The organism is Actinomadura chibensis NBRC 106107, assembly GCF_001552135.1.
GTDB lineage: Bacteria > Actinomycetota > Actinomycetes > Streptosporangiales > Streptosporangiaceae > Spirillospora > Spirillospora chibensis.
The window spans coordinates 1-94,305 of sequence record NZ_BCQP01000054.1 but is presented as its reverse complement, the minus strand read 5'-3'; the positions used below and the strand labels follow the sequence as shown (position 1 = coordinate 94,305).

93 protein-coding genes are annotated in these 94,305 nt (G+C 74.1%); 43 read left to right on the top strand and 50 right to left on the bottom strand.

Annotated elements, in window-relative coordinates; all coding sequences use genetic code 11:
• Together ACH01S_RS30180 and ACH01S_RS30175 are read left to right on the top strand one after the other, a co-directional pair.
• A partial coding sequence (locus tag ACH01S_RS30180; protein ID WP_174564921.1) for an alpha-glucosidase C-terminal domain-containing protein occupies window positions 1-254 on the top strand: 254 nt, incomplete at its 5' end.
• A 1-nt stretch (window position 255) separates the two neighbouring features.
• Window positions 256-1,674 carry a maltokinase N-terminal cap-like domain-containing protein gene (locus ACH01S_RS30175; RefSeq protein WP_067899180.1) on the top strand — a complete coding sequence of 473 codons (1,419 nt, stop codon included), beginning with the start codon at window positions 256-258 and terminating at the stop codon, window positions 1,672-1,674.
• A gap of 27 nt (window positions 1,675-1,701) precedes the next feature.
• Here the strand turns inward: ACH01S_RS30175 and ACH01S_RS30170 are convergent, their stop codons facing one another.
• The gene (locus ACH01S_RS30170) at window positions 1,702-2,469 is read right to left on the bottom strand and encodes a GntR family transcriptional regulator (RefSeq protein ID WP_246236667.1); all 768 of its coding nucleotides are present in this window, start codon (window positions 2,467-2,469) and stop codon (window positions 1,702-1,704) included.
• 244 nt (window positions 2,470-2,713) lie between these two features.
• Here ACH01S_RS30170 and ACH01S_RS30165 point away from each other — a divergent pair, with 244 nt between their 5' ends.
• The 3 genes from ACH01S_RS30165 (at window position 2,714) to ACH01S_RS30155 (ending at window position 5,935) form a co-directional block, all read left to right on the top strand.
• A complete protein-coding gene (locus tag ACH01S_RS30165) occupies window positions 2,714-2,932 on the top strand; it encodes a hypothetical protein (RefSeq protein ID WP_067899176.1) in 219 nt (72 codons plus the stop codon).
• A 384-nt stretch (window positions 2,933-3,316) separates the two neighbouring features.
• Window positions 3,317-5,557, top strand: coding sequence for a 1,4-alpha-glucan branching protein GlgB (gene glgB, locus ACH01S_RS30160; protein ID WP_067899173.1), 2,241 nt, complete (start codon window positions 3,317-3,319; stop codon window positions 5,555-5,557).
• Between the two features lie 9 nt (window positions 5,558-5,566).
• Window positions 5,567-5,935, top strand: coding sequence for an ACT domain-containing protein (locus tag ACH01S_RS30155; RefSeq protein ID WP_067899170.1), 369 nt, complete (start codon window positions 5,567-5,569; stop codon window positions 5,933-5,935).
• Window positions 5,936-5,948: 13 nt separating this feature from the next.
• Here the strand turns inward: ACH01S_RS30155 and ACH01S_RS30150 are convergent, their stop codons facing one another.
• On the bottom strand, window positions 5,949-6,806 hold the full coding sequence (locus tag ACH01S_RS30150; RefSeq protein WP_067899167.1) for an NUDIX domain-containing protein: 858 nt from the start codon (window positions 6,804-6,806) through the stop codon (window positions 5,949-5,951).
• Between the two features lie 101 nt (window positions 6,807-6,907).
• Here ACH01S_RS30150 and ACH01S_RS30145 point away from each other — a divergent pair, with 101 nt between their 5' ends.
• Genes ACH01S_RS30145 through ACH01S_RS30135 form a run of 3 tightly spaced genes read left to right on the top strand, consistent with a single transcriptional unit; the run spans window position 6,908 to window position 9,620 of the window.
• Entirely contained in the window at window positions 6,908-7,396 is a 489-nt protein-coding gene (locus ACH01S_RS30145; protein WP_067899164.1) for a PaaI family thioesterase, read from the top strand.
• 41 nt (window positions 7,397-7,437) lie between these two features.
• Window positions 7,438-9,141, top strand: a complete 1,704-nt coding sequence (sppA, locus tag ACH01S_RS30140) for a signal peptide peptidase SppA (RefSeq protein WP_067899160.1) — start codon at window positions 7,438-7,440, stop codon at window positions 9,139-9,141.
• 47 nt (window positions 9,142-9,188) lie between these two features.
• Window positions 9,189-9,620, top strand: a complete 432-nt coding sequence (locus ACH01S_RS30135) for a flavin reductase family protein (protein WP_148344340.1) — start codon at window positions 9,189-9,191, stop codon at window positions 9,618-9,620.
• On the opposite strand, the gene hutI is transcribed toward ACH01S_RS30135, so the two are convergent.
• Genes hutI through hutH form a run of 5 tightly spaced genes read right to left on the bottom strand, consistent with a single transcriptional unit; the run spans window position 9,608 to window position 16,561 of the window.
• Window positions 9,608-10,771 carry an imidazolonepropionase gene (hutI, locus tag ACH01S_RS30130; protein ID WP_067899159.1) on the bottom strand — a complete coding sequence of 388 codons (1,164 nt, stop codon included), beginning with the start codon at window positions 10,769-10,771 and terminating at the stop codon, window positions 9,608-9,610. The two genes, ACH01S_RS30135 and hutI, sit on opposite strands and share 13 nt — an antisense overlap.
• The gene (locus tag ACH01S_RS30125; RefSeq protein ID WP_067899156.1) at window positions 10,768-12,123 is read right to left on the bottom strand and encodes a formimidoylglutamate deiminase; all 1,356 of its coding nucleotides are present in this window, start codon (window positions 12,121-12,123) and stop codon (window positions 10,768-10,770) included. The genes hutI and ACH01S_RS30125 overlap by 4 nt, the downstream gene beginning before the upstream one ends.
• 10 nt (window positions 12,124-12,133) lie before the next feature.
• Window positions 12,134-13,333, bottom strand: a complete 1,200-nt coding sequence (locus ACH01S_RS30120; protein ID WP_218010446.1) for an allantoate amidohydrolase — start codon at window positions 13,331-13,333, stop codon at window positions 12,134-12,136.
• A gap of 13 nt (window positions 13,334-13,346) precedes the next feature.
• On the bottom strand, window positions 13,347-15,002 hold the full coding sequence (gene hutU, locus ACH01S_RS30115) for a urocanate hydratase (protein WP_067899149.1): 1,656 nt from the start codon (window positions 15,000-15,002) through the stop codon (window positions 13,347-13,349).
• A 14-nt stretch (window positions 15,003-15,016) separates the two neighbouring features.
• On the bottom strand, window positions 15,017-16,561 hold the full coding sequence (gene hutH / locus ACH01S_RS30110) for a histidine ammonia-lyase (RefSeq protein ID WP_067899145.1): 1,545 nt from the start codon (window positions 16,559-16,561) through the stop codon (window positions 15,017-15,019).
• 92 nt (window positions 16,562-16,653) lie between these two features.
• Here hutH and ACH01S_RS30105 point away from each other — a divergent pair, with 92 nt between their 5' ends.
• A complete protein-coding gene (locus ACH01S_RS30105) occupies window positions 16,654-17,421 on the top strand; it encodes an IclR family transcriptional regulator (RefSeq protein WP_067899141.1) in 768 nt (255 codons plus the stop codon).
• Between the two features lie 12 nt (window positions 17,422-17,433).
• Here ACH01S_RS30105 and ACH01S_RS30100 read toward each other — a convergent pair whose 3' ends face one another.
• Window positions 17,434-19,257 (bottom strand): asparagine synthase-related protein, encoded by a 1,824-nt coding sequence (locus ACH01S_RS30100; RefSeq protein WP_067899138.1) that lies wholly within the window; start codon window positions 19,255-19,257, stop codon window positions 17,434-17,436.
• Window positions 19,258-19,498: 241 nt separating this feature from the next.
• Here ACH01S_RS30100 and ACH01S_RS30095 point away from each other — a divergent pair, with 241 nt between their 5' ends.
• Genes ACH01S_RS30095 through ACH01S_RS30065 form a run of 7 tightly spaced genes read left to right on the top strand, consistent with a single transcriptional unit; the run spans window position 19,499 to window position 22,826 of the window.
• On the top strand, window positions 19,499-19,930 hold the full coding sequence (locus tag ACH01S_RS30095) for a hypothetical protein (protein ID WP_067899135.1): 432 nt from the start codon (window positions 19,499-19,501) through the stop codon (window positions 19,928-19,930).
• The gene (locus ACH01S_RS30090) at window positions 19,927-20,322 is read left to right on the top strand and encodes a YbaB/EbfC family nucleoid-associated protein (protein WP_067899133.1); all 396 of its coding nucleotides are present in this window, start codon (window positions 19,927-19,929) and stop codon (window positions 20,320-20,322) included. The genes ACH01S_RS30095 and ACH01S_RS30090 overlap by 4 nt, the downstream gene beginning before the upstream one ends.
• 6 nt (window positions 20,323-20,328) lie before the next feature.
• Complete coding sequence (locus ACH01S_RS30085; protein WP_083981293.1) at window positions 20,329-20,658, top strand: hypothetical protein; 330 nt, start codon at window positions 20,329-20,331, stop codon at window positions 20,656-20,658.
• Complete coding sequence (locus ACH01S_RS30080; RefSeq protein ID WP_067899131.1) at window positions 20,658-21,152, top strand: WXG100-like domain-containing protein; 495 nt, start codon at window positions 20,658-20,660, stop codon at window positions 21,150-21,152. The genes ACH01S_RS30085 and ACH01S_RS30080 overlap by 1 nt, the downstream gene beginning before the upstream one ends.
• Entirely contained in the window at window positions 21,145-21,783 is a 639-nt protein-coding gene (locus tag ACH01S_RS30075) for a hypothetical protein (protein ID WP_067899128.1), read from the top strand. Before ACH01S_RS30080 ends, ACH01S_RS30075 begins: the two co-directional genes overlap by 8 nt.
• Entirely contained in the window at window positions 21,780-22,295 is a 516-nt protein-coding gene (locus ACH01S_RS30070) for an SMI1/KNR4 family protein (RefSeq protein WP_148344339.1), read from the top strand. The genes ACH01S_RS30075 and ACH01S_RS30070 overlap by 4 nt, the downstream gene beginning before the upstream one ends.
• A gap of 9 nt (window positions 22,296-22,304) precedes the next feature.
• The gene (locus ACH01S_RS30065; protein WP_067899121.1) at window positions 22,305-22,826 is read left to right on the top strand and encodes an SUKH-4 family immunity protein; all 522 of its coding nucleotides are present in this window, start codon (window positions 22,305-22,307) and stop codon (window positions 22,824-22,826) included.
• Between the two features lie 104 nt (window positions 22,827-22,930).
• Here ACH01S_RS30065 and ACH01S_RS30060 read toward each other — a convergent pair whose 3' ends face one another.
• From ACH01S_RS30060 to ACH01S_RS30040, 5 genes are all read right to left on the bottom strand, one after another.
• Window positions 22,931-23,524 (bottom strand): lytic polysaccharide monooxygenase auxiliary activity family 9 protein, encoded by a 594-nt coding sequence (locus tag ACH01S_RS30060; RefSeq protein WP_067899118.1) that lies wholly within the window; start codon window positions 23,522-23,524, stop codon window positions 22,931-22,933.
• Window positions 23,525-23,763: 239 nt separating this feature from the next.
• Window positions 23,764-24,690, bottom strand: a complete 927-nt coding sequence (locus ACH01S_RS30055) for an ABC transporter substrate-binding protein (RefSeq protein ID WP_067899114.1) — start codon at window positions 24,688-24,690, stop codon at window positions 23,764-23,766.
• A gap of 23 nt (window positions 24,691-24,713) precedes the next feature.
• On the bottom strand, window positions 24,714-25,400 hold the full coding sequence (locus tag ACH01S_RS30050; protein ID WP_067899110.1) for an ABC transporter permease: 687 nt from the start codon (window positions 25,398-25,400) through the stop codon (window positions 24,714-24,716).
• Between the two features lie 73 nt (window positions 25,401-25,473).
• Window positions 25,474-26,124 carry an ABC transporter permease gene (locus ACH01S_RS30045; RefSeq protein WP_067899107.1) on the bottom strand — a complete coding sequence of 217 codons (651 nt, stop codon included), beginning with the start codon at window positions 26,122-26,124 and terminating at the stop codon, window positions 25,474-25,476.
• Entirely contained in the window at window positions 26,124-27,269 is a 1,146-nt protein-coding gene (locus tag ACH01S_RS30040; protein WP_067899104.1) for an ABC transporter ATP-binding protein, read from the bottom strand. The genes ACH01S_RS30045 and ACH01S_RS30040 overlap by 1 nt, the downstream gene beginning before the upstream one ends.
• Before the next feature lie 160 nt (window positions 27,270-27,429).
• Here ACH01S_RS30040 and ACH01S_RS30035 point away from each other — a divergent pair, with 160 nt between their 5' ends.
• Entirely contained in the window at window positions 27,430-28,893 is a 1,464-nt protein-coding gene (locus ACH01S_RS30035; protein WP_067899099.1) for an aromatic amino acid ammonia-lyase, read from the top strand.
• 4 nt (window positions 28,894-28,897) lie between these two features.
• Here the strand turns inward: ACH01S_RS30035 and ACH01S_RS30030 are convergent, their stop codons facing one another.
• Complete coding sequence (locus ACH01S_RS30030) at window positions 28,898-29,905, bottom strand: LacI family DNA-binding transcriptional regulator (RefSeq protein ID WP_067899096.1); 1,008 nt, start codon at window positions 29,903-29,905, stop codon at window positions 28,898-28,900.
• 216 nt (window positions 29,906-30,121) lie between these two features.
• Between ACH01S_RS30030 and ACH01S_RS30025 the strand changes: the two genes are divergently transcribed.
• On the top strand, window positions 30,122-30,646 hold the full coding sequence (locus ACH01S_RS30025; RefSeq protein ID WP_067899093.1) for a cysteine dioxygenase: 525 nt from the start codon (window positions 30,122-30,124) through the stop codon (window positions 30,644-30,646).
• A gap of 167 nt (window positions 30,647-30,813) precedes the next feature.
• Here the strand turns inward: ACH01S_RS30025 and ACH01S_RS30020 are convergent, their stop codons facing one another.
• On the bottom strand, window positions 30,814-32,016 hold the full coding sequence (locus ACH01S_RS30020) for an acyltransferase family protein (RefSeq protein WP_067899089.1): 1,203 nt from the start codon (window positions 32,014-32,016) through the stop codon (window positions 30,814-30,816).
• Window positions 32,017-32,216: 200 nt separating this feature from the next.
• On the opposite strand from ACH01S_RS30020, the gene ACH01S_RS30015 reads away from it, so the two are divergent.
• Entirely contained in the window at window positions 32,217-32,990 is a 774-nt protein-coding gene (locus ACH01S_RS30015; protein ID WP_083981292.1) for an SGNH/GDSL hydrolase family protein, read from the top strand.
• Here ACH01S_RS30015 and egtD read toward each other — a convergent pair.
• From egtD to egtA, 4 genes are all read right to left on the bottom strand, one after another.
• Window positions 32,987-33,943 carry an L-histidine N(alpha)-methyltransferase gene (egtD, locus tag ACH01S_RS30010; protein ID WP_083981291.1) on the bottom strand — a complete coding sequence of 319 codons (957 nt, stop codon included), beginning with the start codon at window positions 33,941-33,943 and terminating at the stop codon, window positions 32,987-32,989. The genes ACH01S_RS30015 and egtD overlap by 4 nt on opposite strands.
• A 71-nt stretch (window positions 33,944-34,014) precedes the next feature.
• Window positions 34,015-34,749, bottom strand: a complete 735-nt coding sequence (gene egtC / locus ACH01S_RS30005; RefSeq protein ID WP_067899083.1) for an ergothioneine biosynthesis protein EgtC — start codon at window positions 34,747-34,749, stop codon at window positions 34,015-34,017.
• Window positions 34,750-36,099, bottom strand: a complete 1,350-nt coding sequence (egtB, locus tag ACH01S_RS30000) for an ergothioneine biosynthesis protein EgtB (protein ID WP_067899080.1) — start codon at window positions 36,097-36,099, stop codon at window positions 34,750-34,752. It lies immediately after the preceding gene.
• Window positions 36,096-37,379, bottom strand: a complete 1,284-nt coding sequence (egtA, locus tag ACH01S_RS29995; protein WP_083981298.1) for an ergothioneine biosynthesis glutamate--cysteine ligase EgtA — start codon at window positions 37,377-37,379, stop codon at window positions 36,096-36,098. Before egtA ends, egtB begins: the two co-directional genes overlap by 4 nt.
• Before the next feature lie 234 nt (window positions 37,380-37,613).
• Here egtA and ACH01S_RS29990 point away from each other — a divergent pair, with 234 nt between their 5' ends.
• Window positions 37,614-38,870 (top strand): RNA polymerase sigma factor, encoded by a 1,257-nt coding sequence (locus ACH01S_RS29990; RefSeq protein WP_067899078.1) that lies wholly within the window; start codon window positions 37,614-37,616, stop codon window positions 38,868-38,870.
• A gap of 9 nt (window positions 38,871-38,879) precedes the next feature.
• Here the strand turns inward: ACH01S_RS29990 and ACH01S_RS29985 are convergent, their stop codons facing one another.
• Window positions 38,880-40,502, bottom strand: coding sequence for an MFS transporter (locus ACH01S_RS29985; protein ID WP_067899076.1), 1,623 nt, complete (start codon window positions 40,500-40,502; stop codon window positions 38,880-38,882).
• 151 nt (window positions 40,503-40,653) lie between these two features.
• On the opposite strand from ACH01S_RS29985, the gene ACH01S_RS29980 reads away from it, so the two are divergent.
• Together ACH01S_RS29980 and gad are read left to right on the top strand one after the other, a co-directional pair.
• The gene (locus ACH01S_RS29980; protein ID WP_067899073.1) at window positions 40,654-41,325 is read left to right on the top strand and encodes a TetR family transcriptional regulator; all 672 of its coding nucleotides are present in this window, start codon (window positions 40,654-40,656) and stop codon (window positions 41,323-41,325) included.
• A gap of 99 nt (window positions 41,326-41,424) precedes the next feature.
• Window positions 41,425-42,924 (top strand): glutamate decarboxylase, encoded by a 1,500-nt coding sequence (gad, locus tag ACH01S_RS29975; protein ID WP_083981290.1) that lies wholly within the window; start codon window positions 41,425-41,427, stop codon window positions 42,922-42,924.
• Here the strand turns inward: gad and ACH01S_RS29970 are convergent.
• Window positions 42,860-44,032, bottom strand: a complete 1,173-nt coding sequence (locus ACH01S_RS29970) for an acyl-CoA dehydrogenase family protein (RefSeq protein ID WP_067899070.1) — start codon at window positions 44,030-44,032, stop codon at window positions 42,860-42,862. The genes gad and ACH01S_RS29970 overlap by 65 nt on opposite strands.
• Window positions 44,032-45,198, bottom strand: a complete 1,167-nt coding sequence (locus ACH01S_RS29965; RefSeq protein ID WP_067899068.1) for an acyl-CoA dehydrogenase family protein — start codon at window positions 45,196-45,198, stop codon at window positions 44,032-44,034. Before ACH01S_RS29965 ends, ACH01S_RS29970 begins: the two co-directional genes overlap by 1 nt.
• Before the next feature lie 244 nt (window positions 45,199-45,442).
• Here ACH01S_RS29965 and ACH01S_RS29960 point away from each other — a divergent pair, with 244 nt between their 5' ends.
• From ACH01S_RS29960 to ACH01S_RS44915, 4 genes are all read left to right on the top strand, one after another.
• Window positions 45,443-46,090 carry a TetR family transcriptional regulator gene (locus ACH01S_RS29960; RefSeq protein WP_083981289.1) on the top strand — a complete coding sequence of 216 codons (648 nt, stop codon included), beginning with the start codon at window positions 45,443-45,445 and terminating at the stop codon, window positions 46,088-46,090.
• 160 nt (window positions 46,091-46,250) lie between these two features.
• Window positions 46,251-46,700: a S1 family peptidase gene (locus tag ACH01S_RS29955; RefSeq protein WP_083981288.1), complete on the top strand. Its 450-nt coding sequence runs from the start codon at window positions 46,251-46,253 to the stop codon at window positions 46,698-46,700.
• A 21-nt stretch (window positions 46,701-46,721) separates the two neighbouring features.
• The gene (locus tag ACH01S_RS29950) at window positions 46,722-47,693 is read left to right on the top strand and encodes a S1 family peptidase (RefSeq protein WP_067899063.1); all 972 of its coding nucleotides are present in this window, start codon (window positions 46,722-46,724) and stop codon (window positions 47,691-47,693) included.
• 116 nt (window positions 47,694-47,809) lie between these two features.
• Window positions 47,810-48,043: a DUF397 domain-containing protein gene (locus ACH01S_RS44915; RefSeq protein ID WP_067899060.1), complete on the top strand. Its 234-nt coding sequence runs from the start codon at window positions 47,810-47,812 to the stop codon at window positions 48,041-48,043.
• Window positions 48,044-48,099: 56 nt separating this feature from the next.
• Here ACH01S_RS44915 and ACH01S_RS29940 read toward each other — a convergent pair whose 3' ends face one another.
• The 10 genes from ACH01S_RS29940 to uraD all read right to left on the bottom strand — a co-directional run bounded on the left by ACH01S_RS29940 (window position 48,100) and on the right by uraD (window position 57,571).
• Window positions 48,100-48,321, bottom strand: coding sequence for a hypothetical protein (locus ACH01S_RS29940; protein ID WP_148344338.1), 222 nt, complete (start codon window positions 48,319-48,321; stop codon window positions 48,100-48,102).
• 118 nt (window positions 48,322-48,439) lie between these two features.
• Window positions 48,440-49,465: an allantoicase gene (alc, locus tag ACH01S_RS29935; RefSeq protein WP_067899053.1), complete on the bottom strand. Its 1,026-nt coding sequence runs from the start codon at window positions 49,463-49,465 to the stop codon at window positions 48,440-48,442.
• Window positions 49,462-50,763: an allantoinase AllB gene (gene allB, locus ACH01S_RS29930; protein WP_067899050.1), complete on the bottom strand. Its 1,302-nt coding sequence runs from the start codon at window positions 50,761-50,763 to the stop codon at window positions 49,462-49,464. The genes alc and allB overlap by 4 nt, the downstream gene beginning before the upstream one ends.
• Window position 50,764: 1 nt before the next feature.
• Window positions 50,765-53,077, bottom strand: coding sequence for a molybdopterin cofactor-binding domain-containing protein (locus ACH01S_RS29925; RefSeq protein WP_083981287.1), 2,313 nt, complete (start codon window positions 53,075-53,077; stop codon window positions 50,765-50,767).
• Window position 53,078: 1 nt separating this feature from the next.
• Window positions 53,079-54,422: an 8-oxoguanine deaminase gene (locus tag ACH01S_RS29920; RefSeq protein WP_246236666.1), complete on the bottom strand. Its 1,344-nt coding sequence runs from the start codon at window positions 54,420-54,422 to the stop codon at window positions 53,079-53,081.
• Between the two features lie 71 nt (window positions 54,423-54,493).
• On the bottom strand, window positions 54,494-54,976 hold the full coding sequence (locus tag ACH01S_RS29915; RefSeq protein WP_067899048.1) for a (2Fe-2S)-binding protein: 483 nt from the start codon (window positions 54,974-54,976) through the stop codon (window positions 54,494-54,496).
• On the bottom strand, window positions 54,967-55,839 hold the full coding sequence (locus ACH01S_RS29910) for an FAD binding domain-containing protein (RefSeq protein WP_067899044.1): 873 nt from the start codon (window positions 55,837-55,839) through the stop codon (window positions 54,967-54,969). The genes ACH01S_RS29915 and ACH01S_RS29910 overlap by 10 nt, the downstream gene beginning before the upstream one ends.
• A gap of 7 nt (window positions 55,840-55,846) precedes the next feature.
• The gene (pucL, locus tag ACH01S_RS29905; RefSeq protein ID WP_067899041.1) at window positions 55,847-56,710 is read right to left on the bottom strand and encodes a factor-independent urate hydroxylase; all 864 of its coding nucleotides are present in this window, start codon (window positions 56,708-56,710) and stop codon (window positions 55,847-55,849) included.
• A 5-nt stretch (window positions 56,711-56,715) separates the two neighbouring features.
• Window positions 56,716-57,030 (bottom strand): hydroxyisourate hydrolase, encoded by a 315-nt coding sequence (gene uraH / locus ACH01S_RS29900; RefSeq protein ID WP_067899038.1) that lies wholly within the window; start codon window positions 57,028-57,030, stop codon window positions 56,716-56,718.
• A 73-nt stretch (window positions 57,031-57,103) separates the two neighbouring features.
• Window positions 57,104-57,571, bottom strand: a complete 468-nt coding sequence (gene uraD, locus ACH01S_RS29895) for a 2-oxo-4-hydroxy-4-carboxy-5-ureidoimidazoline decarboxylase (RefSeq protein WP_067899035.1) — start codon at window positions 57,569-57,571, stop codon at window positions 57,104-57,106.
• Window positions 57,572-57,667: 96 nt separating this feature from the next.
• On the opposite strand from uraD, the gene ACH01S_RS29890 reads away from it, so the two are divergent.
• Window positions 57,668-59,110 (top strand): PucR family transcriptional regulator, encoded by a 1,443-nt coding sequence (locus tag ACH01S_RS29890; RefSeq protein WP_067899031.1) that lies wholly within the window; start codon window positions 57,668-57,670, stop codon window positions 59,108-59,110.
• A gap of 8 nt (window positions 59,111-59,118) precedes the next feature.
• Here the strand turns inward: ACH01S_RS29890 and ACH01S_RS29885 are convergent, their stop codons facing one another.
• From ACH01S_RS29885 to ACH01S_RS29850, 8 genes are all read right to left on the bottom strand, one after another.
• Entirely contained in the window at window positions 59,119-59,979 is an 861-nt protein-coding gene (locus ACH01S_RS29885; protein ID WP_067899026.1) for an alpha/beta fold hydrolase, read from the bottom strand.
• Between the two features lie 30 nt (window positions 59,980-60,009).
• Window positions 60,010-60,753, bottom strand: coding sequence for a Clp protease N-terminal domain-containing protein (locus tag ACH01S_RS29880; protein ID WP_067899023.1), 744 nt, complete (start codon window positions 60,751-60,753; stop codon window positions 60,010-60,012).
• A 50-nt stretch (window positions 60,754-60,803) separates the two neighbouring features.
• Window positions 60,804-61,730: an NAD-dependent epimerase/dehydratase family protein gene (locus ACH01S_RS29875; protein WP_067899019.1), complete on the bottom strand. Its 927-nt coding sequence runs from the start codon at window positions 61,728-61,730 to the stop codon at window positions 60,804-60,806.
• Entirely contained in the window at window positions 61,727-63,235 is a 1,509-nt protein-coding gene (locus ACH01S_RS29870) for a class I adenylate-forming enzyme family protein (protein WP_067899016.1), read from the bottom strand. Before ACH01S_RS29870 ends, ACH01S_RS29875 begins: the two co-directional genes overlap by 4 nt.
• Window positions 63,232-64,392, bottom strand: a complete 1,161-nt coding sequence (locus ACH01S_RS29865; protein ID WP_067899013.1) for a cytochrome P450 — start codon at window positions 64,390-64,392, stop codon at window positions 63,232-63,234. The genes ACH01S_RS29870 and ACH01S_RS29865 overlap by 4 nt, the downstream gene beginning before the upstream one ends.
• Entirely contained in the window at window positions 64,389-65,141 is a 753-nt protein-coding gene (locus ACH01S_RS29860) for a glycosyltransferase family 2 protein (protein ID WP_067899010.1), read from the bottom strand. The genes ACH01S_RS29865 and ACH01S_RS29860 overlap by 4 nt, the downstream gene beginning before the upstream one ends.
• 2 nt (window positions 65,142-65,143) lie before the next feature.
• Window positions 65,144-66,145 carry a 3-oxoacyl-ACP synthase III family protein gene (locus ACH01S_RS29855; protein WP_067899007.1) on the bottom strand — a complete coding sequence of 334 codons (1,002 nt, stop codon included), beginning with the start codon at window positions 66,143-66,145 and terminating at the stop codon, window positions 65,144-65,146.
• 197 nt (window positions 66,146-66,342) lie between these two features.
• Window positions 66,343-66,735 carry a hypothetical protein gene (locus tag ACH01S_RS29850; RefSeq protein ID WP_067899004.1) on the bottom strand — a complete coding sequence of 131 codons (393 nt, stop codon included), beginning with the start codon at window positions 66,733-66,735 and terminating at the stop codon, window positions 66,343-66,345.
• A gap of 175 nt (window positions 66,736-66,910) precedes the next feature.
• On the opposite strand from ACH01S_RS29850, the gene ACH01S_RS29845 reads away from it, so the two are divergent.
• From ACH01S_RS29845 to ACH01S_RS29820, 6 genes are all read left to right on the top strand, one after another.
• Complete coding sequence (locus ACH01S_RS29845; RefSeq protein WP_067899001.1) at window positions 66,911-68,071, top strand: steroid 3-ketoacyl-CoA thiolase; 1,161 nt, start codon at window positions 66,911-66,913, stop codon at window positions 68,069-68,071.
• A 127-nt stretch (window positions 68,072-68,198) separates the two neighbouring features.
• On the top strand, window positions 68,199-69,188 hold the full coding sequence (locus ACH01S_RS29840) for an MBL fold metallo-hydrolase (protein ID WP_067898998.1): 990 nt from the start codon (window positions 68,199-68,201) through the stop codon (window positions 69,186-69,188).
• Between the two features lie 176 nt (window positions 69,189-69,364).
• Complete coding sequence (locus ACH01S_RS29835; RefSeq protein ID WP_067898997.1) at window positions 69,365-70,624, top strand: cytochrome P450; 1,260 nt, start codon at window positions 69,365-69,367, stop codon at window positions 70,622-70,624.
• A 176-nt stretch (window positions 70,625-70,800) separates the two neighbouring features.
• Window positions 70,801-72,096: a glycosyltransferase family 4 protein gene (locus ACH01S_RS29830; RefSeq protein ID WP_246236665.1), complete on the top strand. Its 1,296-nt coding sequence runs from the start codon at window positions 70,801-70,803 to the stop codon at window positions 72,094-72,096.
• A 52-nt stretch (window positions 72,097-72,148) separates the two neighbouring features.
• Window positions 72,149-72,910 (top strand): class I SAM-dependent methyltransferase, encoded by a 762-nt coding sequence (locus ACH01S_RS29825; RefSeq protein ID WP_174564922.1) that lies wholly within the window; start codon window positions 72,149-72,151, stop codon window positions 72,908-72,910.
• Complete coding sequence (locus tag ACH01S_RS29820) at window positions 72,900-74,027, top strand: glycoside hydrolase family 15 protein (protein WP_067898991.1); 1,128 nt, start codon at window positions 72,900-72,902, stop codon at window positions 74,025-74,027. The genes ACH01S_RS29825 and ACH01S_RS29820 overlap by 11 nt, the downstream gene beginning before the upstream one ends.
• A gap of 8 nt (window positions 74,028-74,035) precedes the next feature.
• On the opposite strand, the gene ACH01S_RS29815 is transcribed toward ACH01S_RS29820, so the two are convergent.
• A complete protein-coding gene (locus ACH01S_RS29815) occupies window positions 74,036-74,746 on the bottom strand; it encodes a class I SAM-dependent methyltransferase (protein ID WP_067898989.1) in 711 nt (236 codons plus the stop codon).
• Window positions 74,747-74,903: 157 nt separating this feature from the next.
• Between ACH01S_RS29815 and ACH01S_RS29810 the strand changes: the two genes are divergently transcribed.
• The 3 genes from ACH01S_RS29810 to ACH01S_RS29800 all read left to right on the top strand — a co-directional run bounded on the left by ACH01S_RS29810 (window position 74,904) and on the right by ACH01S_RS29800 (window position 77,342).
• Window positions 74,904-75,095 carry a ferredoxin gene (locus ACH01S_RS29810; protein ID WP_067898986.1) on the top strand — a complete coding sequence of 64 codons (192 nt, stop codon included), beginning with the start codon at window positions 74,904-74,906 and terminating at the stop codon, window positions 75,093-75,095.
• 72 nt (window positions 75,096-75,167) lie between these two features.
• Window positions 75,168-77,030 (top strand): DUF8508 domain-containing protein, encoded by a 1,863-nt coding sequence (locus ACH01S_RS29805; protein WP_067898984.1) that lies wholly within the window; start codon window positions 75,168-75,170, stop codon window positions 77,028-77,030.
• A 126-nt stretch (window positions 77,031-77,156) separates the two neighbouring features.
• Complete coding sequence (locus tag ACH01S_RS29800; RefSeq protein WP_067898981.1) at window positions 77,157-77,342, top strand: hypothetical protein; 186 nt, start codon at window positions 77,157-77,159, stop codon at window positions 77,340-77,342.
• Window positions 77,343-77,548: 206 nt separating this feature from the next.
• On the opposite strand, the gene ACH01S_RS29795 is transcribed toward ACH01S_RS29800, so the two are convergent.
• Window positions 77,549-80,056, bottom strand: a complete 2,508-nt coding sequence (locus ACH01S_RS29795; protein WP_067898980.1) for a hypothetical protein — start codon at window positions 80,054-80,056, stop codon at window positions 77,549-77,551.
• 344 nt (window positions 80,057-80,400) lie between these two features.
• On the opposite strand from ACH01S_RS29795, the gene ACH01S_RS29790 reads away from it, so the two are divergent.
• The 3 genes from ACH01S_RS29790 to ACH01S_RS29780 all read left to right on the top strand — a co-directional run bounded on the left by ACH01S_RS29790 (window position 80,401) and on the right by ACH01S_RS29780 (window position 82,769).
• The gene (locus ACH01S_RS29790; protein ID WP_067898977.1) at window positions 80,401-80,985 is read left to right on the top strand and encodes a Uma2 family endonuclease; all 585 of its coding nucleotides are present in this window, start codon (window positions 80,401-80,403) and stop codon (window positions 80,983-80,985) included.
• A gap of 124 nt (window positions 80,986-81,109) precedes the next feature.
• A complete protein-coding gene (locus ACH01S_RS29785) occupies window positions 81,110-82,051 on the top strand; it encodes an NADP-dependent oxidoreductase (protein ID WP_067898973.1) in 942 nt (313 codons plus the stop codon).
• 10 nt (window positions 82,052-82,061) lie between these two features.
• Window positions 82,062-82,769 carry a cupin domain-containing protein gene (locus tag ACH01S_RS29780; RefSeq protein ID WP_370671589.1) on the top strand — a complete coding sequence of 236 codons (708 nt, stop codon included), beginning with the start codon at window positions 82,062-82,064 and terminating at the stop codon, window positions 82,767-82,769.
• 105 nt (window positions 82,770-82,874) lie between these two features.
• Here the strand turns inward: ACH01S_RS29780 and ACH01S_RS29775 are convergent, their stop codons facing one another.
• From ACH01S_RS29775 to ACH01S_RS29755, 5 genes are all read right to left on the bottom strand, one after another.
• Window positions 82,875-83,480, bottom strand: coding sequence for a GTP-binding protein (locus ACH01S_RS29775; protein ID WP_067898970.1), 606 nt, complete (start codon window positions 83,478-83,480; stop codon window positions 82,875-82,877).
• Window positions 83,461-83,835 (bottom strand): DUF742 domain-containing protein, encoded by a 375-nt coding sequence (locus tag ACH01S_RS29770; RefSeq protein ID WP_067898968.1) that lies wholly within the window; start codon window positions 83,833-83,835, stop codon window positions 83,461-83,463. The genes ACH01S_RS29775 and ACH01S_RS29770 overlap by 20 nt, the downstream gene beginning before the upstream one ends.
• 4 nt (window positions 83,836-83,839) lie before the next feature.
• On the bottom strand, window positions 83,840-84,286 hold the full coding sequence (locus tag ACH01S_RS29765; protein ID WP_067898966.1) for a roadblock/LC7 domain-containing protein: 447 nt from the start codon (window positions 84,284-84,286) through the stop codon (window positions 83,840-83,842).
• Window positions 84,283-86,898, bottom strand: a complete 2,616-nt coding sequence (locus ACH01S_RS29760; RefSeq protein ID WP_246236664.1) for a sensor histidine kinase — start codon at window positions 86,896-86,898, stop codon at window positions 84,283-84,285. Before ACH01S_RS29760 ends, ACH01S_RS29765 begins: the two co-directional genes overlap by 4 nt.
• 156 nt (window positions 86,899-87,054) lie before the next feature.
• Entirely contained in the window at window positions 87,055-87,513 is a 459-nt protein-coding gene (locus tag ACH01S_RS29755; RefSeq protein ID WP_067898964.1) for a roadblock/LC7 domain-containing protein, read from the bottom strand.
• Window positions 87,514-88,016: 503 nt separating this feature from the next.
• Between ACH01S_RS29755 and ACH01S_RS29750 the strand changes: the two genes are divergently transcribed.
• A complete protein-coding gene (locus tag ACH01S_RS29750; RefSeq protein ID WP_255220354.1) occupies window positions 88,017-88,733 on the top strand; it encodes a sirohydrochlorin chelatase in 717 nt (238 codons plus the stop codon).
• Between the two features lie 10 nt (window positions 88,734-88,743).
• On the opposite strand, the gene ACH01S_RS29745 is transcribed toward ACH01S_RS29750, so the two are convergent.
• Complete coding sequence (locus tag ACH01S_RS29745) at window positions 88,744-89,544, bottom strand: enoyl-CoA hydratase/isomerase family protein (RefSeq protein ID WP_067898961.1); 801 nt, start codon at window positions 89,542-89,544, stop codon at window positions 88,744-88,746.
• Window positions 89,545-89,548: 4 nt separating this feature from the next.
• Window positions 89,549-90,451, bottom strand: a complete 903-nt coding sequence (locus tag ACH01S_RS29740) for an SDR family oxidoreductase (RefSeq protein ID WP_067898958.1) — start codon at window positions 90,449-90,451, stop codon at window positions 89,549-89,551.
• Between the two features lie 210 nt (window positions 90,452-90,661).
• Between ACH01S_RS29740 and ACH01S_RS29735 the strand changes: the two genes are divergently transcribed.
• Complete coding sequence (locus ACH01S_RS29735; protein ID WP_067898955.1) at window positions 90,662-91,741, top strand: NAD(P)H-dependent amine dehydrogenase family protein; 1,080 nt, start codon at window positions 90,662-90,664, stop codon at window positions 91,739-91,741.
• A 4-nt stretch (window positions 91,742-91,745) separates the two neighbouring features.
• Here the strand turns inward: ACH01S_RS29735 and ACH01S_RS29730 are convergent, their stop codons facing one another.
• Window positions 91,746-92,423: a DedA family protein gene (locus tag ACH01S_RS29730; protein ID WP_067898953.1), complete on the bottom strand. Its 678-nt coding sequence runs from the start codon at window positions 92,421-92,423 to the stop codon at window positions 91,746-91,748.
• Between the two features lie 123 nt (window positions 92,424-92,546).
• Here ACH01S_RS29730 and ACH01S_RS29725 point away from each other — a divergent pair, with 123 nt between their 5' ends.
• Window positions 92,547-93,455 carry a glutathione S-transferase family protein gene (locus ACH01S_RS29725; protein WP_067898950.1) on the top strand — a complete coding sequence of 303 codons (909 nt, stop codon included), beginning with the start codon at window positions 92,547-92,549 and terminating at the stop codon, window positions 93,453-93,455.
• Between the two features lie 61 nt (window positions 93,456-93,516).
• Window positions 93,517-94,188: an AIM24 family protein gene (locus ACH01S_RS29720; protein ID WP_067898948.1), complete on the top strand. Its 672-nt coding sequence runs from the start codon at window positions 93,517-93,519 to the stop codon at window positions 94,186-94,188.
• Window positions 94,189-94,305: the final 117 nt, after the last annotated feature.

Genomic DNA, 94,305 nt, shown 5'->3' with positions numbered 1-94,305 from the left:
AGATAAACGGCGGGGAGGCCAATCAGTGGGGCGGCATGGACACCGTTCTGTGCGTGAACAACCTTTCCCGTTTCCCGCAGCCCGTCGAACTCGACCTCAGAAGGTTCCGGGACTCCGCGCCCATCGAATGCATGGGCGGCGTCCAATTCCCGCCCATCGGCGACCTGCCGTATCTGCTGACGCTCCCCGGGCACGGCTTCTACTGGTTCCTCCTGCCGCCGCCGCCCGCCGGACACGAGCCGGGAGAAGAGTGAGATGACCGTGCCGCCGCCCGACCGCTCCCTCGTCCGGCTGCTCGCCGGCTGGCTGCCCGCGCAGCGGTGGTTCGGCGGCAAGGACGGCCCCATCGACGACCTCGCCATCGGCACCGCGACGGAACTGCGGCCCGGCGACCCCGCCCTCCACCACCTGATCCTCGACGTCCGGCAGGACGGCGCCACCGAGCGCTACCAGCTGCTCCTCGGCGTCCGGAGCGACCTGCCGGACCGGCTGCGTCCCGCCCTGATCGGGCGCCTCGCGGGCGACCACGGCTTCGACGGCCACGTCTACGACGCCGCGCACGACACGGAGCTGACCCGCCCGCTGCTCGCCCACCTCGCGGACGAGACCGCCGCCGGGCCGGTGCGGTTCCGCCGCGCGCCGGGCACCGGCCTGCGGACGGACCTCGACGGCGTCCCCACCACGGCCGAGCAGAGCAACACGTCGCTGGTCTTCGGCGACGCCTACATCCTCAAGCTGTTCCGCCGCCTCTCCCCCGGCGTCAACCCCGACCTGGAGGTCAACCTCGCGCTGTCCCGCCAGGGCTGCGAGCACGTGCCGGTCGTGCACGGGTGGGTCGAGCTGGAGCCGGACGCCCCCGGGGACGACCCCGCCACGCTCGCGCTGCTCTCGGAGTTCCTGCGCAGCGCGACCGACGGCTGGCAGCTCGCGCTGACCAGCGTCCGCGACTGGTTCGCGCAGCCGGCCACGGCGGCGCCGACCACGGCAGGGGCGGGCGCCGCGGGCGGCGACTTCGCGGCCGAGGCGGAGCGGCTCGGCGCGGCGACCGCCGCCGTGCACCGCGACCTCGCCGCCGCGTTCGGCGTGTCGCAGACCCCGGCGGCGCGGGTGCGGGACGCCGTGTTCGGCATGCACCGGCAGCTCGACGAGGTCGGCGCGGTCGTCCCGGAGCTGCGGCCGTACGCGCACGCGATCCGCGAGGTGTTCGACCGGCTCGCGGCGCAGCCGGAGCCGCTCACCTACCAGCGCGTCCACGGCGACTACCACCTCGGCCAGGTCATGCGGACCGACACCGGCTGGACGGTCCTCGACTTCGAGGGCGAGCCCGCGCGCCCGCCCGCCGAGCGCCGCGCGCCCGCGCACCCGCTGCGCGACGTCGCCGGGATGCTCCGCTCCTTCGAGTACGCGGCCCGCTTCCTGCTCGCGCGGGACGGCGACGTCCCGCCGGACGCGGCCGAGACGCTGGAGCTGCGCGCCCGCGCGTGGGCGGCGCGGAACCGGGCCGCGTTCTGCGCGGGCTACGCGGCGGCGGGCGGGCCCGACCCGGCGGAGCACGAGGCGCTGCTGCGGGCGTTCGAGCTCGACAAGGCGGTGTATGAAATCCGCTACGAGGCGCGGAACAGGCCGTCGTGGCTGCCCGTCCCGCTGCGGTCCCTCGCCCACCTCGCGGGCTGACCGGCCCCGGCGCGGACGGGCGGCCCGCTACAGGTCGATCGAGTAGTCGAGGACGACCCGGTCGGCGGGCAGCACGATGTCGCGGCAGACCTCCATGACGTCCGCGCGCGAGAACAGGCGGCGGGTGATGGCGAGGACGGGCACGCCGCGCGTCATCCGCAGCGTCTCCGCCTCCTCCGGCGTCGGCATACGGGAGCGGACCGCCTCCTCCACCCGCGTGGGCGGACGGCCGAGGTAGGCGAGCTGCGCGAGCGTCCCGCCGGGCCACGGCTCGCGCGCCGGGTCGGCCACGGGCGTGCCGCCGACGAGCTCCCACGGCAGGTAGTTGACGGAGATCTGCTGCGGCTCGCCGCGCGCGTGGAAGACGAACCGGCGGCGCAGCAGCTCGGTGCCCGCGGGCAGCTCGAACAGCCCGCCGAGCTCGGGGTCCGCGCGCACCCGCGTGAACTCCCGGTCGAGCCGGTACTCCTCCCAGCTGATCCGCTGGTCGCGGGTGAAGGTCGTCTCCGGGACGGCGAGCGGCCGCGTCACCGCGCGGTAGCGGTCCATCGCGACCCGGCGCGCCGGGGGGACGACCCTGACCAGGGTGCCGCCGCCGCGGCGGGTCTCGACGAGGCCCTCGCCGCGCAGCAGCGCGACGGCCTGCCGGACGACGATCTCCGAGACGCCGTGCTCGGCGCACAGGTCGGCGATGGTCGGCAGCCGGGTCCCCGGCGGGAGGCTGCCGTCCCGGATCCCGTCGCGCAGCGTGTCGGCGATGCGCAGGTAGGCGGGACGGTCCGGCACCGGCGTCACCTCCCCTTCTCCCGGGCGCGCCGGCCGGTCGCCGCTCGACCCGGCGTTCGACGCAGTATCCGACACGGTGATCTCCCACACGGTGTTCGACGCTGCGTTCGATCCTCGGCACGCCCTCCCATCGATCCATACCTTCCACGCGCTATCCACGGGGGCACGGTCCGCTTACGGACAGCTTGACACCTCTAGGACCGAGTAAGACTTTTGTATACAGAAGAGCGGCCTCGGGGAAAGGACGACCTTGATGGGCGACTTCGAGGATCTGAAGGCGGCCATCGAGGAGGAGTTCCCCGGCTGGCAGGTCTGGCGCAGCGACGCGGGACGCTGGTACGCGACCCGCAGCGGCGACCTCAGCGACGCGCAACTCCAGGCGGGATACGCGATGACGGTGGCCGCGGACGACTCGGCCGGGCTCCGCCGGCTGCTGCTCGACCAGACCCGGCGGGAGCCCGGGGAGGGGTGACGCGGGCCATGGGGAACGGCCCGGCCCGGTCCGCGGCGGGGGCGGGCCGGGCCGGAGCGTCCCCCGGTACGGCAGGTACCTGTGTCTCTGAGGTGACACAGGAATGGAGCCCGCGGCGGTGTGGTCGATGTCACCGCTGGGGCCAGGCTGACGTGGCCGCACGGGTGGCGCAACCGGCGCGACCCCACGACGAAGAGTCGTGCCATCCGTGCGGCCGCACCACGCCGCCGCGCCGCCCGTCCCCGAAGCCGCCCCTCCCCGAAGCCGCCCGTCCCCGGAATCCGCCAAGCTCCCGGAAACAGGTCCGGCGAAGACGTGAGACCGACCGATCTGCGGGCACCTCTACTCGGGTAAAACTCAGGTCGGACGGGAGGCCCCCAGGTCATGGCACGGGTCACGCGCGCGGAGATCGACCGGCTGGTGGGCGGCGACCACCACGACCCGCACGGAGTGCTCGGGGCGCACCCCGGCCGGGACGGCGTGACGGTCCGGGCGCTGCGCCCGCTCGCCGAACGGGTCGAGGCGGTGCTGCCGAACGGCGACAGGCATCCGCTGCGCCATTTCCACGAAGGACTCTTCACCGGGACGCTGCCCGCCGACGCGTCCCTCTCCGGGGACGACGCCGGAAAGGCGCCGCTCGCCGTCCCCGACTACCGGCTCGCGGTCGCCTACGGGGACGGCGCCGAGACCATCCAGGACGACCCCTACCGCCACCTTCCGACGCTCGGCGAACTCGACCTGCATCTGATCGGCGAGGGGCGGCACGAGGAACTGTGGCGGGCGCTCGGCTCGCACGTCCGCGAGTACGCGTCCGCGTTCGGGACGGTGACGGGCACGAGCTTCGCCGTGTGGGCGCCGACGGCGCGCGGGGTGCGGGTCGTGGGCGACTTCAACCACTGGGACGGGCGGGCCCATCCGATGCGGTCGCTCGGGTCGTCCGGCATCTGGGAGCTGTTCGTCCCGGGCGTCGGCGACGGGACGCGCTACAAGTACGAGATCCTCGGCGCGGACGGCGTGTGGCGCGCGAAGGCCGATCCGATGGCGCGCTGGACCGAGCAGCCTCCGGCCACCGCGTCGCGCGTCTTCACCTCGTCCTACGAATGGGGCGACGGGGAATGGATGGACGGCCGGAAAGAGCACGACTGGCTGCACGAGCCGATGAGCGTGTACGAGGTCCATCTGGGGTCGTGGCGTCCCGGGCTCGGCTACCGGGAACTGGCCGACGAACTGACCGAGTACGTGCGCGACATGGGTTTCACGCACGTGGAACTGCTACCGGTCACCGAACATCCCTACGGCCCGTCCTGGGGCTACCAGGTGACGTCGTACTACGCGCCGACCTCGCGTTTCGGCGACCCCGACGACTTCCGGCACCTCATCGACCGACTCCACCAGGCGGGAATCGGCGTCATCATGGACTGGGTCCCCGCCCATTTCCCGAAGGACGAATGGGCGCTGGCCCGCTTCGACGGGACCGCCCTCTACGAGCACGACGACCCGACGCGCGGCGAGCACCCCGACTGGGGGACGCTCGTCTTCAACTACGGCCGCGCGGAGGTCCGCAACTTCCTGGTCGCCAACGCCTCGTACTGGCTTGAGGAATTCCACATCGACGGGCTCCGCGTCGACGCGGTCGCGTCGATGCTGTACCTCGACTACTCCCGCAACGAGGGCGAATGGGCGCCGAACATCTACGGCGGCCGCGAGAACCTTGAGGCCATCTCCTTCCTCCAGGAGATGAACGCGACGGTCTACAAGCGGAATCCGGGCGTCATGACGATCGCGGAGGAGTCGACGGCCTGGCCCGGCGTGTCGCGTCCGACCCATCTGGGCGGCCTCGGCTTCGGCTTCAAATGGAACATGGGATGGATGCACGACACGCTGGAGTATCTGCGCCACGAGCCCGTGTTCCGCCATTACCACCACAACGAGATCACGTTCTCGCTCGTGTACGCGTTCTCGGAGAACTACGTCCTGCCGCTGTCGCATGACGAGGTCGTCCACGGGAAGGGGTCGCTGCTCAGCAAGATGCCGGGCGACGCCTGGCAGCAGTTCGCCGGGCTGCGCGCCCTGCTCGCCTACATGTGGTCGCACCCCGGCAAGCAGCTGCTGTTCATGGGGCAGGAGTTCGGGCAGGGCGCCGAATGGGCGGAGGAGCGCCCGCTCGACTGGTGGCTGCTGGAGAACGCCTCCGAGGGCGCGCACCATCTCGGAATGCAGAAGCTCGTCCGCGACCTGAACGGCGCCTACCGCGCCCACCCGGCGCTGTGGACGCGCGACAGCGACCACGAGGGATTCCGCTGGATCGACGGCAACGACGCGGGCGGCAACACCCTTTCCTACCTGCGCTACGGGACGCCCGGTAAAGGCGAGCCGCCGGTCGTCGCGTGCGTCGTCAACTTCGCCGGCAATCCGCACGAGGACTACCGGCTCGGCCTCCCGCGCGCGGGCGGCTGGCGCGAGGTCGTCAACACCGACTCCTACGAGTACGGCGGCAGCGGCGTCGGGAACCTCGGCCGCGTGGAGGCGGTGGAGGAGCCCTGGCACGGGCTGCCCGCGTCCACGACGCTGCGCGTCCCGCCGCTCGGCGCCGTCTGGCTCGTCCCGGAATCGCCGGACGAATAAGGTGGCGCGATGACCGTCGCGCAGCGCCTGCACATCGTTCCCGGCCAGTTCACCGTGGACCACTTCCCGAACGCGACCTTCCCCGAGGACGACGACTGGATCGCGCTCGTGCGCGCCCCCGAAGGGCTCACGGTCGTGCGCGAGGCGTCGCCGTTCGCCGAGACGGAGCGCTGGGTCGGCTTCTACGGCGACGGCGCCCACAGCCTGAACGCGACCGGGATGCTCGCCGCGCTCGTCGGGCCGCTCGCCGACGCCGGGATCTCGGTGTTCGTCGCGTCCACCTACGCGGCCGACCTGGTACTCGTCCCCGAGCACCGGCTGAAGGACGCGACGGCGGCGCTCCGCGACGCGGGCCACCGCGTCGAGACCGGCGCCTAGCCGAGACCGGGGCCTAGAGGCGGTCGAGGAGCCAGCGCGGGCCGACGACGGCGGCGCCCGCCGCCTCGCAGCGCGCCCGCAGCTCCCGGTCGGCCGTCACGACCAGGTGCGCGGCGTCCGGCCCGGCCCCGCTCACGAGGTCGACGATCCGGTCGTCGCCGCTGCCCGGCGCCGCCACCACCCGCACCCCGTTCGCGGGCTCGTCCGCGACGCCCCGCGCCGCGCCCTCCACGACGAGCACGACCTCGGGGAAGCAGCGGTCGAACGGGACGAGCCCGCCCGGCACCCCGGCGACCCCCGCGCCCAGCGCCTTGAGGTCGTCGCGAAGCCGCGCGTTCGCGCCCGCCCGGTCCTTCCACCAGCCGTCGGCGCGGGCGCCGACGACGTTCGCCGCGTCCACGACGAGGACGAGGCCCTTCATCGCGTCCCGCAGCCGCGGCCACGACCGCGCGAACGGCGCGAACAGCTTGCGGTCGGTGACCTCCTCGGCGCGCACCCACTCGGCGCGGCGCGTCTCCCGCGACGCCGCGCGGACCTGCGGCCGCTCGGCGAGCGACCCCAGCACGGACGTGAACGTCCAGCCGCCGTGGTCCTCGACGCTCGTGCCGTGCACGGTCACGAGGCCGGTGTCGAGCGTGCACTCCTCGGTGGTCTCCCTGAGCGCGCCCGCGACGGGGTCCTCGTGGCTGTGCAGGGCGCCGCCGAACATGCCCCACGTGCCGCCGCCGATCCCCCACCACGCGCGCTGCTGGAGCAGGATCCACGCCTGCCCGTCCGGATCGCGGTGGTAGGCGAGGAGCCCGGCCGCCCCGAACCGTCCCCAGTGGGTGTGCCCGAGGTCGCACCCGGCCCAGCCGTCGCCGTCTCCCATGGCCCCGACGATAGCCGCGATCGCCCGTGACGAAGGGCACAGCGCCGCGGAGCCCATCTCCGAATAGCATTCGGGGCGAGTGCCGATCAAGGGGGACGGACGTGAGCGTCGAGGCGGGGCCGCAGGCCCACCGGCGGGCCGCCGAGCTGTGGGACACGCTGTCGGGCGCCGAGCTGCTCCAGGCGATGGCGGACGGGCGGTTCCCGGAGATCTCCGACGTCAACCGGCACATCGGGCAGGTGCTCACGGGCGCCGTGCCCGGCCGGGTGGACATCTCCTGGACGCCGTCCGAGATCCTCTGCAACCCGGGCGGCACCGTCCACGGCGGGTACATCGCGATGATCCTCGACAACGCGGTCTGCCTCGCGGCGGCCAGCACCGGGGAGCGCTTCGTCCCCATGCTGACGCTGAACCTGAACGTCGACTACCTGCGCGCCGTCCGCGCGGACGAGACCTACACGGTCACCGGGACGTGCGTCCACCCCGGCAACACCCGCCTGTTCTCCACGGCGTCGGTGGACGACGCGGACGGGCGCCCGGTGGCGCGGGCGTCGGCGAGCGTCGTGCCGAACAAGGCGTTCGCGCGCTGACCCTGCGGGACCCTCCGCGATCGAGCACATAGGCTGGCCCCATGGTGGATCCCGGCACAGTGGTGAACGCGATCAAGCAGGCCCGCGACCGGCGGACGGCCCCGCTGATCCTCGAACTCGACCTCACCGAGGGCATCGTCGAGACGGCGCCCGCCGACCCGGTCTCCGCGATCCTCGCCATGCGCCGGACGAACCTGCGCGACGTCCTCGACGGGCTGCGCCGCGCCCGCTCCGACGCCCGGGTGCGCGCCCTCGTCGTGAAGGTCACCGGCGGCGCGGGGCTGGCGCTCGTGCAGGAGCTGCGGGAGGCCGTCCAGGCGCTGCGGGACGCGGGCAAGCACACGGTCGCCTGGGCGGAGACGTTCGGCGAGAGCGGGCGCGGCACCGTCCCGTACTACCTCGCGACCGCGTTCGACACCATCTACCTCCAGCCGACCGGGGAGGTCGGGCTGACCGGCGTCGCGATCGAGGAGCCGTTCCTCGCGGGCGCGCTGGAGAAGGCGGGCGTCCAGCCGAGGTTCGCCAAGCGGCACGAGTACAAGACCATGGCGAACACGTTCATGGAGAAGGCGTACACGCCGGAGCACGAGGAGTCGTCGAAGCGGCTCGTCGCGTCGCTCGGCGAGCAGATCGCCGACGGCGTCGCCGCCGCGCGCGGGCTGCCCGCCGACAAGGTCCGCGCGCTGATCGACCGGGGCCCGTTCCTCGCCGGTGAGGCGCTGGAGGAGAACCTCGTCGACAAGCTCGGCTACCGCGACGAGGTGTACGCCGACCTGCGCGAGCGGTTCGGCACCGAGGCGCAGCTGCGCTACGTGTCCCGGTACGCCCGCGCGCACGGCCTCGCGAGCCGCCTCCCGCAGCCCGGCAAGCAGGACGTGGTCGCGCTCGTCAACGGGCACGGCCCGATCCGGCTCGGGCGCAGCGGGCGCGGCGGCCCGTTCCCGAACTCCGGCCCCGCGATGGGCTCGGACACGGTCGGCGCCGCCATCCGCGCCGCCGTGAAGGACGACCGCGTCAAGGCGATCGTGTTCCGGGTGAACAGCCCGGGCGGGTCGGCGGTGGCGTCCGACGCGATCTGGCGCGAGGTGGTGCTCGCCCGGCGCGCCGGGAAGCCCGTCATCGTGTCGATGGGCAACGTCGCGGCGTCCGGCGGCTACTACGTCGCGATGGCCGCCGACACGATCGTCGCGCAGCCCGGCACCATCACCGGGTCGATCGGCGTCGTCGCGGGCAAGGCGGTCGTGAGCGGGCTGCTCGACCGGGTCGGGGTGAACCTCGGCGCGGTCGCCGAGGGCGACCACGCCCGGATGGCGAGCGCCACGAAGGACTTCAGCGACTCCGAGTGGGAGCGCGTCAACGCCTCCCTCGACAAGATCTACGACGACTTCACCTCGCGGGTCGCCGACGGCCGGGGCCTGTCCCGCGAGCGCGTCCACGAGCTGGCGCGGGGCCGCGTCTGGACGGGCGCCGACGCCAAGGAGCACGGCCTCGTCGACGAGCTCGGCGGCCTCGACCGGGCGCTGGACCTGGCCCGCAAGGGCGCGGGCCTGCCCGCCGACGCGCCCGTCCGGGTCTACCCGCACACCTCGCCGCTGGAGCGGCTGCGCCCGCCCGAGTCCAGCGAGGACCGCGCCGCCGCGGCGGCCCGGTTCGACGCCTGGGGCTCGCTCGGCGGCGTCGCCGCCCGGCTCGGCCTGCCCGCCGCCGGGCCGCTGACCCTGCCCGGCTCCTGGGACATCCGCTGACCGGCGTCCCCGGCTTCGCCGACGCCGTCGCGGGCTTCGCCACCGGGGTGGTCGTGCTGACCGTCCGGGACGGCCGCGACGACCTCGGCACCACCGTCACCTCGTTCATGTCGGTGTCGCTCGACCCTCCGGCGGTGCTGGCGAGCGTGGCGGAGTCGTCCTACCTGGCGGAGGTGCTGCGGCGGCAGGACCGGTGGGCGGCGACGGTGCTGTCGGCCGGGCAGCGCGCCCTCGCCGGGCGGTTCGCCGCCGAGGGGCGGCCGAGCGCCCGCATCCTCCTCGCGAGCGAGCCGCACCACCGCGGCGAGCACTCCGGGGCGCTCATCCCGGAGACGGGCGTGTCCGCGCTGGAGTGCGAGACGCGGCAGGCCGTCGCGGCGGGCGACCACGTCCTGTTCGTCGCCGGGGTCCTCGCCGCCGACTACACGGCGCGCGACGCCAAGCCCCTGATCAGGGTGAACCGCCGCTACCTCAGCTGAACCCCGGCCCGCCACACCGCCGCCGTCTGCGGCACGCCGGGACGGTAGGCGAGGTGGATGTGGGACGGGGCGTCCAGCACGTGCACGTCGGCGCGGGCGCCGGGCGCGAGGCGGCCGACGTCGGTGCGGCGCAGGGCCCGCGCGCCGCCCGCCGTCGCGGCCCAGACGGCCTCGGCGGGCGTCATCCGCATGTCGCGGACGGCGACCGCGACGCAGAACGCCATGCTGGAGCTGTAGCAGGACCCGGGGTTGCAGTCGGAGGCGAGCGCGACGGTGGCGCCCGCGTCCAGGAGGCGGCGCGCGTCCGGGTACGGCTGGCGGGTGGAGAACTCGACGCCGGGCAGGAGCGTCGCGACGGTCCGGGACGACGCCAGCGCGTCCACGTCGGCGTCGCTCAGGAACGTGCAGTGGTCGGCGGAGGCGGCGTCCAGTTCGACCGCCAGTCGCACGGCGGGGCCCTCGGTGAGCTGGTTGGCGTGCACCCGCGCGCCGAGCCCCGCCTTGACGCCCGCCTGGAGCACCTCGCGGGCCTGGTCGGCGTCGAACGCGCCCCGCTCGCAGAACACGTCCACCCAGCGGGCGTGCGGGGCGCAGGCGGCGAGCATGTCGGTCGACACGAGCCGCGTGTAGGCGGCGGTGTCGTCCCCGTACTCGGACGGGACGACGTGCGCCCCGAGGTAGGTGACCTCGTCCGCGAACTCGGCGGCGATGCGGACGGCCCGCTCCTCCTGCTCGACCGTCAGCCCGTAGCCCGACTTGCACTCGACGGTCGTCGTCCCCTGCCGGGCCATCTCGCCGACCAGGCGGCGGACGGTCGCGCGCAGCTCGTCGTCGGACGCGGCGCGGGTGCGCGCCACGGTCGTCCTGATCCCGCCCGCCGCGTACTTCTCGCCGCTCATCCGCGCGGCGAACTCCTCGGCGCGCTCCCCGGCGAACACGAGGTGGGCGTGCGAGTCGACGAAGCCGGGCAGGACGGCCCGGCCCGCCGCGTCGAACGCCTCGTCGGCGGCGGGCGCGGCCGCGGACGGGCCCGTCCACGCGATCCGGTCGCCGTCGATCACGACGGCCGCGTCCCGGATCACGCCCAGGCCGTCGCCCACGGCCGGGTCGTTGGTGACCAGTTCCCCGATGTCGGTGATGGCGATGCTCAAGCGGGCTCCTCGGCGGTGATGGCCTCGATCGCGGTGGTCAGGGCCGCGGGGACGTCGTCGACCAGCAGGTGGCGGCCGTCGCGGACGATCTGGCGGCCGGACACGACGACGTGCCGGACGTCCGCCGCCGTCGCCGCGAACACGGCCGCCTCCGCGACGTGCTCCGGCGCGGCCCCGGCCGTGCGGACGGAGTCGAGCGCGACGCTGACGAGGTCGGCGTAGGCGCCGGGTTCGAGGCGTCCCGCCTCCGGCCAGCCGAGCCCGTAGTGCCCGTTGGACGTGGCGGCGGTCAGCAGTTCCCCGGCCGTCCAGTGGCCGCGGCGGCGGGTGCGGAGGCGCTCGTCCAGCTCGACGGCGCGGGCCTCCTCGAACAGGTCGATCACGGCGTGCTGGTCGGAGCCGAGCGAGATCGGCGAGCCCGCGTCCGCGAGGTCGCGGGCGGGGCCGACGCCGTCGGCGAGGTCCCGCTCGGTGGTCGGGCACATGCACACGCCGGTGAGCGTCGTGCCGAGCAGGCCGATGTCCTCGGCGGTGAGGTGCGTCGCGTGGACGGCCGTCGTCAGCGCCCCGAGCGCGCCCGCCTCGGCGAGCAGGCGGGTCGGCGTCATGCCGTAGGCGTCCGCGCACTCCTCGTTCTCGGCGGGCTGCTCGGACAGGTGGACGTGCAGCGGCGCCCGGTGCTCCTTCGCCCACGCCGCGACCGCGCCGAGCTGCTCGCGCGGCACCGCCCGGACGGAGTGGATCGCCGCGCCGACGCGGGCGTGCGGGCGCCCCGCCTTCTCGGTCTGGTCGCGCAGGCTCCCGACCCGGCGCGCCCAGTCGCCCGCCGTGCCGTCGCCGAAGCGGAGCTGCGTGCCGGTGAGCGGGCGCCCGATGCCGCCCGCGAGGTAGCAGGCGTCGAGGAGCGTGATCCGGATGCCCGCGTCGGACGCGGCGGCGATCAGCGCCTCGCCCATCGCGTTGGGCTCGTCGTAGGGGCCGCCGTCCGGCCGGTGGTGCAGGTAGTGGAACTCGCCGACGCAGCTGAGCCCGGCGAGGGCCATCTCGGCGTAGACGGCGGTGGCGAGGGCGCGGTAGGAGTCCGGGTCGAGCCGGGCCGCGGCCTTGTACATCTGGTCGCGCCACGTCCAGAAGGTGCCGGACTGGGCCTGCGCGCGGGAGCGGAGGACGCGGTGGAAGGCGTGCGAGTGCGCGTTCGCGAGGCCGGGGAGCGTCAGCCCGGGCAGCCGCGCCGCGCCCGGCGGGGCCGGGACGCCGGCCGCGACGCGGGTGATCCGCTCGCCCTCGGCCTCGATCAGCACGTCGGCCGCCACGGCGTCACCGAGCCAGGCGAACTGGGCATGCCACTGCATGTCGGGACCCCTACCCGCGCGCCAGGTCGTCCAGTACCGCGGTGAGCGCCTCCACCCCGGCCAGGCAGTCGGCCGGTTCGGCGGACTCCGCGGGCGCGTGCGACACCCCGGACGGGTTCCGCACGAACAGCATCGCGGTCGGCACGCGGGACGACAGGATGCCCGCGTCGTGGCCCGCCCCGGTCGGCAGCACCGGGACGCCGCCGAGCGCCTTGCCGATCCGGTCCCGCAGCGCCAGGTTGAAGTCGACGATCTCGGTGTAGGACTCCTCGGCGAGGTCGACGCTCACCCGGTGCGGGCGCGCGGCGACCCGCGCCGCCTCGTCGGTCTCGGCGACCGTCCGGCGGACGGCGTCGTCGGCGGGGCCGCGGGCGTCCAGCCAGGCGCTGACGGACGAGGCGATCGCGTTCACCCCGCCCGGCACGACCCGCACCTTCCCGACCGTCGCGACCGCGCCGTTCCGCTCGGCCGCCTCTCGGGCGGCGAGCACCATCGCGGCGAACGGCAGCATCGGGTCGCGGCGGTCGCCGAGGAGGGTCGTCCCGGCGTGGTTGCCCTCGCCGGTGAAGTCGAACCGCCACCGCCCGTGCGGGACGATCGCGCTCGCCACCCCCACCGGCTCCTGGAGGGCGCGCCCCTGCTCGACGTGCAGCTCGACGTACCGGCCGATGCGGCCGAGGAGCCCCTCGTCCGGGCCGATGGCCTCGGGGTCGAGCCCGGCGTTGTGCATGACCTCGGCGAACGTGCGGCCGTCCGCGTCGGTCAGGCCGCGGGCCCGGGCCGGGTCGATCGCGCCGGACAGCAGCCGCGAGCCGAGGCACGCCACCCCGAACCGCGCGCCCTCCTCCTCGGCGAACGCCGCGATCCCGATCGGCCGCGCGGGCGCGAAGCCGCGCTCGCGGAGCCGGTCGACGGCGGCGAACGCCGAGACGACGCCGAGCGGCCCGTCGAACGCGCCGCCGCCCGGCACCGAGTCCAGGTGGCTGCCGGTCAGGACGGCGTCGTCGCGCGTCCCGTCCTCCGGGTACCACCAGGCGAACATGTTGCCGTTCGGGTCGTGCTCGACGGTCAGGTCGCGGCGGCGGGCCTCATCCAGGAACCAGGCGCGGCACTCCAGCTCGGGCGGCGTCCACGCGAACCGGTGGTAGCCGCCGGTCGAATCGTCCCGCCCGACCGGCAGCAGCGCCGCCCACATCTCCTCAAAGCTCACGCCGGTCCTCCGCTCACGGGCGCATCGGGATGCGGACGCCGCGCTCGTCGGCCACCTCGGCGGCGCGGTCGTAGCCCGCGTCGACGTGTCGCATGACGCCCGTCCCCGGGTCGTTGGTCAGGACGCGCTGGAGCTTCTCGCCCGCGAGGGCCGTCCCGTCCGCGACGCAGACCTGGCCCGCGTGGATCGAGCGGCCGATCCCGACGCCGCCGCCGTGGTGGATCGACACCCACGTCGCGCCGGACGAGGTGTTCAGCATCGCGTTCAGCAGCGGCCAGTCGGCGATGGCGTCGGAGCCGTCCTTCATGCCCTCGGTCTCCCGGTACGGGCTGGCGACCGAGCCGCAGTCGAGGTGGTCGCGGCCGAGCACGATCGGCGCGCTGATCTCGCCCCGCGCGACCAGGTCGTTGAACACCTCACCGGCCTTGTCGCGCTCGCCGTAGCCGAGCCAGCAGATCCGGGACGGCAGGCCCTGGAAGTGCACCCGCTCCCCCGCCATCTTGATCCAGCGGGTGAGCGGCTCGTTGTCCGGGAAGAGGTCGAGGATCGCCCGGTCGGTGCGCGCGATGTCGGCCGGGTCGCCCGACAGCGCCGCCCACCGGAACGGCCCCTTGCCCTCGCAGAACAGCGGGCGGATGTAGGCGGGCACGAAGCCGGGGAACTCGAACGCCCGCTCGTACCCGGCGAGCTGCGCCTCGCCGCGGATCGAGTTGCCGTAGTCGAACACCTCGGCGCCCGCGTCCTGGAAGCCGACCATCGCCTCGACGTGCGCGGCCATCGACGCGCGGGCCCGCTCGACGAACCCGGCCGGGTCCTTGTCGCGCTCGGCGGCCATGTCCTCGAACGCGACGCCGCGCGGCAGGTACATCAGCGGGTCGTGCGCGCTGGTCTGGTCGGTGACGACGTCGATCGGCGCGCCCCTGCGCAGCAGCTCGGGCACGATGTCGGCGGCGTTCCCGAGGACCGCGATCGACAGCGGGCGGCGCGCCTCGCGCGCCTCCTCGGCGAGGCGGAGGGCCTCGTCCAGCGAATCGGCCTTGACGTCGCAGTACCGGTGCTCGACGCGCCGGTCGATCCGGGACGGGTCGCACTCCACGCAGATCGCGACGCCGCCGTTCATCGTCACGGCGAGCGGCTGCGCGCCGCCCATCCCGCCGAGCCCGGCGGTCAGCGTGACCGTCCCGGCGAGGGAGCCGCCGAACCGCTTCTCCGCGACCGCCGCGAACGTCTCGTAGGTGCCCTGGAGGATGCCCTGCGTGCCGATGTAGATCCACGAACCGGCGGTCATCTGGCCGAACATCGTCAGGCCGAGCGACTCCAGGCGGCGGAACTCCTCCCACGTCGCCCACTGCGGGACCAGGTTCGAGTTCGCGATCAGCACGCGCGGGGCCCACTCGTGCGTCCGGAAGATCCCGACCGGCTTGCCGGACTGGACGAGCAGCGTCTCGTCCCCCTCCAGGTCGGCGAGGGAGCGGAGGATGCCGTCGAAGGCGTCCCAGTTCCGCGCCGCCTTGCCCGAACCGCCGTAGACGACCAGTTCGTCCGGGTGCTCGGCGACCTCCGGGTCGAGGTTGTTCTGGATCATGCGGAGGGCGGCCTCCTGCGGCCAGCCCTTCGCGGCGGTCAGCGCGGTGCCGCGCGGCGCGCGGACGGGCCTCGGACCAGACATCTGCGGTTGCTCCTTCAGGAGAGGGGGCCGGTGACGGCCTCGGCGGCGGCGACCAGGGAGCCGTCCCTGACCAGCTCTGTCGTGGCGGCGATCTCGGGCGCGAGGTAGCGGTCGGGGCCCGGCGGCGGGACGGCCTCGCGCAGCCGGGCGACCACGGCGGCGGTCGCCGGGCCGGGCCGCAGCGGGGTGCGCAGGTCCAGCGCCCGCGCGGCGGTGAGGATCTCGATGGCGACCACCTGCGCCAGGCCGTCCACGGACCGGCGCAGCTTGCGGGCCGCGTTCCAGCCCATGGACACGTGGTCCTCCTGCATGGCCGAGCTCGGGATCGAGTCGGCGCTCGCCGGGGCGGCGCGGCGCTTCAGGTCGGACACGATCGCGGCCTGCGTGTACTGCGCGATCATGTGCCCGGAGTCGACGCCGGGGTCGTCGGCGAGGAAGGCGGGCAGCCCGGCGGAGCGGGCCTTGTCGAGCATCCGGTCGGTGCGCCGCTCGGACATGGACGCGACGTCGGCGGCGGGCACGGCGAGGAAGTCCAGCACGTACGCGATCGGCGCGCCGTGGAAGTTGCCGTTGGACTCGACGCGCCCGTCCGGCAGGACGACCGGGTTGTCGATCGCGGACGCCAGCTCCCGCCGCGCGACGAGCTCGGCGTGCGCGAGCGTGTCGCGGGCCGCGCCGTTCACCTGGGGCGCGCAGCGCAGCGAGTAGGCGTCCTGGACGCGGGTGCAGTCCGGGCCGCGGTGCGACTCCATGATCTCCGAGTCGCCGAGCAGCGCCCGCAGGTTCGCGGCGGACGCGGCCTGCCCCGGATGCGGCCGCAGCGCCTGCAGGTCGGCGGCGAACACCCGGTCGGTGCCGAGCAGCGCCTCGACGCTCATCGCGGCGGCGACGTCGGCCGCCGTGAGCAGCCCGCGCAGGTCGTTGATCGCGAGGACGAGCATGCCGAGCATCCCGTCGGTGCCGTTGAGGAGGGCGAGGCCCTCCTTCGCGCCGAGCGTGACGGGCGCGATCCCGGCCTCGGCCATCGCCCGCGCGGCCGGTTTCAGCTCGCCCCGCGCGTCCCGGACCGAGCCCTCGCCGATCAGCGCCAGCGCGACGTGCGCGAGCGGCGCGAGGTCGCCGGAGCAGCCGAGGCTGCCGTGCTCGAAGACCTGCGGCGTGATGCCCGCGTTGAGCAGCGCGGCGAGCGTCCGCGCGGTCACCGGCTGGACGCCGGTCCGGCCGCTCGCGAGCGTCCGCAGCCTGAGCAGCATCAGCGCCCGGACCACCTCCCGCTCGACCTCGGGCCCCGTCCCCGCCGCGTGCGACCGGACGATGTTCAGCTGCAACTGCGCCCGCTTCTCGGGGGCGATGTGCCGGGTGGCGAGCGCGCCGAACCCGGTGGACACGCCGTACACCGGCGTCGGGCGCGCCGACAGCTCCTCGACGTGCGCCCGCGCCTCCGCGACCAGCTTCAGCGCCTCCTCGGTCAGCGCGACCTCGGCGCCGTCCCGCGCGACGGCGACGACCTCGGCGAAATCCAGCGGTTCCGGGCCCACCGCGACGCGTGCGTCCCCCATGTCCAAACCCATACCCACCATTAAGGCGTCCCGGCGCCGCCCGGCCCACCCCTGGGCGCGGCGATGTGTCTCAGATACGAGACAATGCCGGAATGAGCCAGGTCCCCGCCGCGCGCCGCGCGCTCGCCGTGCTGCGCCTGCTGGCCGCCGCGCCCGGCCCGCTGCCCGCGTCCGCGATCGCCCGCGCGCTGGACCTGCCCCGCTCCAGCGCCTACCACCTGCTCGCCGCGATGGCCGAGGACGGCTTCGTCACCTACCTCCCGGAGGAGCGCCGCTGGGGCCTCGGCGTCGCCGCGTTCGAGATCGGCTCCGCCTACCTCCGGCACGAGCCGCTCGAACGGCTGGCGCGCCCCCTGCTGCGCCGTCTGGTCGACCGGCTGGGCGAGATCGTCCAGTTGGGCGTCCTGCACGGCGCGGAGACCCTCTACCTGCTGAAGGAGCAGCCGCCCCGGCACGCGACCCTCGTCACCGACGTCGGCGTGCGGATGCCCGCGCAGCTCACCGCGAGCGGCCGCTCCATGCTCGCCCACCTGCCGCCCGCGCAGGTCAGGGCCCTGTTCCCGGGCCGCTTCGTCGACCGGACGGGCGCCGGCCCGCGGTCGCTGCGCGAACTCCGCCGGGTCCTCGCCGAGGACGCCCGGCGCGGCTGGTCGGCCGAGGACGGCCACATCACCGAGGGCTTCGCCAGCATCGCCGCGTGCGCCTTCGACCACACCGGCCACCCCACGGCCGCGATCACCGTCACCTTCCGGCGCGCCGACCACCCCCCGCCCGCCTGGCCGTCGCTGGCGCCGCCCGTCCGCGAGACCGCCGCCCTCCTGACGACCCGCCTGGCCGGCCGCCCGCCCAAACCCCGCTGACCGGGCGCCGGGTCAGCGGGGGATGGGGATCTCGACCTTCGGGAGGTCGGTGGACGGGGTGCGCCATTCGCCGGTCAGGAGCACGCTCATCGTGTAGATATGCCAGAGCTGCTTCACCCAGCGTTTCGGATGCTCGCGGACGCCCGTCGTCAGCGCCTCCCGGTCGACGACGTCGAAGAGGCTCTGGGGGCCGTCCAGGATCTGGTCCAGGAGAAGCCCGCGGAAGCCTTCGTCGTAGGAGACGCGCCAGTTGAAGGCGGCCGTCCTGCCGCGGGCCGGCGGGACGGCGCGGGCCCGCCACGCGCGCCTGCCGACGAGCCGGGGCTTCCGCTCGCGGTCGAAACGCCACCGCTTGCCCTCCGGCTGGATCTCCGCCAACTGCGGCGCGAGTTCCCGGATCAGCAGATAGAAGGGGTATTCGCTGCGCCGCCAGCGCGGTTCGAGGGCCGTCGCCTCGCGCACCACCCGGTTGTCGAAGAACGGGTGGTAGTAGGGGGAGTTCATGAGCGTCGCGCTGTGCGAGCCGACGATCCAGCGGCCGGTGCGGTAATACAGGTAGAGCTTGTCGAGGACGTCGAACGCGTCGGTCTCAGCGAGTTCGGCCCAGGGCCGGTGCCCGGCGGCGGCGAGCGCGTTCGCGTCGGCGGTCAGGAGCGGCCCGGCGGCGTGGAAGATGAGATGGACGCGCTTCTTCAGCTTCTCGGGGCTGATGTCGTCCTGGTCGTAGAGGAAGCCGCCGCGCAGCGTCTCACCGCCCGATCCCGAAGTGGCGGGAACCATTCGGTAAGGACGGAACCTGCCGACGTTCTCATAGGCGGAGTTCATCCCCTCGCACATGCGGACGACATGAGCCGCCCTGGCGAACGGGTGCTCCACCGCCACCGATTCCCTCGGCCCTTCGGGATGGGTCAGGTTCACGTGGTGCTCGATGCCGAGGGCCGCGGCGACCTGGGTGGCGAGAATGACGTCCGGGTCGTCCGCGAAACCGTGCGTCGAGCCGGTGAACGGGACCCCCGCCGCCTTCAGCACCGCCGCCATCAACCGGCTGTCCCGGCCGCCGGACAATGAGAGGGCGATCGGCTCGCGATGCCTCGCCAGCGGCGCCACCGAGTCGACGAGCGCCTCCGCCAGCGGACGGACCGACTCCCGCTGCGCCCGCCCCTTTCCCCGAGGTCGGCGGACCTCCGTGCCGGGCTGCGGCCGGATGGCCGTCCGCCGCCCCGGCGCCGCCGTCAGCACCGATCCGGCGGGCAGCGCCCGGACGCCGCGGAACGGCGTGTCGTCATTGGTGAAGAACCCGTGCCGGATTATCGGGTGCAGGAGTTCGACGGCGATGTCCGGCTCCGGTTCCTCGACGCCCGTCTCCACGGCCCGCGCCACGAGGTGGACCAGCAGCGAGCGGCTGCCCACCACCCGCACGCCCGCCGCCTCCGCGTGGTAGACGGGGCAGACGCGGGCCATCGACGTCGCGGCCTCGACACCGTCCTCGCTCGCCCGGTAGGCGGCGAAGACGCCGCCGAGGCCCGCCGCGGCGGCGCCGAGGTCGTCCTCGTTGAGCAGCAGGTCGCCGTCCTTCTTCGGCTCGGCGAGGTAGCCGCAGTACCCGAGCCTGCGCCCGGACCCGCCGATCATGGTCGGGGGCAACAGGTCCTCGTCCGGCTCGTTGGACCAGCCGAGCAGCGCCGCCTGGCCGTCGGGCGCCGTCCATTCCGCGGCCTTGACCACGTCCGGCGGGACGGGGAACGCCGCGCCGACGGCGCGCCGGGCGGCGCGCAGGGCCACCGGCGGAATCGGTTCGCGCACTTCACGGGCGGCGAGCAGCAGATAGACGCGCACATCCGAAGACGATCACATCCGGGCCGGGGCCGGAGCCGTGGAACGGTGCGCTTAACCCGAAGTTTGCCCGCCATACGTCGGGCGAAGGCCGAATCGCGGCCGCGCCGGGCGGCGGCGACCAACGATGACCATCCGATTCCGTTCCCGTGCCCACTTGTCCACCGTGCCACCTGATCACCGATAATCATGTGAATAGCGCCTTTGATAGGATTTACGGAATCTTGATCATCAGGGAGCACCGATGGACGAGCCCCTTCCGGACGACCCTGAAGAACGGCTGGCCAAGGCCCGCGAACGGTTGACGTCGCTGCACGGCGAGGCAAATTCTGGACCGTCCGAAAATGGATCTCCGTCCGGGTGCGGAATCGGCACGGCGGACGAGGAAAGGGTCCGGGCGACCGCGGTCGCCGGACGCCTGACCGCCCTGGAGATCGACCCCCGCGCGATGCGCCGTCCGCCCGCGGAACTGGGCGGGCACATCGCGGCCGCCGCCAATGCCGCGCTGGACGACCTGCGCGGGCGGGCGGCGTCGGCGGGCACGGAACCGGTCGTCGACCCGGCGGCGCTCGTCGAGACGCTGCGCGCCGTCCAGGAGCAGGGCATGCGCCAGCTCGCGCTGATCAACCAGGCCGTCGGCGAGGCGCTGGCGCAGGCGCGGGCGAGCATGCGATGAGCTACGAACGCGCCACCGACGACCTCGACAGGGTGCTGGGCGACGTCCTCGGCGCGGCGGCCGAAGCGCGGACGTCCCCACCGCCCCCGGACGAGGAGAGCGAGGGGCACGACCCGGACCGGACCGTCCGGGCGGTCGTCTCCCCGGACGGCCGGATCACGTCCGTGGAGATCGGCCCCCGCGCCGCGCGGCTGAGCTCGCAGGAGATCGCCGAGCGCGCCGTCGCCGCCGTCAACGCCGCGCTGGACGGGCTGTCCGCGCGGGCCCCGGCCGTCGCCGCGACCGCCGACCTGACCGCCCGCCTGCGCGAGGCGCAGGACCTCAGCGTGCGCCAACTCACCGAATACACGGAGTCTCTGCGCGACTCGATCAACGCCCTGGGACGGAGCTGAGCGACGATGGGCATGCCCGGATACGAGGTCGATCCCGAGGGAATCCGCCGGTCCGGAATCGGCATCGGCTCCTCGGCCCAGCGGTTGAAGGCCGACTGGCAGGCATTCCAGGCCGAACTCGCCGGATTCGGCGAACCGTGGGGAACCGACGACATCGGCTCCCTCATCGGGGGCCTCTACCAGGCCGTCTACGAGATCGCCGCCGACTGCTACAACGACAACCTGGAGTCAATGGCCGAGGACGCCCGGGCCGTCCAGGCCGTGGCGGCGAACCATTTCGCCGCGGAACAGCACAACGTGACGGAGATCAACCGCGTCCGGGACGTGCTCGGCTGATGGGCCTCCAGTTACCCGGCGAACTCCGCTCCCTGCTGTCGATGCTGGGCTACAACTGGCCCGAGGCCGACGAGGTCAAGCTCCTTGAGATGGGCAACGCCTGGCTGCGATTCGCGGGCTCGCACTCCGGCCCGCTCGGCGAGGCCGACTCCCAGGCCCAGCGCGTGTGGCAGGCCAACAAGGGCGACGACATCGAGGCGTTCCGCACGTCCTGGACCGCCGACGACTCCCCCAACAGCAACCTCCAGGACTTCACCACCGCCGCCACCATCGTCGGCGCGGGCCTCATGATCTGCGGCGGCATCGTCCTCGCCCTGAAGATCAACGTGATCGTCCAGCTCACCATCCTCGCCATCGAGATAGCCCAGGCCATCGCCACCGCCGGCCCCACCTTCGGCGCCTCCCTGGCCGAGATCCCCATCTTCAAAGAGATCACCGGCGCCCTGATCGACATCATCATCGACCAGGCACTCCAGGCGATCCTCAATGGCTGACGGGGTGACCGGCGCCGCGCCCGCCGAGCACGCGCGCAACGTCCAGGCGTCCCTTTTCCCGCGGTTACTCGTCTCGCTGATCGTCCTGATCGGCGGCGGAGTCCTCGCCCGCCGGTCCCACACGCTGCCGAAGGGCGCCACCCGGGACAGCGCCCGCGGCATCTTCAAGGCCGCGGGCAGCTTCTTCCGCTGGGCGAGGAGGCACGGCCCGAAGAAGCCCGTCACGATCGAGCTCCGGCACGTCCCCGGAATGCCGAAGCACCAATTCATGCGCAAAGCCGAGGCGCTCAAGAAGCTCGGCGACGAGAACAAGCTCTTCAAGGCGCACAGCCCGCTGCCCCCGCGCAACAGGGATCGGGCGGTCCGGCATCAGCAGGATCTGATTCGGCGGATCCACGAGCAGTACGGCGAGCGCAATCCGGAACTGAGTCGCCGCCTGATCAGACGCATCACCGATGGTAGTATGCAGCTCGACCACCGGCACGAACTCCAACTCGGCGGCGCCGACCTGCGAAGCAATCTACGCTACCTCGACAGTTTCACCAATCATCACGTGGGTTCCGTCCAAATTCGGCCGCAGATCCGGAATCTGCCGGACGGCACACCGATTCGCATCAGGATCATCCCATGAGGCCGAGTACACGCCAGCGACTGGAGCGCGTGAGCAGCCTGCTCGCCGCCCGTGAGGACTCCTACATGTTCGCGGAGTTCCCGCCGGGCGCCCCCGAATCGGATCTCGCGGGCCGGGACGACCTGCCACCAGACCTGCGCGACCTGCTCGCCTACTCGAACGCGCCCCGTGCCGGGAGCATCGCCCTGTTCAAGGACACCTTGCTCCCGAACAACCAGTTCTACCTCGACATGCCCGGGGTCGACGAGATCATCGGTGGTTCCCGGGAGTCCTGGCTCGTCTTCGGCACGTGCTTCGATTTCCCCCTGCTCATGCACCGCGACGACGGCGCCGTGTGGCATTTCCCGGATTATGAGCGAGAACACGTGGTGGAGAGCGAATACCGGCGGCTGGCCGCCGATCTGGACGAATTCGTCGTCGACTGCATGCTCGGTCCCCGCTACCGCGAGATCACCGGGGTCTCGGACTGGTGGTGGGAGTTCGCGGTCGAGAACGGCTTGGCGGAGAACTGAGGCCCTTTGATGGACTACCGGGACATGGTCGAGCTCTGGGGCGAGGACGGCCTGCTGTACGTGCCGATGGACCGCATCGAGCACATGCGTTTCGACCTCGCCCGGCTGTCCCCCGAGGCCGCGATCCCCGCCGAGGTGCAGCCCGTGTTCAGCGCGTACATCGAGGGCGAGGTCGGCCTGTTCAACGTGCTCGACGTCCAGATCGCCGACCGCGCCCCGCTGGCGCTCATCGCGCTCGGGGCCGTCCCGGAGCAGCCGATGTACTACTGCCTCGACGGCGACACGGGCGCGGTGGTACTCCTCACACTCGACGAGCCAGCCGACCTGGAGACGATCAACACCACCCTGTCGGCCTTCGTGGAGTTCCTCTTCCACCTGCAGAAACTCATCCACGAGGACGAGGGCCGGGCGACCCGCGCCGCCCCCGCCGCGAGGCTCCGCGAACGCCTCACCCTGATCGACCCGCACGCCTTCCGCGACCCCGAGTCCTGGTGGAACGCGGCGTTCATGCAGTTGGAGGGACGCATCTAGACATCGCCTCGCGACGTCTTCCACGACCGGACGCGGGAGCGGAGCGGGAGGCCGCGCGTAGCCCCTGGCGCGGTCCTCCCGTTCCGGCTAGCGGACTCCGGGGATCAGCCGAAGTCGAGGTCGGAGCACTGGTAGAAGGCGTTGCCGGTGTCGGCGATGTCCCAGACGGCGAGCAGGACGTGCCTGCCGGTGCGCTGCGGGAGCGTGCCGCTGTGGACGGTCGGGTTGGACGGCTGCCGTCCGCCCATCTTCGCCTCGATGAACGGGACGAGGTCCAGCGAGGCGCGGGTCAGCGGCTGCGTGCTGTTCCAGCCGTCCTTGGTGAGGAAGTAGCGGAACGACGTCGTCGAGTGCGCGGCGGTGAACGACCAGCTGATGCTGAAGTTGGAGCCGCTCGTGACCTTCGTCGCGGGCCAGCCGGTGCCGCCGCGCTGGTCGTCGAGCGGGCTCCAGCGGCCGTCGGCGCCGGCGCAGATCGTGCCGTCGCGCGGGCCGCCGTTCGGGAAGCCCTTCGGGCCCTCGACGCCGTCCGGGTCCCACTGGACCTGGCCGCAGTTCTGGACCTTGTGGGTGCCGCACAGGTAGCTGCGGCTCGGCGGCGACGTGGTGTAGCCGTGCGAGAACGCGGGCACGGCGAGTGCCAGCGGCAGGCCGGCGGTGACGGCGGCGGCCACGGCGAGGCTGGTCTTCCTTGGCATCCTGCTTCTCCTTGGCGGGAGGTACGCGGGGGGTACCCGGAGGCGGAGGCGAGCCGACTCTGCAGCCAACTCTAAGGAAACTTTCCTTTAAGTAAGGTGGGGGCTCCGCGGCGGCGCGTCAAGCGGTCCGGGGGAATCGGGCACGGCGCGCCGCGAATCTGGCACGTTCTGCACAGCGGCCCGGCAGACGGCAAAGGCCCGCCGCCCCGGTGGGGCGACGGGCCTCGGAAGCGGAGAGGTCAGGCCAGGCCGGACTTCTTCAGCCACTCCTCGGCGACCTTCTCCTGGTCGTCCTTGTCGATGGCGATGCGCTTCATCATGTCCAGGAGGTCCTGGGTGGTGAGCTTGGCGGAGACGGCGTTCAGCGCCGCCTTCGCGGTGTCGTTCACGGCCTTCTTGTTGACGAGCGGCGTGACGTTCTGGGCGCTGAAGACGTTCTTCGGGTCTTCGAGGACGACCAGCTTCTTCTCCTGGATCGTCGGGTCGGTGGTGAAGAGGTCGGCCGCCTGCACCTTGTTCTCGGTGAGCAGCTTCACCAGGGTGGCCTGCGCGCCGGCGTCGAACGGCTGGAACTTCTTGAATTCGAGCCCGTACACCTTCTTCAGGCCGACGAGCCCCTGCTGCCGGGTCTTGAACTCCGACGGGCCCGCGATCGTCAGCTCCTTGGCGACCGGGCCGAGGTCGGTGATCGACTTCAGGTTGTACTTGGCGGCGGTCTGCGGGTTGACGGTGACGGAGTCCTTGTCCTCGGCCGGGGACGAGTTGAGGATCTCCACGGCCGGGGGCAGCTTCGCCTTCAGCTCGGTGTTGATCTGATCGGTCGTCGAAGCCTCGCTGTCCTTGTTGACGGACGTCGTCAGCAGCGCCCCGTTGTACTCCGGCATGACGCCGATGCCGCCCTTGACGACCTGGTCGTAGTAGACCTCGCGGGCGCCGATGTTGAACTTGCGGGTGACCTTGACGCCCTTGGCCTCAAGGGCCTGCGCGTACAGCTCGCCGAGCAGGTTGCTCTCGGGGAAGTTGGCGCCGCCGACGATGACGGTGCCGCCGCCCCCGCCGCCCGACAGCGGGTTCTTGTCGTCGCCGCCGGAGTCCCCGTCGCCACAGGCGGACAGCGCCAGGGCGGCCACGAGGCCGACGACCGCGCCACGGATGAGTTTGTGCATTTTCCTGTTTGCCCTTCGGTCGGTCAGGAGGAACGGGCGGAGCCGAGCAGCCCCGGCGAGACGACGAGACGGCGCAGGCCCGCGAACGCCAGCTGGACGACCAGCGCGAGCAGCACCACGAGCACGGTGCCCCCGACGACCAGCTGGTAGTCGCCGCGGGCGAGCCCGTCGATGATGTAGCGGCCGAGGCCGCCGAAGCCCGGGTACGCGGCGATCGTCGCGGTCGCGACCACCTGGATCGCCGACGTCCGCAGCCCGAGCAGGATCAGCGGCAGCGCCATCGGCAGCTCCGCGTGCCAGAGGACGCCCCAGCCGGTCATGCCCATGCCGCGGGCCGCGTCCTTGGCGTCGGCGTCCACGCCCCGGACGCCCTCGAAGGTGTTCACGAGGATCGGCGGGACGGCCAGCGCGACCAGCGCGACCAGCACGGGCGTGATGCTGTACTCGATGACGACGACGAACAGCACCAGCCCGAACGTCGGGATCGCGCGGGCGATGTTGGCGACGCTGATCGCGAGGAAGCCGCCGCGCCCGGTGTGCCCGACGAGCAGCCCGAGCGCCAGCCCGATGATCGCCGCGAACAGCAGCGACACCCCGCTGTAGTAGAGGTGCTGGAGCAGCCGGTGCGGGATGCCGTCGCCGCCGTGCCACTGGGACGACGCGGTCAGCCACGTCCAGAACAGGTCGATCTGGTTCCAGAGGTCGTTCATGCGGCCCTGCCTTTCCGGGGGGCGACCCCCAGGCCCCCGAAGTGGAGGCGGCATGATCCTCGCTTCGCTGCGGTCATGCCGCCCTCCCCCGCGCCCGTGCCCACGGAGTGAGCACGCGTTGGAGCGTTACCAGGAGCGCGTCCGTGACCAGGGCCAGCAGCACGATCAGGACGGTGGCCGCGACGATCTGCGTCTGGAACTGGAGCTGGTAGCCGCGGATGATGTCGTAGCCGAGCCCGCCCTGCCCGATGAGCTGGCCGACCGCGACGAGGCTGATGGACGACACCGCCGCCACCCGCGTCCCGGCGATCACGATCGGGACGGCGATCGGCAGCTCGACCCGCAGCAGCCGGCGCAGCGGGCCGAAGCCCATCGCGGTCGCCGCCTGCCGGACGGGCTCGGACACCGACGCGAGGCCGTCCACGACGTTCGGGACGAGCACCGACAGGCTGTAGAGCGTCAGCGGGATCATCACGGTCGACGCGGTCAGCCCGGTGTACTGGATGAAGATCATGAACAGCGCGAGCGACGGGATCGCGTACAGCACGTTCGCGATGGTGAGCGTCGGCGGGTAGAGCCAGCCGAAGCGGCGGCACAGCACGCCGAGCGGCAGCGAGATGAGCAGCCCGAACACGACCGGCAGCAGCGCGAGCCGCAGGTGGATGAGGGCGTGCTCGGTCAGCGTGTCGCGGTGGTCGCCGATCCAGGCCCAGTCGATGTCCATCAGCCGTCGTCCTCCGGGCCGTTCCGGGGGGCGTGGGGGGTCGTCCCCCCACAATGATCCGGGCCGGACGAGCCGTGGGTGGGGACGGCGAGCAGGTCGGTGCCCGCGGCCGTGCCGACCACCGCGCCGTCGTCGTCGACGCCGACCGCGAGCCCGGCCGGGGACAGGACGGCCGCGTCCAGCGCGACCCGCACCGAGTCGGCGCCGACCCGGAACGTGGCGCCGACCGGGTCGAGCCGCGCCTCCGCGAGCGTGCCCTCGACCCCGGCGGGCCGCGTCCAGCCGAGGGGGCGCCGCTCGTCGTCGACGACGAGGACCCAGTCGAGCCCGGCGGCGTCGGCGGCGTCGGCCGACCCGGGCCGGACGGCGTCGTCGCTGAGCCGCAGCCCGCTCGTCGTCGCGAAGGACAGGGTGCGGATGCCGCGGTTCTGGCCGATGAACCCGGCGACGAAGTCGTCGGCCGGGTGGGCGAGGAGGTTCTCGGGGCTGTCGACCTGGACGAGCTTCCCGCCGGTCCGGAACACCGCGATCTTGTCGCCGAGCTTGATCGCCTCGTCGATGTCGTGCGTGACGAACACGATCGTCTTGTGCAGCTCGTCCTGGAGGCGGAGGAACTCGTCCTGCAGCTCGGCGCGGACGACGGGGTCGACGGCGCTGAACGGCTCGTCCATCAGCATGACCGGCGGGTCGGCGGCGAGCGCCCGCGCGACGCCGACGCGCTGCTGCTGGCCGCCGGAGAGCTGGAACGGGTACCGCCTCGCCATCGCGCGGTCGAGCCCGACCCGCTCCATCAGCTCCAGCGCCCGTTCGCGCGCCTTCTTCTTGTTCCACCCGAGCAGGTAGGGGACGGTGGCGATGTTGTCCTCGATGGTGCGGTGCGGGAACAGCCCGGCGTGCTGGATGACGTACCCGATGCCGCGCCGCAGCTCGGCGGGGCGCTGCTCGCGGACGTCCTTGCCGTCGATGAGCACCCGGCCGGACGTCGGCTCGACCATCCGGTTGATCGTCCGCAGCGCGGTGGTCTTGCCGCCGCCGGACGTGCCGACGAACACGGTGATGCGGCCCGTGGGGCAGTCGAGGCTGACGTCGTCCAGCGCGACGGTGCCTCCGGGGTAGCGCTTGGTCACGCCCTCAAAGGTGATCAACGATTCACGTCCTCGCGGGGGCGCCCTCGACGCCGATGATCGACTTCGGCCTTCTCGACAAACCGTAACCGGGGATACGGTCAGCTTGATGTACCGGCATGTCCGGAACTTCGGTTGTTGAGCATAACGACCAGGAATTCAGGGAAAGTAGCTGCGGGGCGTGGAGAACGGCCGAATCGTTATCGACGGGACGGCGCTGACCTGCGCCGAGGTGGTACGTGCCGCGCGGGGCGATGTGACCGTTTACATATCGCCCGACGGTGTCGAACGCGCGGCGGAGGCGAACCGGGTGGCCGCCGAGGTCGCCGCGGCCCAGCCGGTCTACGGCCGGACGACCGGCGTCGGCGCCAACCGCGTCGTGGACGTCGAGTGGGAGGACGCCGACGCGCACGGCCTGCGCCTGCTGCGCAGCCACGCCTCCGGGGCGGGGCCGCTGGTCGCGCCGGAGATCGTCCGGGCGATGCTGACGGTGCGGGCGAACCAGATCGCGGCGGGCGGCTCCGGGGTGGAGCCGGGCGTGCTCGGGGCGCTCGCGGACGTCCTCAACCTGGGCCTGCTGCCGCCCGTCCCGGTGCACGGGGCGATCGGCACCGGCGACCTCACCGCGCTCGCCTCGACCGCGCTCTGCCTGCTCGGCGAGCGCGCCTGGCTCACCGGGCCGGACGGCGCGCCGCAGCAGGGCCCCGGCCACCGGCTGCGCTCGGCCGACGCGCTCGCGTTCATCAGCTCCAACGCGGCCACGCTCGGCGAGGCCGCGCTCGCCGTGGCGGACCTGCGCGAGCTGCTCGCCGCGTCGACGGTGGTCGCCGCGCTGTCGCACTTCGCCGTCCGCGCGTCGACCGAACCGTACGCGCAGCAGGTGCAGGACGCCTGCCCCCACCCGGGCCAGCGGGACGCCGCCGCGGCGATGCGGGCGCTGCTCGCCTTCGACCAGCCCGCGCCCGCGCGCATCCAGGACCCGTACGGCTACCGCGCGTTCCCGCAGGTGCACGGTCCCGCGCTGGACGCCGCCGCGTACGCCGAGCGGGTCGTCGCCCGCGAGATCAACGCCGCCGCCGAGAACCCGCTCGTGGACGTCCAGGGGCGGACGGTCTGGCACAACGGCAACTTCCACACCGCCTACGTCGGCCTCGCCCTGGACTCGGCCCGCGCCGCCCTGTTCCAGACGATGGCGCTCGCCGCCGCCCGGCTCGGGACCCTCGCCGAGCCGTCGTTCACCGGCCTGTACCCGTTCCAGGGCGAGACGGAGGCGTCCTCGGGGATCATGATCCTGGAGTACGTGGCGCACTCCTGCCTCGCCGACGTGCGGCGGCTCGCCACCCCGGCGGCGCTCGGCAGCGCGGTGCTGTCGCGCGGCGTGGAGGAGCACGCGGGCTTCTCGACCCAGTCGGCGCGCGCGACGACCGACGCCGTCGCCGCCTACCGGCTCGGGCTCGGCTGCGAGCTGGTCGCGGCGGCGCGGGCGCTGCGGATGCAGGGGCGGGCGCCGTCCGGCGGGCCGCTGCGCGCGGCCCTCGCCCTCGCCGACGGCGTCCTCGACCCGCGCGTGGCGGACCGGCCGCTGGACGCCGACATCGCCGCCGCCGCGGACCTGCTCCCCCGCCTGGCCGGGCTGCACCCGTGACCCCCTAGGTCGGTGCGGGGCCGGTCGAGGCGCGGACGCGCAGCGACGGCTCCCGGACGACCCGGCGCCGCCGCGGCTTGCCGTCGATGACGTCGACGACGAGCCGGACGGCGGAGTGCACGATGCCGTCGATGTCCCAGTCGACGGTGGTGAGCGGCGGCGTGAGCAGCGCCGACATCGGATGGTTGTCGTACCCGCAGACGGCGACGTCGGCGGGCACGCCGAGGCCGAGCTCGCGGGTGGCGGCGTAGACGCCGTAGGCGATGGAGTCGGCGAAGCAGAACACGGCGGACGGACGGTCGGGCCCGGCGAGCACCCGCGTCGCGACCTCGGTGGCGGCGGCGAGCGACTGCGGCACGACGACGACGTCGACGCGCAGCCCGAGCCGCTCGGCCTCGGCGTTGACGTGCACGTCGGCCGGGCGGTCGGGGGTGCTCGCCCCGGTCGGGGTGAACACGGTGACGCGCTGGTGGCCGAGGTCGCGCAGGTGCTCCAGAGCGAGCGTGACGCCGCGCCGGTTGTCGAACACGACCTCGCCCTGGGCCTGGCCGCCGTGCAGCGCGTCGCCGATGGAGACGACCGGGATCGCGGCGGCGAGCTCGCTCCAGAGCGCGGCGGACGGGTCGAGCGGCTGGACGATCAGGCCGTCCACCCGCTGGTCGCGCAGCCGCCGGGCGAGGGCCAGCTCGCGCTCGGGGTCGCCGCCCGCGTCGACGATCAGGGCGTAGCGGTCGCGGGCGAGCAGCGCCCGGCCGATGCCGACGGCGAGGGACTGCTGCCAGTAGTCCTCAAGGGAGCCGCAGAGCAGGCCGACCTGGTCGGTGCGCCCGCTCGCCAGCGCGCGGGCGATCGGGTGGGCCTCGTAGCCGAGTTCCTCCGCGGCGGCCCGGACCCGCTCCTGGGTCTCCTCCGATGTCTGGATGCCGCGCAGCGCGTACGACACGGCGGCGGGCGACAGCCCCGTCGCCTGCGCCACTTCCCGGATGGTCGCGCGTTTGCGCTTCTCCGACATCCCCCCAACCCTAGACGGCACCGCTGACAATCCGCCGGACCCATCTTGACGGCGACATTCTTAACCGATTCACTGAAACGGTTAACTGATGCGGTTCAGTGATGCGGTTCAGCAGCCGTGTCCAGCCGGTTCTCCCGCCGTGCGAACGGTGGGGCCGAATCACCGGGGGCCGCACCGGCCGAATCCGCGCCAGCGATTGCCCGAGAGGAGCGCACCGTGTCGTCCGAGGTCCTGTCCCGCCCCACCGGATTCGAGCGCCTGCCCGGCCGTCCGCTCGACGAGCGCGAACTCCGCGCGCTCGTCGACGACCTGGCGGAGCGGCCCGAGCTGTGGCGGCAGCACGTCGCGTTCCCGGACGGACGCCGCCACTACGCGTCCCTCCACCGGGACGAGCACGTCGACGTCTGGCTGCTCTGCTGGACGCCCGCGAACGACACCGGGTGGCACGACCACGACGTCTCGTCCGGCGCCGTCCGGGTCGTCGCCGGGGCGATCGAGGAGAACAACCCGCGCATGGGCGGCGAGCCCGTCCGGACGGTCGTCGCCGAGGGGACGTCGTTCTCCTTCGGCCCGGACCACATCCACCGGCTCACCGGAGTGGACGACTCGTCCGTCTCCATCCACGCCTATTCGCCGCCGCTGAACCGCCTCGGCCAGTACTCCGTCGACGAGTCGGGCGTGATGCGCCGCCTGACGGTCGACTACACCGAGGAGCTGCGCCCGCCGGGCCAGGAGGCCTGACCGGGCTCGGGCAGGTCGGGGGGCCACCGGAGCTGGAACCTCCGGTGGGCCCGACCGGGGGTGACGAGCCCACCGGAGGCGGCGCCCGGCCGAAGCCCGCTCACGTCGGCCGGACGCTCACACTTCCTTCAGCGCGCCGGGCCGGGAACGTGTCACACCCCCGCGTCTCAGCCGCGCGCGGCGTCGGCCGGGGCGCGGAGCCGCGGCTCCCCACCGCCGTTGAGCTGAGCCTCCCCGTTGTTGAGCTGAGCTGCGCCAGGGTCGAGCTGGGCGTCGCCCTTCGCGCCCCGGCGGGTCAGCTCGGCGAACGGCTGGGACGCCCGCATCGGCTCAAGCGAGGCGCGCAGCCGCGCCCGCATCCAGGCCGCCCCCGGACGCTCCACCAGCCGGTGCACCGCGTAGGCCGCCGCCAGCGACGCGCCGATCACCACGCCCAGCGCGGCCCACCGGTTGAGCCCGGGGTAGATCGCGTCCAGCAGCGGGAGCGCGAGCTGCGAATGGACGAGGTACAGCGGGTACGTCAGCGCCCCAAGGACGGTGAGCCCCGGCCACCGCACCCACCCCAGCCGTCCGGTCGCGACGAGGATCATCACGGCGAAGACGGCGGTGATGACGGCGCTGACCACGACCTTGTCCGCGCCGTGGAAGGCGTTCTCCGCGCGCCAGGCGCCCCAGCGCAGCGCCAGCAGGTACGAGACGGCGACGTAGCCCCACAGCAGCAGCGTCGGCCCGAACCGGTGGATCAGGAAGAGGGCCATGCCCGCGATGAAGTAGGCGCTCCACGTCGGCACCAGCATGACCTGAAGCAGCTTGTTCCCGGCCTCGTCCGCGTAGAGGCCGCCGAACAGCCAGGCCGCCATGAAGATGAGGCAGGAGCGGTACGTGATGCCGATGCCCGCGAGGACGGCCATCAGGACGTAGAAATGGAGCTCGACCCAGAGCGTCCAGTAGACGGCGTCGAGGTTCCGGACCCCGAGCCCGCCCTGCAGCATCGTCAGGTTGGGGACGACCACCCCCGACACACCGTTCCCCTGCTCGAACACCGCGTACACGACCGCGCCCAGCAGCACGCTCACCCAGTACGCGGGCATCAGCCGGACGAGCCGCGACACTCCGAACTCCCCCGGCCCGCGTCCCCACGCGCTCATCAGGATCACGAAGCCGCTGATGACGAAGAAGAGGTCGACGCCCAGGTAGCCGAACCGGGTGACGTCCGCGACCTCGGGGAACACCTTGCGCGCGGCCGACGGCCACGGCCCCGGCCCGCCGAACCCGGTGAAGTGGTACAGCACCACGGCGAGCGCGGCGGCGAAGCGCAGCAGGTCGAGTTCGCGCAGACGTCCCGTACGCGGGGTTTCCCGTCGAGTCACCGCGGAACCCTCTCGGCGTCAGGTTTCCCGGCGAGAGCCGCGACGTGAACGGAGGGTGTAGGAGAAGCCGCGATTCCCCGTACGCATCCGCCCGTACCGCCACGACACCGCGCGACTCGCCCCCGGCCGCGCTCCGGATCAGTAAGATGCCCGTGACCCTCCGAGACCTCCGCGGTCCTCGACGATTAGGTGGTCCCTCGATGACATCTCGCCGCGCCCGCCGCGGCGCGGCGATCCTCGCGCTGTGCCTGGGCCTCGTGGCGGCCGCGTCCGCGACCGGGTGCTCCGCGTTCGGCGGGCAGGTCCACCGGTCGGCCGCGGCGGACGGCCCGGGGCGCGCCGCCCCGGCCGAGCCGCGCCGGAGCCCGTCGGTGGTGATGTTCCTCGGCGACAGCTACACCGTCGGCGACCGTGGCGTCGGGCCGGAGACCACGTACGCGTCGGCGACCGGGCGGCTGCTCGGCTGGCAGGTCATCGTCGGGGGGCGCGGCGGCACCGGGTTCGTCGCGCGGGGCGGCGGCCCGCACTCCTTCCTCGGGCACTTCGAGAACCAGCTCGGCTGGCGGCCCGCGCCGGACATGCTGATCGTCTCCGGCGGCCACAACGACTGGCGGTACCCGGCGCCGCAGGTCGCGGCGGCGGCGCACCTGCTGCTCGAACGCGCGCGGCAGCGCTGGCCCGGCACCCACATCGTGCTCGTCGGCCCGCTGTGGGGGACGGACGCCCCGCCGCCCGGCGCGGTCGCCGTCCAGGGCGCGCTGAAGAACCTCGCCGGGCAGCTCGGCATCCCGTTCGTCGACCCGATCGGCGAGCGGTGGATCACCGGCGACCGGCTGACCGGCACCGGCAACGCCGCCCAGTTCATCAAGCACGACCGCACCCATCCGAACGAGGCGGGCCACCGGTACCTCGCGACCCGCCTCGCCGCCGACCTGAAGCGGCTGGGGCTCGACCGGCCCGTCCGGAAGGACTAGGCCCCCGCCGGGGCGGCGAGGCTGAGGGAGAAGTCGCCCGCCGCGTCCGTCCAGAACTCGGCGAGCCGCAGCCCGGCCGCGCCGAGCTCCGCCTCCAGCCGCTCCCGCCGGAACTTGGCGGAGACCTCGGTGCGCATCTCCTCCCCCGCCGCGAACGACACGGCGAGGTCCAGGCCGCGGACGCGCACGTCCTGGTCGCGGACGGACCGCAGCCGCATCTCGATCCACTCCTCCGCCTCGTCCCAGACGGCGACGTGCTCGAACGCGTCCGGGTCGAAGTCGGCGTCCAGCTCCCGGTTGATGACCCGCAGGACGTTCCGGTTGAACTCCGCGGTGACCCCGGCCTCGTCGTCGTAGGCGCGGACGAGCCGCCCCTTGTCCTTGACGAGGTCGGCGCCGAGCAGGAGGAAGTCGCCGTCGCCCATGGTGGCGCGCAGGCCGCCGAGGAACCCGACGCGCTCGGCGGGCGGCATGTTGCCGATCGTCCCGCCGAGGAAGGCGATCAGCCGCCGCTCGCCGCCGGGCAGCAGGTGCAGGTGCTGCTCGTAGTCGGCGACGACGGTCCGGACGGCGAGGCCCGGATGGTCGGCCGCGATCCCGGCGGCGGCCTCCTCCAGGAACTCGCCGCTGACGTCCACCGGGACGTAGCCGCGCAGCGTCCCGGACAGCGCGCCGAGCAGCAGCCGGGTCTTCTCGCCCGACCCGGCGCCGAGCTCCACGAGCGTGCGGGCGCCGGTCGCCGCGGCGATCGCGGGCGCCCGCGCGACGAGGATCTCCCGCTCGCGGCGGGTCGGGTAGTACTCCTCCAGTTTCGTGATCTCCTCGAAGAGCGCGCTGCCGCGCTCGTCGTAGAACCACTTGGGCGGCAGGGTCTTCGGCGTCCCCGCCAGCCCCTCGCGGACGTCGCGGCGGAGCGTCTTGGCGAGGTCGTCGGCGGTCAGGAACCGGTCCACGTGGTTCTCCTTCACAGCGGTCGGCTTCAGGACGGTCGGCTTCGGGACGGTCGGACTCAGAGCGGTCGGCTTCAGAGCGGGTCGATGGAGACGCCGGACGCGAGACCGGCCGTGACGAGCGAGCGGTCGGGCACGAGCCGCCACTCCGGGCCGTCGTCGAGCGGCTCGGACGCGATCCGGACCTCGCCGTCCCCCTCCCGGACGAACAGCGAGTCGCCCCACGTCGTGGCCGCCAGGGACGTCCCGTCCGAGGCGAGCAGGTTGTAGCGTCCCGGCGCGAGCGCGGCGACGGCGGCGACGACCGCGGCGAGGCCGTCGCCGAGCGGGCGGCCCTCCCGCCAGTGCCGGACGGCGAGCGCGAACAGCGGCGCGGAGTCGACCGGGGCGCGCGCGTCCGGCACCCCGGCGACGTCCCCGGCCAGCTCGCGGAGCTTGGCCTCGACGCCGTCGTACCCCTCGATCTTCCCGTTGTGGCTGAACAGCCACGTCCCGGCGCGGAACGGCTGGGCGCACGACTCGTCCACCGGGAAGCCGACCGTCGCCGACCGGATCGCGGCGACCGCGCACGACGCGCGCACGGCCCCCGCCACCTCCCGGAAGGACTGGTCGGTCCACAGCGGTTGCGCCCGGCGGAACCGGACGGGACGCCCCTCCTGGTACCAGCCGACGCCGAACCCGTCCGCGTTGAGCAGGTTCCCCTGCGTCATGCGCGGCGCGTACGCCTGGGTCTCCAGGGAGTGCTCGCCGCCGTAGACGAGCGACTCCAGCGTCCGGCCGGGCCCGAGGTAGCCGATATGGCGGCACATTCAGCGGCCCTCCCCGTCCGCGGAGCGCGCACACCGGAAGCCCGCGAAGATCTGCCTCCGGATGGGGAAGTCCCAATTGCGGAACGACCCGCGGACGGCGAGCGGGTGCGTCGCCCACGAGCCGCCGCGCAGCACCTTGTACTCGGGGCCGAAGAAGACCTCCGAGTACTCGCGGTAAGGGAACGACCGGAATCCGGGGTAGCCGTGGAAGTCGGACGACGTCCACTCCCACACGTCGCCGATCATCCGCCGCACCCCGTACGCCGACGCGCCCGCCGCGTACGACCCCGTCTCGGCCGGACGGAGCATCCGCTGCCCCAGGTTGGCGCGCCCCTCCTCGTAGGCGTCGCCCCAGGGGTAGGTGCGGGAACGCTCGGCGGACGGGTCCCACCGGGCGGCCTTCTCCCACTCCGCCTCGGTCGGCAGCCGCTTGCCCGCCCACCGCGCGTAGGCGTCGGCCTCGTACCAGCACACGTGCTGGACGGGCTCGCCCGGCGGGACGATCTCCGTCCGGCCGAACCGGCGCCGCAGCCACTGCCTGCCCTCGCGCGACCAGAACGCGGGGGCGCGCCTGCCGCTCGCGTTGCGCCATTCCCAGCCGGCCGGGTGCCACCAGCGCGGGTCGGCGTATCCGCCGGATTCGACGAAGGCGATGTAGGCGGCGTTGGTCACCGGTTCTACGTCGATGTAGTACGCGGGTAGGTCCACCATGTGCGCCGGGCGCTCGTTGTCGTACGCCCACGGGTCGTCCGAAGTGCCCATCTGGAATGGGCCCGCTTCGATCAGCACTTCGCCCGTCGCGGAGATCTCGGCGCCCTTTTCCAGGGTTTCGGCCGGGGAGTCGAGGAGCGCGGGGACGCCCTTGCGGAGTTGGTGGGTGGCGAGCATGGTCTCGTCGTGCATGTGCTCGTGCTGCACGACCATCCGGTACACGAATCCGTCCGCGGTCAGGGGGTCGGGCGTGTCGAACCGCACCGACGCGAGCGAGTCGAGCACCTTGGCCCGGACGGTGGCGATGTAGGAACGCGCCTCCTCCGGCGACAGCAGCGGCAGCGACGGCCGTTCGGCGCGCGGGTGCTCGAACGCGTCGTACAGGTCGTCGATCTCGGGGCGCATCGCCTCCACGCCCGCGGCCTCGCGCAGCAGCCACAGCTCCTCGTAGTTGCCGACGTGCGCGAGGTCCCACACGAGCGGCGACATCAGCGGCGACACCTGCGCGGTCAGGTCGTGCTCGGCGAGGACGTCGGTGGTGAGGCCGAAGCTCCGGTCCCGCACCGCGCCGAGCTCGGCGGCGATCAGCTCCTTCAGGTCGTCCTCGGCGCGCGGGCCGCGGAAGCTCGTCGCGGTCATGTCGGGTCCTCTTCCTCGGTCGGCGTGGACGGGGTCGGCGTGGGCAGGGGCGGCGTGGAGAGGGGCGTGGTGACGGGCGCGGCGAACGGCGTGACCGGCGGCGGCGCCGCGACGTCGTCGGCGGGGCTGCGCCCCCGCTCGACGTACCGCAGGGCGTACTCCTCCACCAGCGGGACGAGGCCGGACGCGCCGAGCCGCGGCAGCGCGTCGGCGGCCGCGGCGAAGCAGGCCCGCGCGGCGACCGCGAGGCACGGGTCGGACAGCCCGTGCCGGGCGGCCTCCGCCCAGCGGCGCGCGACCGGCTCGGTCGCGGCCTCGGCGAGCCGCGCGGCGGCCGGGTCGTCCAGCAGCGCGGCGGCGACGGCCACCGGCACCGGCCAGTACCGGGCGGGCAGCGCGTCGATCATCCGCAGCTCCAGCCAGCCCCGTGGCCGGACGGGCGGGAACAGCGTGGTGAGGTGGTAGGTCAGGTCGCGCTCGTCGGGCTCGCCCTTGGCGAGCCACTCCAGGAACGACATGCCCGGGTCGGTGACCCACTCGCCCGTCGCGGTGTGGACGAGCATCACCCGGGCGTCGAGCGCGTACCGCGTCCACGCCTCGGCGGGGTCGCCGTCCTCGCCGTCCCGCAGGACGGGCAGCGTGCGGCACGGGTCGAGCTCGGTCCAGATGCCCTGCCTGGACGAGCGCATCCCGGTGCGCCGCCCGGCGCGCAGCGGCGAGTTCGCGAACGCGGCGACGAGCACCGGGCCGAGCGCGTGGGCGAGCCGCCAGCGCCGCACCGCGTCCCGGCCGTCGGCGCCGATGTCCAGGTTCACCTGGACGGACGCCGTCGAGCACATCATCGCGAGGCCCGCGTCCGTGAAGCCGCCCGCGAGGAAGTAGTCGCGCATGCAGGCGTAGCGCGGATGCTCGGCCTGGAACACCGGCCGCCGGACGGGGTCGACGCCGTGCCCGACGAGCGCGAGCCCGTCCGGCGCGAGCGCGTCCCGCACGTGCGCGATGTCCCCGCCGAGGGCCGCGTGCAGCGCGCCGAGCCCGGCGAACGGCGCGGAGCTGAGCTCGATCTGGCCGCCCGGCTCGTAGGTCACCCGGCTCCCGCCGGACGGCGGACCGGCGTCCGCGACGAGTGACCGGACCCGGTCGCCCGGGACGTGCGCGGTCGGATCGGACGTGTCGACAACGAGCCATTCGGTCTCGGCGCCGACCGTCCCGGGCGGTCCCGTCTTGAAGCAGACCCCGCGAATGTGCTGGTAGACGTCGTCTACGGTGAGCCTGGTCACGACCACCCCCGCGTAATTCGACAGCGGGTTCGAGACCTTCCCCGCTGAACCGGATCAGAAATCCGGTAAATTTCGTGAACTTCCTTAAATCTCCGTGTACGTGACCGTCCGCTGCCGAAACGATCACCTTCCGTACTATTCGACGTTTCGCCCAATCGCGGACTTCTCAGACATCAACCGGAGGCGCTAGAGTCCCGTCGTCCGGCGGTATGCACCATTTGTGAGGAGGGCCACATGGGCGTGGAGATGAGCTCGCTGTACGACGCCCATGCCGACCGTCTGTACGCCTACTGCTGGTCGCTGCTCGGCGACCGGGACGCCCCGGCGGCCGTCGGCGACGCGTTCGCCGCCGCCGTCCACCACCCGCCGCGCGGCGACCGCGTCCTCTGGCTGTACTCGCTGGCCCGGTCCGCGTGCGCCGAGCGCGGCGCGTTCACCGGCCCGGCCGGGCGCCCCGCCGGGCGCCGGGACGAGCCCCTGTTCGCGGCCTCGGACCCGCTGCTGCGCGCCGCCGCGGGGCTGCGCTCCGACCACCGCGAGGTGCTGCTGCTGTGGGCGGGCGAATGGCTCGAACCGCACGACATCGCGCTCGTCCTCGGCATCGCGCCCGACACGGTCGCCCAGCTCCTCAACGCGGCCCGGACCCGGCTCGAACGGGCCGTCCTCGACTTCCTCATGCGCGGCACGACCGAGCCGCGCCTCGACCTCATCTCCGCGTTCGAGAAGGGGCGGCTGCCGCAGCTGCTCGCCCGGCGGGCGCCGTCCGGCGCGCCGCGCGAGCTGCGCCACCGCGTCCTCGCCGCGTGCGAGGCCGAGGCGAGCCGGCCGCTGCCGACCGTCGCCGCCCCGACCCCGCTCGTCGTGATCGGCTCCGAGCAGGGCCGCCCCGGCCGCTCCGGGCCGGACGCGCCCGCCGGCCCGCTGTCGAAGGGGCTCGGCGCCGCCGCGGGGCTCGCCGCGGCCGCGGCCGCCGTCGTCGGGCTGCTCGCGTCCTGGCCGTCGTCCGGGAAGGGCGACGGGGCCGCCTCGCTGGTGCCGACGGCGAGCACCGGCGAGACGAACCCGGCCTCGACGCGGACGAACGGCGTCCTGGAGAACCCGCGCCCCGGCCTCACCGGGACGGAGCGGGCCTCCGAGCACCCGCCGAAGAGCGTCGTCTTCGGCGACCCCCGGCAGGAGCGCGGGACGCCGCACGGGACGCCGTCGCCGACCCCGTCCGACGACCCGTCCGGCTCGCCGTCGCCCGGGAAGGACCCGTCGCGGGCGCCGACCGACCCCGGCGACCCGTCGACCCCGCCCGGGAGCGGGACGCCGACCACTCCCCCGCCCAGCCCCGGCGACCCGTCGACCCCGCCCACCGGCGGGCCGACCGACCCGACGACGCCGCCGACCGGGACCCCCACCGACCCGCCGGTGGAGGGGCCGGGGACGCCGTCGCCGAGCCCGACGTCCAACCCGACCCCGTCCCCCGACGCCGGGCAGGGCGGCTGACCAGGGGCGTCACGCGGCCGCTGCGCCGTCCACCGGGGTGCTCCCCCGCCGGACGAGCAGCGCCGCGAGGACCGCGACCACGGCGACCGCCCCGGCGACCGTCAGCGCGTTCTGGAAGCCGTCCATGAACGCGAGGTGGCTGCCGGTCGTGATGGCGTCGGCGGTCCGCGCCGACGACCCCGGCGGGACGGGCGCCACGCCCTGCGAGACGATCCCGCCCTGGCCGGCGACCTGCTCCGCCGTCGAACCGGGCACCCCGGCCTCGGTGAGGCGTCCGAACAGCACGTCCCCGACCTTCGTGGACAGCAGCACGCCGAGCACCGACGTGCCGAGCACGCCGCCGACCTGCGCGGCCGTCTGCTGGAGCCCGCCCGCGACGCCCGCGAGGTGCGCGGGCGCGTTGCCGACGATGGCCTCCGTGCCCGCCACGATCACCATCCCGAACGCCAGCCCGACGAGCACGAACCACGGCCAGAGCTGGACGTAGGGGGCGTCCACCCCGATCCGCGACAGGCCGAACATGGCGGTCGCGGTGAACGCCATCCCGAGGACGAGCGGCAGCCGCGGCCCGAACCGGCTGGTCAGCGCGCCCGCGAGCGGGGACGCGACGATGAACACGCCGGTCATCGGCAGCATCCGGACGCCCGCGTCCACCGGGCTCATGCCGTGCACCTGCTGCAGGTAGAGGGTGATGAAGAAGATCGTCCCGAACATCCCGAAGAAGCCGAGGACGATGAGCCCGGTCGCCGCCGACAGCGACACCGAGCGGAACAGCCCGAGCGGCAGCAGCGGGCGCTCCACCCGCAGCTCGTTCACGACGAACGCGGCGAACAGGACGGCCGCCGCGGCGAACGAGAGGAGCGGGACGCCGTCCCCGAAGCCGTGCTCGCCCGCCTTGATCAGGCCCCAGACCAGCGCGAACAGCGCGCCGGTGAGCGTCGCGACGCCGGACAGGTCGAACGAGCCCGCGGCGTCCTCGTCCTTGGACTCGCGGATCACCCAGAGGCCGACGAGCAGCGCGACGACGCCCAGCGGCGCGTTCAGGAAGAAGACCGACTCCCAGTTGACGTTCTCGACGAGGAGTCCGGCGACGATCGGACCGCCCGCGATGGAGATGCCGACCGTGGACCCCCAGATGCCGATGGCCGCGTTCAGCCGCTCGGCGGGGAAGGTGTTGCGCAGGATGGCGAGGCTGGCGGGCTGCAGGAGCGCCCCCGCGAACCCCTGCACGACGCGCCAGAAGATGACCATCCCGAGCCCGCCGGACAGTCCGATCAGCAGCGAGGAGACGGCGAACCCGACCACGCCCGCGAGGAACGTCCGCTTGCGGCCGAACCGGTCGGCGATCTTCCCGGCCGGGATCAGCGTGACGGCGAGCGCCAGCAGGTAGGCGTTGGTGACCCACTGGAGCCCGGACAGGCTCGCGCCGAGGTCGCGGGCGATCGCGGGGTTGGCGATGGACACGACGGTCGCGTCGAGGCCGACCATCATCACGCCGAGCGCGACGGCGACGAGCGTGAGCCATGGATGGCCGTGCCCCGGCCTCGCCGGACGCCCGCGCGCCTGGTCCCTCGGCGGCGGTACGCGGACGGCGCCGGAGTCGATCCTCTCGGCGCCCTGGAACTGAGTCATGAACGACCTCCGGTGTGGACAGGCCCTCAAACTGTCATGCTGTGACAGTTGGCGTCAACCGCCGAAAGTCGCGCTGAGACATGATTCATCTCACGACATCGGTCAGTAACTGTCGCTTGGCTCGGGGTCGGCGGGTGGCTACACTTCGCACATGACCGCGACCGCCCCCGAGACCGGCGTAGCCTGTTCCGGTTCCCAGCCCCCGGGCAGGCGCGAACGCAAGAAGCAGCGCACCCGCGAGGCCCTCGTCGACGCGGCGTTCGCCCTCTTCGCCGAGAAGGGGTTCGACGCCACCACCGTCGAGGAGATCGCCGACGCCGTCGACGTCTCGTCCCGCACGTTCTTCCGCTACTTCGCCTCGAAGGAGGACGTCGCGCTCACCTTCCAGGAGGAGCAGATGCGCGCCGTCTTCGCGGCGCTGCGCGAGCGTCCGGCCGAGGAACCGATCATGACGGCGCTGCGCCGGACGGTCGTCGGCATCGCCCGCGCCTGCGAGCGCGGCGAGCTCGGCTTCGACACCGAGCGCTTCGAGTGCATGCTGACGATGACGAGCGACAGCCCGGCCATGATGGCGCGCAGCATGGAGCACGCGCGCAAGAAGCAGGCCCTGCTGACCGAGGTCATCGCCGAGCGGCTCGGCCTCGACCCGGCCAACGAGCTGCTGCCGCACATCATCGCGGCCGCGGCGACGTGCGGGTTCCAGGCCGCCGCCGACGCCGTCCGCCACCACCCGGAGGCGTTCGGCTCGCTGTCGGAGACCATCGACCGGGCCTTCGCCGTCCTGGAGAACGGCCTGAACCAGCCGCCGCGCGCCCCGTCCTGACCCACCGCTGACCTGCGCCGACCTGCGGAGACTCCCGGTGTGGGACGCGCCGCCGCGGGTACTCCCTGCGCGAGCGAGCGCAGGGAGGGGGACGCGGGCATGCCACCGAGACATCCCCGGCGGGACGGGCGGGGCGGCCACGACCTCGAGATCAACCCGATCTTCAGCCGGGAGCCGCTGACCGTCCCCCGGTACGCGCTGCCCGCCGGCGAGATGGAGCCGGGGACGGCGTACCAGATCGTCCACGACGAGCTGATGCTGGACGGCAACGCGCGGCTGAACCTCGCCACGTTCGTGTCCACCTGGGCGGAGCCGGAGTCGGGGACGCTGATGGCCGAGTGCGCCGCCAAGAACATGATCGACAAGGACGAGTACCCGCGGACGGCCGAGCTGGAGCTGCGCTGCGTCCACATGCTCGCCCGGCTCTGGCACGCCCCCGACCCGCGCCGCGCCGTCGGCTGCTCCACGACCGGGTCCAGCGAGGCGGCGATGCTCGGCGGGCTCGCGCTGAAGCGGCGCTGGCGGCACCGGCGGCGCGCGGCCGGGGAGCCGGCCGACCGGCCGAACATCGTCATGGGCGTCAACGTGCAGATCTGCTGGGAGAAGTTCGCCGACTACTTCGAGGTCGAACCCCGGTACGTGCCGATGGAGGGCGACCGGTTCCACCTCGGCGCGGCCGAGGCGGTCGAACTGTGCGACGAGAACACGATCGGCGTCGTCGCCGTCCTCGGGTCCACCTTCGACGGCAGCTACGAGCCGGTCGCCGAGATCGCCGAAGCGCTCGACGACCTGGAGCGGCGGACGGGCGTCGACGTCCCGATCCACGTGGACGGCGCGTCCGGCGCGATGGTCGCCCCCTTCCTCGACCCCGACCTGCGCTGGGACTTCCGGCTGCCGCGGGTCGCGTCGGTCAACACCTCCGGGCACAAGTACGGGCTGGTCATGCCCGGCGTCGGCTGGGCGGTGTGGCGGGACGAGAGCGCCCTCCCCGAGGACCTCGTGTTCCGGGTGAACTACCTCGGCGGCGACATGCCGACGTTCGCGCTGAACTTCTCCCGCCCCGGCGCGCAGGTCGTCGCCCAGTACTACAACTTCCTGCGGCTCGGCTTCGCCGGGTACCAGCGCGTCCAGCGGACGTGCCGGGACACCGCCGTCCGGCTCGCGTCCGCGATCGGCACGCTCGGCCCGTTCGCGCTGCTCACCGACGGCGCCGACCTCCCGGTGTTCGCGTTCCGGGTGAAGGACGGCGACGCCCCGTTCAACGTGTTCGACGTGTCCGCCGCGCTGCGCGAGCGGGGCTGGCTCGTCCCCGCCTACACCTTCCCCGCGAACCGGACCGACCTCGCCGTGCTGCGCGTCGTCGTCCGCAACGGGTTCAGCCACGACCTCGCCGACATGCTCCTGGACGACCTCCGCCGCGTCGTGCCCCGGCTGGAGGCGCAGCGCGAGCCGCAGCACGACGCGGCCGCCGACGCGGGCTTCGCGCACGGCACCGAGCCGAAGCGGACCCCGGTCGGCGGGAAGAAGCAGGACGTCAGCGAGGCGCCCGCGGGAGGCCGAGGCCGATCATCGCGATCAGCTCGCGCTGGACCTCGTTGACGCCGCCGCCGAACGTCAGCACGAGCGCGCCCTTCGCCAGCCGGTCGGCCGCCGCCGCGAACTCGGCGGTCGCCGGGTCGCCCGGGTCGCCGAACCGGGCGAGGACGTCGCCGACGATCCGGCCGACCTCCTGCACCCGCTCCGACGCGTAGACCTTGGTGGCGGACGCGTCCGGCGCGCCGAGCCAGCCGAGGTCCTGGTTGGCCGCGACCTGCCAGTTGAGCAGCTCGTTGACGCGCAGGTAGGCGTACACGCGGGCGACCGCGCGGCGGACGGCGGGCTGCTCGATCAGCGGCCGCCCGTCCGGGCCGGAAGTGGTGCGGGCCCAGCGGTCGAGCCGGACGTGCACGTGCCCGATGTTGCCCGCCGGGCCGAGCGTGACCCGCTCGTGGTTGAGCTGGTTGACGATGAGGTCCCAGCCCTTGTTCTCCTCGCCGATCAGCATGTCCGCCGGGACGCGGACGTCCTGGAAGTAGGTCGCGTTGGTGTGGTGGCGGCCGTCCATCGTGGTGATCGGCGTCCAGGAGAAGCCGGGGTCGCGGCAGTCGACGATGAACATCGAGATGCCCTTGTGCTTCTTCGCGTCCGGGTCGGTGCGGGCGGCGAGCCACACGTAGTCGCTGGTGTGCGCGCCGGACGTGAAGACCTTCTGGCCGTTGACGACGTAGTCGCCGCCGTCGCGGACGGCGGTGGTGCGCAGCGCGGCGAGGTCGGTGCCCGCGCCCGGCTCGCTGTAGCCGACCGCGAAGTGGCACTCGCCCGCGAGGATGCGCGGGATGAAGAACTCCTTGTGGGCGTCCGAGCCGTACTGCAGGATCGTCGGCGCCACCGAGTTCAGCGTGATCAGCGGGTAGGTGACCTCCGCGCGGGCGATCTCGTTGGCGAAGATCGTCTGCTCGACCGGGCCGTAGCCGCGGCCGCCGTACTCCGCGGGCAGCGCGACGCCGAGCATGCCGTCGCGTCCGAGGCGCCTGCAGTGCGCCAGGTACTCGGGGCCGAACGGGTCGTCCAGGATGGCGGCGCGCTGCTCCGCGGTGAGGCAGTTCTCGAAGTACTCGCGCAGCTCGGCGCGGAGCCTCTTCTGCTCGCCGGTCAGATCGATGAACATCACACCCTGCCTTCCTGGAGGACGCCGTCCCGGGGGGCGTCCGGGACGTCCGGGGCGTCCGGGGCGCCGGCGGCGAGCAGGTCGCCGAGCGAGTCGAGGGGGTCGTCCGCGCCGCCGAGGAGGTGCGCGCACTGCTTGCCCCAGGCGAAGTGGCGGTGCAGCGGGTAGGTGACGTCCAGGCCGATGCCGCCGTGCAGGTGCTGGCACGTGTAGAGGGCCTCCACGACGGGGCCGCAGGCGTTGTAGGCGGCGACGGCGAGGACCTCGTCGGTGTCGGGCGCGCCTTCGGCGAGCCGCCACACGCCTGCCCAGACCGCCACATCCAGGGCGCGTTTGGCGATGTAGACGTCACCGATCTGCATGGTGACGGCCTGGAACTGCGCGAGCGCCCGGCCGAACTGCTCGCGCGTCCTGACGTACTCCTTGGTCAGCTCCAGCGCGCCGTCGACCACGCCGGACGCGACGGCCACCGCCCCGGCGACGGCGGTGCGGCGCAGCGTGTCCCAGGCGGCGCCGTCCGCGGCGCCGCCGAGCAGGGCGTCCGGCCCGACGCGGACGCCGCCGAGCGCGACCCGCGACAGCGGCTCGGACGTCGCGGACGGCTGCGGGCTGATCGCCGCGGCGGCGGGCTCGACGAGGAACACGCCGACGCCCGCGCCGTCCACGCGGGCCGGTACGAGGATCCGGGCCGCCTCCCGCGCGTACGGCACGAACGTCTTCACGCCGTCGAGGACGAAGCCGCCGCCGTCCCGGCGCGCGGTCGCCGCGACCCGTCCGGTGGGGCCGACCTCGCGGTACGCGCCGGTCAGGACCGTCTCGCCCGCCGCCAGCGGGGCGAGCAGCGCGCGCTGGGCGGGGGTGCCGTGCCGGCCGAGCGGGACGCCCGCGAGCGCCAGCGACGCGTACAGCGGGACGGGCGCGACCCGCGCGCCCGCCTCCCGCAGGACGACCGCCAGCTCGACCGGGCCGAGGCCCGCGCCGCCCGCGTCCTCCGGCAGGACGGCCCCGAGCACGCCCGCCGACGCGAGCGCCCGCCAGGCCGCGGCGTCGTAGGGGGCGCCGTCCCGCTCGAACGCCTCCAGCCGCTCGCGCGCCGCCTCGCGGGCGAGCACGCCCGCGGCGAGGCCCTGGAGCTCCCGCTGGGTCTCGTCGAGGTTGAAGTCCACCGCGCCGCTCTCCTCCCGGGCCGTGCCCCGGCCACCGAGCTGAAAGTAGAACAGATTCTAGTAAGTGTCCAGTGGCGTGGTCGTCTCCGCGCGCGACGGGATTCACCTAGCGAGTCAGGGTTCTTGACGAGACGCCGGACCGTGTGACACGCCCTGGCCGCGGCGGATCAGATAACACGTTCTCGTGCGGGTTGTATCCTGGGGGACGCGCCGGGCGACCGCGCCCGCGAAGAAGGGACCGACCGTGACCGCAGAGCCGACGGCGACCGAGGACGAGACCCGGGGGCGGCCCGCGGGCGGCGCGTCCGGGCCGCAGGGCCAGGGCGTGCGCTCCCGGAGCCAGCACCAGCGGCGCAAGCGTATCGTCCAGGCCGCGGCGGCGCTGGCGTCGCGGGGCGGCATCGAGGCGATGCAGATGCGCACCGTGTCCGAGCGGGCGGGGGTCGCGCTGGGCACGCTCTACCGGTACTTCCCGTCCAAGATGGACCTGGTCGTCGCCGTGGTCAGCGAGGAGCTCGACCTCCTCGAAGGCAGCATCGAGCGCCGCCCGCCCCGCGCGGGCGACCCGCCGCAGCGCGCCGTCGAGGTGCTGATGCGCGCCACCCGGGGGCTGATGCGCGAGCCCGAACTGGCCGAGGCGCTGATCAGGTCGCTGCTCCTCTCCGACGTCAAGACCGACTTCGGCGAGCGGATGACCGGGCTGCTGCTGCGCGCCGCCGCGACCGGCGACTCCGCCGCCGTCCCCGCCGACGACCCGCGCCGGCTCGTCGCCCGCGCGCTGGCGGGCATCTGGACCATGGAGATGATCGAGATGCTGCGCGGCAACGCCACCGCCGAGGAGATCCAGGCGCGGCTGGAGATCTCCGCCGCGCGGCTGCTCATCGACCCCTGACCAGCGCCGCCCGGCGCCGCTCGGGGCCGTTCGATGAGAACGGAATCCACACTGAAAAACCACTTTAGTGCGATCGATTGTCGGCTAATGACCAGGTGGTCCACTATTTCGGGCATCGGGGTGACCCCCTCCCTTTCTCCCCACCCCCTGGAGAGCCCGAATGGCACGAAAAAACATTGTGCTGGGCATCGCGGCCGCGTCCAGCCTCGTCGTGGCGCCGGCGACCCCGGCCCACGCGGGGTCGTACGGCTCGTACGACGCGCCCGCGGCGAAGCGGCCGGCGCACACGGCACCCGTCCCCGGACCGGCGGACCGCGCCGCCGGCGTTCAGAAGCAACTGAAGATGTCGCTCGGTTCGAAGTTCGGCGGCGCCTGGGTCGAGAGCGGGACCCGGATCGTCGTCGCGACCACCGACGCCGCGTCCGCCGCCGAGATCAGGGCGGCCGGCGCGACACCGAAGATCGTGGAGTACGACGCCCGCGACCTTGACGCCGCGCAGGCGAAGTTGAACCGGAATGTGAAGGCCGCGCCGAAATCCGAGACGTCCTGGTATGTCGACGCCGCGACGAACCGGGTCGTCGTCCAGGCGTCGTCGAAGGCGGCCGCGTAGCGGTTCGCGAAGGCCAGCGGAGTGGACGCCGCGCAGGTCAGGTACGTCCGGTCGGCGGCGAAGCCGCGCCTCGTCTACGACATCGTCGGCGGCGAGCGGTACTGGACGACGCAGTACGGCTGCTCCGTCGCGTTCGCCGTGCAGGGCGGGTTCGTCACCGCCGGGCACTGCGGGAAGAAGGGCGAGCAGACGAAGGGCGCCAACCAGGTCGCGCAGGGCACGTTCGGCGGCTCGTCCTTCCCCGGCGACGACTACGCCTGGGTGGACGTCAACAGCCAGTGGACGCCCACACCGAAGGTCAACAAGTACAACGGCACCTACCAGACGATCCAGGGCGCGGTGGAGGCGCCGGTCGGCAGCCGGGTCTGCCGCTCGGGCGGCACCACCAGCACCCAGATCTGGTGCGGACCGATCCAGCAGCGCAACGTGACCGTCAACTACCAGGAGGGCGCCGTCAGCGGCCTCATCCAGGCGAACATCTGCGCCGACCCGGGCGACTCCGGCGGCGCGCTGTTCACCGAGGCGGGGCAGGCGCAGGGCATCACGTCCGGGACGTCCGGCACCTGCAACGACGGCCAGGGCTCCGGCGACACGACGTACTTCCAGCCGGTCGGCGAGGTCCTGCAGATCCTCGCGCAGCAGGGGCGCGGACTCGTCACCGAGGGCGGCGGCCCCGGCCCGAGCGCGTGCGGCGACTACGACACGAGGCTGACCGGCTCGCTGGCCTCCGGGTCCAGCAGCTACCAGCCGAGCGGCGACTACACCACCACCGTCTCCGGCGCGCACACCGCCTGCCTGGACGGCCCCGACGGCGTCGACTTCGACCTCTACCTCCAGAAGCTGAACGGCTCCACCTGGCAGACGGTCGCCCAGTCGATCAGCCCCACCCCCGACGAGACCATCACCTACAACGGCGCCCCCGGCACCTACCGGTACCGCGTCCACGCCTACAGCGGCTCCGGCGAGTACACGTTCGGGTTCAGCCGCCCGTAAGGACCGCCCCGGCCGCCCCTCCCCAATTGGGCGGCCGGGGTGCTTTCCCATGTGGCCCGCACGCCTTCCCGACTAGCCTTGGACCCGACAACCGCCAGGACCGAGAAGGTGTGCCAGTGACCGAGCAGGAACCGATCCTCAGCGACGGGGTCATCATCGAGTTCGTCGATGGCAAGGACGTCCCCGTCCAGCACAAGGACTTCGGTGAGCGGGCCGTCGTCATGCGCGACGCCAAGAACCCCGAGGGCCCGATCCTCTACTTCACCGAGGCCGAGTGGGACGCCTTCATAGCCGGCGTCAAGGACGGCGAGTTCGACGACCTCCTCGAAGACCCCACCGAGACCCCCTGACCACCGAAAACGCGCCCCCGACCCAAGGGCCGGGGGCGCGTTCGCGTACCTACGCCTCAGTCGAACAGCTCGTCGACGGTCTCCGCCGTGACGGCGCGGGAGAGCCACTCGTCCAACTGCTCCCTGTCCCTGCACTCGAGGATCCGCTCACGGACCTCGTCCGACACCGGAACCTGCCGCGTGGCGAGAACCTTCAGCACCGCCTCCGCCTCCCCGATGGCCTGGTGGCGAAGGAAGATCTCGCTCTTGAACTTGTACTCGGTGCTTCCGGTGGACACGAGTTCCTCCCTGGTGGGCGGCGAGATGCGAGCCAGCGCCCCGAGGTTGCTGAGCGCGGGGGCTCGCGCGGTCTGCTTAGATGCCCCCACTATCTAATGACTCTCCGCGCGAAGTCCGTCACTCCTTGTTAGTCCTTATGTTGGTGAGGGTTTGCCAGTGGGTGGTGAGGGTTTGTTCGGCGGTCGGGGTCAGGGGGCCGTGGAGGCGGAGGCGGGCCAGGCCGCCGTCGGGGTGGATGTCCAGGCGGACGTGGGTGACCTCGGGTGTCGAGAGGCGGAAGCGGTGCCGGGCGTCGGGGACGAGGGCCGTGCGCGGCAGCAGCGGACGCCAGGCGGACGGGTCGTCCGGTGAGGACGTGCGGGCGTCCAGGCCGTGCAGGGCGGCCTCGGCCGGGGCGTTGTGCTTGAGGTTCGTGGTGTCGAGTTCGGCGAGCCGGATCGAGCCGGGGGCGGCGAGGCGGATCACCGCCCAGTCGTTGCCGCCGTCGCGGCGGCGGGCCGTCTCCCAGCCCTCGGACTGGTCGCGGGCGAGGCCGGGGAAGAGCATGTTGTCGGGCGCGGAGTAGAACCTGTCCGAGCAGGCGATGACGCGGGCGCCGTTCTCCAGGGCGGCGAGGTCGACGGTGAGGCCGGTGAGGAGGCGCGGGTCGGGGACGACGTCGCCGTGGACGCGGAGCCGCGCGACTCCCCCGTCCGGGTGGATGTTCAGCCGGACGTGCGTGAACAGCCGCTCCGCGCTCACCGGGAAGGCGTGCGCGGTGTCGCCGTCCAGGGGGGTCTTCGGGACGATCTCCAGCCAGCGGGCCCCGGAGAGGTCGGCGGACGGCCCGTCCACGAAGCAGGCGTCCACCGAGGCGTGCGGCGGGTAGTTGCCCTTGAACCAGGCGGTGTCGATCACGACGCCGCGGACGACGCCGGGCAGGCCGAGCCGGACGAGCGCCCAGTCGTGCCCCGGCCCCCGGCGGCGCGCGGTCTCCCAGCCGTCGTAGACCTGGCCCTTCGGCCCGAACGTCGCCGGGGTGAAGGCGGGCGCCCACGGGTTGAGGAGGTTCTCCTTCGCGGCGAAGGACTCGTCGCTGGCGGCGGCGACGGAGCCGCCGAGGGTGCGGACGGCCAGGTCGGGCAGGGCGGTGAAGTCGGTCATCGGGGCTCCGGGGTGAGGAGGCGTCCGGCGGGCGGGCCGCCGGTGCGCCGTCCGCGCAGCCAGGTGGCCTGGACGACGCCGGTCAGCGTCCGTCCCGCGTAGGGGGTGACGGGGTGGCGGTGGCGGAGCGCGGCGGGGTCGACGGTGAAGGTCTCGTCGGCGGCGAACGCGACGAGGTCGGCGTCGCCGCCGGGGACGATCGCGCCCTTGCCGGGGACGGCGGCGAGCGCGGCGGGCGCCGCGGCCATCCAGCCGACGACGGCGGCGAGGTCGTGGCCGCGTTCGCGGGCGGCCGTCCAGACGGCGGGCAGCCCGAGTTGCAGCGACGAGATCCCGCCCCACGCGGTGGCGAAGTCGCCGCGCTTCAGGTCGGGCGCGCACGGCGAGTGGTCGGTGACGACGCAGGAGACGACGCCGGACGCGAGGCCGTCCCAGAGGCGTTCGCGGTTCGCGGCATCGCGGATGGGCGGGCAGCACTTGAAGGCCGTGCCGGTGGCGTCGGCGGCGGAGAGGGTCAGGTAGTGGGGGCAGGTCTCGGCGGTGACGGGGAGGCCGTCCGCCTGGGCCTTCGCCAGGACGTCCAGGCAGTCGGCGGCCGACAGGTGCAGGATGTGCGCGCGCACCCCGGTCTCCTCGGCCAGCCGCACGACCTGTTCGACGGCGGTCCGTTCGGCGGACGGCGGCCGCGACGCCAGGAAGTCCGCGTACCCGCCGCCGGACGGCGCCGACAGCGACGCCGGGTCCTCGGCGTGGACGATGACGAGCCCGCCGAACGAGGCGATCTCGCGGAACGCCGCGCGCATCCCGGCGGCGTCGAGCGGCGGGAACTCCGGCACGCCGGAGTCGGCCGTGAAGCACTTGAACCCGAAGACGCCCAGCTCGTGGAGCGGACGCAGCGACGCGAGGTTCCCGGGGACGGCGCCGCCCCAGAAACCGACGTCCACCGCGCACGCCCCTTCGGCGGCGGAGCGCTTGGCGGCGAGCGCGGCCGGGTCGACGGTGGGCGGCAGCGCGTTGAGCGGCATGTCGATCAGCGTGGTGACGCCGCCGGACGCGGCGGCGCGGGTCGCCGACGCGAACCCCTCCCATTCGGTGCGGCCCGGCTCGTTGACGTGGACGTGCGTGTCGACCAGCCCGGGCAGCAGCGCGACGTCGCCGAGGTCGACGGTGACGGCGGCGGGCGGGGCGGCGTCGAACGGGGCGACGGCCGTGATGCGCCCGGAGGCGACGGAGACGGCGGCGGGGCGTTCGCCGTCCGGCAGCACGGCCCGCCGCGACCGGATCACGAGGTCGTCCACGTCAGGCCCCGTGCACGATGTGCTCGGGACGGACCGGGACGCGGGTCAGCGCCCGCCCGGTGGCGTCCCGGATCGCGGCGACGATCGCGGGCGTGGACGACAGCGTCGGCGGCTCCCCCGCGCCGCGCAGCCCGTACGGGGCGTCCGGGTCGGGGATCTCCAGGATGTCGAGCCGCATCGGCGGCATGTCCAGGATGGTCGGGATGAGGTAGTCGGTGAAGGACGGGTTGCGGACGAGCCCGTCCGCCACCACGATCTCCTCCATCACGGCGAGGCCGAGGCCCTGCGCGGACCCGCCGTGGATCTGCCCCTCCAGGGCGATCCGGTTGATGATCTTGCCGACGTCCTGGACGGCGGCGAGCTCGACGACCTTGACGAGCCCGAGGTCCACGTCGACGTCGACGACGGCGCGGTGGACGCACAGCGCGAGCTGGACGTGGCTGCGCCCCTGCCCGGTGACCGGGTCCATCGGGACGGTCGGCCGGTGCCGGTACTCGCGGGTCTCGTCGATGACGGCGTCGCCGAGGACGTCCTCGATCGTGCCGAGCGCGCCGTCCGCCCGCGACACGACCTTCCCGCCGACCAGGCTCAGGTCGGCGCGGCCCAGCCGGCGCGCGGCGAGCGCGAGCAGCTCCGCGCGGACCGCCTCGCAGGCCGCCTTGACCGCGCCGCCCGACATGTACGACTGGCGGGACGCGCTGGACGACCCGGCGTCCCCGACCTGGTTGTCGGCGGGCGCGATGACGACCTTCTGGACGCCGAGCTCTGTCCGCGCCACCTGCGCCTGGACCGTGACGAGCCCCTGCCCGACCTCGGCGGCGGCGGTGTGCACGAGCGCGGTCGCCTCCCCGCCGATGACCTCCAGCCGGACGCGCGCCGTGGAGTAGTCGTCGAACCCCTCGGAGAAGCAGATGTTCTTCAGCCCGACGCCGTACCCGACGCCCCGCACGACGCCCTCGCCGCGCGTCGCCTGCGACACCCCGCCCGGCAGGTTCCGCAGGTCGGACGGGTCGAGCGGCGGCGGCTCCGGGACCGCCTCCAGCCGGGAGAGCATCGCGGCGAGCGGCGCGGGCGACTCGACGACCTGCCCGGTCGCGAGCCGCGACCCCTGCGACACGGCGTTGCGGCGGCGGATCTCCAGCGGGCCGAGCCCGCAGGCGGCGCCGAGCCTGTCCATCATCGACTCGTAGGCGAAGCACGCCTGGACGGCCCCGAACCCGCGCATCGCGCCGCACGGCGGGTTGTTGGTGTACACGCCGTAGGCGTCGATACGAATGTTCGGGATCTCGTACGGCCCGACCCCGAGCGAGGCCGCGTTTCCGACGACGTTCTTCGTGGACGATGTGTACGCACCGCCGTCGAGCACGATCTCGACGTCGGCGTAGCGGAGGCGCCCGTCGGCGTCGGCGCCGTACTCGTACCGCATCTGCGCGGGATGCCGGTGGACGTGCCCGAAGAACGACTCGTACCTGTTGTAGGACATCTTCACCGGACGCCCGGTGTGCAGCGCGAGCATCGCGGCGTGGAGCTGCATGGACAGGTCTTCGCGCCCGCCGAACGCGCCGCCCACGCCCGCGAGCGTCATGTGGATCTGGTCGGCGGAGAGCCCGAGGCAGGGCGCGATCTGCTTCAGGTCGTTGTGTATCCACTGCGTCGAGACGTACAGGTCGACGCCGCCGTCCTCGGACGGGACGGCAAGCCCGGCCTCCGGCCCGAGGAACGCCTGGTCCTGGATGCCGACCTCGTACTCGCCCGACACGACGACCGCCGCCTCGGCCCTCGCGGCGTCCACGTCCCCGACCCGGACGGGCTGGTACCGGGTGATGCCGCCCAAGCGCTGGACCTTCAGCCCCTCCGGGTCGGCGATCACGGCGCGCGGGTCGGTGATCGGCGCGAGCGGCTCGTAGCCCACGACGATCTTCTCCAGCGCGCGCCGCGCGGTCTCCGGATCGTCGGCGGCGACGAGCGCGACCGGCTCGCCCTGGTACCTGACCTGGTCGATCGCCAGGACGGGCTGGTCCTCGGTGCCGTCGATGCCGAACATCGCGCGGCCGGGGACGTCCGCGTGCGTCAGCACCGCGCGGACGCCCGGCACCGCCAGCGCGGGCCCGATGTCGACCGACCGGATCAGCGCGCGGGCGTGCGGGCTGCGGAGCGTCGCGCCCCACAGCATGCCGTCCATCCACAGGTCGGACGCGTAGGCGAACTCCCCGGCGACCTTGAGCGTGCCGTCCGGGCGGAGCGGGCTCTCCCCGACCCCGCCGATGCCCGGCGCGGCGACATGGCCGGGGCTGCGCACCGGCGACGACGTCATGTCAGAGCACCTCCTCGGCGAGTCTCAGCAGGCGGCGGTGGGCGTCGGCGCCGCGCCGCGCGGCCTCGTCCTGCGGGACGGTGACGAGCGTGTCGGCGTCCACGACCGTCCGGCCGCCGACGAGGAGGCGGGCGAGCGGCGGCACCGGCCCGAACGCGAACGCGACGACGGGGTCGTCGACGGCGGCGCGGAACCCGTCCATCCGCCAGAGCGCGACGTCGGCGAGCTTGCCGGGTTCGAGGGCGCCGAGGTCGGCGTCCCGGCCGAGGCAGCGGGCGCCGCCGAGCGTCGCCATCTCCAGCGCCTGCCGGGCGGTCAGCGCGGTCGGCCCGTACCGGGCGCGCTGCATGTAGATCGCCTGCCGCAGCTCCCCGGCGAGCGGGACGAACTCCGCCGACGCCGGGCCGTCCACGCCGAGCCCGACCGGCGCGCCCTCCTTCAGCAGGTCCGCGACGCGGGCGATCCCGGCGCCGAGGCGGGCGTTGGAGCTCGGGCAGTGCGCCGTGCCGGTGCCGGTCTCGGCGAGCCGCTTGACGTCGGTGTCGCGCAGGTGGACGCAGTGCGCGAGCCACACGTCCGGGCCGAGCCAGCCGATCGAGTCCATGTACTCGGCCGGGGTCATGCCGAACTGCTCGGTCGTGTGCTCCTCCTCGTCGAGCGTCTCGGCGAGGTGGGTGTGCAGCCGGACGCCCTTGTCGCGCGCCAGCCGCGCGGACTCGACCATCAGGTCGCGGGTGACGGAGAACGGCGAGCAGGGCGCGACGCCGACGCGCAGCATCGAGCCGGGCGACGGGTCGTGGTGGCGGTCGATCGCCGCCGCCGTCTCGGCGAGGATCGTGTCGAGGTCCTCGACCACCTCGTCCGGCGGCAGGCCGCCCTGCGACTCGCCCCGGTCCATCGACCCCCGGCACGGGTGGAACCGGACGCCGACCTCCCGCGCCGCCTCGATCCCGGCCGCGAACAGGTCGCCGCGCCCCGCCGGGAACAGGTAGTGGTGGTCGGCGGACGTCGTGCACCCCGACTTGGCGAGCCACCCGAGTCCCGCCGTCGCCGCGCCCGCGACGACCTCGGCGTCCATCTTCGACCACGGCTTGTAGAGCGTGGTCAGCCAGTCGAAGAGGGTGCTGTCGACGGCCATGCCCTGGCTCGCCCACTGGTAGAGGTGGTGGTGCGCGTTGACGAGCCCGGGCGTGGCGAGGCACCCGGTGCCGTCGATGCGCTCCCCCTCCTGGACGAGTGCCTTGCCAGGGCCGACGGCCGTGATGCGGTCGCCCTCGATGACGATGTGACCGTCCGGGTACTCGTCCCCGGAGACGGTGACGACGTGCGCGTTCTCAATGATCAACGGGTCCTGCCTTTCTGGGGGGCGCCCCCCGGACCCCCGAGAGGGACCCGATGATCCTCGCTTCGCTGCGGTCATCGGGTCGCCTTCCGTGCGGCCGCCAGGCGGACCGCGTCGAGGATCTTCTCGTAGCCGGTGCAGCGGCACAGGTTGCCCGCGAGCGCCTCGCGGATCTCGGCGTCGGTCGGCGCGGGATTGCGTTCGAGCAGGTCGTGCGACTGGACGATCAGGCCCGGCGTGCAGAACCCGCACTGCACGGCCCCCGCCTCGGCGAACGCCTCCTGGACCGGGTCGAGCCGCTCGTCGCCGGGCGTCCCCGCCGCGAGGCCCTCGACGGTGCGGACGTCGCGGCCCTCCGCCTGCCCGGCCGCGACCAGGCACGCGCAGACCGGGACGCCGTCCAGGTAGACGGTGCAGGAGCCGCATTCGCCCTGCTCGCAGGCGTTCTTCGAGCCCGCCAGGCCAATCCGCTCGCGGAGCGTGTAGAGCAGGCTCTCGCCTTCCCACACGTCGTCCACGGCCTGGGCCGCGCCGTTCACGGTCAGGTTCACGCGCATCGGCGGGCCTCCTTCCGGTGGTCGTTCCAGGCCCAGGCGAGCGTCCGGCGCGCGAGGACGGCCAGGGCGTGCGCGCGGTAGGCGCCCGTCCCGCGCACGTCGTCGATCGGGGCGGACGCGGCCGCGACCAGCTCGCCGAACCGCCGCCGGGCCGGTTCGGAGAGCGGGCCGCGGCCGTCCCAGTCGAGTTCGGCGGCGATGAACTCCTCGGCCTCCGGCGCGCGGCGCGGGGTCGGGGCGGCCGAGCCGAGGCCCGTCCCGACCCGCCGCTCCGCCGGGTGCAGCGCGATCGCGAACGAGCACACGGCGATCACCATCGCGTTCCGGGTGCCGATCTTGGCGAAGTACTGCGGGCCGGACGCGGGCGCCGTCCAGAACGCGCGGATCAGCTCGTCCGGGGCGAGGGCGTTGCGCTTCACGCCGGTGAAGAACTCGGCGGCCGGGATCATCCGCACGCCCCGCGCCGCCGACTCCGCCTCGACCACCGCGTCCCCGGCCAGCAGCGGCGGGTGGCCGTCCCCGGCGGGCGAGGCGGCGCCGAGGTTGCCGCCGACCGTGCCCCGGTTGCGGATCTGCGGCGAGCCGACCGTCCGGGACGCCTGCGCGAGGCCGGGCAGCCGCCCGCCCAGCTCGGCGATCAGCCGCGCGTAGGTGACGCCCGCGCCGACGCGGAGCCGTCCGTCCACCGTGTCCCAGTCGGCGAGCGCGCCGATCCGGGTGAGGTCGAGCAGCGCCTCCGGCCGCCGCGCGGCGAAGTTGATCTCGACCATGACGTCGGTGCCGCCCTGGACGGGCAGCGCGCCGGGCAGCTCCGCCTTGGCGGCGAGCGCTTCGTCCCAGGTCGCGGGTCGTAGGAAGTCCATGGCCCTCTCAGTTCCACGCGGACGGGACGGCGGGCGCGGCGTCGTCGAGCACCGTGCCCTCGATGAGCCCGTACGGCCGGTCCGCCGCGAAGTAGACCTCGTTGTCGTTGTCCATGCCGAACGGCTCCAGATCGACCAGGAAATGGTGCTTGTTGGGCATCGAGAGCCGTATTTCGCAGATCCCCGCGCATTCGTCGAGCACACGGCGGCCCATCGCGTAAAGGGTCTGCTGGAGGGAGAGGCTGTAGGTCTCGGCGAAGGCGCGCAGCAGGCGGTCGCGGGCGGCGCGGTAGGAGTCGTCCCAGGCGGCGGTTCCGCGGTGGCGCCAGCGGGCGGTCACGGCGGTCGCGAGCATCCGGTCCTCGGTGGGTTCGAGCGTCGTGTACTGGTCCTGGACGAACCCATGGAATTCGCTTCCGGTCGTGTTGAGGACGACCATGTCCCGCAGCCCCGACACGACCGACTCGGCCCCGCCGGTGCCGTCGCTGTGCACCAGCGCCGTCCGCGTCTCCCCGCCGTTCCGGACGAACGAATGCCCGCCCTCGATCCGCTCCCACGCGTATTCGTGGATCTCGACGCGCGCGTGGTGGACGGTCGGCTGCGAGTCCACGAAATGCCGCGCCAGGAGCAGCCCGAATTCCTCGACGGCCGCGATCCCGTGCTTCTTCGCGAACGCGAACACGGTGTTCTTCTGGCTGTCGGTCGGCAGGACGGCCGCGTTGTCGCCGCTCAGATGGACCTCGTCCATCGCGCCCGACAGGGAGACGCTGACGTTGACGTCCTTGACGTGGTGGACCTCGCCGTCCCTAGTGACGCGGACGACCCGCGTCTCCGCCTTCCCGTAGCGATTGGGGCCGAGAACTGTCGCCATCGCCGCTAGCTCCCTCGGTACGTCGAATAGGCGAACGGGCTGATCAGCAGGGGCACGTGCACATGCCCTTCCGGGTCGGTGACGGTGAACGCCACCGCGACCTCGGGATAGAACTCCGACAGCCCGGCGGTGTCGAAAACCAGCCGGTGAATTCCGGCGCCCGGTTCGGCGTCCCAATCCCTGATCCGGCCGTCCGCGTCGGTGCGGGCCTCGGCGAGCGGCGCCCAGCCGCCGTCCGCCGCCCGGCGCTCCAACCGGACGCCGACCCCCACCGCGGGCAGCCCCTTGGCCGCGTCCAGCACGTGCGTCGAGAGACTCACGCATCCCTACCTTTCTGGGGGGCGACCCCCAGACCCCCGAGGCGGGCGCGCCAGGATCCTCGCTTCGCTCCGGTCATGGCGCGCCTCCTACCAACCTCGCCAGCCGCAGATCGACGATCCCGGCCAGTTCCCGGCGGACGGCCGCGCGTTCGGTCTCCGGGTCGTTCCCGAGGCGTTCCCGCAGGCAGGCGAGCATCTCCTCGGCGGTGCGGCCGGTGGCGCGGATCAGGAACACGTGGCCGAAGCGGTCCTCGTAGGCACGGTTCCCGGCGGCGAGCGCGGCACGCACGTCCGGCGCGGCCCCGTCCATCCCGGCCTGCTCGGCCCGCGACCAGCCCGCCGCCCGGTCGCCGACGCGCGGGTGCGCGGCGAGCGCCTCCTCGATGTCGGCCCAGGTCAGCTCGGCCAGCGCGGCGGCACCCGCCGCGCGCAGCTCGGCCGCTCCCGCGTACGAGCGGCCCGCGACCGCCGCGACCCACCGGCGCGACGCGCAGCACGCGGACAGCTCCGCCTCCGTGAACACCACCCGTTCATCCCTCATCGCATGCAGTACACACAGCCGCGCCGGGGCAGGTCGAGACGCAGGACGTCCGAACTGTGTCCCCCGCCCGCCGCTCCCTTTTGTAGATTCCTCCATATGAGGCTGCGCGCCCTGCTCGCGATGCCCGGACTGCGGCTGGAGGTCGTGACCGGGGCGGACGAGCTGGACCGCCCGATCCGCTGGGTCGTCACCACCGACCTGCTCGACCCCGGCCGCTACCTGCGCGGCGGGGAGCTCGTCCTGACCGGGCTCGTGTGGCGGACGGGCCCGGCCGACTCCGAGACGTTCGCGCGGGCGCTCGCGGACGCGGGCGTGTCCGGCCTCGCCGCGTGGGACCTCACGCTCGGCGCCATCCCGGACGACCTGGTCGAGGCGTGCCGCCGGCACCGCCTCCCGCTGTTCAAGGTCCCCGAGGACGTGGCGTTCGCGACGATCACCGAGGAGGTCGTCCGGCTGCTGTCGCGGGCCCGCGCCGCCGACCTCGCCGACGTCCTGGACCGGCACCGCCGCCTCGTCGAGGGGACGGGCCTCGACGCCGTCCTCGACCTGGTCGGGCACTGCCACGTCCTGGCCGCGACCGGGCGGGTCGTCGCCGGGCCGCCGCCGCCCGACCCGGCGGGCCTCGCGCGGGCGTTCCTCACCGCGCCGCGCCTGCCGCACCACGTGCGCGCCCACGACCTGTCGCTCGTCCCGGTCGCGGGCGGGCCGCGCGCGGCGGACTGGTTCGTCGCGTCCGAGGGCGACGCCGCCGACTGGCCCGCCGAGCGCCGCACGCTGATCTCCGAGCTGGCCGCGATCGTCGCGCTGGAGCGGTCCCGGCGGGGCCTGGACGCCCGGCTCGCGCAGGAGGTCGTGACGGCGGCGGCCACCGGGGACGCGCCGCCGCTGGAGCGCGCCGGGCTGGACGCGGGCCCCGGCCTCGTCGCGGTCGCCGCGTCGGGCGGGCTGGGCCCGGACGACCTGCGCGCCGTGCTCGTCGAGATCCTCTCCGGCTCACGTCCGGCGGTGGGGTTCCTGGACGGCGAGGCCCTGGCGCTCGTGCCGTCCGATGGCCGCGACGTCGCGGCCGGCGTGCGAGACGGCCTCGGCGCGCTCGCCCCCGGCCTGCCCGCCGCCGGGATCGCGGCCGGGATCAGCGACGTCGTGCCCGCCGCCGGGCTGCGCGGCGCGGTGGAGGAGGCCCGGTACGCGCGGCGGCTCGCGGCGACCCGGCCGGGGCCGGTGCGGGTCGTCCGGCACGACGAGCTGGCCACGCACGTGCTGCTGCTGGCGAGCGTCCCGGACGACGTCCGGCGGATGTTCCGGCGCCGCCTGCTCGGCCCGCTGCACGCCTACGACCGGGCGCACGGCGCCGACCTCGTCCGGACGCTGGAGACGTACCTGCGCTGCTCCGGCTCGTGGACGCGCTGCGCCGCCGAGCTGCACCTGCACGTCAACTCCGTCCGGTACCGGATCCGGCGGATCGAGGAGCTGACCGGCCGCGACCTGTCCCGCCCGGAGGACCGGGTCGACTTCTTCCTGGCCCTCCAGGTCGGCTGACCGGCGGCTCAGGACGTGTGCCGCAGCAGCGCCGGGACGACCTCGTCCCAGACGCGGCGCGGCAGCTCGTTCCCGGTGCCGGGCAGCGTGAGCAGCTCGGCGCCGGGGATCTCGGCGGCGAGGGCGCGGCCGTTGCCGAGCGGGAAGAACGGGTCGTCCTCGCCGTGGATCACCAGGGTCGGCGCGGTGATCCCGCCGAGCCGCTCCCGCCAGCGCGGCCCGGCGTCGAGCGCGGCGAACGCGGCCGCCATCTGGTTCGCGCGGTGCGCCTTGCCGGGGTCGCCCTTCACCGGGGTCCGGTCGTAGATCCGCTCGATGGTCCTCCGCGCCTCGGCCTCGTCGAAGGACGGCCCGGCGAGGTGCCGCGCGCTCTCCACCATGAACGCGACCACCGACGCCCGGTCGGCCCAGTCGACCTCGGGCGGGTTCATGATGTGGGCCATCAGCGCGGGCGCGTGCTCGGGCAGGTCGGCGTCGGCGGGGCCGGGCGCGGTCGGACGGGTCCCGACGAGCGTGAGGGTGCGGACGCGGGACGGGTGGTCAAGCGCGAGGAGCTGGGCGATCCAGCCGCCGACCCCGAACCCCGCGACGTGCGCGGACGGCAGCCCGTGCGCGTCGAGGACGCCGGCCGCGTCCGCGACGAGGTCGCGCAGCGTGTAGCCGGGGGCCTCGGGGTCGGCGGCCGCGGACCGCCCCGTGCCACGCAGGTCGTACCTGACGACGAGCCTGCGCAGCGCGGCGAGGCGCGCGCAGAGCTCGTCCGGCCAGGTGAGCATGGTGTTGCCGATGAGCAGGACGGGGGCGTCGGCGGCGTCCCCGAACGTCTCGGCGCACAGCTCGACCCCGTTGGCCTCGATGATTCTCTCCATACGGGTGCAGACCGCGCGGGCGCCCGGAAATCATCCCTCCATGTCGGCGAGTTTCTTCAGTTCCGCCGCGATGGTCTCCTCCGCCGCCGCCTTGTCGACGCCCGACTCGGACAGGACGCCCGTGCCGTCCTCGTACTCCAGCAGCGCGAGGACGATGTGCTCCGTCCCGATGTAGTTGTGGCCGAGGCGGAGGGCCTCGCGGAACGTCAGCTCCAGGACCTTCTTCGCGGCCTGGTCGAAGGGGATCATGTCCGGGACGTCCTCCGCCCCGGGCGGGAGCGCGGCGGTCGCGACCTGGCGGACGGTGTCCAGCAGGACGCCCTGCGCGGTGATCGCCTTGGGTCCGACCGCGGTCGGGTGGGCGAGCAGCGCGAGGACGAGGTGCGCGGGCGTGATCAGGGCGTTCCCGGCGGCGCGGGCCTCGTTCATCGACCCCATGACCACCTCGCGGGCGCGGGCGGTGTAGCGGGAGAAGCCCTGCGAGGGGTCCAGGTCCGAGCTCTCGCCCTTCGGGACGAACCGCTTCTGCGCGGCCTGCTTGCTCACGCCCATGCTCTTGCCGATGTCGGTCCAGGACGCGCCGGACCGGCGGGCCTGGTCGACGAAGTGGCCGATGAGGTGGTCGGCGACCTCGCCGAGGTGCTCGGCGGCGAGCACGGCGCTGGTGAGCTGTTCGAGCGCGTCGGAGTGGACCTTCTTGATCGTGTTGATCAGGTCGTCCAGGCGGATCTGGACGGGCTGCGCGGGTCCGGTGGATTCGGTGGATTCCGTCATGCGTCAACCATAGGTTGACGCGCCCTCGATCGTCAACCCGAGGTTGACGATCACCAGTCGGCCGCTCCGGCGAACGACGTGGGCGCGGGGTCGTACCCGAGGACCGTCCTCGCGGCCGTGATGTCGAGCGTGCGCTCCAGGGCCAGGTGGCCGACCGCGTACCGGGTGAGGCGCGGCGGGTCGGGACGGCGCGCGAGCAGGAACACGCCTTCGGCCACGGCGGCGAGCGGCCGGGCGAGCCCGGCGGGCACGTACACCGGACGCGCCCGGACGCCCCGCTCGCGCAGGATCTCCCGGAGCGCGCCGTCGATCGTGACCGGGGCCGCGTCCGCGACGTTGAAGACGCCCGAGTCCACCGGCCCGGCCGCGGCGAGCAGGCAGGCGCGGGCGAGGTTGCCGACGGAGGTGAGGCTGACGCGCTGGCGGCCCGTCCCGGCGGCGGGCAGGAGCGGGCCGCGCACCGCCGCGAGGACGCGCGGCAGCAGCGTCGTGTCGCCCGGCCCGTACACCGCGTGCGGCCGCAGCACGACCGCGCCGCGCGCCGCGGCGGCCCGCTCGGCGGCGGCCTTCGACGCGGCGTAGGCGGTCGGGTAGCGGGCGACCGGCGCCTCGTCCTCGGCGGCGAGCACGCTCGGCCGGGACGGGTCGTACACGCTGGCCGTGCTGACGTGGACGAACCGCGCGCCGGGGAAGGAGGCGAGCGCGTGCCGGGTGCCGGTCAGGTTGGCGGCGAACAGCCCGGCGGGCGGGCCCCAGTCGGTGACGCTCCCGGCGCAGTGGATCACCGCGTCCACCTCCGGCGCGTCGCGGAGCGGGCCGCGCGTGAGATCCCACGAACGGTAGGCCGCGCCGGCGACGTGCGCCGGGTCCACGGCGGGGCGGCGGCCGAACGCGAACGCCGTGGCACCTTCGGCGACGAGCACGCGGCACACCGTCCCGCCGACGAACCCGGACGCCCCGGTCACCGCGATCCTCACGGCCGCACCAGTTCGCGGAGGCGGTCGCGGTCGAGCTTGCGGGTGCGGCCGGAGCGCGGCAGGGCGCGCAGGACGACGATCCGGTCCGGGAGGGCGTCGTGGTCGATGACGCCGGGGAGGGCGCGGCGGAGCCGGTCCGGCAGGTCGCCGGGGTCGCCGACGACGGCGAGGACGACCTCCTCGTCCCCGGTGCGCGGGTCGGGGACGCCGACGATCGCGGCCTCGGCGACGCCCGGCAGCGCGGCGATCGACGGCTCGTACAGGCCGGGGTAGAGGTTGAACTCGCCGCGGATCAGCATGTCCTTCTTGCGTCCGGTGAGGACGAGTCGGCCGCCGTCCAGCCGGGCGAGGTCGCCGGTCGGCAGCTCGGCGAGGGGGCCCGCGCCGAGGTAGCCGCGGCACAGGTTCGGGCCGGACAGCAGGAGTTCGCCGTCGCCCGCGAGCCGCGCGCCGACGCCGGGCAGCGGCGCGCCGACCGGGTCGCCGGGGCCGGTGTGCGCGAGCTTCTCCTCCGCCGACGCGATCGCCACCGGCAGGATCTCCGTCATCGCGTACACCGACAGGACCTCGGCGAACGGCGCGGCCCGCAGCGCCCGCCGCAGGATCGCGGCGGGCGCGGGCGCGGCCCCGAGCAGCACGTACCGGAGCGACTCGGGCAGTCGCGGCACGGCGTCCAGGATCTCCGCGAGATGGACGGGAACGCAGAACGTGTGGGTCGCGCCCCGCTCCGCCATCAGCCGCGCGAACTCGGCGGGCGGGCACGCCAGCGGCGGCATCGACCAGCGCGCGCCCGCGATCAGCGTCGGCAGGCCGAGCATGAGCTGGTCGGTGTGGACGACGTCGCCGGGCCCGAGCGGCAGCCGGGTCCGGAACAGGTCGAGCGCCGCCGCGAGCGACGCCTGCGTGTGGACGACGGCGCGCGGCGCGGCCGTCGTCCCCGACGTGAAGATCACGGCGGCGGGCGCGCCGGGGTCGGGGTCGCGGTCCGGCTCCGGCGCGGGGCCGCGCGCCAGCCGCGCGAACGGCACCGCGCCGCGCGGCACGCCGGGCAGGCGGCGACCGACGTACACGTGCCGCATCGCGTTCTCATCGGGCCCGTGCAAAGCGGCGAGGTTCGGCAGCAGCAGCCCGCGCCGCCGCGCGTACGCCCGGACGGGACGCAGCCGGCTCCCCGCGTAGAGCACCGACTCGGCCGCCGACCAGCGCGGACGCGCGAGCCGCAGCCGCGCGGCGAACATCTCGGGCCCGGCCCCCGGGTCGGCGAACACGACGACGCCCCCGGCCGCGACCGTGCCGAGCGCCAGGACGAGCGCCTCCGGCGACGGCCGCACCGAGAACAGCACCGCGTCCCCTTCCGCGAGCCCGCGCGCCAGCAGCCCGTGCCGGACGGCCAGCACCCGCCGCCGCAGCTCGCCGTAGGTGAGCCGCGTCCCGTCCCCGGAGACGAGCGCGACGGCGCGCGGCGTCCGCGCGCCCTGGTCGAGCAGCCGCCGGACGAGCGTCACGCGGACCCCCTCCGCACGACCAGTTCCCGGTAGGTCGGGATGAGGACGCCGCGTGCCGCCGCGCGGCGGGTGACGACGAGCGGCGCGGCGGCGAGCAGCGTCCGGGCGACCCGCCGGATCTGGGCCATGGCCAGCGGGTATCCGATGCAGAAGTGCGGCCCGGCGCCGAACCACAGCCGCCGCAGCTCCGGCGGGTGCGGGCGGTCGAGGTCGAACGGACCGAGCGCGCGGCAGCAGTTGTGCGTCGCGATCAGCACCCGCTCCCCCGGCCGGATCGCCACGCCCCCGACCGCCGCCGGGCGGTGCACGCTCCGCAGCATGACCGGCGTCGGCGTCGCCACCCGCATCGCCTCCTCGATCGCCCGGTCGAGCAGGCCCGGCTCGGCGGCCACGCGCGCGAGCTGCCCGTGGTCGATGAGCAGGGCGAACAGGCGGGGCAGCAGCGTCGCGACGGTCTCGGTGCCGGTCAGGAAGAACGCCCCGGCGGCGCCGCGCGCCTCGTCCTCGGACAGGCCGAGGGCCCGCATGCGTCCCATCACCGTGGACTCGTCGCCCGCCGCGTACGCCTTCGCCGCGATGTCGCCCAGCGGGTCGAGCACCGCGCGGGCCCGCCGCACCTGGGACGGGGAGAGCCGCCGCGTCCGCAGCGACACCGCCGACACGACGCGCTCGCCCTGCTCGAACAGGTCGCGGTAGGAGGCGTCGGTCCGCGTGTCCAGGCCGATGACCTCGCCGATCACGGCGCCCGCCATGACGCGGGCGGCGTCCACGAGGTCGACGCCGCCGCCGCTCCGGAGGCGGCCCGCGAGCCGGTCGAGCGGCCCGTCCAGGACGCGGGCGCACAGCGCCTCGGTGTAGGACGGGACGAACAGCTCGGTGAGCCGCCGCCGCAGCGCCCGGTGCGCGTCCCCCTCCATGTTGAGCAGGACGGACGGCCCCAGCACCGGCGTCCACAGCTCGCCGGGCGAGCCGGGCCCGTCCTTGCGGAACGTCCCGCCGTCCATGAGGATCGCGCGCGCCGGCGCGGCGTCGTTCACGACGACCCCGACGCCCGGCACGCGGACGATCGGCCCGCGCCGGGCCGCCGCGCGCAGCAGCGGGTACGCGAACGGATGCGCGGCCAGGTAGAGGCGGCGCTCCCAGTCCGGGGCCCTCACCGGATGTCCACGACGGGCGGGCGGTAGCGGTGGTCGGCGTACCAGCCGAGCGTCCTGACCAGGCCGTACGCCCGCAGCCGCCGGACCGACCCGTACACGGTGACGTCGTCGCGCAGCCCGTAGGCGGCGGTCAGGTAGCGGACGCGGTTGACCAGCGCGCGGTCCTCGTGGACGTCCTCGATCCGCGTGCGCGGGAACCCGCCCGACCGCTCGTACAGGTCGGCGGTGATGGCGAGGTTGCAGCCCGGCATCATCACGTAGGGGCCGAGGTAGAGCGGGTCCTGATTGCCGGGGCGGAACCGTCCGAACAGCGCGGCGACCCGGATCACGGCGGGCAGCAGGCGGCGCTCCCAGAACTTCAGCGGGAACTCGTCGGTCCGGGGCAGCAGCGGGCCCGACACCAGCTCGAGGCCGTCGCCGAACGCGCGCTTCACCGCCGCGACCCAGCCCCGGTCCGGGAGGCAGTCGGCGTCGGTGCGCGCGACGTGCGTCGCCCCGGCGGCGATCGCGTGCCGGACGCCGGTGTCGGCGGCGGCGCCCGTCCCCTTCTCCGGCTCGTGGACGATCCGGACGTCGAACGGAACGTCCCCGGCGGCGAACTCCTTGACCACCCGCGCCGTCCCGTCCGTGCTGCCGTTGTCGACCACGACCAGCGTGAACGCGGTGTCGGTCTGCTCGGCGAGGCGGCGCAGCGTCGCGCCGATCGAGCGCTCCTCGTCGTAGGCGGGGACGACGACCCACAGCCGCATGCTCACAGCTCCGCGAACACGACGCCGAGGCTGACGCCGCCCGCCAGCCCGATCAGCGCGACCCGGTCGCCGGGGCCGCAGCGCCCGGCCGCCCGGGCGGTGGCGAGCTGCAGCGGCAGGCTCGCCGACGCCGTGTTGCCGTGCTCGGGCAGCGTCACGACGAGCCGGTCGGCGGGGACGCCGAGGACCGTCCGCAGCACCTCCAGATACGGCACCGTCACCTGGTGGACGGCGACGACGGCGAAGTCGTCCCAGGCCAGGCCGGTCTTGTGCAGCGCGGTCGTGAAGATCTCCGGGCCCGCGGCGACGAACACGTCGCGGAGCCGCCGCCCGTCCCCGCTGAAGTAGCCGGCGTCGGGGTCGCGGGGGCGCATCGAGCCGCCCGCCGGGAGCGTCCCGACCGGCCAGGCGGTGGAGACGGCGGCGAAGTCGCGGTAGAAGATCCCGCCGTCCGGGGACGCCTCGACGAGCATCGCGGCCCCGGCGTCGGACAGCGTGTAGCCCGCGAAGGCGTCCGCGAACTGCGCCCGGTCGCGCACCTTCCACCGGACCGCGCGCGACGGGCTCTCCCCCGTGCACACGAGCACCCGCTCGTGCTGCCCGGTGCGGATCAGCGCGTCCGCCACCTGCAGCCCGTTGAGGAAGCTGTTGCAGGCGTTCTTGACGTCGAACACCGGGCAGGACGCGCCGAGCTTCGCGGCGACGATGTGGGCGGTGGCGGGCTCGATCAGGTCCTGCGACGCGGACGCGAAGACGATCAGGTCGAGGCCCTCGGGCCGCGTCCCGCGCTCGGCGAGCGCCCGCCGGGCCGCCGCGACGGCGAGGTCGGACGCCTGCTCGCCGTCCGCCATGACGTGCCGCGCCCGGATGCCGGTCATCCGCTCGACGATCGTCGGGCGCGGCCGGTAGCCGCCGCTCTCGGCCGCGACCCGCGCCTCGACCTCGGCGCTCGTGACCGTCCGCGCGGGCAGGTGCGCCGCGACGGCGGTGATGCGTGCCCTCATGGCTGGGCTCTCATGGCTGGGCTCTCCCCGGTTCCTCGTGCTCCGTGGACGGCCAGCCTCGCCGACCCGCGACGCCCCCGGACAGGGCGACCCTACGGAACCGGGGACGGGCGTTGTACCCGACTTTGGAGTGAGTACTACCACTCATCCCATATGAGCCATATAGGGCATCGCCCCCGGTCAGCGGCGGGTGCGGCTTAGACCTCCGGGATCTCCGAGGGGGACGGCTTCGCCGTCGTCGGCGCGGGCGACGGCGGCGTCTCGGTGATCGTCGGGACGACCGGGCGCACCGGCCGCTCGTCCCGCGCCGCCGAGTTCCACCACCACAGCGCGAACGAGATCGCGAACAGCACGAGGACCCCGCCGACGAGTTGGAACACGGCCCGGCGATGGCTCGGGTCGCGGCGCCCGCCGCCGCGCCGCGCGAACCGGCCACCCCCACCCGCTCCGGCGCGGCGGGCGGCCCGGCGGGAGCGGCGCCGCTCGCGGCGGCTCGGCGGCCGGGCCCGTTCGAGCGCGGACGGCTCGGTGAACGCGGCGCTCCGGACGAAATCGTCGTCGAACACGGGCTCGTCGAAGTCTGCGGCCATGAGGGTCTCCGGCGCGGGGGGCGGTCAGGCTCCCCAGGCTAGTCGACGCCCCGGACGGTTCCCCCGGCCCGTGCGCCCCGCGGCTTCTTCCGTCCTGCTCTCCGGGACCCGCCCCGCCGGGGGGATCGCGATCGGGCTACGGTCGAAGCTGAATCGCGTTCTAGAAGGAGACCGCATGGGAACCCCGGTGATCGTCGAGGCGGTGCGCACACCGCTCGGGAAGCGCGGCGGCGTGCTGGCCGGCCTGAAGCCGATGGCCGTCCTCGCGCACGCGCTGACCGCCGCCGTCGACCGCTCCGGCGTCGACGCCGCCGAGGTCGAGCAGGTCTTCGCGGGCTGCGTGACGCAGGCGGGCGAGCAGGGCGGGCACGTCGGCCGCTACTCCTGGCTGTACGCGGGCCTGCCCTGGCAGGCCGGCGTGACCACGCTCGACGCGCAGTGCGGGTCGTCGCAGCAGGCCGTCCACCTCGCCGCGTCCCAGATCGCGGCGGGGGTCGTGGACGTCGCCATCGGCTGCGGCGTCGAGGTGATGAGCCGCGCCCCGCTCGGCAGCAACGTGCTGCCCGCGAACCCGCGCCCGGACGACTGGTCGATCGACATGCCGGACCAGTTCGAGGCCGCCGAGCGGATCGCCGCCCGGCGCGGCCTCACCCGCGCCGACCTCGACGCGTTCGGCGCCCGCTCGCAGCAGCTCGCCGCGAAGGCGTGGGCGGACGGCCGCTTCGACCGCGAGGTCGCCCCGATCACCGCGCCCGTCCTGGACGCCGAGGGGAACCCGACCGGCGAGACCCGGGAGGTGACCCGCGACCAGGGCCTGCGCGAGACGACCGCCGACGGGCTCGCCAGGCTCAGGCCGGTGCTCGGCGAGGAGGGGCTGCACACGGCGGGCACCTCGTCCCAGATCTCGGACGGCGCCGCCGCCGTCGTGCTGATGTCGGAGGAGAGGGCGAGGGCGCTCGGGCTGCGTCCCCGCGCCCGGATCAGGACGCAGGCGCTGGTCGGCGCCGAGCCCTACTACCACCTGGACGGCCCCGTCCAGGCGACCGAGCGCGTGCTCCAGCGGTCCGGGATGGCGATGGGCGACATCGACATCACCGAGATCAACGAGGCGTTCGCGTCGATCGTGCTGTCGTGGGCGTCCGTCCACGGGCCGGACATGGACCGCGTCAACGTCAACGGCGGCGCGATCGCGCTCGGCCACCCGGTCGGCGCCACCGGCGCGCGGCTGGTCACGACCGCGCTGCACGAGCTGGAGCGGCGCGACGCCGGGACGGCGCTGATCACGATGTGCGCGGGCGGCGCGCTGTCCACCGCCACGATCCTCGAACGGGTCTGACGCGCCGCGTCGGACCCGCGCCGGGCCCAGGGGGACGCGCCCCCTGGGCCCCGTCCGCGCTCCGGGTAAGGTCACCGGGGCCCCGATCCCACCGGCGCCGCCGCCCGCGGCGCGAAAGGCGGTCTCCTTGCAGCCGGAACCCGAAGACCTCGGCGGCGGACTCTGGAGCGTTCCAGTCCCCATCCCGGACAACCCGCTCGCCTACACGCTCGTGTACGCGCTGGAGAGCCCGCGCGGGCCCGTCCTGATCGACGCGGGCTGGCAGCACGAGGACGCCTGGAGCGCCCTGCGCGGCGGGCTCGCCGCGTTCGGGATCGACGTCGCCGACGTGCGCGGCGTGGTCGTCACGCACTACCACCCCGACCACGCGGGGCTCGCGGGACGCGTCCGCGAGGCGTCCGGCGCCTGGATCGCCATGCACCCGGCGGACGCCGGGATCGTCAAGCTGTTCCGGTCCGCCGGGCAGGGCGGGCGGCGCGAGTTCGAGCTGACCGCGCTGCGCCGCGCCGGGGCCGCCGAGTCGGAGCTCGGCGCCCGGGGCGACGGCCCGCGCGTCTCCCCGCCCGCGCTGCCGGACCGCGAGGTCTCCGACGGCGACCTCGTCGACCTGCCCGGCCGCAGGCTCCGCGTCATCTGGACGCCCGGCCACTCCCCCGGCCACATCTGCCTCCACCTGGAGGACGGCGACCGGATCTTCACCGGCGACCACGTCCTGCCGCGCATCACCCCGCACATCGGCCTCTACCCCTACGACTTCCCGGACGTCGACCCGCTGGGCGACTTCCTCGGCTCGCTCGACAAGGTCTCCGCGATGTCCGCGGACGAGGTCCTGCCCGCCCACCAGTACCGCTTCACCGGCCTCGCCGGACGCGCCCGGGAGATCATCGCCCACCACGAGGAGCGGCTCGCGGAGGTGGCGGCGCTGCTGTCGGCCCGTCCGGTCACGCTGTGGGACCTCACCGCCGGGCTGACCTGGCGGCACCCGTGGGCGGACATGTCGCAGCAGGCCCGCCGGATGGCCGCCGCCGAGGCCGCCGCGCACCTCCGCACGCTGGAGACGCGCGGGATCGCGCGCCGCGACGGGACCGACGACCCGCTCCGGTACGTCCTGCGCTGACCGGCTCGTCCCGGACGGCGGGGTGAGAGACGGGTGCGACCCGGGTCACTCGGGCCGCTGGACCCTTGATGAGACCCCAGTCTCATGTTAGAACCTGTTCTAGGTCCGCGGGGACCGAGCAAGCGCTCAGTCAAAGACCGGCGCGCGGTCCCCCACCCCGGCACGAAGGGTCTTCCATGGCTGCTGTCGCCACGTCCACCGCCTCCGCCGCGCGGCCGTTCCGCGCTCCCGAGATCGACGTCATCGACCCGGGGGTCTACGAGCGCGGCGGGATCCCGCACCGGCAGTTCCAGTGGCTGCGCGACAACGACCCCGTCCACTGGCACCAGGACCCGAACGAGGGCGTGCCGGGGTTCTGGGCGATCACCCGGCACGAGGACGTGGTGCAGGTGTCGCGGCGCGCCGACCCGTACTCCTCCCACGCGCGGACGGCGATGTTCGAGGAGTTCACCGACGAGGACATCGCCCTCTACGGCCAGATGATGCTGTTCCAGGACCCGCCCGACCACACCCGCCTGCGCTCCATGGTCAACAAGGGCTTCACCCCCCGCATGATCGGGAAGCTCCAGGACCACATCCGCGAGATCTGCGACAAGCTCATCGACGAGGCGGCGCCGCTCGGCGAGTGCGACTTCGTCGAGCACTTCGCCGCCCCGCTGCCGCTCTACACGATCTGCGAGCTGCTCGGCGCCCCCCTTGAGGACCGCGCGAAGGTCTTCCACTGGTCGAACAAGCTGGTCGCGTTCAACGACCCCGACTACATCGGCGACCGGACGGAGTCGCAGCTCTGCGCCGCCGAGTTCGCGGGCTGGGCGGGCGAGCTGGCCCGCGCCCGCGAGTCCACGCCGCGCGACGACATCGTGACCAAGCTCCTCACCCCGGACGCGGACGGCAACCGGATCAGCGAGGAGGAGTTCGCGCTCTTCGTGATCATGCTGGGCATCGCCGGGAACGAGACGACCCGGACCGCGACGGCGGGCGGCATGCAGGCGTTCTTCGAGCGCCCCGACCAGTGGGAGCGGCTGCGCGCCGACCGGAGCCTGCTGCCGACGGCGGTCGAGGAGATCGTCCGCTGGGTGAGCCCGATCAACCAGTTCCGCCGGACGGCCCTGTCCGACGTCGAGCTCGGCGGCAAGGAGATCAAGGCGGGCGACAAGGTCGTGCTGTTCTACGGCTCGGCCAACCGCGACGAGCGCGTGTTCGACGACCCGTTCTCCTTCGACGTCGGCCGCGACCCCAACCCGCACCTCGGGTTCGGCGGCGGCGGCCCGCACTTCTGCCTCGGCACCCACCTCGCCCGAATGAACCTGAAGATCATCTTTGAGACGATCCTGGACCGGATGCCCGACATCGGCCCGGCGGGCGAGCCCCGGCGGCTCCGGTCGAACTTCGTCAACGGCCTGAAAGAGCTGCCGGTCCGCTTCACCCCGTCCTAAAGGGGGCCTAAAGGGAGAGAGTCAGGCGCGGTGTGCTCTTCGGAACACTCTTGGACGCACCGCCCAATATTGACTCGGCGGTAACGTACGGTGGCTAAGGTCTAGTTTCATCAACGGCATCAGGGTGAGGCCGGTGCGCGCGCGCCCCGGCGTCCCTCGACTGACGGGAGCGGTGCGTGCGGGGGACCGACGTGGACGGGGCGGGCGAGCCGGGCGGACCGCTGAGGGTGGCCCTGCTGTCGTACCGGAGCAAGCCGCACTGCGGCGGCCAGGGCGTCTACCTCCGGCATCTGAGCCGCGAGCTGGCCGACCTCGGGCACGCGGTGGAGGTGCTGTCCGGGCAGCCGTACCCCGAGCTCGACCGCGACGGCATCGTCCTCACCAAGATCCCGAGCCTCGACCTGTACCGGGACGAGGACCCGTTCCGCACCCCGTCCCTCGGCGAGTTCCGCGACTGGGTGGACGTCCTGGAGTTCGCGCACATGAAGACCGGCGGCTTCCCCGAGCCGCTGACGTTCAGCCTGCGGGCGCTGCGCGAGCTGCGGCGGCGGCGCCGCGACTTCGACGTCGTCCACGACAACCAGGTCCTCGGGCTCGGCAACCTCGGCATCCCCCGGCTCGGGCTGCCGCTCGTCACGAGCATCCACCACCCGATCAGCGTCGACCGGCGGATCGACATCCAGGCGGCGCGGGGCGTCAAGCAGAAGCTCGGCAAGCGCCGCTGGTACGGCTTCGTCGCGATGCAGTCGCAGGTGTCGCGGCGGATCGGACCGGTGCTGACGGTGTCGGAGTCGTCCAAGGTCGACATCGTGAAGGACTTCAAGGTCGACCCGCGCGACATCGACATCCTGCCGCTCGGCGTCGACACCCGGATCTTCCACCCGCGCGGCGAGCGCGTGCCGGGCCGGATCGTCGCGATGGCGAGCGCGGACGCGCCGATCAAGGGCGTGGACGTGCTGCTGCGCGCGGTCGCCAAGCTCGCCACCGAGCGCGACGTGCACGTCATCGTCGTCAGCCGCCCGCGGAAGGACGGCCCGACCGAGAAGCTCGTGCGCGAGCTGGCGCTCGGCGAGCGCGTCCGGTTCGTCAGCGGGATCAGCGACGACGAGCTCGGCGAGCTGATGGCGTCGGCGGAGATCGCCGTGGTGCCGTCCCGGTACGAGGGCTTCTCGCTGCCCGCCGTCGAGCACATGGCGTCCGGGACGCCGCTCGTCGCGAGCCGCGCCGGGGCGCTGCCCGAGGTCGTCGGCGACGCGGGCGTGCTCGTCCAGCCGGGCGACGCCGAAGAGCTGGCCGCGACGCTGCGGCGGCTGCACGACGACGCGGCCGAGCGGGCCCGGGTGAGCGCCGCGGGGCTCGCCCGCGTCCAGGAGCGGTTCGCGTGGCCGGCCGTGGCGAAGGCCACCGTCGAGCACTACCGGGCCGCCATCGCCCAGGCGAACTACCTGCGGCTCGCGCGCGAAGCCGAGTGACGGCAAGGGAGGGGACGCCGCCTCGGCGCCCCGGCACGGAAGGAGCACGACCCTGCTGACCGTGGATTTCCAGCGGTTCCGCGTCACCCCCGGAGACCGCGTCCTCGACATGGGATGCGGCGCCGGGCGGCACGCCTTCGAGCTGTACCGCAGGGGTGCGCACGTCGTGGCCTTCGACCAGGACGCAGGCGAGCTGTCCGGCGTGGAGAAGATGTTCGGGGCGATGCGCCTCGAAGGCGAGGTCCCGGCGGAGGCGTCCGCCGAGACGGTCCAGGGCGACGCGCTCGACCTGCCGTTCCCCGACGACCACTTCGACGCGATCGTCGCCTCGGAGGTGCTGGAGCACATCCCGGACGACATGCGCGCGATGCGCGAGCTGCTGCGCGTCCTCAGGCCCGGCGGCAAGCTCGCGGTGACGGTGCCGAGCTGGCTGCCCGAGCGGGTCTGCTGGGCCCTGTCGGAGGACTACCACACCGCCCCCGGCGGCCACGTGCGGATCTACACGCGCGCCGAGCTGGAGGCCAAGCTGAAGTCGGTCGGGTTCCGGGTCGGCGGCCACCACCACGCGCACGGCCTGCACGCGCCCTACTGGTGGATCAAGTGCGCGGTCGGCGTGAACGACGACGCGCACCCGCTCGCCAGGGCCTACCACAAGCTCCTCGTCTGGGACATCATGAAGCGCCCGCGCGCCACCCGGCTGGCCGAGCGCGCGCTGAACCCGCTGATCGGCAAGAGCGTCGTCGTCTACTTCGCGAAGCCCGCGGGGCCGGGGACGGCCGCGGGCCAGGCCAGGGAGACGGCGGATGCGGGCTGAGCCCGGCCCGCCCGCGGTCCCCGGGGTCCTGTCGCGCGACGACGTCGTCGCGACGGCCCGCAGCATCGCGGCGCAGCAGGAGCCGTCCGGCGCGATCCCGTGGTTCGCGCCGACCGCGGGCGTCCCCGGGCACGTGGACGCCTGGAACCACGTCGAGGCGGCGATGGCGCTGCGCGTCGCCGGGCTCGGCGAGCACGCGCGGCGGGCGTACGAGTGGCTGCGCGGCGTCCAGCGGCCGGACGGCTCGTGGCCCGCGAAATGGGTCCTCGGCGCGGTGACGGAGCCGGGCGGCGAGTCCAACCACGCCGCCTACGTCGCGGTCGGCGTCTGGCACGAGCTGCTGACGACCGGCGACGAGGACTTCGCGCGCCGGATGTGGCCCGCGGTGCGGCGGGCGATCGACTTCACGCTCGGCCTGCAGACCCGGCGCGGCGAGGTCATCTGGATCCGGCGCGAGGACGGCGCGCCGTCCGACCACGCGCTGCTGACCGGCTGCTCGTCGATCTACCAGTCGCTGCGCTGCGCGGTGGCGCTGGCCGAGCACCTCGGCGAGCCGGAGCCGGAATGGGAGCTCGCCGCCGACCAGCTCGGCCACGTGGTGGCCGCGCACCCGGAGGCGTTCGCCGACAAGAGCCGCTGGTCGATGGACTGGTACTACCCGGTGCTCGGCGGGCCCGTCCGGGGCGCGGACGCGGCGCGCCGGTTCGCCGAGCGGTGGGACGCGTTCGTCGTCCCCGGGCTCGGCTGCCGGTGCGTGTCCGACCAGCCGTGGGTGACGGCGGCGGAGAGCTGCGAGCTGGTGCTCGCGCTGGACGCGGCGGGCGACCGCGACCGCGCCCTGGAGCTGTTCGCGACGATCCAGCACCTGCGGCACGAGGACGGCTCCTACTGGACGGGCTGGCAGTTCGAGAACCGCCGCCACTTCCCCGGGGACCGTTCCACCTACACGGCGGCGGCGGTCGTCCTCGCGGCGGACGCGCTGGCCGACGCCTCGCCCGGGGCGCGGCTGTTCAAGGAGATCGCCGGGCGCCCGCTCGGGCCGTGCGAGGCGTCCGACCCGGTCGCCTGCGGGTGCGCGCTGGTCTCGGTGGCCGACGCGGTCCGGACGCGGCTCTAGCGACCGTTCTAGCCCGCCAGCGGGTCGGCGTCGCCGACGCGCTCCAGGACGCGCAGCGACCCGACCGCGCGGCGCTCCTCGAAGGCGCCGCTCGCGAGCGCCCGCAGGTACACGTGGTAGGGCGGCCGCCCGCCGTCCGCCGGGTCGGGGAAGACGTCGTGGATGACGAGCGCCCCGCCGACCGCGACGTGCGGCGCCCAGCCCTCGTAGTCGCCCCGCGCGTGCTCCTCGGCGTGGCCGCCGTCGATGAACAGGAGGGCGAGCGGCGTCCGCCAGAAGGCCGACACGGTGCGGGACTGGCCGACGACGGCGACGACCTCGTCCTCCAGCCCGGCGGCGGCGATCGTCTTGCGGAACGCGGGGAGGGTATCCATCCGCCCGGTGCTCGGGTCGACGAGGGACGGGTCGTGGTGCTCCCAGCCCGCCTGGTTCTCCTCCGAGCCGTGGTGGTGGTCGACGGTGACGACGACCGTCCCGGCGGCCCTGGCGGCGGCGCCCAGGTAGACGGCGGACTTGCCGCAGTACGAGCCGACCTCCAGGATCGGCCCGGCGGCGGCCGGGCGCGCCGCGTAGGCGACGCCCGTCTCATACAGGGCGAGGCCCTCGTCGTCGGGCATGAACCCCTTGGCGTGGCGCGCGGCCCGCAGCAGGTCGGACGGCATCGCGGGGATGGGGCGGCCGGTCGTCCCCGTACCGGTGGACGCCTCGGTGTCGGTCATCGGTCTCCCTCCGTGCGGGCACCATATCCGAGATCGTCCGGGGCGGCGCGAGCTTGCCCCGACAGACTGGAACGTGTTCTACTTTTGCGGTCGGAACGCGGCCCCGAACCTGGTTCGGTAGGTTGGCGGTCACGGTGCCCCGGGAACGGAGAAGGCGATGAGAGTACGGGTCGACCCGCTGGTGTGCGAGGCGAACGCCGTGTGCGTCGGGCTCGCGCCCGACGTCTTCGACCTCGACGACGAGGACGAGCTCCAGATCCTGCGGCCGGACGTCCCGCCCGAGGACGCCGACCGCGTCCGCCACGCCGTCCGGTCGTGCCCGAAGGCCGCGCTGACACTCGACGAGTAGCCCGCCCACCGGCCCGCCCGCGCGTATCATCCTTCTCGTCCTGTCGGAGTCCGAGGTGGTCATGGAGCGCGGGTGGTGCACGGTCTCGGGACGGTCCTCGCCGCCGCCGCGCTCGCCGCGCCGCTGATCGCGGCGCCCGTCGCGGCCGCCGCCCCCGCCCCGCCGCGCACCGTCCGGATCCGGGACGTCCAGGGCGCGGCCCACCTCTCCCCGCTGACCGGCTCGGCCGTCGCCGGGGTGCCGGGCGTCGTGACCGCGGTGACCGGCAACGGGTTCTGGATGCAGGACCCGCGCCCCGACCGGAGCGACGCGACGTCCGAGGGCGTGTTCGTGTTCACCAGGACGCGGCCCGGCGCGGCGGTCGGCGACGCCGTCCGGGTGGACGGGCGGGTCGCCGAGTTCCGTCCCGGCGGCGCCGCGTCCCGCGGGCTGACCCGCACCGAGATCGACGCCTCGGCCACCGCCGTCACCGCGCGCGGCGTGCCACTGCCCGCGCCCGTCGTGCTCGGCCCGGGCGGGCGGCGCCCGCCGGGCCGCGTGGTCGACGGGCCGCGCGGCGACGTGGAGAAGGGCGGCGCGCTCGACCCGCGCCGCGCGGCGCTCGACTTCTACGAGTCCCTCGAAGGCATGCGGGTCGAGGTACGCGACGCGGTGGCGGCCGGGCCGTCCCGCGCCGGCGAGGTCCCGGTGCTGCCCGCGGCGGGCGCGGGCGCCGGGCCGCGGACCGCGCGCGGCGGCGTCCCGGTCCGCGACGGCGGCGCGAACCCGGCGCGGATCGTCCTCGACGACGCGCTCGCCCCGCTGCCCGCGATGGACGTCGGCGACCGACTGCCCGGCCCGAACGGCGGGGTCCTCGACTACGCGTTCGGCGACTACCACCTGCTGCTCACCGCGACCCCGCGGCGGGCCGCCGCCGGGCCGCCGCGCGAGACGACGCGGGCGCAGCGCCCCGGCGAGCTCGCCGTCGGCACGGTCGGGCTCGGCGGCCTGAACCCCGACTCGCCGCCCGACCGGTTCGCCGCCCTCGCCGCCGACATCGTGGACGGCCTGCGCTCCCCCGACCTCGTCGTGGCGGGCGGGCTCGGCGACAACAGCGGCCCGGACGACGACGGCACCGTCGCCGCCGACCAGACCGTCGCGCAGCTCATCACCGCGATCAGCGCGGCGGGCGGCCCCGCCTACGACTGGCGCTCGGTGACCCCGCGCGACAACGCCGACGGCGGCGCGGAGGGCGACAACCGGCGGCTCGGGTTCCTGTTCCGCGCCGACCGGGGGCTCGCGTTCGTGGACCGCCCGGCCCCGGCCGAGCCGCTGCCCGCCGACCCGCCGCCCGCCGGGCCCGACCCGGCCGTCACGCCGGTCGCGGCCGTCCGGCGGGACGGCGCGGCCGCGCTGTCGCTCAGCCCCGGCCGGATCGCGCCCGGGGACCCCGCGTGGGCGGGCGCCCGCAAGCCGCTCGCCGGGGAGCTGCGGTGGCGGGGCCGCCCCCTCATCGTGATCGCGAACCAGTGGTACCCGCGGACGGCCGACGACGACCCGGCGTTCGGCCGCCGGCAGCCGCCGTCCCGGCCGACGGCGTGGCGGCGCGAGGCGCAGGCCCGGGTGGTGGCGGGGTTCGTGCGGTCCGTCCGGCGGGCGGACCCGAACGCGATGGTGATCGTCGCGGGCGAGCTGAACGACGCGGAGGCGTCCGCGCCGGTGCGGACGCTGACGTCCGGCACCGGGCTGACCGACCTCCCGGCGGGGCTGCCCGCGGGCGACCGGTACACGGCGGTGACGCCCGGCGGGTCCGAGACGCTCGACCACGTCCTGCTCAGCCCGGCGCTGCGCGAGCGCCCGCACGAGTTCGACATCGTGCACCGCGCCGCCGAGTTCGCCGACCGGGCCGACGACCACGACCCCACCGTCGTCCGCATCGACATGGACGGGAAATAGGGGCTCCCGAATTTCGGTCGCACCCTAAACGACATCAAGGCCCGGTCCTGAATAAGGCTCGCGTTTTCCTGCCGGCGGGCCGGGCACCCAGCGGTCGTCGCACCCCCCGACGGGAGGAGCGCCGTTATGGCGACCCGATACCGGCCGCACATCAGCTTGGTCGGCCTCATATACATCATCATCGGCTTGTTCGTCGCCTGGGACCGCGGATACGTCAACGCGAGCCTGATCCGGCACGTGGGCAGCGCGCTGCTCGCCATATTCCTCTGGTTCCTGGTCCTGCTGGGCGTGGACCTCCACATCCGCGCCTAGCCGTGGGCAGGTCACGGGCCGTCCCGACTCCCCGCCCCGGGGCGGTCCGTGTCCCCTGCGACAGGTCCCCGTCGCGCCACCGGGCATAGACCTCAAAGTGCGATTGAGGTTACTTTCCGCCCATGATGAAAAAAGACTGTAGTTGCGGACATGGCAACGGCTGCTCGTGCCCGAAGGGCTGCTCCTGCGGCTGCAACGGCTGACCGCTAGCCCGGGACGCGCGCCTGCCAGAGCATCGGCGCCTCCGTGCGCCCGCCGTCCGTCGTCGTCCCGGTGGCCAGCACGCCCGCGTCCGTCGCCGTCAGGGCGGTGAGCCGCCGGTCGCCCGGACCGGACAGGCCGGGCACCTGGAGGCGGCGCCAGGACACGCCCTCCGCGGACGCCAGCACCGCCGCGTCCCCCTCCGCCGTGGACGCGGCGGCGACGAACCCGCCCGGCGCCGCGGTGACGGCCGTGGGGGCGAGACCCGCGCCGAGGACCTGCGGGGTCCAGGTCGTCCCGCCGTCGGCGGAGACGAGCGGCGCGTAGCCCGCGCCGATCGCCACGAGGACGCCGCCGCGCGCGGCGACCCCGGTCAGGCGGCCGGTGAGGCCCTGCGGGAGTCTTGCCGGGGTCCAGGCGCGGCCGTCGGGTGACGTCCACGCGGCGGGCCCGGGGCCCTTGCCGCCGACCGCCACGTACTTGCCCGCGGTCGCCGTCACGGCGGTGGCGACGCCGTCGAGGCGCGCGGGCGTCCAGGCGGTGAGGTCGGACGAGCGCCACGCCGCCCGCGCGCCGACCGCGACGTAGCCGGACGGTCCCGCCGCCACCGCCGCGGGCGCCGGTCCGGCGGGGAAGGCCGCCTTCTGCCAGGCCGCGCCGTCCTGGGACGTCATCGCGAGCGGCCCGGACGCGGCGGTGCGGCCCAGCGCGACCCAGCCCTTCGGGCCGTGGACGACGTCGGCGAGCCGTCCGCCGGCGGCGGGGAACCCGGCCCGCGTCCAGGCGCGCCCGTCCGGCGCGGACCAGATCGCCGCCCCGCCGTTCGTGCTGCCCACCGCGACCGCGCGGCCGGGACCGGCGGCGAGCGCCCGGACGGCCCGCTCCGCGCGGACCGCGCCCGCCACGCCCCGCAGGTCCACGCCCGACAGGTAGGCGTCGTCGCCCTGCCGTCCCGCGACCGCGACCGCGCCGCCGGACGCGACCGTGACGGCGCTCGGCCGGACCCCGGCGGGCACGGACCCGCCCGGCTGCCAAGTGCGCCCGTCGCCGCTGCGCAGGACGGTGAACCCCTTCGCGGCGCGGACGACCGCGGCCAGACCCGACGGCGTCCCGCCGAACCGCTCGACGCCGCCGCCGTCGAACCGGCTGACGGCCTGCCAGCGCTGCCCGTCCGGCGAGGTGAACAGGACGCCGAAGCGGACCGTCTTGCGGCGCTTCTTCGGGCCGGTCGTCCGCCTGCCCTCGCGGACGGTCGCGAACCCGCCGCCCGGCCCGGCCGCGAGGCCCCTGGTCTCCCCGTACGAGCCCTGCCCCTGCGGGACGTTCACGCCCGTCCAGGTGCGGCCCCCGTCTGCGGACCGCCAGAGCCCCTCGGCGCGCACGGTGCGGGTGACCTTCCTCCGGCCCTTCCGCGTAGTCACCTTCCGCGCCCGCGTCCCGTGCGCGACCAGCACGCCGCCGGACGACGCCACCCGGTCGAGGCCGACGATCCCCGCGAGGCTCTCGTTTCGCTGCCAGGTCTGGCCGTCCGAGGAGGTCCAGACGACGGCCCGGCCGCCCACCGTGCCGCCCACCGCGACGAAGCCGCCGCCAGCGCGGGCGAGGCCGCTCACCCGGTCGGCCGGCTTGAAGGCGGCCGACGGCTGGCGCCGGGTCCAGGTCTTGGCGTCCTCGCTGGTCCAGGCGACGGTGGCGCCGCTCGGCGTCCGTCCCACCGCCATCCACCGGCCGCCGCCGCCCGCGACGTGGGACGGGATCTCGCCGAGCGGGGGCGCCGCGCCGTCCTGCGTGCGGATCCGGGCGAGCGACCAGGTCCTGCCCGCGTCCGCGGAGACGAGGAACTGCGGGCGCTCCCGGCCCGGGTCGGGGTCGCCCTCGGCGCCCGCGGCGACCAGCGTCCCGGCGTCGGCGGCCACGGCGGCGAGGCTCTGGACGAGCCCGTCCGTCGCCGCCGCCGGGTCGGCGGCGAACAGCGCGTCCGCCTCGACCGGGGCCGGGAGGCCGGGACGCGCGGGGGCGGCGTCGTCCTCCCCCTGGGACACGGCGACGACCACGAAGGCGGCGCCCAGCACGAGCGTCGCGCCGATCGCGGCGCGGAAGCGCAGCCGCCGCATCAGCGGCGGCCTCGGCGGACGCGGCGGCCCGGCCACCAGCACGTCCCCCGGCTCGGACACCGCCGCGCCCCGCCTCGGCTTCCCAGCGGGCTTCCCAGCGGGCTTCCCAGCGGCCTTCCCGGCCGGTTTCGCGGGTTTCGCGGACGGGACGGCGGGGCGCCGCTCCGGGGCGCGCGGACGGGCGGCGGCGGGCTCGCGCGGCGGCCCGCCGTGGCCCCAGGACAGCCCGGCGGCGCGCCACGCCTCGTAGGCGCGCTGCCAGGGCGACAGCGCCGCGGGCATGTCGGCGAGGTCACCGGCGACGCCGAAGGTCAGCCGCCGCCGGACCCGGCGGGAGCCGCCGGGGTCCTCGTCGGCGGCCCGCGGGGCCTCGTCCTGCTCCGGGGTCCTCGCCGTCACACGCGCTCCTTCACGGTCCTGTCGGACCACCATCAAATCGCGCCACGCGGGTGTCCGCACGGACAACCGGGTGAACGGCGGCCGGTGGGGCCGCGGGAGCGTTCTATCACTTCAAGGGCGACGTATCCGATCTTTTGCCTCGATCACCCGCTTGTAGGCATAACCCCGGATTTGGACGACTTGCAGGCGCCCGCGCGCACCCGTCCGCCCCGCCCGCTCCGCCGCGCCCGGCCGCCCCCGGTTTCGCGACATTGCCCGCATCCCGACGCGCGATCACGCCTGCCGCCCGGCCGGACGTCCGTCCGCTAGATTCGGAAAAGGCCCAGACCGAGGGGGGACGAATCATGGGCGGGACGCTCGGCCGCGCGCACGGTCCGTACACGCTGTACGACCTCGACGCGCTCCCCGAGGACGGCCGCCGCCACGAGCTCGCCGACGGCTGGCTGCACGAGCTGCCCGGCGACCTGTGGCACGACCACGCCGCCGAGCAGCTCCGGGGCATCCTGAAGGACGCGGCCCGGCAGGCGGACGCCGACGTCCACGTCGCCGGGGCCCCGCAGGACGTCACCACCCCGGCGGGCGTCCGCAAGCCGGACGTGTTCGCCGTGAGCCGCGACGTCGCCCGCGCCGCCCTGGAGCGCCGGACCCGCACCTACTACGGCCCCGACCTCATCCTGGTCGCCGAGGTCGTCACGCCCCGCACGGTGAACGAGCGGATCGACCGCGTCCACAAGGTGGACGAGTACGCCGCCACCGGCATCCCGCACTACTGGATCGTCGACCTCGAACCCCGTCCGCTGATCACGATGCTCGAACTGGCGGACGGCCGCTACGAGCTCGCGGGCAAGGCGCGCTCCGGCGAGACGGTCGTGCTCGACCGGCCGTTCCCCATGGCGTTCGACCCCGTCCGCCTCTCCGAGATGGACTGACGCCCGCCCCGCGGCTGACCGGATCCTTGCGGAGGATGGCGATCTCGCCACTCGTCCGGCCCGGCCGGGCCGGGAAGGCTGACCGCAGGACGACCACGCACAGGGCACGCACAGGGGAGGACACATGGCGGAGACGATGCGCGCGGTCAGGCAGGACGCCCTCGGCGGGCCCGAGGTGCTGAGGCTCGTGGAGGTCGAGCGGCCGGAGCCGGGGCCCACGGAGGTGCTCGTCAGGGTGCGCGCCGCCGGGGTGAACCCGACCGACTGGAAGCACCGGGCGAACGGCGGGTTCCTCGGCCGGCCGCCGTTCGTCCTCGGCTGGGACGTGTCCGGCGTCGTGGAGGCGACCGGCGTCGGCGTGGCGCTGCACAAGCCGGGCGACGAGGTGTTCGGGATGCTGCGCTACCCGTTCGGCGGCGGCTCGCACGCCGAGTACGTCGCGGCGCCGTCCCGGACGTTCGCCGCGAAGCCCGCCGGGATCGACCACGTGCAGGCCGGGGCGCTGCCGCTGGCCGCGCTCACGGCCTGGCAGGCGCTCGTCGACACGGCGCGGGTACGGGACGGGCAGCGCGTCCTCATCCACGCGGCGGCCGGGGGCGTCGGGCACCTGGCCGTGCAGATCGCGAAGGCGCACGGCGCGTACGTCATCGGGACGGCGAGCGGGCCCAAGCACGACTTCCTACGCCGCATCGGCGTGGACGAGCCCGTCGACTACCGCGAATCCGACTTCGCCGAGACCGTCCAGGACGTGGACGTCGTCATCGACACCATCGGCGGCGACTACGGGCCCCGGTCGCTGCGCGTCCTGCGCCCGGGCGGCGTGCTCGTGTCGCTGGTGCTCAGCCGTCCCGCCGAGATGGACGCCGCGGCGGCGGGCGTCCGGGCCGAGTCGCTGCTCGTCGAGCCCGACCACCACGCGCTGACGCGGATCGCCGGCCTGGCCGCGTCCGGCGCGCTCCGCGCGGAGATCGACTCGGTGTTCCCGCTGGCGGAGGCGGCGAAGGCGCACGAGCGGGGCGAGACCGGCCGGGTCTCCGGCAAGATCGTCCTCACCGCGGGGGACTAGGCTCGGGCGCGTGCTGCTCCTGACGACGCTCGACGGCTGGCGCGCCCAGCCCGGCCCGAGGTTCGCGCTCTCCGAGGCGGGGGCGGTGTGGGCGCCCGACGACGAGCCCGGCGCCCTGGCCGTCGCCGACGACGTCTTCGCCGACGCGTCCGGGAACGGCGGGCAGGTCGTCGCCGTCACGCTCGACCCGCCGCCAGGCGCGGTCCCGGCGCGCGGGGTGATCGACCGGACGGCGGCGTCCCGCGTCCGCTACCTGCGGCGCGCCCCGGACGGGCGGCACGTCGCGCTGCTGGACCGCCCCGCCACCGCCGAGGCCCTGGACCTCCTCCCCCATCCCGAGGGCGGCTGGTACCGGGAGACGTGGCGGTCGGACGTGTCGTTCGTCCCGGACGGCTACCCGGGCGAGCGCGCCGCCGCCACCGCCATCTACTTCCTGCTGCCGCCGGGCGAGGAGTCGATGTGGCACGCCGTCCGGTCGGCGGAGCTGTGGCTGTGGCACCGGGGCGGCCCGCTGGCGCTGCTCCTCGGCGGGGACGGCGACCGTCCGGGCGCGGAGCCGGAGCGGGTCACGCTCGGCCCGGACGTGGCGGACGGCCAGGTCCCGCAGGCGCTCGTCCCGCCGGGCCACTGGCAGGCGGCGCGCCCCGCCGGGCCGGACGAGGTGCTCGTGAGCTGCGTGGTCGCGCCGGGCTTCGACTTCGCCGACTTCCGCGCCTGACGCCCGGACGACGCGAAGGCCCCCGCCCGGCGAGCGGGCGGGGGCCGGGCGGCGTCCGTGCGGCGTCCGGGCGGCGGACGCCGTGGCGGCCGCCTGGTAGCCGGCCTAGTAGCTGATCGTCTGGCGGGCGCTCATCGTCCGCATGATGTGCTCGACGAGCGTGATGAGGACGCGCTTGGCGTCCTCCCGGTCGCGCACGTCGCAGGTGATGACCGGGATGTCGGGCGACAGGTCGAGGGCGTCGCGGACCTGGTCCGGCGAGTGCCGTCCGGCCCCGTCGAACTTGTTGACCCCGATGATGAACGGGACGCCGCGCCGCTCGAAGTAGTCGACCGAGGCGAAGCAGTCGGCGAGGCGCCGGGTGTCCACCAGGACGACCGCGCCGAGCGCGCCCTTCGCCAGCTCGTCCCACATGAACCAGAAGCGGTCCTGCCCGGGGGTGCCGAAGACGAACAGCACGAGGCCGTTCGGCAGCGTGATCCGCCCGAAGTCCATCGCCACGGTCGTCGTCGTCTTGTTCGCGACGGCCGAGGTGTCGTCGATCCCGATGCTCTTCTCGGTCAGGGCCTCCTCGGTGCGCAGCGGGCGGATCTCGCTCACCGCGCTCACCAGGGTCGTCTTGCCGACGCCGAAGCCGCCGGCCACGAGGATCTTGACCGTCAGCGCGGAGTCGCCGGGTGCGGCGGCCGCGTCAGAGCGCACGGATTCCATCGATCACTTCCTTGAGTACGCGCTCGCTGGGGAACTGCGCCACCGGCGCGGGGCGCCGGACCTGTATCAACGAGCGGTCGAGCAGATCGCCGAGCAGGACACGGACGACCCCGAGGGGAAGTTCCAGATCCGACGCTATCTCGGCGACCGACAGCGGTGTGCGGCAAAGCTCCAAGATCATGTGATGTTCCGGTCCGGGCGCCCACGCGGGCGCCTCGGCCGCGGGGGGCTCGACGGCCGCGATCAGGGCGACGAGGTCGAAATCCTCGCCCGTGTAGTGCGTCCGGCCGCCGGTGAGCGCGTACGGGCGCACCACCGGCCCCGCGGCGTCGTCGTACCAGGCACCGTCCGCCATGGCCTCACCCGCCGCCCGGTTCGCTCAGGGCGGCCCGCGGGTTCGCCGACAGGTGCCGTCCGACGCGGGTCACGAGCATCGCCATCTCGTAGGCGATCAGCCCCAGGTCGGCGTTCGCCTCGGACAGGACGGCGAGGCACGCGCCGTCCCCGGCGGCGGTGACGAACAGGAACGCCGACTCCATCTCCACGATCGTCTGCCGGACGGGCCCGCCGCCGAACGACTCGCCCGCCCCGCGCGCGAGGCTCTGGAAGCTCGCGGCGACGGCGGACAGGTGGTCCGACTCCTCCCTGGCGAGCCCCTTGGACGCGGCGATCCGCAGCCCGTCGCTCGACAGCACGACCGCGTTGCGCACCGGGGCGACGCGTTCGACCAGGCTGTCCAGCAGCCAGTTCAGCTCGCCCCCGGCGCCGCCCGGGACCTCCCCGCCGGAGTGCTCGGCTTCTGTCATCGGGTGTCGTCCTCCTCGTCCTCCCGCGCGGGATCCTCCCGCGCCGGCTCGGCGTCGGCCGAGTCCTTCCGGCCGCGCTGCCAGCCGCGTTGCATGGCGGACATCATCGAGCGCAACGCCTCGGGCGAGCGCTCCGGGTTCTCGTCGGCGGCCGCCGGTGGCGCGCCGTCCGAGGTCTCGGGAGCGGTCTCGGGAGCGGTCTCGGTGGGAGCGGGCGGGGCGGGTTCGGGAGTGGGGTCCATCGGGACGGGCGCGGACAGCGGCGTCGTCCCGGCCGCCTCCGGCTCGGGCTCCGCGGCCGCGGGGGGACGGTTCTGGGCGGCGAGGCGAGCGTCCACCCGTTCCTTGAGCTGGGGCGCGAGGTGCTGCTGCCGCCTGCGCTTCGGCAGTTCCCCCGGCGGCGGCGCGTCCTGCTCGGCGTCCCGCTTCGCCGGAACGGACGGCTCCGGCTCGGCGGCGGCGGGCCGCGGCGGCGTGAGCGGCCCGGCCTCGGCGACGAGCCGCATCAGCCCGCTCGCCGCGTCCGGCCGCTCGGCGGTGTCCGCCCGCGGGCCCGCCTGCACGGCGGGACGCGCGGACGCGGGCAGCGCGACGGCCGCGTCCGGCGGCGACTGGATCGGCCCGGTCGCGCGGCGGACGGCGGCGTCCGGCTCGGCGGCCTCGACGACCAGCGAGCTCGGGATCAGCGCGATCGCGGTCGTCCCGCCGTAGGGGGACGGGCGGAGCGTCACCTGGATGTCGTGCCGCAGGGCGAGGCGCGCCACGACGAACAGGCCGAGCTGCGCGCTGTCGGACGGGTCGAACTCCGGCGGGTGCGCGAGCCGCTCGTTGGCGGCGCGCAGCGCCTCCTCGGTCATGCCGAGCCCGCGGTCCTCGACCTCGATCGCGAAGCCGGACGCGACCGCCTGCCCGCTGACCCGGACCGGCGACTGCGGCGGCGAGAACGTCGTCGCGTTCTCCACGACCTCGGCGAGCAGGTGGATGACGTCGGCGACCGCGGAGCCGAGCAGCGCGACCCGGGGCAGCGGCTGCACCCGGACGCGCGGGTAGTCCTCGACCTCGGCGACGGCGCCGCGCACCACGTCCACCAGCGGGACGGGACGGCGCCAGCCGCGGCCAGCCGACTTGCCCGCGAGGATCACGAGGCCCTCGGCGTGCCGCCGCATCCGGGTCGCGAGGTGGTCGAGGCGGAACAGGTCCGACAGCTCGGACGGGTCCTCGGTGCGGCGCTCCATCGTGTCGAGCAGGCTGAGCTGCCGGTGCAGCAGCGCCTGGTTGCGGCGGGCGAGGTTGACGAAGACCTCGTTGATGCCGCGCCGCGCCGCGACCTCGCCCTCGGCGGCGCGCACCACGGCCTCGCGGGTGCGGTCGAACGACTCGGCGATCTGCCGGATCTCGTCGATGCGGTACCCGGCGTCCGGGACGGGCCCGGGCTCGGCGGGCCGCCCCGCCCGGATGCCCTCGGCGAGGCGCGGCAGCCGGTCGCGGGTGAACTCGACGACGCCGGCGGCGAGCGTCCGGCACTCGCGCAGCAGCCGCCGCGACACCCGCGTGGCGATCACCGCGGACAGCACGATCGCGACGAGGCCGAGCCCGCCCGCGAACGCCAGCCGCAGGAACGTCCCGACCGCGATGTGCCGCGCGTGCATGGTGACGTCGTCCAGGACCTTGTTCTCCAGCGTGTACAGGCCGCCGTTCGCGGAGTCGGCGACCGTCCGCCACACCGCCGGGTCGATGACCGGGCCGCGCGCGGCCTCGCGGCCCGCCGCCCCGGGGACGGCGCCCGGCCCCTGCTGGGCCCGCCGCGACTCGGCCGTGGCGGGCTCGGCGCCCCGGACGACCTGGTCCTCCATCGTGCGGAGCCGGGTGAACGGGTCGGTGGCGACGAGCTTGGCGTAGCGGACGCGGTCGTCGGCCGGCAGGTTCGGCACGGTGTCCCCGTACAGCAGCCGCTGCGCGCCGACGAGCTGCGCGAACTGGCCGCGCTCGGTGACCGTGATGTGCCCGGCGGCGAGCGCGCCGGTCAGCAGGGCGTCCTCGCGGGCCATGAACTCGCGGGCGCGGCCGAACGCGATGAGCGTGCGGGCGTGCGCGGTGATGGAGCCGTCCCCCGGCGTCGTCGCGTTGTAGACGGCGAAGCCCGCGTCGATCAGCTCGCTGTACCCGCGCAGCGCGTCGCCGCGGGCGGCGACCCGCTGGTCGACGCCGCGGCGGAGGTCCTGGAGGTCGCCGAGGCGGCGGACGAAGGTGTCCATCCGCTGGACGATCTCGGGCTGGATCGCCCGGCGCAGGCCGCCGTCCCGGCTGCCCGCGCGGACCTCCTCGGCCGCCGCGTCGGCGGTCTGGCGCTGCGTCCGCATCACGCCCGGGTCGGCCGCGCGGGCGCCGCCGAGCTCGGCCATCGACAGCCGCCGCTCCTTCTGCAGCGCGTCGATGAGCCGCTGCGTGGGCAGCACCATCTCGTTCTGGAACTTGCGGGCCTGCAGCAGCTGGTGCGCGTCGCCGTAGGTCATGCCGGTGAGGAACGCCCACAGCGCGGCCAGCGCCAGCAGCGGGACGAGGACCAGCAGGGTGATCCTCGCCCGGATGGAGGAGAGACTGGGGATCGTCACGGCTTCGGCGTCCGGAGGCGGGACATTGCGGGGGAATCCTCCCGATGCGTGGGAGTAAGGGGTGTGCGGGAGCCTACTACGTCGCCTACCGCGTCGCGGGTCCACCGGCGGCGGACGTTTGCGCGGCCGCTCGGCCGCCGGACGCGTCCGACCGGCTCAGAAGCCGCGCGGCGCGCTCCCTCCGGCGGCTCCGAGGCCCCCGCCGCCGCCCGGTCCGGAAGCGAACCGCGGCGCCGCCTGCAGGTGCTGGCCGACCCGCTTGACCAGCACCGCCATCTCATAGGCGACGAGCCCGGCGTCCGCGTCCGCCTCGGCGACGACGGCGAGGCAGGTGCCGTCGCCGGCGGCGGTGACGAACAGCAGCAGGGCGTCCATCTCGATGATCGTCTGCCGGACGTTCCCGCCCGCGAAATGGCGGCCGGCGCCGCGGGCGAGGCTCTGCACCCCGGACGCCAGCGCGGACAGGTGCTCGGCGTCCTCGCGGCCCAGCTCGCTGGACGCGGCGACGGCGAGGCCGTCCCGGGACAGGATCACCGCCTGCCGCACGGTCGTCACCCGCTCGGCGAAGTCGTTGAGCAGCCAGTTCAGCTCGCCGGTCGCGGTGTTGTGCATCATGCGGGTTCCCTCGTCCTCCGATTCCAGCGGGCCCCGGGCGTTCCGGCGCGGAAGGTCCCTGGATCATAAAGGCCGTCCGTGACGCGGCCGCAACCCCTTTGCCGCCTTTCGACGTCATTGCCGCCATTCCTCATCACCTGCTGGTATGTCCGTCATCAGGGCGGGGCGCGGCGAACCGATCGCAAGGAGATAGCGGCAAATCAGGACAATTTACTTCATTTCCCTCTGTCGCCGGGGGACATTCCGCCATACTCTGCTTCTTCATCCCCCGCGGGCGTCGCGACCGGCACGGAAGGAGCACCGCGATTCATACAGGCAACGACGGCGGCCGGGCCGGGAGGCCGACTCCCCGGCCGGAGAGCGTTACGATGCCCGCCGTGAGTCCCGAGAGCCAGGCACCCGAGGCACTGCCGTCGCGACGGCGCCGCGCCCCCCGCGGCGGCCGGCACCGCGGCGACGAGTCCTTCCTGCTTCCCCCCAATTCCCCAACGCTCGTTTTGGCCGTGCCCGGCCCCGCCCGGCACGCCGCCACCGTGATCGCCGCCGAGCTGGCCCGGCTCGTCGAGATCGAGCACACCGGGCAGCCCGCCCGCGTCGGCCACCTGGAGGGCGACGAGGCGAGCCTGACCGCGGTGCTCGCCGGGCTGCGCGCCGAGGAGGACGAACTGGCGGCGGTCGTCGTCCCGCTGTCGACAGGACCCGACCCGAGGATGGACGCCGCCCTGCACGCCGCCGTGTCCGCCGCGCCGGTGCACGCCGTCGCCGCCGAGCCGCTCGGGCCGCACCCCCTCATCGCCGAGGCGCTGCACGACCGGCTCGCCGACGCCGGGCTCGCCCGCGCCGACCGGATCCGGCTGATGACGATGGTGACGGCCGCGTCCGGCGTGATCGTCGCCACCCCCGGCGACGCGACGGCCGTCCGGCAGGCCGAGGTCACCGGCGTGCTGCTCGCCTCGCGCCTCGCCGCGCCCGTCTTCACCGCCTCGCTGAACGACGAGTCGTCGGTCAAGGCCGCCACCGAGCAGTTGCGCGCCGCCGGGGCCGCGTCCATCGCGCTCGCGCCGCACCTGATCGGCCCGGAGCCGGAGGCCGCGCTCGCCGCGCCGGCCGCCGCCTCCGTCGGCGCCGCCGCGTCCACCCCGCTGGGTGCCCACCCGGCCCTGGCCCGCCTGGCCGCGCTGCGCTACGTGGAGGCCCTGTCGCTGGCCCTGGCCGACTGAGGGTCCCCGGCTAGCGGTTCTTGAAGCTGGGGGGACGCTTCTCCCGGGCGGCGGCCATGCCCTCGGCCAGGTCCTCGGTGAAGAAGGCGAGGGTCTGGACGGCCGTCTCGGTGGCGAGGTGCGCGCGCAGGCCGGGCGCGTCCAGGGACGCGTTGAGCAGCTCCTTCGTCCGCCGCAGCCCGTACGGGGACTTGCCGAGCAGCTCGCCCGCGAGGGCGTGCGCCGCCGCCAGGTCCGCCCCCGCGGGGACGGCCTCGGTGATCAGGCCGAGCGCGTCGGCGCGCCGGACGTCCAGCCGCGGGCCCCGGTAGGCGATCTCCGCGGCCCGCGCCGGGCCGACGAGCCGGGGCAGCAGCCACGACAGGCCGCAGTCCCCCGCCGACAGCCCGAGGTCGGTGAACGGCACCACGAACCGGGTCGACTCGTCGGCGACCCGCAGGTCGCAGGCCAGCGCCCAGGACACCCCGACCCCCGCGACGGGGCCGTGCAGCGCCGCGATCACCGGCTGCGGGATCTCCCGCAGCCGCGCGGTGACCTCGCCGCCGCGGGCGACGGCCCGGTAGAGCCGCTGGGCGCGCCCCTCCGCCGTCCCGGCGCCGCCCGGGTCGCCCTCCTGGACGTCCATGCCCGAGCTGAACCCGCGCCCCTTCCCGGTGAGGACGACGACCCGCGTGTCGGGGTCGCGCATCAGCTCGTTGAGGACGTCGAGCAGCTCCTCGGTCATGGCGTTGTCGACCGCGTTGAGGCGCTCCGGGCGGGACAGGGCGATCGTGAGCACCCCGTCCCGCCGGTCGAGCTCTATCCCGCTCAACGGATCAGCCGCTGAGCTGCTGGATCAGCGGGCCCATCTGGTCCATCGCGTTCTTGTGGACGGTCAGCGGCTCCGCCGCGCTGATCGCCGCCCAGTTGTCGCGCACGTCCTCCACCGTGAAGGTCTCCTTCTGCCCGTAGCCGGGGCCCTCCGCGACGAAGATCTTCGCGATCCGGCCGCCGCCGACGGTGTAGACCTCGCCGGTGTCCTGGTTGGACTCGTGGGCGAGGTAGGCGACGAGCGGGGTCACCTGCTCGACGCCGAGCTTGTCCGCGAAGTCGGCGGGCAGCAGGTCCTCGGTCATGCGCGTCCAGGCGACGGGGGCGATCGCGTTGGCCTTGATGTCGTACTTGGCGCCCTCGTGCGCGAGCGTCTTCGTGAACCCGACGAGGCCCATCTTGGCGGTGGCGTAGTTGGCCTGGCCGAAGTTGCCGAACAGCCCGGCCGGGGACGAGGTGTTCACGATCCGCCCGTGGCCGTTCTCGCGCAGGTGCGGCCACGCGGCGCTGGAGACGAGGAACGAGCCGCGCAGGTGGACGGCGATGACCGCGTCGAACTCGTCGACCGTCATGTTCTTGAACGACCGGTCGCGCAGGATGCCCGCGTTGTTGATCACGATGTCGACCTTGCCGAAGGCGTCGAGCGCGGCCTGGACCACGGCCTGCGCGCCCTCCGGCGTCGCGACGTCGTCGGGGTTCGCGACCGCCTCCCCGCCGGCCTTCGTGATCTCGTCCACGACCTGCTGCGCGGGGCCGGCGGAGGCGCCGACCCCGGCCCGGTCGCCGCCGAGGTCGTTGACGACGACCTTGGCGCCGCGCGCGGCCAGCTCCAGCGCGTGCCGCCGGCCGAGGCCGTGCCCGGCCCCGGTCACGACCGCGACCCGGCCGTCGTAGCGCAGTTCCGACATCTTGCGTCTCCTCACGTGCGAGCGGCTACGCCCCCAGGTAATCATCCAGGGGTTACCCAGTGGTACCACCAAACCGAACCGCGCTCGGGAGCGGGCCCCGGTTTCCGCCGGGCGTACCATGGGAGGCGGCAGAGAATTGCGCAGAATGCCGCTTTTCGCCCGGTGCCACGGCGTACTCTCCTCGCGACGAGCAACGGAGGTCCCGCATCGATGAGCCCCGCCGACGCGTACCCGCCCGCGTACTCGCCCGGCCCCCGTCCGTACCGCGTCGTGCAGTGGGCGACCGGTGCCGTCGGACGCAGCGTGATCAGGGCCGTGCTCGACCGGGACGACCTCGAACTCGCCGGTGCCTGGGTCCACTCCCCCGCCAAGGCGGGCGTCGACGCGGGCGCCATCGCGGGCCGCGCGCCCGTCGGGGTCCGCGCGACCCGCGACCTGGACGAGATCCTCGACCTCGAAGCCGACTGCGTCGTCTACGCCCCGCGTCCCGGCCTCGACCGGTTCGCCGAGCTGGAGGTCGTCTGCGCGCTGCTCGCCTCCGGCAAGAACCTGATCTCGCTCAACGGGTTCGTCTACCCGCAGGCGCACGGCCCGCAGTACGTGAACGAGCTGGAGCAGGCGTGCAAGCACGGCGGCACGTCCGTGCACGGCAGCGGGATCAGCGGCGGCTTCATGGCCGACCTCCTGCCGCTGGTGCTGACCCGGCTGTCCAGCCGGATCGGGCACGTCTACGTCCGGGAGTGCGCGGACTTCTCGCGGTACCCGTCGTGGGAGATGGTCCACCGCATGATCGGCTTCGGCAAGCCCGAGGAGGCGTACCTGCGGGCGCTGCGGCCCGCGCGCACCGCGATGCGGGCGCTCTACTCCGAGAGCCTGCACCTCATCGCGGCCGGGCTCGGCGTCGACCTGGACGAGGTCGACATGGACGTCGAGCACCGCCTCGCCCGCACCGACCTCGTCACCGCCGCCGGGCCGATCCCGCGCGGCACGGTCGCGGCGGCCCGCTGGACGTTCAGCGGCCTCGCCGCCGGCCGCCCGGTGATCACCATCGAGGTGGTGCACAAGGCCGACGCGGCGCGGATGCCGCCCGAGTGGGGCGGCCCCGGCTACTCGCTCCGCGTGAACGGGAGCCCGTCCGTCGCGCTCGCCGCGGGCGAGGACTGGGTGTCCGACCCGATCACGGCGGCGGCCGCGCACGCGCTGAACTCCGTCCCGGCCGTCTGCGCGGCCGACCCCGGCATCCGCACCGGCCTGGACCTGCCGACGATCAGCGGCCGGATGCGGCGCTGAGCGCTCAGGGCCGGGTGCGCGCGGGCTCCGGCTCGTCGCCCGCGCCGAGCTCCGCCTCGGCCTGCTCCTCTTCGCGGGCCTCGCGCCGGTGCTTGCGGACGCCCCACACCGCCAGCGCGACGACGGCGGCGACCGCGAGCCCGATCGCGAGGCCGCGCCCGGCGAGCTGCGCGGTGTGCTCGAACGCCGCGCCCGCGAAGTAGCCGCCGAGCGTGAACGTCACCACCCACGTCACGCCGCCGATGATGTTGAACACGAGGAACTTCGGATACGGCAGCCGCGAGCTCCCGGCGAGCGCGGGCATCAGCGCCCGCAGCAGCGCGGTGAAGCGGCCGATGAACACCGCGAACGCGCCGCGCCTGCGGATCAGCCCCTGCGCCGAGGCGACCTTGGCCCGGTGCTTCCGCATCGCCTTGACGTCCAGGAGCCGGGGCCCGTACCGGCGGCCGATCTCGTAGCCCACCGAGTCGCCGACCACCGCCGCGATCACCGCGATGACGAGCAGCAGGGGCAGCGACAGCGTGCCCTGCTGGGCGAGGACGCCGCCGACCACGATCGCCGTCTCGCCGGGGAACACGAACCCGACGAACAGCGCCGCCTCGGCGAACACCAGAGCGGCGATGATCAGGTAGATCATCCCAGGTGGAAGCCCGTCCACCAGGGCGTTGAACTGCTCAAGCATGGGTCCCCGCGATCGTCCGGCCGAGCATTCGACGGTCTATCGTAGCCATGGGGCCCGGGGCTACGAATCCTCCGCGCGGACTACGCCCGCGGGCGGGCAAGGCGACTTCGGGAGGAGCCCGGCATGACCGCACAGGAGGTCGAGGGAGGCCGGTTCGTCCGGCAGCCGAACCGGTTCACCGAGCGGATCACGGCGGACGGGTCGAGCGGCCTGCGCGCCGAGCCCGGCCGGTACCGGCTGTTCGTGTCGTACGCGTGCCCGTGGGCGCACCGCAGCCTGATCGTCCGGCGGCTGCTCGGCCTGGAGGAGACGATCGGCGTCGGCGTCGTGGACCCCATCCGGGACGAGCGCGGCTGGCGCTTCCCCGACCGCGACCCGGTGACGAACGCCGAGTTCCTCTCCGAGCTGTACCTCCGCAGCGACCCCGGCTTCACGGGCCGCTACACCGTCCCCTGCATCTGGGACACCGAGACCGAGCGCCTGGTCACCAACGACTTCCCGAACATCACCACGATGCTGGAGACGGAGTTCACCGCCTTCCAGAAGCCGGACGCGCCCGACCTGTACCCCGAGGCGATGCGTCCCGAGATCGACGAGATGAACGACCTGCTGTACACCGCGATCAACAACGGCGTCTACAAAGCGGGCTTCGCCACCTCCCAGGACGCCTACGAGGACGCCTTCGACGCCCTCTTCGCCACCCTCGACCACCTGGAAGAGCGCCTGGCAGGCTCCCGCTACCTCTTCGGCGACGAGATCACGGAATCAGACGTCCGCCTCTACCCCACGCTCGCCCGCTTCGACGCCGTCTACTACTCGCACTTCAAGTGCAACCAGCGCCGGATCACCGACTACCCCAACCTCTGGGCGTACGCACGCGACCTCTACTCGATCCCCGCTTTCGGCGAGACGACGAATTTCGACCACATCAAGCGCCACTACTACGTGACGCACCGCAACATCAACCCCACCGGCATCGTGCCCAAGGGCCCGAGCATCGACTGGACGACCGCGCACAACCGGGAACGCTGATCCCATACCGTCGTTATGCTGGCGGTTCTCCAGTAATCACCATGAGAGGCACCACCCGACCATGCGCAGCCAGTTCTTCGGAAACATGGACCAGGGACAGCAGCTCCCCGGTCACTTCGCGCTTCAGAACTCCAAGATGCTCCGGGTCCACCTGAACGGCGACGTCCTCGCCCGGCAGGGCTCCATGGTGGCCTTCCAAGGCCAGATGGAGTTCGACTACGAGGGTTCGGGCGGCATCGGCAAGTTCATGAAGAAGGCGCTGACCGGCGAGGGCGTCCCGCTGATGCGCGTCAAGGGCCAGGGCCTGCTGTTCGTCGCGAACGACGCCGACGACATCCACCTCTTCTACCTTGAGAACGAGGGCATCACCGTCAACGGCAAGAACATCCTCGCCTTCGACTCCCACCTCCAGTGGGACATCCAGCGCGTCCAGGGCGCGGGGATCGCCGCGGGCGGCCTGTTCAACACCACCCTCACCGGCACCGGCTGGGTCGCCCTCACCACGCACGGCACCCCCGTCATGCTCGACTGCGGCCGCGCCCCCACCTTCGCGGACGGCCAGTCCGCCGTGGCCTGGAGCCAGAGCCTCCAGGTGGGCGTGAACCGCACCTTCAAGGCCGGCGCCCTCATCGGCCGCGGCAGCGGCGAGGCCATGCAGCTCGCCTACCAGGGCCAGGGCTTCGTCCTGATCCAGGCCAGCGAGGGCCCCACCGTCCCCCAGCACAGCCACTGATCCCCCGGGAACATCACCTCCCTCCAGGACGGAACCTCCCTGGACGGGACAGAAGCGAGGCAACAGGTCGTGCGACCGGAGGCGCCCCAGGCGCCGGAGGTCGCACGACCTGCCGCG

Coding starts and splice junctions, on each gene's coding strand:
- ACH01S_RS30175 (WP_067899180.1), top strand. CDS start 256: ATGACCGTGCCGCCGCCCGACCGCTCCCTCGTCCGGCTGCTCGCCGGC.
- ACH01S_RS30165 (WP_067899176.1), top strand. CDS start 2,714: ATGGGCGACTTCGAGGATCTGAAGGCGGCCATCGAGGAGGAGTTCCCC.
- glgB (WP_067899173.1), top strand. CDS start 3,317: ATGGCACGGGTCACGCGCGCGGAGATCGACCGGCTGGTGGGCGGCGAC.
- ACH01S_RS30155 (WP_067899170.1), top strand. CDS start 5,567: ATGACCGTCGCGCAGCGCCTGCACATCGTTCCCGGCCAGTTCACCGTG.
- ACH01S_RS30150 (WP_067899167.1), bottom strand. CDS start 6,806: ATGGGAGACGGCGACGGCTGGGCCGGGTGCGACCTCGGGCACACCCAC.
- sppA (WP_067899160.1), top strand. CDS start 7,438: ATGGTGGATCCCGGCACAGTGGTGAACGCGATCAAGCAGGCCCGCGAC.
- ACH01S_RS30125 (WP_067899156.1), bottom strand. CDS start 12,123: ATGCAGTGGCATGCCCAGTTCGCCTGGCTCGGTGACGCCGTGGCGGCC.
- hutU (WP_067899149.1), bottom strand. CDS start 15,002: ATGTCTGGTCCGAGGCCCGTCCGCGCGCCGCGCGGCACCGCGCTGACC.
- hutH (WP_067899145.1), bottom strand. CDS start 16,561: ATGGGGGACGCACGCGTCGCGGTGGGCCCGGAACCGCTGGATTTCGCC.
- ACH01S_RS30105 (WP_067899141.1), top strand. CDS start 16,654: ATGAGCCAGGTCCCCGCCGCGCGCCGCGCGCTCGCCGTGCTGCGCCTG.
- ACH01S_RS30095 (WP_067899135.1), top strand. CDS start 19,499: ATGGACGAGCCCCTTCCGGACGACCCTGAAGAACGGCTGGCCAAGGCC.
- ACH01S_RS30090 (WP_067899133.1), top strand. CDS start 19,927: ATGAGCTACGAACGCGCCACCGACGACCTCGACAGGGTGCTGGGCGAC.
- ACH01S_RS30085 (WP_083981293.1), top strand. CDS start 20,329: ATGGGCATGCCCGGATACGAGGTCGATCCCGAGGGAATCCGCCGGTCC.
- ACH01S_RS30080 (WP_067899131.1), top strand. CDS start 20,658: ATGGGCCTCCAGTTACCCGGCGAACTCCGCTCCCTGCTGTCGATGCTG.
- ACH01S_RS30075 (WP_067899128.1), top strand. CDS start 21,145: ATGGCTGACGGGGTGACCGGCGCCGCGCCCGCCGAGCACGCGCGCAAC.
- ACH01S_RS30070 (WP_148344339.1), top strand. CDS start 21,780: ATGAGGCCGAGTACACGCCAGCGACTGGAGCGCGTGAGCAGCCTGCTC.
- ACH01S_RS30065 (WP_067899121.1), top strand. CDS start 22,305: ATGGACTACCGGGACATGGTCGAGCTCTGGGGCGAGGACGGCCTGCTG.
- ACH01S_RS30060 (WP_067899118.1), bottom strand. CDS start 23,524: ATGCCAAGGAAGACCAGCCTCGCCGTGGCCGCCGCCGTCACCGCCGGC.
- ACH01S_RS30055 (WP_067899114.1), bottom strand. CDS start 24,690: ATGCACAAACTCATCCGTGGCGCGGTCGTCGGCCTCGTGGCCGCCCTG.
- ACH01S_RS30050 (WP_067899110.1), bottom strand. CDS start 25,400: ATGAACGACCTCTGGAACCAGATCGACCTGTTCTGGACGTGGCTGACC.
- ACH01S_RS30045 (WP_067899107.1), bottom strand. CDS start 26,124: ATGGACATCGACTGGGCCTGGATCGGCGACCACCGCGACACGCTGACC.
- ACH01S_RS30030 (WP_067899096.1), bottom strand. CDS start 29,905: ATGTCGGAGAAGCGCAAACGCGCGACCATCCGGGAAGTGGCGCAGGCG.
- ACH01S_RS30015 (WP_083981292.1), top strand. CDS start 32,217: ATGACATCTCGCCGCGCCCGCCGCGGCGCGGCGATCCTCGCGCTGTGC.
- egtC (WP_067899083.1), bottom strand. CDS start 34,749: ATGTGCCGCCATATCGGCTACCTCGGGCCCGGCCGGACGCTGGAGTCG.
- egtB (WP_067899080.1), bottom strand. CDS start 36,099: ATGACCGCGACGAGCTTCCGCGGCCCGCGCGCCGAGGACGACCTGAAG.
- ACH01S_RS29990 (WP_067899078.1), top strand. CDS start 37,614: ATGGGCGTGGAGATGAGCTCGCTGTACGACGCCCATGCCGACCGTCTG.
- ACH01S_RS29985 (WP_067899076.1), bottom strand. CDS start 40,502: ATGACTCAGTTCCAGGGCGCCGAGAGGATCGACTCCGGCGCCGTCCGC.
- ACH01S_RS29980 (WP_067899073.1), top strand. CDS start 40,654: ATGACCGCGACCGCCCCCGAGACCGGCGTAGCCTGTTCCGGTTCCCAG.
- gad (WP_083981290.1), top strand. CDS start 41,425: ATGCCACCGAGACATCCCCGGCGGGACGGGCGGGGCGGCCACGACCTC.
- ACH01S_RS29970 (WP_067899070.1), bottom strand. CDS start 44,032: ATGTTCATCGATCTGACCGGCGAGCAGAAGAGGCTCCGCGCCGAGCTG.
- ACH01S_RS29955 (WP_083981288.1), top strand. CDS start 46,251: ATGGCACGAAAAAACATTGTGCTGGGCATCGCGGCCGCGTCCAGCCTC.
- alc (WP_067899053.1), bottom strand. CDS start 49,465: ATGACCGACTTCACCGCCCTGCCCGACCTGGCCGTCCGCACCCTCGGC.
- ACH01S_RS29925 (WP_083981287.1), bottom strand. CDS start 53,077: ATGACGTCGTCGCCGGTGCGCAGCCCCGGCCATGTCGCCGCGCCGGGC.
- ACH01S_RS29915 (WP_067899048.1), bottom strand. CDS start 54,976: ATGCGCGTGAACCTGACCGTGAACGGCGCGGCCCAGGCCGTGGACGAC.
- ACH01S_RS29910 (WP_067899044.1), bottom strand. CDS start 55,839: ATGGACTTCCTACGACCCGCGACCTGGGACGAAGCGCTCGCCGCCAAG.
- pucL (WP_067899041.1), bottom strand. CDS start 56,710: ATGGCGACAGTTCTCGGCCCCAATCGCTACGGGAAGGCGGAGACGCGG.
- uraD (WP_067899035.1), bottom strand. CDS start 57,571: ATGAGGGATGAACGGGTGGTGTTCACGGAGGCGGAGCTGTCCGCGTGC.
- ACH01S_RS29890 (WP_067899031.1), top strand. CDS start 57,668: ATGAGGCTGCGCGCCCTGCTCGCGATGCCCGGACTGCGGCTGGAGGTC.
- ACH01S_RS29885 (WP_067899026.1), bottom strand. CDS start 59,979: ATGGAGAGAATCATCGAGGCCAACGGGGTCGAGCTGTGCGCCGAGACG.
- ACH01S_RS29880 (WP_067899023.1), bottom strand. CDS start 60,753: ATGACGGAATCCACCGAATCCACCGGACCCGCGCAGCCCGTCCAGATC.
- ACH01S_RS29860 (WP_067899010.1), bottom strand. CDS start 65,141: ATGCGGCTGTGGGTCGTCGTCCCCGCCTACGACGAGGAGCGCTCGATC.
- ACH01S_RS29855 (WP_067899007.1), bottom strand. CDS start 66,145: ATGAGGGCACGCATCACCGCCGTCGCGGCGCACCTGCCCGCGCGGACG.
- ACH01S_RS29850 (WP_067899004.1), bottom strand. CDS start 66,735: ATGGCCGCAGACTTCGACGAGCCCGTGTTCGACGACGATTTCGTCCGG.
- ACH01S_RS29845 (WP_067899001.1), top strand. CDS start 66,911: ATGGGAACCCCGGTGATCGTCGAGGCGGTGCGCACACCGCTCGGGAAG.
- ACH01S_RS29835 (WP_067898997.1), top strand. CDS start 69,365: ATGGCTGCTGTCGCCACGTCCACCGCCTCCGCCGCGCGGCCGTTCCGC.
- ACH01S_RS29820 (WP_067898991.1), top strand. CDS start 72,900: ATGCGGGCTGAGCCCGGCCCGCCCGCGGTCCCCGGGGTCCTGTCGCGC.
- ACH01S_RS29815 (WP_067898989.1), bottom strand. CDS start 74,746: ATGACCGACACCGAGGCGTCCACCGGTACGGGGACGACCGGCCGCCCC.
- ACH01S_RS29810 (WP_067898986.1), top strand. CDS start 74,904: ATGAGAGTACGGGTCGACCCGCTGGTGTGCGAGGCGAACGCCGTGTGC.
- ACH01S_RS29800 (WP_067898981.1), top strand. CDS start 77,157: ATGGCGACCCGATACCGGCCGCACATCAGCTTGGTCGGCCTCATATAC.
- ACH01S_RS29790 (WP_067898977.1), top strand. CDS start 80,401: ATGGGCGGGACGCTCGGCCGCGCGCACGGTCCGTACACGCTGTACGAC.
- ACH01S_RS29785 (WP_067898973.1), top strand. CDS start 81,110: ATGGCGGAGACGATGCGCGCGGTCAGGCAGGACGCCCTCGGCGGGCCC.
- ACH01S_RS29775 (WP_067898970.1), bottom strand. CDS start 83,480: ATGGAATCCGTGCGCTCTGACGCGGCCGCCGCACCCGGCGACTCCGCG.
- ACH01S_RS29770 (WP_067898968.1), bottom strand. CDS start 83,835: ATGGCGGACGGTGCCTGGTACGACGACGCCGCGGGGCCGGTGGTGCGC.
- ACH01S_RS29765 (WP_067898966.1), bottom strand. CDS start 84,286: ATGACAGAAGCCGAGCACTCCGGCGGGGAGGTCCCGGGCGGCGCCGGG.
- ACH01S_RS29755 (WP_067898964.1), bottom strand. CDS start 87,513: ATGATGCACAACACCGCGACCGGCGAGCTGAACTGGCTGCTCAACGAC.
- ACH01S_RS29740 (WP_067898958.1), bottom strand. CDS start 90,451: ATGTCGGAACTGCGCTACGACGGCCGGGTCGCGGTCGTGACCGGGGCC.
- ACH01S_RS29735 (WP_067898955.1), top strand. CDS start 90,662: ATGAGCCCCGCCGACGCGTACCCGCCCGCGTACTCGCCCGGCCCCCGT.
- ACH01S_RS29730 (WP_067898953.1), bottom strand. CDS start 92,423: ATGCTTGAGCAGTTCAACGCCCTGGTGGACGGGCTTCCACCTGGGATG.
- ACH01S_RS29725 (WP_067898950.1), top strand. CDS start 92,547: ATGACCGCACAGGAGGTCGAGGGAGGCCGGTTCGTCCGGCAGCCGAAC.
- ACH01S_RS29720 (WP_067898948.1), top strand. CDS start 93,517: ATGCGCAGCCAGTTCTTCGGAAACATGGACCAGGGACAGCAGCTCCCC.